The sequence below is a fragment of the Actinomadura flavalba DSM 45200 genome, from assembly GCF_000374305.1.
Taxonomy (GTDB): domain Bacteria; phylum Actinomycetota; class Actinomycetes; order Streptosporangiales; family Streptosporangiaceae; genus Spirillospora; species Spirillospora flavalba.
Genome location: NZ_KB894094.1, coordinates 113,507 through 225,302, shown reverse-complemented (window position 1 = coordinate 225,302; position 111,796 = coordinate 113,507). Strand labels below are relative to the sequence as shown.

At 73.2% G+C, this 111,796-nt stretch carries 109 protein-coding genes and 2 tRNA genes (2 of these 111 cut by a window edge); 63 read left to right on the top strand and 48 right to left on the bottom strand.

Going from position 1 to position 111,796, the window contains the following annotated elements; genetic code table 11:
• The 5 genes from urtA to urtE form a co-directional block, all read left to right on the top strand.
• Positions 1-474, top strand: the final stretch of a protein-coding gene (gene urtA, locus C229_RS0110555; protein ID WP_026313654.1) for an urea ABC transporter substrate-binding protein. Its footprint begins 747 nt before the window's first position; only the last 474 of its 1,221 coding nucleotides appear in the window; the start codon falls outside the window, past its left edge; it ends in the stop codon at positions 472-474.
• Between the two features lie 82 nt (positions 475-556).
• Complete coding sequence (gene urtB, locus C229_RS0110550) at positions 557-1,435, top strand: urea ABC transporter permease subunit UrtB (protein WP_018655037.1); 879 nt, start codon at positions 557-559, stop codon at positions 1,433-1,435.
• A complete protein-coding gene (gene urtC / locus C229_RS0110545) occupies positions 1,432-2,532 on the top strand; it encodes an urea ABC transporter permease subunit UrtC (RefSeq protein WP_018655036.1) in 1,101 nt (366 codons plus the stop codon). The genes urtB and urtC overlap by 4 nt, the downstream gene beginning before the upstream one ends.
• Complete coding sequence (urtD, locus tag C229_RS0110540) at positions 2,529-3,278, top strand: urea ABC transporter ATP-binding protein UrtD (RefSeq protein WP_018655035.1); 750 nt, start codon at positions 2,529-2,531, stop codon at positions 3,276-3,278. Before urtC ends, urtD begins: the two co-directional genes overlap by 4 nt.
• Positions 3,275-3,988, top strand: coding sequence for an urea ABC transporter ATP-binding subunit UrtE (gene urtE / locus C229_RS0110535; protein ID WP_018655034.1), 714 nt, complete (start codon positions 3,275-3,277; stop codon positions 3,986-3,988). The genes urtD and urtE overlap by 4 nt, the downstream gene beginning before the upstream one ends.
• Positions 3,989-4,014: 26 nt before the next feature.
• Here urtE and C229_RS0110530 read toward each other — a convergent pair whose 3' ends face one another.
• Complete coding sequence (locus tag C229_RS0110530) at positions 4,015-4,980, bottom strand: DUF5954 family protein (protein ID WP_018655033.1); 966 nt, start codon at positions 4,978-4,980, stop codon at positions 4,015-4,017.
• 328 nt (positions 4,981-5,308) lie between these two features.
• Between C229_RS0110530 and leuA the strand changes: the two genes are divergently transcribed.
• Positions 5,309-7,018, top strand: a complete 1,710-nt coding sequence (leuA, locus tag C229_RS0110525; protein WP_026313653.1) for a 2-isopropylmalate synthase — start codon at positions 5,309-5,311, stop codon at positions 7,016-7,018.
• Positions 7,019-7,130: 112 nt separating this feature from the next.
• On the opposite strand, the gene C229_RS0110520 is transcribed toward leuA, so the two are convergent.
• Positions 7,131-7,376, bottom strand: a complete 246-nt coding sequence (locus tag C229_RS0110520; protein WP_026313652.1) for a protealysin inhibitor emfourin — start codon at positions 7,374-7,376, stop codon at positions 7,131-7,133.
• 25 nt (positions 7,377-7,401) lie between these two features.
• Positions 7,402-8,427 (bottom strand): M4 family metallopeptidase, encoded by a 1,026-nt coding sequence (locus tag C229_RS0110515; RefSeq protein WP_026313651.1) that lies wholly within the window; start codon positions 8,425-8,427, stop codon positions 7,402-7,404.
• Between the two features lie 139 nt (positions 8,428-8,566).
• On the opposite strand from C229_RS0110515, the gene recO reads away from it, so the two are divergent.
• The 3 genes from recO to C229_RS0110500 are packed head-to-tail and all read left to right on the top strand — an operon-like array spanning position 8,567 to position 10,962.
• Positions 8,567-9,304 (top strand): DNA repair protein RecO, encoded by a 738-nt coding sequence (recO, locus tag C229_RS0110510; RefSeq protein ID WP_018655029.1) that lies wholly within the window; start codon positions 8,567-8,569, stop codon positions 9,302-9,304.
• Between the two features lie 44 nt (positions 9,305-9,348).
• Complete coding sequence (locus C229_RS0110505) at positions 9,349-10,137, top strand: isoprenyl transferase (RefSeq protein WP_018655028.1); 789 nt, start codon at positions 9,349-9,351, stop codon at positions 10,135-10,137.
• A 54-nt stretch (positions 10,138-10,191) separates the two neighbouring features.
• Positions 10,192-10,962, top strand: a complete 771-nt coding sequence (locus C229_RS0110500; RefSeq protein ID WP_033424223.1) for a TauD/TfdA dioxygenase family protein — start codon at positions 10,192-10,194, stop codon at positions 10,960-10,962.
• A 38-nt stretch (positions 10,963-11,000) separates the two neighbouring features.
• Here C229_RS0110500 and C229_RS0110495 read toward each other — a convergent pair whose 3' ends face one another.
• Genes C229_RS0110495 through C229_RS30170 form a run of 6 tightly spaced genes read right to left on the bottom strand, consistent with a single transcriptional unit; the run spans position 11,001 to position 14,698 of the window.
• On the bottom strand, positions 11,001-11,426 hold the full coding sequence (locus C229_RS0110495; protein ID WP_018655026.1) for an OsmC family peroxiredoxin: 426 nt from the start codon (positions 11,424-11,426) through the stop codon (positions 11,001-11,003).
• 24 nt (positions 11,427-11,450) lie between these two features.
• Positions 11,451-11,837 (bottom strand): Fur family transcriptional regulator, encoded by a 387-nt coding sequence (locus C229_RS0110490; RefSeq protein ID WP_018655025.1) that lies wholly within the window; start codon positions 11,835-11,837, stop codon positions 11,451-11,453.
• On the bottom strand, positions 11,834-12,694 hold the full coding sequence (locus C229_RS0110485) for a metal ABC transporter permease (protein WP_026313649.1): 861 nt from the start codon (positions 12,692-12,694) through the stop codon (positions 11,834-11,836). The genes C229_RS0110490 and C229_RS0110485 overlap by 4 nt, the downstream gene beginning before the upstream one ends.
• Positions 12,691-13,377, bottom strand: coding sequence for a metal ABC transporter ATP-binding protein (locus C229_RS30175; RefSeq protein WP_155884759.1), 687 nt, complete (start codon positions 13,375-13,377; stop codon positions 12,691-12,693). Before C229_RS30175 ends, C229_RS0110485 begins: the two co-directional genes overlap by 4 nt.
• A 14-nt stretch (positions 13,378-13,391) precedes the next feature.
• Entirely contained in the window at positions 13,392-14,351 is a 960-nt protein-coding gene (locus tag C229_RS0110475; RefSeq protein ID WP_155884758.1) for a metal ABC transporter substrate-binding protein, read from the bottom strand.
• Between the two features lie 32 nt (positions 14,352-14,383).
• Positions 14,384-14,698, bottom strand: a complete 315-nt coding sequence (locus tag C229_RS30170) for a DUF6703 family protein (RefSeq protein ID WP_018655021.1) — start codon at positions 14,696-14,698, stop codon at positions 14,384-14,386.
• Positions 14,699-14,737: 39 nt separating this feature from the next.
• Between C229_RS30170 and C229_RS0110465 the strand changes: the two genes are divergently transcribed.
• From C229_RS0110465 to secD, 7 genes are all read left to right on the top strand, one after another.
• Complete coding sequence (locus C229_RS0110465; protein WP_018655020.1) at positions 14,738-15,022, top strand: antibiotic biosynthesis monooxygenase family protein; 285 nt, start codon at positions 14,738-14,740, stop codon at positions 15,020-15,022.
• Between the two features lie 108 nt (positions 15,023-15,130).
• Positions 15,131-16,414 (top strand): glycoside hydrolase domain-containing protein, encoded by a 1,284-nt coding sequence (locus tag C229_RS30165; protein ID WP_155884757.1) that lies wholly within the window; start codon positions 15,131-15,133, stop codon positions 16,412-16,414.
• A gap of 165 nt (positions 16,415-16,579) precedes the next feature.
• Entirely contained in the window at positions 16,580-17,968 is a 1,389-nt protein-coding gene (locus tag C229_RS0110455; protein ID WP_033424277.1) for a glycine--tRNA ligase, read from the top strand.
• A 219-nt stretch (positions 17,969-18,187) separates the two neighbouring features.
• Positions 18,188-18,553 (top strand): hypothetical protein, encoded by a 366-nt coding sequence (locus C229_RS0110450; protein WP_155884756.1) that lies wholly within the window; start codon positions 18,188-18,190, stop codon positions 18,551-18,553.
• Positions 18,554-18,677: 124 nt separating this feature from the next.
• Positions 18,678-19,961, top strand: coding sequence for a cation:proton antiporter (locus C229_RS0110445; protein WP_018655016.1), 1,284 nt, complete (start codon positions 18,678-18,680; stop codon positions 19,959-19,961).
• 117 nt (positions 19,962-20,078) lie between these two features.
• On the top strand, positions 20,079-20,453 hold the full coding sequence (locus C229_RS0110440) for a hypothetical protein (RefSeq protein WP_026313647.1): 375 nt from the start codon (positions 20,079-20,081) through the stop codon (positions 20,451-20,453).
• A gap of 60 nt (positions 20,454-20,513) precedes the next feature.
• The gene (gene secD / locus C229_RS0110435; protein ID WP_018655015.1) at positions 20,514-22,784 is read left to right on the top strand and encodes a protein translocase subunit SecD; all 2,271 of its coding nucleotides are present in this window, start codon (positions 20,514-20,516) and stop codon (positions 22,782-22,784) included.
• Between the two features lie 58 nt (positions 22,785-22,842).
• Here secD and C229_RS0110430 read toward each other — a convergent pair whose 3' ends face one another.
• Entirely contained in the window at positions 22,843-24,726 is a 1,884-nt protein-coding gene (locus C229_RS0110430) for a glycoside hydrolase family 15 protein (RefSeq protein WP_018655014.1), read from the bottom strand.
• 341 nt (positions 24,727-25,067) lie between these two features.
• Between C229_RS0110430 and ppdK the strand changes: the two genes are divergently transcribed.
• The 6 genes from ppdK to C229_RS0110400 all read left to right on the top strand — a co-directional run bounded on the left by ppdK (position 25,068) and on the right by C229_RS0110400 (position 32,348).
• Entirely contained in the window at positions 25,068-27,758 is a 2,691-nt protein-coding gene (gene ppdK / locus C229_RS0110425; protein ID WP_018655013.1) for a pyruvate, phosphate dikinase, read from the top strand.
• A gap of 117 nt (positions 27,759-27,875) precedes the next feature.
• Positions 27,876-28,607, top strand: coding sequence for a YdcF family protein (locus C229_RS0110420; RefSeq protein ID WP_018655012.1), 732 nt, complete (start codon positions 27,876-27,878; stop codon positions 28,605-28,607).
• Positions 28,608-28,620: 13 nt separating this feature from the next.
• Positions 28,621-29,877 carry a deoxyguanosinetriphosphate triphosphohydrolase gene (locus C229_RS0110415; RefSeq protein WP_018655011.1) on the top strand — a complete coding sequence of 419 codons (1,257 nt, stop codon included), beginning with the start codon at positions 28,621-28,623 and terminating at the stop codon, positions 29,875-29,877.
• Between the two features lie 218 nt (positions 29,878-30,095).
• Entirely contained in the window at positions 30,096-31,265 is a 1,170-nt protein-coding gene (locus C229_RS0110410) for an MFS transporter (protein WP_033424222.1), read from the top strand.
• A 139-nt stretch (positions 31,266-31,404) separates the two neighbouring features.
• A complete protein-coding gene (locus tag C229_RS0110405) occupies positions 31,405-31,821 on the top strand; it encodes a GtrA family protein (RefSeq protein ID WP_018655009.1) in 417 nt (138 codons plus the stop codon).
• 83 nt (positions 31,822-31,904) lie between these two features.
• On the top strand, positions 31,905-32,348 hold the full coding sequence (locus C229_RS0110400) for a carboxymuconolactone decarboxylase family protein (protein ID WP_018655008.1): 444 nt from the start codon (positions 31,905-31,907) through the stop codon (positions 32,346-32,348).
• 11 nt (positions 32,349-32,359) lie between these two features.
• On the opposite strand, the gene C229_RS0110395 is transcribed toward C229_RS0110400, so the two are convergent.
• From C229_RS0110395 to C229_RS0110385, 3 genes are all read right to left on the bottom strand, one after another.
• The gene (locus tag C229_RS0110395; RefSeq protein ID WP_018655007.1) at positions 32,360-32,731 is read right to left on the bottom strand and encodes a carboxypeptidase-like regulatory domain-containing protein; all 372 of its coding nucleotides are present in this window, start codon (positions 32,729-32,731) and stop codon (positions 32,360-32,362) included.
• Positions 32,732-32,819: 88 nt separating this feature from the next.
• The gene (locus tag C229_RS30160) at positions 32,820-33,791 is read right to left on the bottom strand and encodes a trypsin-like serine peptidase (RefSeq protein ID WP_018655006.1); all 972 of its coding nucleotides are present in this window, start codon (positions 33,789-33,791) and stop codon (positions 32,820-32,822) included.
• A gap of 383 nt (positions 33,792-34,174) precedes the next feature.
• Entirely contained in the window at positions 34,175-35,560 is a 1,386-nt protein-coding gene (locus tag C229_RS0110385; protein ID WP_018655005.1) for an LVIVD repeat-containing protein, read from the bottom strand.
• Positions 35,561-35,790: 230 nt separating this feature from the next.
• Between C229_RS0110385 and C229_RS0110380 the strand changes: the two genes are divergently transcribed.
• The gene (locus C229_RS0110380; protein WP_018655004.1) at positions 35,791-36,456 is read left to right on the top strand and encodes a DUF305 domain-containing protein; all 666 of its coding nucleotides are present in this window, start codon (positions 35,791-35,793) and stop codon (positions 36,454-36,456) included.
• Between the two features lie 68 nt (positions 36,457-36,524).
• Here the strand turns inward: C229_RS0110380 and C229_RS0110375 are convergent, their stop codons facing one another.
• Positions 36,525-37,106 (bottom strand): TetR family transcriptional regulator, encoded by a 582-nt coding sequence (locus C229_RS0110375; RefSeq protein WP_018655003.1) that lies wholly within the window; start codon positions 37,104-37,106, stop codon positions 36,525-36,527.
• A gap of 84 nt (positions 37,107-37,190) precedes the next feature.
• Between C229_RS0110375 and C229_RS30155 the strand changes: the two genes are divergently transcribed.
• A complete protein-coding gene (locus C229_RS30155) occupies positions 37,191-38,606 on the top strand; it encodes an MFS transporter (RefSeq protein WP_018655002.1) in 1,416 nt (471 codons plus the stop codon).
• Here the strand turns inward: C229_RS30155 and C229_RS30150 are convergent.
• The 6 genes from C229_RS30150 to C229_RS0110340 are packed head-to-tail and all read right to left on the bottom strand — an operon-like array spanning position 38,557 to position 43,135.
• On the bottom strand, positions 38,557-39,294 hold the full coding sequence (locus C229_RS30150) for an urease accessory protein UreD (RefSeq protein ID WP_018655001.1): 738 nt from the start codon (positions 39,292-39,294) through the stop codon (positions 38,557-38,559). The two genes, C229_RS30155 and C229_RS30150, sit on opposite strands and share 50 nt — an antisense overlap.
• A complete protein-coding gene (ureG, locus tag C229_RS0110360) occupies positions 39,291-39,965 on the bottom strand; it encodes an urease accessory protein UreG (protein ID WP_018655000.1) in 675 nt (224 codons plus the stop codon). The genes C229_RS30150 and ureG overlap by 4 nt, the downstream gene beginning before the upstream one ends.
• 20 nt (positions 39,966-39,985) lie before the next feature.
• Positions 39,986-40,819 (bottom strand): urease accessory protein UreF, encoded by an 834-nt coding sequence (locus C229_RS32760; RefSeq protein ID WP_051108932.1) that lies wholly within the window; start codon positions 40,817-40,819, stop codon positions 39,986-39,988.
• On the bottom strand, positions 40,819-42,540 hold the full coding sequence (locus C229_RS0110350; RefSeq protein ID WP_018654998.1) for an urease subunit alpha: 1,722 nt from the start codon (positions 42,538-42,540) through the stop codon (positions 40,819-40,821). Before C229_RS0110350 ends, C229_RS32760 begins: the two co-directional genes overlap by 1 nt.
• The gene (locus C229_RS0110345; RefSeq protein WP_018654997.1) at positions 42,537-42,836 is read right to left on the bottom strand and encodes an urease subunit beta; all 300 of its coding nucleotides are present in this window, start codon (positions 42,834-42,836) and stop codon (positions 42,537-42,539) included. Before C229_RS0110345 ends, C229_RS0110350 begins: the two co-directional genes overlap by 4 nt.
• Entirely contained in the window at positions 42,833-43,135 is a 303-nt protein-coding gene (locus C229_RS0110340; RefSeq protein WP_026313643.1) for an urease subunit gamma, read from the bottom strand. The genes C229_RS0110345 and C229_RS0110340 overlap by 4 nt, the downstream gene beginning before the upstream one ends.
• A 495-nt stretch (positions 43,136-43,630) precedes the next feature.
• On the opposite strand from C229_RS0110340, the gene C229_RS0110335 reads away from it, so the two are divergent.
• Both C229_RS0110335 and C229_RS0110330 read left to right on the top strand, forming a co-directional pair.
• Entirely contained in the window at positions 43,631-45,184 is a 1,554-nt protein-coding gene (locus tag C229_RS0110335) for a flavin monoamine oxidase family protein (RefSeq protein WP_018654995.1), read from the top strand.
• Between the two features lie 5 nt (positions 45,185-45,189).
• Complete coding sequence (locus C229_RS0110330; RefSeq protein ID WP_018654994.1) at positions 45,190-45,828, top strand: Rid family hydrolase; 639 nt, start codon at positions 45,190-45,192, stop codon at positions 45,826-45,828.
• A gap of 42 nt (positions 45,829-45,870) precedes the next feature.
• Here the strand turns inward: C229_RS0110330 and C229_RS0110325 are convergent, their stop codons facing one another.
• Together C229_RS0110325 and C229_RS0110320 are read right to left on the bottom strand one after the other, a co-directional pair.
• On the bottom strand, positions 45,871-46,302 hold the full coding sequence (locus C229_RS0110325) for a hypothetical protein (RefSeq protein WP_018654993.1): 432 nt from the start codon (positions 46,300-46,302) through the stop codon (positions 45,871-45,873).
• 57 nt (positions 46,303-46,359) lie between these two features.
• Entirely contained in the window at positions 46,360-46,842 is a 483-nt protein-coding gene (locus C229_RS0110320) for a hypothetical protein (protein WP_018654992.1), read from the bottom strand.
• A 242-nt stretch (positions 46,843-47,084) separates the two neighbouring features.
• Between C229_RS0110320 and C229_RS32755 the strand changes: the two genes are divergently transcribed.
• Positions 47,085-47,738, top strand: a complete 654-nt coding sequence (locus C229_RS32755; RefSeq protein ID WP_081639823.1) for a hypothetical protein — start codon at positions 47,085-47,087, stop codon at positions 47,736-47,738.
• Positions 47,739-47,790: 52 nt separating this feature from the next.
• On the opposite strand, the gene C229_RS0110310 is transcribed toward C229_RS32755, so the two are convergent.
• Both C229_RS0110310 and C229_RS0110305 read right to left on the bottom strand, forming a co-directional pair.
• Positions 47,791-48,297, bottom strand: a complete 507-nt coding sequence (locus C229_RS0110310; protein WP_018654990.1) for a hypothetical protein — start codon at positions 48,295-48,297, stop codon at positions 47,791-47,793.
• 174 nt (positions 48,298-48,471) lie between these two features.
• Entirely contained in the window at positions 48,472-49,071 is a 600-nt protein-coding gene (locus C229_RS0110305; protein ID WP_018654989.1) for a putative glycolipid-binding domain-containing protein, read from the bottom strand.
• 77 nt (positions 49,072-49,148) lie between these two features.
• On the opposite strand from C229_RS0110305, the gene dnaG reads away from it, so the two are divergent.
• From dnaG to C229_RS0110290, 3 genes are all read left to right on the top strand, one after another.
• The gene (gene dnaG, locus C229_RS0110300; protein WP_018654988.1) at positions 49,149-51,032 is read left to right on the top strand and encodes a DNA primase; all 1,884 of its coding nucleotides are present in this window, start codon (positions 49,149-49,151) and stop codon (positions 51,030-51,032) included.
• A gap of 71 nt (positions 51,033-51,103) precedes the next feature.
• Positions 51,104-52,246 (top strand): RNA polymerase sigma factor RpoD, encoded by a 1,143-nt coding sequence (rpoD, locus tag C229_RS0110295; protein WP_026313641.1) that lies wholly within the window; start codon positions 51,104-51,106, stop codon positions 52,244-52,246.
• Positions 52,247-52,363: 117 nt separating this feature from the next.
• Entirely contained in the window at positions 52,364-52,813 is a 450-nt protein-coding gene (locus C229_RS0110290) for a YbjQ family protein (RefSeq protein WP_033424271.1), read from the top strand.
• Positions 52,814-52,819: 6 nt separating this feature from the next.
• On the opposite strand, the gene C229_RS0110285 is transcribed toward C229_RS0110290, so the two are convergent.
• Complete coding sequence (locus tag C229_RS0110285; RefSeq protein ID WP_018654985.1) at positions 52,820-54,070, bottom strand: hypothetical protein; 1,251 nt, start codon at positions 54,068-54,070, stop codon at positions 52,820-52,822.
• 205 nt (positions 54,071-54,275) lie between these two features.
• Between C229_RS0110285 and C229_RS0110280 the strand changes: the two genes are divergently transcribed.
• From C229_RS0110280 to C229_RS0110240, 9 genes are all read left to right on the top strand, one after another.
• Complete coding sequence (locus C229_RS0110280) at positions 54,276-54,851, top strand: TerD family protein (protein ID WP_018654984.1); 576 nt, start codon at positions 54,276-54,278, stop codon at positions 54,849-54,851.
• Positions 54,852-54,882: 31 nt separating this feature from the next.
• The gene (locus C229_RS0110275; protein WP_018654983.1) at positions 54,883-55,461 is read left to right on the top strand and encodes a TerD family protein; all 579 of its coding nucleotides are present in this window, start codon (positions 54,883-54,885) and stop codon (positions 55,459-55,461) included.
• Between the two features lie 49 nt (positions 55,462-55,510).
• Positions 55,511-56,620, top strand: a complete 1,110-nt coding sequence (locus C229_RS0110270) for a DUF475 domain-containing protein (RefSeq protein WP_018654982.1) — start codon at positions 55,511-55,513, stop codon at positions 56,618-56,620.
• An 86-nt stretch (positions 56,621-56,706) separates the two neighbouring features.
• Positions 56,707-57,864, top strand: coding sequence for an HpcH/HpaI aldolase/citrate lyase family protein (locus C229_RS0110265; RefSeq protein WP_018654981.1), 1,158 nt, complete (start codon positions 56,707-56,709; stop codon positions 57,862-57,864).
• Positions 57,861-59,240 (top strand): phosphoribosyltransferase family protein, encoded by a 1,380-nt coding sequence (locus tag C229_RS34900; RefSeq protein WP_018654980.1) that lies wholly within the window; start codon positions 57,861-57,863, stop codon positions 59,238-59,240. Before C229_RS0110265 ends, C229_RS34900 begins: the two co-directional genes overlap by 4 nt.
• The gene (locus tag C229_RS34895) at positions 59,237-60,358 is read left to right on the top strand and encodes a cysteine protease StiP family protein (RefSeq protein WP_018654979.1); all 1,122 of its coding nucleotides are present in this window, start codon (positions 59,237-59,239) and stop codon (positions 60,356-60,358) included. The genes C229_RS34900 and C229_RS34895 overlap by 4 nt, the downstream gene beginning before the upstream one ends.
• A complete protein-coding gene (locus C229_RS0110250) occupies positions 60,355-61,155 on the top strand; it encodes an HAD family hydrolase (RefSeq protein WP_018654978.1) in 801 nt (266 codons plus the stop codon). Before C229_RS34895 ends, C229_RS0110250 begins: the two co-directional genes overlap by 4 nt.
• A 112-nt stretch (positions 61,156-61,267) precedes the next feature.
• The gene (locus tag C229_RS0110245) at positions 61,268-62,584 is read left to right on the top strand and encodes an MGH1-like glycoside hydrolase domain-containing protein (protein ID WP_018654977.1); all 1,317 of its coding nucleotides are present in this window, start codon (positions 61,268-61,270) and stop codon (positions 62,582-62,584) included.
• Positions 62,585-62,602: 18 nt separating this feature from the next.
• Positions 62,603-63,091 (top strand): hypothetical protein, encoded by a 489-nt coding sequence (locus C229_RS0110240; RefSeq protein WP_018654976.1) that lies wholly within the window; start codon positions 62,603-62,605, stop codon positions 63,089-63,091.
• Positions 63,092-63,139: 48 nt separating this feature from the next.
• On the opposite strand, the gene C229_RS30135 is transcribed toward C229_RS0110240, so the two are convergent.
• Both C229_RS30135 and C229_RS0110230 read right to left on the bottom strand, forming a co-directional pair.
• Positions 63,140-63,460: a YtxH domain-containing protein gene (locus C229_RS30135; protein WP_018654975.1), complete on the bottom strand. Its 321-nt coding sequence runs from the start codon at positions 63,458-63,460 to the stop codon at positions 63,140-63,142.
• Between the two features lie 143 nt (positions 63,461-63,603).
• Entirely contained in the window at positions 63,604-64,386 is a 783-nt protein-coding gene (locus tag C229_RS0110230) for a hypothetical protein (RefSeq protein WP_018654974.1), read from the bottom strand.
• Positions 64,387-64,630: 244 nt separating this feature from the next.
• Between C229_RS0110230 and C229_RS32750 the strand changes: the two genes are divergently transcribed.
• Together C229_RS32750 and C229_RS0110220 are read left to right on the top strand one after the other, a co-directional pair.
• Positions 64,631-65,638, top strand: a complete 1,008-nt coding sequence (locus C229_RS32750) for a DUF5753 domain-containing protein (RefSeq protein WP_051108931.1) — start codon at positions 64,631-64,633, stop codon at positions 65,636-65,638.
• 91 nt (positions 65,639-65,729) lie between these two features.
• Positions 65,730-66,557 (top strand): SAM-dependent methyltransferase, encoded by an 828-nt coding sequence (locus C229_RS0110220; RefSeq protein WP_018654973.1) that lies wholly within the window; start codon positions 65,730-65,732, stop codon positions 66,555-66,557.
• 53 nt (positions 66,558-66,610) lie between these two features.
• Here C229_RS0110220 and C229_RS0110215 read toward each other — a convergent pair.
• A tRNA-Asn gene (locus C229_RS0110215) sits at positions 66,611-66,683 on the bottom strand.
• 174 nt (positions 66,684-66,857) lie between these two features.
• Entirely contained in the window at positions 66,858-67,877 is a 1,020-nt protein-coding gene (locus tag C229_RS32745) for a hypothetical protein (protein ID WP_155884752.1), read from the bottom strand.
• A 138-nt stretch (positions 67,878-68,015) separates the two neighbouring features.
• Here C229_RS32745 and C229_RS0110205 point away from each other — a divergent pair, with 138 nt between their 5' ends.
• The 3 genes from C229_RS0110205 to C229_RS30120 are packed head-to-tail and all read left to right on the top strand — an operon-like array spanning position 68,016 to position 70,103.
• A complete protein-coding gene (locus C229_RS0110205) occupies positions 68,016-68,981 on the top strand; it encodes a D-2-hydroxyacid dehydrogenase (protein WP_018654971.1) in 966 nt (321 codons plus the stop codon).
• Between the two features lie 45 nt (positions 68,982-69,026).
• Positions 69,027-69,536 (top strand): hypothetical protein, encoded by a 510-nt coding sequence (locus C229_RS0110200; RefSeq protein WP_018654970.1) that lies wholly within the window; start codon positions 69,027-69,029, stop codon positions 69,534-69,536.
• 39 nt (positions 69,537-69,575) lie between these two features.
• Positions 69,576-70,103: a hypothetical protein gene (locus tag C229_RS30120; protein ID WP_155884751.1), complete on the top strand. Its 528-nt coding sequence runs from the start codon at positions 69,576-69,578 to the stop codon at positions 70,101-70,103.
• Here C229_RS30120 and C229_RS0110190 read toward each other — a convergent pair whose 3' ends face one another.
• Positions 70,104-70,925: a siderophore-interacting protein gene (locus tag C229_RS0110190; protein ID WP_018654968.1), complete on the bottom strand. Its 822-nt coding sequence runs from the start codon at positions 70,923-70,925 to the stop codon at positions 70,104-70,106.
• A 10-nt stretch (positions 70,926-70,935) separates the two neighbouring features.
• Positions 70,936-71,952: an ABC transporter substrate-binding protein gene (locus C229_RS0110185; protein ID WP_018654967.1), complete on the bottom strand. Its 1,017-nt coding sequence runs from the start codon at positions 71,950-71,952 to the stop codon at positions 70,936-70,938.
• A 219-nt stretch (positions 71,953-72,171) separates the two neighbouring features.
• On the opposite strand from C229_RS0110185, the gene C229_RS0110180 reads away from it, so the two are divergent.
• Genes C229_RS0110180 through C229_RS0110170 form a run of 3 tightly spaced genes read left to right on the top strand, consistent with a single transcriptional unit; the run spans position 72,172 to position 75,036 of the window.
• Entirely contained in the window at positions 72,172-73,212 is a 1,041-nt protein-coding gene (locus C229_RS0110180) for a FecCD family ABC transporter permease (RefSeq protein ID WP_018654966.1), read from the top strand.
• Positions 73,209-74,237, top strand: coding sequence for a FecCD family ABC transporter permease (locus C229_RS0110175; RefSeq protein ID WP_018654965.1), 1,029 nt, complete (start codon positions 73,209-73,211; stop codon positions 74,235-74,237). Before C229_RS0110180 ends, C229_RS0110175 begins: the two co-directional genes overlap by 4 nt.
• Before the next feature lies 1 nt (position 74,238).
• A complete protein-coding gene (locus tag C229_RS0110170) occupies positions 74,239-75,036 on the top strand; it encodes an ABC transporter ATP-binding protein (RefSeq protein WP_018654964.1) in 798 nt (265 codons plus the stop codon).
• On the opposite strand, the gene C229_RS0110165 is transcribed toward C229_RS0110170, so the two are convergent.
• From C229_RS0110165 to C229_RS0110145, 5 genes are all read right to left on the bottom strand, one after another.
• Complete coding sequence (locus C229_RS0110165) at positions 75,033-75,620, bottom strand: Rv1733c family protein (RefSeq protein ID WP_018654963.1); 588 nt, start codon at positions 75,618-75,620, stop codon at positions 75,033-75,035. The genes C229_RS0110170 and C229_RS0110165 overlap by 4 nt on opposite strands.
• Positions 75,621-75,721: 101 nt before the next feature.
• Positions 75,722-77,095, bottom strand: a complete 1,374-nt coding sequence (locus C229_RS0110160) for a WS/DGAT/MGAT family O-acyltransferase (RefSeq protein WP_018654962.1) — start codon at positions 77,093-77,095, stop codon at positions 75,722-75,724.
• Positions 77,096-77,282: 187 nt separating this feature from the next.
• The gene (locus tag C229_RS0110155; RefSeq protein WP_018654961.1) at positions 77,283-78,254 is read right to left on the bottom strand and encodes an alpha/beta hydrolase; all 972 of its coding nucleotides are present in this window, start codon (positions 78,252-78,254) and stop codon (positions 77,283-77,285) included.
• A gap of 74 nt (positions 78,255-78,328) precedes the next feature.
• Positions 78,329-79,852: an MFS transporter gene (locus C229_RS0110150; RefSeq protein ID WP_018654960.1), complete on the bottom strand. Its 1,524-nt coding sequence runs from the start codon at positions 79,850-79,852 to the stop codon at positions 78,329-78,331.
• Positions 79,849-80,556: an LppX_LprAFG lipoprotein gene (locus C229_RS0110145; RefSeq protein WP_018654959.1), complete on the bottom strand. Its 708-nt coding sequence runs from the start codon at positions 80,554-80,556 to the stop codon at positions 79,849-79,851. The genes C229_RS0110150 and C229_RS0110145 overlap by 4 nt, the downstream gene beginning before the upstream one ends.
• Positions 80,557-80,794: 238 nt before the next feature.
• Here C229_RS0110145 and C229_RS0110140 point away from each other — a divergent pair.
• Positions 80,795-80,868, top strand: a tRNA-Ile gene (locus C229_RS0110140).
• 42 nt (positions 80,869-80,910) lie between these two features.
• Here C229_RS0110140 and C229_RS0110135 read toward each other — a convergent pair.
• A complete protein-coding gene (locus C229_RS0110135) occupies positions 80,911-82,425 on the bottom strand; it encodes a DUF6056 family protein (RefSeq protein WP_018654958.1) in 1,515 nt (504 codons plus the stop codon).
• A 163-nt stretch (positions 82,426-82,588) separates the two neighbouring features.
• On the opposite strand from C229_RS0110135, the gene C229_RS0110130 reads away from it, so the two are divergent.
• The 3 genes from C229_RS0110130 to C229_RS0110120 all read left to right on the top strand — a co-directional run bounded on the left by C229_RS0110130 (position 82,589) and on the right by C229_RS0110120 (position 84,921).
• Positions 82,589-83,284 (top strand): class I SAM-dependent methyltransferase, encoded by a 696-nt coding sequence (locus C229_RS0110130; RefSeq protein WP_018654957.1) that lies wholly within the window; start codon positions 82,589-82,591, stop codon positions 83,282-83,284.
• Between the two features lie 93 nt (positions 83,285-83,377).
• Positions 83,378-84,562, top strand: a complete 1,185-nt coding sequence (locus C229_RS0110125) for a glycosyltransferase (RefSeq protein ID WP_018654956.1) — start codon at positions 83,378-83,380, stop codon at positions 84,560-84,562.
• A 65-nt stretch (positions 84,563-84,627) separates the two neighbouring features.
• Positions 84,628-84,921, top strand: a complete 294-nt coding sequence (locus C229_RS0110120; RefSeq protein ID WP_018654955.1) for an MTH1187 family thiamine-binding protein — start codon at positions 84,628-84,630, stop codon at positions 84,919-84,921.
• Between the two features lie 68 nt (positions 84,922-84,989).
• On the opposite strand, the gene C229_RS0110115 is transcribed toward C229_RS0110120, so the two are convergent.
• Complete coding sequence (locus C229_RS0110115) at positions 84,990-86,912, bottom strand: acetylxylan esterase family protein (RefSeq protein WP_018654954.1); 1,923 nt, start codon at positions 86,910-86,912, stop codon at positions 84,990-84,992.
• An 80-nt stretch (positions 86,913-86,992) separates the two neighbouring features.
• Positions 86,993-89,122 (bottom strand): amino acid permease, encoded by a 2,130-nt coding sequence (locus C229_RS30115; protein WP_018654953.1) that lies wholly within the window; start codon positions 89,120-89,122, stop codon positions 86,993-86,995.
• Positions 89,123-89,283: 161 nt separating this feature from the next.
• Here C229_RS30115 and ggt point away from each other — a divergent pair, with 161 nt between their 5' ends.
• The 3 genes from ggt (at position 89,284) to C229_RS0110095 (ending at position 92,497) form a co-directional block, all read left to right on the top strand.
• Positions 89,284-91,098 (top strand): gamma-glutamyltransferase, encoded by a 1,815-nt coding sequence (gene ggt, locus C229_RS0110105; RefSeq protein ID WP_018654952.1) that lies wholly within the window; start codon positions 89,284-89,286, stop codon positions 91,096-91,098.
• Positions 91,099-91,147: 49 nt separating this feature from the next.
• A complete protein-coding gene (gene cutA / locus C229_RS0110100; RefSeq protein WP_033424220.1) occupies positions 91,148-91,564 on the top strand; it encodes a divalent-cation tolerance protein CutA in 417 nt (138 codons plus the stop codon).
• 69 nt (positions 91,565-91,633) lie between these two features.
• Positions 91,634-92,497 carry an oxygenase MpaB family protein gene (locus tag C229_RS0110095; RefSeq protein WP_018654950.1) on the top strand — a complete coding sequence of 288 codons (864 nt, stop codon included), beginning with the start codon at positions 91,634-91,636 and terminating at the stop codon, positions 92,495-92,497.
• Between the two features lie 7 nt (positions 92,498-92,504).
• Here C229_RS0110095 and C229_RS0110090 read toward each other — a convergent pair whose 3' ends face one another.
• Positions 92,505-94,058, bottom strand: a complete 1,554-nt coding sequence (locus tag C229_RS0110090) for an MDR family MFS transporter (protein ID WP_018654949.1) — start codon at positions 94,056-94,058, stop codon at positions 92,505-92,507.
• A 103-nt stretch (positions 94,059-94,161) separates the two neighbouring features.
• Between C229_RS0110090 and C229_RS0110085 the strand changes: the two genes are divergently transcribed.
• A complete protein-coding gene (locus C229_RS0110085) occupies positions 94,162-94,668 on the top strand; it encodes a MarR family winged helix-turn-helix transcriptional regulator (protein ID WP_018654948.1) in 507 nt (168 codons plus the stop codon).
• A 3-nt stretch (positions 94,669-94,671) separates the two neighbouring features.
• Here the strand turns inward: C229_RS0110085 and C229_RS0110080 are convergent, their stop codons facing one another.
• The 6 genes from C229_RS0110080 to uraH all read right to left on the bottom strand — a co-directional run bounded on the left by C229_RS0110080 (position 94,672) and on the right by uraH (position 100,007).
• Positions 94,672-94,974, bottom strand: a complete 303-nt coding sequence (locus C229_RS0110080) for a metal-sensitive transcriptional regulator (protein WP_018654947.1) — start codon at positions 94,972-94,974, stop codon at positions 94,672-94,674.
• Between the two features lie 95 nt (positions 94,975-95,069).
• Positions 95,070-95,660: a histidine phosphatase family protein gene (locus tag C229_RS0110075; protein WP_018654946.1), complete on the bottom strand. Its 591-nt coding sequence runs from the start codon at positions 95,658-95,660 to the stop codon at positions 95,070-95,072.
• Between the two features lie 19 nt (positions 95,661-95,679).
• Positions 95,680-96,798, bottom strand: coding sequence for an alanine dehydrogenase (gene ald, locus C229_RS0110070; protein ID WP_018654945.1), 1,119 nt, complete (start codon positions 96,796-96,798; stop codon positions 95,680-95,682).
• A gap of 86 nt (positions 96,799-96,884) precedes the next feature.
• Positions 96,885-98,027: a glycerate kinase gene (locus C229_RS0110065; protein ID WP_018654944.1), complete on the bottom strand. Its 1,143-nt coding sequence runs from the start codon at positions 98,025-98,027 to the stop codon at positions 96,885-96,887.
• Between the two features lie 87 nt (positions 98,028-98,114).
• The gene (locus C229_RS0110060) at positions 98,115-99,572 is read right to left on the bottom strand and encodes an NCS2 family permease (RefSeq protein ID WP_026313638.1); all 1,458 of its coding nucleotides are present in this window, start codon (positions 99,570-99,572) and stop codon (positions 98,115-98,117) included.
• A 99-nt stretch (positions 99,573-99,671) separates the two neighbouring features.
• Positions 99,672-100,007, bottom strand: a complete 336-nt coding sequence (gene uraH, locus C229_RS0110055) for a hydroxyisourate hydrolase (RefSeq protein WP_018654942.1) — start codon at positions 100,005-100,007, stop codon at positions 99,672-99,674.
• 152 nt (positions 100,008-100,159) lie between these two features.
• Between uraH and C229_RS0110050 the strand changes: the two genes are divergently transcribed.
• The 6 genes from C229_RS0110050 to C229_RS0110025 all read left to right on the top strand — a co-directional run bounded on the left by C229_RS0110050 (position 100,160) and on the right by C229_RS0110025 (position 107,962).
• Positions 100,160-101,458 (top strand): helix-turn-helix domain-containing protein, encoded by a 1,299-nt coding sequence (locus C229_RS0110050; protein ID WP_026313637.1) that lies wholly within the window; start codon positions 100,160-100,162, stop codon positions 101,456-101,458.
• Between the two features lie 188 nt (positions 101,459-101,646).
• Positions 101,647-102,303 carry a copper resistance CopC family protein gene (locus tag C229_RS30110; RefSeq protein ID WP_018654940.1) on the top strand — a complete coding sequence of 219 codons (657 nt, stop codon included), beginning with the start codon at positions 101,647-101,649 and terminating at the stop codon, positions 102,301-102,303.
• The gene (locus tag C229_RS0110040) at positions 102,296-104,335 is read left to right on the top strand and encodes a bifunctional copper resistance protein CopD/cytochrome c oxidase assembly protein (protein ID WP_018654939.1); all 2,040 of its coding nucleotides are present in this window, start codon (positions 102,296-102,298) and stop codon (positions 104,333-104,335) included. Before C229_RS30110 ends, C229_RS0110040 begins: the two co-directional genes overlap by 8 nt.
• A gap of 56 nt (positions 104,336-104,391) precedes the next feature.
• On the top strand, positions 104,392-105,615 hold the full coding sequence (locus C229_RS0110035; RefSeq protein WP_240487202.1) for a sensor histidine kinase: 1,224 nt from the start codon (positions 104,392-104,394) through the stop codon (positions 105,613-105,615).
• Between the two features lie 619 nt (positions 105,616-106,234).
• Positions 106,235-106,909, top strand: coding sequence for a response regulator (locus tag C229_RS0110030; protein ID WP_476692015.1), 675 nt, complete (start codon positions 106,235-106,237; stop codon positions 106,907-106,909).
• A gap of 123 nt (positions 106,910-107,032) precedes the next feature.
• A complete protein-coding gene (locus tag C229_RS0110025; RefSeq protein ID WP_018654936.1) occupies positions 107,033-107,962 on the top strand; it encodes a TIGR03621 family F420-dependent LLM class oxidoreductase in 930 nt (309 codons plus the stop codon).
• A gap of 136 nt (positions 107,963-108,098) precedes the next feature.
• Here C229_RS0110025 and C229_RS0110020 read toward each other — a convergent pair whose 3' ends face one another.
• Complete coding sequence (locus C229_RS0110020) at positions 108,099-108,998, bottom strand: TIGR03564 family F420-dependent LLM class oxidoreductase (RefSeq protein WP_033424263.1); 900 nt, start codon at positions 108,996-108,998, stop codon at positions 108,099-108,101.
• 81 nt (positions 108,999-109,079) lie between these two features.
• Between C229_RS0110020 and C229_RS0110015 the strand changes: the two genes are divergently transcribed.
• Positions 109,080-109,604, top strand: coding sequence for a TetR/AcrR family transcriptional regulator (locus C229_RS0110015; RefSeq protein WP_018654934.1), 525 nt, complete (start codon positions 109,080-109,082; stop codon positions 109,602-109,604).
• 349 nt (positions 109,605-109,953) lie between these two features.
• Here the strand turns inward: C229_RS0110015 and C229_RS0110010 are convergent, their stop codons facing one another.
• The gene (locus C229_RS0110010) at positions 109,954-111,036 is read right to left on the bottom strand and encodes a S1C family serine protease (protein WP_033424219.1); all 1,083 of its coding nucleotides are present in this window, start codon (positions 111,034-111,036) and stop codon (positions 109,954-109,956) included.
• A gap of 182 nt (positions 111,037-111,218) precedes the next feature.
• Here C229_RS0110010 and C229_RS0110005 point away from each other — a divergent pair, with 182 nt between their 5' ends.
• Positions 111,219-111,796, top strand: partial view of a baeRF3 domain-containing protein gene (locus C229_RS0110005; protein WP_018654931.1) — the 5' portion only. 517 nt of this gene lie beyond the right edge of the window; 578 of the gene's 1,095 nt are visible here — the first part of the coding sequence; it begins with the start codon at positions 111,219-111,221; its stop codon lies beyond the right edge, outside the window.

Genomic DNA, 111,796 nt, shown 5'->3' with positions numbered 1-111,796 from the left:
GCCGGATTCGACGCCGCCAAGCTGCCGGTGATGTCGGTGAGCATCGCCGAGGAAGAGGTGAAGGGCATCGGCGTCCCGAACATCGAGGGCCAGCTCGTCGCCTGGAACTACTACCAGACGACCTCCGGCGCGACGAACGACGCGTTCGTCAAGGCGTTCCAGGCCAAGCACAAGGGCGCGGTGACCTCCGACCCGATGGAGGCCGGGTACAACGCCGTCCACCTGTGGGCCGCCGCCGCCGAGAAGGCCGGCAGCGTCGAGGTGGAGGCCGTGAAGAAGGCCGCCGCCGGGATCTCGCTCGACCTGCCCGAGGGCAAGGTCACCATCGACGGACCCACCCAGCACGTCTACAAGACGGCCCGGATCGGCGTCATCGGCAAGGACGGCCTCATCAAGGAGGTCTGGTCGTCCAAGGAGCCGATCAAGCCCGACCCGTACCTGAAGTCCTACCCCTGGGCCTCCGGCCTGTCCTGACGAGGGAACGTTCCGCGGCGCGCGCAACGGCGGGCGCGCCGCTTCCTCCCCGGAACGCATTAGAGGAGGCGGCTCAAAGCCCATGGAATCACTGCTCAACCAGGTGCCGATCGGGCTCAGCATCGGCGCGGTGCTGCTGCTCATCGCGCTCGGCCTGACGTTCACGTTCGGCCAGATGGGCGTCATCAACATGGCGCACGGAGAGTTCATCATGGCCGGTGCCTACACGGCCTACATGCTCCAGGGATGGGCGGGCGGCCAGGCCGTCCTGGTCGCCCTGCCCGTCGCGTTCCTCATCGCGGGGGCGCTCGGCTGGATCCTGGAGCGGACGGCGATCCGGCACTTCTACGGCCGGCCGCTGGACACGCTGCTGCTCACCTGGGGCGTCAGCCTGGTGCTCCAGCAGGCGGCGCGCGACCTGTTCGGCGCCCCCAACGTCCAGGTCGACGCCCCGTCCTGGCTCACCGGACGGATCGAGGTCGCGGGCGCGAACCTGCCGTACTCGCGGCTGTTCATCCTCGGCCTCGCCATCGCGTGCGTCGTCGGGATCTCGGTCTACATGAACCGGTCCCGGCAGGGCCGCCGGATGCGCGCGGTGATGCAGAACCGCGAGCTGGCGGCGGTCAGCGGCGTCGCCACCGGCCGCGTCGACCAGTTCACGTTCTTCCTCGGCTCCGGCCTGGCCGGTGTCGCCGGGGTGGCGCTGACGCTGATCGGGCCGGTCGGCCCGTCGCTCGGCACCTACTACATCGTGGACGCGTTCCTCGTCGTCGTCGCGGGCGGCCTCGGGCAGCTCAAGGGCGCGGTGATCGCGGCGCTGGCCCTCGGCATGCTGAACTCGTTCACCGAGTTCTGGACCGACGCCAGCCTGGCCAAGGTCATCGTGTTCGCGGCGATCATCGCCTTCCTCCAGTTCCGTCCCCAGGGCATGTTCGTCCTGCGTTCCCGGGCCCTGACATGAGCGACCGGCTGCGTGGCTACACGCTCTTCGCCTCGATCTCCCTGCTCATCCTCGTCGTCGCGCCGCTGGCCCTGCCCGCGTTCCGGCTCGACGAGCTGGCCAAGTACCTCTGCTTCGCCATCGCCGCGCTCGGCATCGGCCTGGCCTGGGGCCAGGGCGGCATGCTCACGCTCGGCCAGGGCGTGTTCTTCGGCCTCGGCGGCTACGCCATGGGGATGTACCTGAAGCTGCACGACGCGGGCGGCGACCTGCCCGACTTCATGGTGTGGAGCGGCGTGGAGAAGCTGCCCGCGCTGTGGGGACCGTTCGGCAACCCGGTCGTGGCGATCGGCGCGGTGATCGTCGTGCCGGTCGCCATCGCGACGCTCCTCGGCGTCCTGGTGTTCCGGCAGCGGGTGCGCGGCGCGTACTTCGCGATCCTGACGCAGGCGCTCGCGGCGGCGTTCGTCATCCTGCTCGTCGGCCAGCAGGGCCTGACCGGCGGGACGAACGGGCTGACCAACTTCTACGACGTGTTCGGCCGCGACCCCGAGGCCGAGAGCACGCAGCGCGGGCTGTACTTCGTCACCGCGATCGTGCTCGGCGTCCTGTACCTGGGCGCGCGGCAGCTCGTGAAGTCGCGGTTCGGGCGGCTGCTCGTCGCCGTCCGCGACGGCGAGGACCGGGTCCGGTTCCTCGGATACAACCCCGCCACGGTCAAGACGATCACGTTCGCGGTCTCGGCGGGCATGGCGGGCATCGCGGGCGCGCTGTTCGTCCCGGTCGTCGGGATCATCTCGCCGTCGCTGCTCGGCGTGGTGCCGTCGCTGGAACTGGTCGTGGCCGTCGCGGTCGGCGGCCGGTACGCCCTGGCCGGGGCGATCCTCGGCGCGGTCGCGATGAACTACGCCAAGACGGCGTTCAGCGAGGAGTGGGCGGGCGGCTGGCTCTACCTCCAGGGCGCCCTGTTCATCCTCGTCATGACACTCGCCCCCAGGGGCGCGGTCGGCGTCTACCAGCAGGCCCGCGACGCCCTGGCCCGCCGCCGCGGCGACCGGCCCCCGCCCGAGCCCGAGCCCGCTCCGGCGGTCAAGACCCCGAAGGAGGTACCGGCATGAGTGAGGCGTTGCTGGAGATCCGGGGGCTGGAGGTCGTGTTCGACGGCTTCCGGGCCCTCGGGGGAGTGGACCTGACCGTCGGGGCGGGGGAGCTGCGGTTCCTCATCGGCCCCAACGGCGCGGGCAAGACCACGCTCATCGACGTGATCACCGGGCTGACCCGGCCCGCGTCGGGGACCGTCCGGTTCGCGGGGACCGAGCTGTCCGGGCAGAAGGAGCACAAGATCGTCCGGCTGGGCATCGGGCGGACGTTCCAGACCTCGGTGGTGTTCGAGGAACTGACCGTCGTGGAGAACCTCGACCTGGCCGCCGGATTCCGGCGCCCGCTGCCGACGCTGCTGCGGCAGCGCAGGGGCGTGTCCGACACCGTCGCCACGGCGCTGGACACCATCGGCCTCGGCCACCTGGCCGACCGGCCCGCGGGCGTCCTGTCGCACGGGCAGCGGCAGTGGCTGGAGATCGGCATGCTCATCGCGCAGCAGCCCCGGCTGCTCCTGCTGGACGAGCCCGTCGCCGGCATGAGCCGCGACGAGCGCGACCGCACCGGCGAACTGCTCACCTCGATCGCGAAGGACCACACGGTCATCGTCGTCGAGCACGACATGGAGTTCCTGCGCCGCTACGCCTCCCAGGTGACGGTGCTGCACGAGGGGAAGGTGCTGGTCGAGGGCGACGTCGCCGCCGTCCAGGCCGACCCCCGCGTCCAGGAGGTCTACCTGGGCCGCACCCGGGAGGAGGCCGCGTGACCGGCACCGAGCCGCTGCTCCGGGTGACGGGGCTGGAGGCCGCCTACGGACGGGCCCGCGTGCTCTTCGGCGTGGACGTGACGGTCGGGCCGGGCGAACTGCTGTGCGTGATGGGCCGCAACGGCGTCGGCAAGACCACGCTGCTCAACGCGGTCATGGGGGTGCTGCCGCCCACCGGCGGCACGGTCGTCTTCGACGGCGAGGACGTCACCGGCGTCCCCACGCACGAGCGCGTGCGGCGCGGCATGGGCTACGTGCCGCAGGGGCACGAGACGTTCCCGCAGCTCACCGTCGCCGAGAACCTCCAGGTCACGCTGGAGGCGTCCCGGCACCGCGACAAGGGCGCGATCGACGAGGCGCTGGAGATCTTCCCCCGGCTCAAGGAGTTCCTCGGCCGCCGCGCCGGGTTCCTGTCCGGCGGCCAGCAGCAGCAGCTCGCGATCGCCCGCGCGCTCGTCACCCGGCCCCGGATGCTGATCCTGGACGAGCCGACCGAGGGCATCCAGCCGTCGATCGTGCAGGAGATCGAGGCCGCGATCGAGCGGCTGCACAAGGAGAACGGCCTGGCGGTGCTGCTCGTCGAGCAGTACCTGGAACTGGCGCTGCGGCTGGCCGACGGCTTCGTCATCATCGAGGGCGGCGCCGTCCAGCGCGCGGGCACCGCCGAGGACCTGCACGACGAGGAGGTCAAGCGGCTGCTGGCCGTCTGATCGCCCGCCCGGCGCCGCGTCCCCGCTCAGGACCCGGCGCCGGGCTCCGCGTCGTCCTCGTCGGACGGGCGCGGCCCCTCCGGCCCCTCGCGGCCGAGCCGCAGGGCGCGGGTGATGCGCAGGGTGCGGAACGTCCGGCCGAGGACGGCGAAGTCGGGGCCGGGCTGCCCGCGCACCTCGTCGGCCGCGCGGTGGTAGGCGGCCCGCTCGTCCTCGGTCGGCGGGCTGCCGTGCTCGTGCCTGTGGTGGGCGGGCGCGGTGAACCGCAGGAACTCGTACAGCCGGACCGACGCCGAGTCGGGCCCCTCCGCGTCGATCACGGTCCGCCAGCCCCGGCGCGGGCGCACCTCGGTCACCTCGAAGGCGGGCGGCAGGATCAGCACGCCCGGGTGCGTCTGCGCCGCGTGCCGCGCCTCGGCCACGATCTGCGCGGAGTTGGCGTCGGCGTTGGCGGTGAAGGCCGAGATGTTCAGACGGAGCTGCATCTCGTACTCGCCGCACGGCCGCATCGGGTCGAGGACCATCTCGTAGACCGGGTCGGGGCCTCGCGGCGGCTCGACGTCGCTCGGCCGGGGCGGCTCCAGGATGCGGTCGCCCATGAGGGTGAACCGCAGGATGCGGATGATCCGGTACCGCTCACCGCAGAACTCCCACTCGTCCTTGCGGATCGGGTCGCCGTCCTCGGGGTTGAGCTTGGCCATGGCGGCGGACGCGGCGCGGACGTAGGCGTGGTCGTCCGGGCGGATCTCGATCTCGGTGTCCAGCCAGTACGCGAAGCACCGGCGCGCCTCGTCGGGGGTCGCGTGGCAGGTGTCGAGGATCCGCCACTCGCGGCCGGTCTGGCGGGCCACGGAGAAGACCGGCTCCAGCGGGAGCAGCTTCGGGTACTGCCGGAAGCGGTCGCCGAGATCCTGGTCGCGCGCGGCCATGACGGGGTCGAGGTCGCGGGTCAGGGTGATCGTGTCGAATCCCGGCATGGACGGGAAGGTCATGCCCCTCATCCTGACCCGTGACGCGGAATCCGTCCGGCGGTTCGCGCGGATACACCCGCGCCGGGGAATACCTTCGTGGCCTTTGTGGCGTTATGCCCAGGGGAGGAGGCGCCCGTGGTCTCACCATGCGGGACGCCGTTACCGAGGCGCGGATGCGATCTGTTACGTTGGCGAACGTGTCGCGCGAGCTGCTCCTCCTTAGCGGCCGCAGCGGGGGCCCATAACTCAGGCCGGCTCCCTCGCTGCGGGACAGCGTCATGCACGGCGAACCACGTGACGTGGCCGTCGGCCGCAGGATCAGATCCCAGCCACAGAGGATGAGGCGCACATGTTTCCCGAGCAGCAGCCTTCCGGTATGCCCGTCGAGCGCTACCGCCCGTTCGCACCCGTCACGCTCACCGACCGCACCTGGCCCGGCCGGGTCATCGACGCGGCCCCGCGCTGGTGCGCGGTCGACCTGCGCGACGGCAACCAGGCCCTGATCGACCCGATGGACCCGCAGCGCAAGCTGCGCATGTTCGAGCTGCTGGTCCGCATGGGCTACAAGGAGATCGAGGTCGGGTTCCCGGCGGCCAGCCAGACCGACTTCGACTTCGTCCGGCAGATCATCGAGGAAGACCGCATCCCCGGCGACGTCGTCATCCAGGTGCTGACGCAGGCCCGGCCCGAGCTGATCGAGCGGACCTTCGAGTCGGTGCGCGGCGCCAAGCAGGCCATCGTCCACCTGTACAACTCCACGAGCACGCTCCAGCGCCGCGTCGTGTTCGGGCAGGACCGCGACGGCATCACCGCCATCGCCGTCGAGGGCGCCAAGCTGTGCGCCAAGCTCGCCGAGGACATGGGCGACACGCGGATCTACTTCCAGTACTCGCCCGAGTCGTTCACCGGCACCGAGCTGGAGTACGCCGTCGAGGTCTGCAACGCCGTCAACGACGTGTGGAAGCCCACCCCCGACCGCAAGGTCATCGTGAACCTGCCCGCGACGGTCGAGATGGCGACGCCCAACGTCTACGCCGACCAGATCGAGTGGATGCACCGCAACCTGGCCTACCGCGACTCGGTCGTGCTGTCGCTGCACCCGCACAACGACCGGGGCACCGCCGTCGCCGCCGCCGAGCTGGGCTACATGGCGGGCGCCGACCGCATCGAGGGCTGCCTGTTCGGCAACGGCGAGCGCACCGGCAACGTCTGCCTGGTCACGCTCGGCCTGAACCTGTTCACCCAGGGCGTCGACCCGCAGATCGACTTCTCCGACATCGACGAGATCCGCCGCACCGTCGAGTACTGCAACCAGCTCCCGGTGCACGAGCGCCACCCCTATGGCGGCGACCTGGTCTACACCGCGTTCTCCGGCTCCCACCAGGACGCCATCAACAAGGGCTTCGACCACCTGCGCCGCGACGCCGAGGCCGCCGGGGTACCGGTGGAGCGGTTCACCTGGCAGGTCCCGTACCTGCCGATCGACCCGCACGACGTCGGCCGCAGCTACGAGGCGGTCATCCGCGTCAACAGCCAGTCCGGCAAGGGCGGCGTCGCCTACATCATGAAGACCGAGCACGCGCTGGAGCTGCCGCGCCGCCTCCAGATCGAGTTCTCCCGGGTCGTGCAGGCGCACACCGACGGCGAGGGCGGCGAGGTCACGCCCGAGCGGATGTGGCAGATCTTCGAGCGCGAGTTCCTCGTCGGCGGCCCGCGCGTCGGGCTGCTGGCGCACCGCACCGCGTCCCGCGTGGACGAGAAGGACCGGCTGAGCTGCGACGTCCGCGTCGACGGCGAGATCCGCGAGATCGAGGGCGTCGGCAACGGCCCGGTGTCGGCGTTCGAGGCCGCGCTGGCGACCGTCGGCGTCCGCGTCCGGGTGCTCGACTACACCGAGCACGCCCTCAGCGCCGGCGGCGACGCCCGCGCCGCCGCCTACGTCGAGTGCGACGTGGACGGCACCACGGTCTGGGGCGTCGGCATCGACGGCAACATCGTCACGGCCTCGCTCAAGGCGATGCTGTCGGCGGTGAACCGCGTCGCCCGCGGCACCGCCTGAGCCGAAGCCCCCGGAAAGCCCGGCCGCGCCCGCCGCACCCAGCGCGCGTCCGTTTCGGAAGGCCCGGACCCGATGACCTCGGTCCGGGCCTTTCGTGCGACTCTCCCCGGCGCTAGCCGAGGACGTGGTGGACGAGTTCGCGCAGCGGGCCGTTGAGCTGGGCTTCGCCGACCGTCGCGGTGGAACCGTCGATGTCGATGTCGTAGAGGTACTGGTCGGGGATGCGGCCCGGCGGGGGGACCGCGTCCAGGTCGACGCGGTCCACGAGCCGGGCCAGCACCGGATCGCGGGCGCTGTCGGACTCGCCGTGCCGTTCGACTCCCGCGAATCCGCCGGTGCGGACCACTCTGACTCTCACGACGCCTCCTCGCGCCCGCCCATCGCTACGCCTGCACGCCGACTCCCGCCCAGCCCTCGCGCACCGCGGCGACCTCCGGCGCGTCGTCCCCGTGGAGCGCGGCGGCGGTCACGACGGTGGTTGCAGCGAAAGTTGCGAAATCCGCCGTGGCCGACAGTTTGCCCCCGGTGAGCGTGTCGTACCAGATCTTCCCCGCCTTTTCCCAGGCATTCCCGCCGAGGGCGGTCGCGACCAGGTAGAAGGCGCGGTTCGGGATTCCGGAGTTGATGTGGACGCCGCCGTTGTCGCGGTAGGTGTCGACGTAGCCGTCCATGTGGCCGGGCTGCGGGTCCTTGCCGAGGCGCGGGTCGTCGTAGGCGGTGCCGGGCTCCTTCATGGACCGCAGCGCGACGCCCGCGATCTCGTCGGTGAGGAGTTCGGCGCCGACGAGCCAGTCGGCGTCGGCGGCCTGCTGGCCCAGGTGCCACTGCTTGACCAGCACGCCGAACACGTCCGACATCGACTCGTTCAGCGCGCCCGCCTGGCCGTAGTACTCCAGGTTGGCGGCGTACTGGGTGACGCCGTGGGTGAGCTCGTGGCCGGTGACGTCCAGCGAGGCGGTGAAGGCGTTGAACAGCACGCCGTCCCCGTCGCCGTAGACCATCTGCTCGCCGTTCCAGAACGCGTTGTCGTAGTCGCGGCCGTAGTGGACGGTGGAGATCAGCGGTAGCCCGGCGCCGTCGATGGAGTTGCGGCGGTAGGCGGCCTCGAAGAAGTCGAATGTGGTGCCGAGCCATTCGTAGGACTGGTCGGCGACGGGGTCGCCGGTCGCGGGACCGCCCTCGGCGCGGACGGTGTCGCCGGGCAGTTCAGTGCGGTACCCGGCGTCCTTGATCGTCCGGTCGGGGACGAAGTCCTCGGTCGGGGCGGCGGGACGGACCGGGGCGATCCGCCGTTCGGACCGGACGCCCGCGCTCAGCGCGAGGGTCCGGCGGGCGATGTCGCGCAGCGCCGGGTCACCGGCGGTGGCGACGCGTTCGAGGATGTGCGGCGGCACGATGGTGCATCTCATGGACTCCACGCTGGCACTTTTCTGTGATCGACACCACGTTTCCACGCTCACCGGCGCGACCTGATCCGGTCACCCTCGGTGATCATGGGGTGGTTCGTCCCTGGATGATCCATCTCCGCCGGTGCGGAAGAATGGCCGGGTGACCCTGTACCGAGACGAAGGCGTCGTGCTGCGCACCCAGAAGCTGGGCGAGGCCGACCGCATCGTCACGGTGCTCACCCGCCGGGGCGGGCGCATCCGCGCCGCCGCCAAGGGCGTCCGCAAGACCAAGTCGCGGTTCGGCGCGCGGCTGGAGCCGTTCACCCACGTCGACCTCCAGCTCTACGAGCGCCGCTCGCTCGACCTCATCACCCAGGCCGAGACGCTGCGCCCCTACGGGCAGCGCCTCGCGCTCGACTATCCGCGCTACACGGCCGGCACGGCGATGCTGGAGACGGCCGAGAAGCTGACCAGCGAGGAGGGCGAGCCCGCGCTGCGGCAGTTCCTGCTGCTCGTCGGCGGGCTGCGCACGCTGGTCGAGGCCGAGCACGACCCCCGTCTCGTCCTGGACGCCTACCTGCTGCGGTCGCTGTCGGTCGCGGGCTGGGCGCCCGCCCTGGACGAGTGCTGCCGCTGCGGCGAGCGCGGCGGCCTGCGCGGCTTCGCCATCGCGGCGGGCGGCGCGGTCTGCGGCCGGTGCCGCCAGCCGGGCGCCGCCACCCCCGCGCCGCCGACGTTCGGCCTCATGCTGGCGCTGCTGCGCGGCGACTGGGCCTACGCCGACGGCAGCGACACCCGCCACCGGGTAGAGTGCAGCGGCCTCGTCGCCGCCTACCTGCAATGGCACCTCGAACACGGCATCCGTTCGCTGCGGCACGTCGAGCGCGGCGGCGAGTGAGCCGGACCCACCCGATCCCCGGTCGAGCCGAGAGGCGAGTTCGTATGAGCAAGGCCGTCCTGCCGCCCTATCCCCACCCGGACGGGGCGCGCCCCCCGGCGATCCCGGCCGAGCTGGTGCCCCGGCACGTCGCGATCGTCATGGACGGCAACGGCCGCTGGGCCAAGGAGCGCGGGCTGCCCCGCACCGAGGGCCACCGGCGCGGCGAGGACTCGCTGTTCGACGTGATCATGGGCGCGATCGAGCTGGGCGTCCCGTACGTGTCGGCGTACGCGTTCTCGACCGAGAACTGGAAGCGCTCGCCGGACGAGGTCCGCTTCCTCATGGGCTTCAACCGCGACGTCATCCGCCGCCGCCGCGACCAGCTCCACTCGATGGGGGTGCGGGTGCGCTGGGCGGGCCGGCGCCCGAAGCTGTGGCGCAGCGTCATCAAGGAGCTGGAGTCGGCCGAGGAGATGACGCGCGGCAACGACACGCTGACGCTCCAGTTCTGCGTGAACTACGGGGGCCGCGCGGAGATCCTGGACGCGACCGCCTCCATCGCGCGCGACGTCCGCGACGGCAGGCTCAACCCGGACAAGATCACCGAGAAGGTGTTCGCGCGCTACCTCGACGAACCCGACATCCCGGACGTGGACCTGTTCCTGCGGTCGTCGGGGGAGCAGCGCACGTCCAACTTCCTGCTCTGGCAGTCGGCCTACGCCGAGATGGTCTTCCTCGACACGCTCTGGCCGGACTTCGACCGCCGCCACCTGTGGCACGCCTGCGAGGTCTACGCCTCGCGGGACCGCCGCTACGGGGGCGCGCAGCCGAATCCGCTCCCCGCGTCCTGACATTTCCTACAGGATTAGTTTGCTTTCTGCGGTCGGGCCGCCTACCGTCGTGGCATGACGTCTCAGGTCCCGGAGTCACTACACGCCGTGCTCGACAGACCTCTCACCGTGCGCCCCGTCGCGGGCCGCGTCGGCGCCGAGATCTGTCCGGTCCGGCTGTCCGGCGACCTGCCGGAGGACGTCGTCGCGCGGCTGCGCGGCGAACTGCACCGGCACAAGGTGCTGTTCTTCCGGGGCCAGCACCACCTGGACGAGGCCGGGCTGCTCGCCTTCGCCCGCCGCCTCGGCGACCCCGGGCGGGTGCCGTCCTCCGGCCAGGACGGCGGCGCCTGGCACACCGACGCCTCCTACACCGAGCGCCCGCCGCGCGCGACGCTGCTCCAGGCCGTCGAACTGCCGTCGCGCGGCGGCGACACGGTCTGGGCGAACACCGCCGCCGCCTACGACGCGCTGCCGGTGGAACTGCGCGACCTCGCCGACCGGCTCTGGGCGCACCACGCCGACCCGTCCGGCCGCGCCGACCATCCGGTGGTGCGGCTGCACCCCGAGACGGGGGAGCGGTCGCTGCTGCTCGGCGGGTTCGCCCGCTCGATCGTCGGGCTGAGCGCCGAGGCCGACTCCGAGGCGCTGATCCGCCTCTTCCAGGACCACGTGACGCGGCTGGAGAACACCGTCCGCTGGCGGTGGGAGGCCGGTGACGTCGCGCTCGCGGACAACCGGTCCACGCAGTACCGGGTCGTGCGCGACTTCGGCGACGAGCCCCGCCATCTGCGGCGCGTGACGCTCGCGGGCGAGGTGCCGGTGCCGGTCGTCCGGCGGGGCTGAGCGGAACGGGGGCGGCGTGCGCCGCCCCCGTGACCGGCTCAGACCAGGGAGGCGTCGAGGGTGATCGTCGTGCCGGTCAGCGCCTTGCTGACCGCGCAGTTCTCCTTGGCCGCCTGGGCCGCCTTCTCGAAGTCGGCGGCGCTGAGACCGGGCACGCTCGCCCGGACGGTCAGCTTGCTGCCGGTGATGCCCTCACCCGGCTGGAAGGTGACGTCGGCCTTGGCGTCGATGGTCTCCGCCGGGGTGCCCGCTCCGGCGAGCCCGGCCGTCAGGGCCATGGAGAAGCAGGCGGAGTGCGCCGCGGCGATGAGCTCCTCGGGGCTGGTGCGCCCGTTCGGCTCCTCGGAGCGGGACGGCCAGGTCACCTCGAACTCACCGATGCCGGACGAGTCGAGCGAGACCTTTCCCTGGCCGCCCAGCAGCGGCCCTTCCCAGTGCGTGTTCGCGGTACGTGTCGTAGCCATGTGCCGATTCTTGCGCATCCGCGATCAGCTCCGCCCGGCGACGCACCCCGCGCACGTCCCGAACACCTCGACGGTGTGGGTGATCTCACTGAAGCCGTGCTCGGCGCCGATCGCGTCGGCCCACTTCTCGACGGCGGGCCCGGCGACCTCGACCGTCCGGCCGCACGCGCGGCAGACGAGGTGGTGGTGGTGCTCCTCGGTGCGGCAGGCCCGGTAGACGGCCTCGCCGTCGTCGGTGCGCAGCACGTCGACCTCGCCGGTCTCGCTGAGGGCTTGGAGCGCCCGGTAGACGGTGGTGAGGCCGATCTTGGAGCCGTCGGCGCGCAGGTCGGCGTAGATGTCCTGCGCGGACCGGAAGCCCTGGTTGCCGGCGAGCGCCTGGCGCACGGCGTTGCGGCGGGTGGTCGTCAACTCTTCATCACCTCCGGCTCGGCGGCGCGCGCCCGGGCGGCGGCCGTCCGGCGTCGCCGCAGCGGCCCGCCCGCCGCGACCGCGACGGCGAAGACCGCGAGGGCCAGCAGCACGATGGACGGGCCCGGGGGCAGATCGTACTGGTACGACCCGGCCAGTCCCGCCACCGCCGACAGTACACCGGCGGCCATCGCCGCCAGCATCGTGCCGCGGAAGCTGCGCGCGAACTGCTGCGCGGCGGCGACCGGCACGACCATGAGCGCGCTGACGAGCAGCAGCCCGATCGCGCGCATCGCGATGACGACGGTGACGGCGGCGGTCACCGCGACGAGCGCGCTGAGGAACCGGACGGGCAGCCCGGCGGCGCGGGCCAGCTCCTCGTCCTGGCTGAGCAGGAACAGCTCCCGGCCGAACAGCGCGACGACGAGCAGCACGGCGGCGGCGAGCCCGGCGATGACGTACAGGTCGGCGGCGGTCACGCTGGTGATCGACCCGAACAGGTACGACTGGAGGCTCGCGGTGCCCGCCCCGGACCGTCCGGTGAGGACGACGCCGCCCGCGAGCCCGCCGTAGAACAGCAGCGCGAGCGCGACGTCGGCGCCGCTGCGGCTGCGGGCGCGCAGCAGCTCGATCGCCAGCGCGCCGAGCACCGAGACGGCCAGCGCGCCGAGGATCGGGGACGAGCCGGTGAGCAGACCGAGGCCGATGCCGGTGAGCGCGACGTGGCCGATGCCGTCACCGAGCAGCGCCAGCCGCCGCTGCACGACGAACGTGCCGATGGCCGGGGCGGTGAGCCCGATGAGCACGGCCATCACCAGGCCGATCCGCATGTACTCGAACTGGAGCATCTCCATCACGCGGCCTCCCCGTCGTCGGCGACGATCCGGCCCCCGGCGAGCCGGACGGTCCGGGTGATGAGGGGCGCCAGCGGGCCGAGTTCGTGCGCGACGAGCACGACCGTGCGGCCGCCGGCGACGAGCCCGCCCAGCGTCCCGGCCAGGTCGAGCTGGCTGGTGGCGTCGACCCCGGCGGTCGGCTCGTCGAGCACGAACGCGTCGGGCTCGCCCGCGAGCGCGCGGGCGATCAGGACGCGCTGCTGCTGCCCGCCCGACAGCAGGTGCGCGGTGTCGCGGTCACGTCCGGCGAGCCCCACGGCGGCGAGGGCGCGGTCGACGGCGGCGCGGTCGGCGCCCCGGTCGGTGAGCGCGGGCAGCCACCGGGACCGCCGCGCGACGCGGCCCGACGCGACGACCTCCCGGACGGTGGCGGGCACGCCGCCGCCCATCGGGAGGCGCTGCGGGACGTACCCGACCCGGCCCCAGTCGCGGAACCGGGCCGGGGGGACGCCGTAGACGGCCGTGCTGCCGCCGCTGAGCGGCAGCAGCCCGAGCAGCGCCTTGATGAGCGTGGACTTCCCGGCGCCGTTGGGGCCGAGCACGGCGACGACGTCACCGGCGGCGACGCGCAGGTCGACGCCGCGCAGCACGTCGCGTCCGTCGCGGCGGACGTGGCCGCCGCGCATCTCGAAGGGAGGGGTCATGAAGTCTTTCTGCGTCAGGAGCAGCCGAGGGCGGGCTTGATCGCGGCGAGGTTGGCGCGCATCAGCGAGAGGTAATCATCGCGCGATCCCTCCTTGACGCCCTCGACGGGGTCCAGCACGGCGGTCTTGACGCCCGCCTCGCGGGCGAGGGCCTCGGCGACCTTGGGGCTGACCAGCGTCTCGGTGAAGACCGTGGTGGCGCCCGCGTCCTTGATCTGGTGCGTCAGCTCGGCGAGGCGGCGCGGCGACGGCTCGCTGGAGGCGTCCACGCCCGCGATCGAGATCTGCTTGAGCTTGTAGCGGTCCGCGAGGTAGCCGAACGCGGCGTGCGCGGTGACGAGCGTGTCGCGGGTGCACGACTTCAGCCCGGCGGCGAACGCGCCGTCGAGTTTCTTCAGCTCGGCGGACAGGGCGGCGGCGCGGGCGCGGTATCCGGCGGCGTGCGCGGCGTCGTCCTCGGCCAGGCGCTCACCGAGGGCGGTGGCGACGGTCGCCATGCGGTCGGGGTCGAGCCACAGGTGCGGGTCCTGCTCGCCGTGGTCGTGGCCCTCGTCGCCGTGCTCGTCCTCGTGGCCGTGCTCGTGCTCGTGTTCGTCCTCGGCGGGCGCCGGGATCAGCTTGACGTGCGACGCGGCGTCGAACGCGGCGTCCTTCGCGTGCTTGGCGACGGCGTCGTCCACGGCGGGCTGGACGCCCTTGATGAACAGCGCCAGGTCGGCGCGGCCGACGCGGCCGACCTGCTTGGGCGTCAGCTCCAGGTCGTGCGGTTCGGCGCCGGGCCGGGTGAGCGTCGTGACGGACACGTCGGGGCCGCCGACCCGCTCGGCGAGGAAGGCCAGCGGGTAGAAGGACGCGACGACGTCGGTCCTGCCGTCGGCGGCGGCGTCACCGGACGAGCCGCAGCCGGTGAGCGCGGCGAGTCCGAGGGAGGAGGCGAGAACGAGGGGCAGCATCCGGGCACGGGAGGTGAACACGTCCCGAGTATGGACGAAAGTGAAAACGGTTGTCAAAACCGACCGAGGGCATGGGACACCGCGAAGGCTGCGAGCACCGCGAACGCGAGCACCCGGCCGATCCGGGCGCCCGTCGTCAACCGCGGCCAGTTCAGGTACGCCAGCCAGGTCGTGATCGCGATGAGCACCAGCAGCGCCGCCACGCCGAGCCAGTTCGCGACGAACAGCCCGACGCACAGCAGCACCAGCACCGCGATCAGGAACAGGGTCCGGCGCCGGTGCAGCAGCACCACGGCGGGCGCGCTGCGGCGCTCCACCGCGGCGCGGAATCCCTCGGTGCCCGGTCCGGGCGGTTCGCGCGTCTCCATGCCGACAACGTAGCCGCCCGCGCCTGCCAGGATGTGACGATGATCGCCGTGACCCGCTACCGGGTGCCGCAGCAGCGGGACGAGGACTTCGCCGCCGGGATGCGCGCCGTGCTCGACCTGCTCGCGGGCAGTCCCGGGCACCTCACCGGACGGCTCGCCCGCAACATGGACGAGCCCGACCTGTGGACGCTCGTCACCGAATGGGAGGGCGCGGGGTACTACCGCCGGGCGCTCGGCGCCACCGACGTCCGCGTCCGATTCCTGCCGCTCGCCGCGTTCGCCGTGGACGAGCCCGGTGCGTACGAGGTCGTCGCGTTTTCCTGAACGTCCGCTGCACCTGCGCGTCAATGCTCGGGAAAGACCTGCGGGCGCCCGTTTGCGGGCGAACCGGACCGGTGATCAACCGCGCGAGTTGATCATCGGGAGGATCGGATGCGGCATGCGCGAATCGTCGGCGGGGTACTCGGAGTGGTCGCGGTCTCGGCCGCCGTCAGCGGCTTCCGGCCGCCCGCCGAAGGGGCCGCGGCCGACCCGGCCGCCGCGCTAGCCGACACCGAGCGGGCCCGGACGGTCGCCTACCGGGGCGTGCGCGTCCCGGTCCCGGCGGGCTGGGCCGTGCACGACCTCGCCCGCGAACCCGGACGCTGCGTCCGGTTCGACCGCAACGCCGTCTACCTGGGCACCCCGGCCGCCGACGCCGACTGCCCGTCCCGCGTCGTCGGCGGCGCCACCGCCCTGCACGTCGAACCGCTCGGTCCCGCCGGGCAGCGCCGCGCCGGGGTCGTCCGCGCCGACCGGCTCGCCGGGCAGGACGTGCCCGCCACGCCCGACCACGCGCTGCGCCTGCCCGTCCCGGAGGCGGGCGTCACGCTGACCGGCGCCTACGGAGCCGACCCCGCCGAGCTGGAGCGGATCGTCCGCGCCACCCGGCTGTCGGCCGGCTGGCCCGCCGAGCCCGCGCCACCGGCCCCGGCTCCCGTCCCGGAGGAGACGCCGCCGCCCGCGGCGCCCGAGCCGCGCGACACCGAGCAGCGGGCCTGGGCCACCGGCAAGGGCTTCGACACCTGCGCCGCGCCGAGCCTCGCCGCGATGAGGGCGTGGCGCAAGGCGTACCAGATCTCCAACATCTACATCGGCGGCGCCGCGCGCGGCTGCGCCCAGAAGAACCTGAACGCCGCCTACGTCAAGCAGGTGCGGGCGATGGGCTACCGGCTCATCCCGACCTACGTCGGGCTCCAGGCGCCCTGCTCGAAGTACAAGGCGCGGTTCAGTGCCGCCAACGCCGCCGCGCAGGGACGCGCCGCCGCCGACGACGCCGTCGCCAAGGCCAAGGGCCTCGGCATCCCCGCCGGGCAGCCGGTCTACTTCGACCTGGAGGCGTACAACAGCAACAACGCCTCGTGCCGCAACGCCGCGCTGACGTTCGTCGGCGCCTACTCCGCGCGGATGAAGGCGCTCGACTACGTGCCCGGCCTCTACAGCAGCGGCTCGTCGGGCATCCGCGACGTCGGCCGCGCCACCGGCATCACCAAGCCGACCGCCGTCTGGTACGCCCACTGGGACCGCAAGACCGCGATCTACGACAGCCCGTACCTGGAGTCGTCGTGGTGGCCGCCGCACCGGCGGATCAAGCAGTACCGGGGCGGGCACAAGGAGACGCACGGCGGCGTCACGATCAACGTCGACAACAACGCCGTGGACGCGCACGTTTATTGACGTGCGGAGACCCCCGCGCGGTGCCCTAAGCTTGGCGGCACGCCCCGCGCAGGCACGGCCGCGCGGAGGCGCTCACACCGGGGATGGCACACGCCCGGCCGGAGTTTCGTCCGCGCCGGGACGCTTCGACAATCCCGCCGACCGCCAGCCGGATGGAGAATGCTCATGGCACGCCGTTCCGACGTGTTGGAGACGATCGTCAATCTCGCCAAGCGACGGGGTCTCGTCTACCCCTCCAGCGAGATCTACGGCGGTCTGCGCGCCTCGTGGGACTACGGCCCGCTCGGCGTCGAACTGAAGAACAACGTCAAGCGCCAGTGGTGGAAGTCGATGGTGCAGGGCCGCGACGACATCGTCGGCCTCGACTCGTCGGTCATCCTGGCCCGCGAGGTGTGGGAGGCCAGCGGCCACGTCAACGCGTTCGTCGACCCGCTGACCGAGTGCCAGTCGTGCCACAAGCGGTTCCGCGCCGACCACCTCGAAGAGGCGTACGAGGAGAAGCACGGCCGGGCGCCCGCGAACGGCCTGGCCGACATCACCTGCCCCAACTGCGGCACCAAGGGCGCGTTCACCGAGCCGCGCATGTTCAACGGCCTGCTCAAGACCTACCTCGGCCCCGTCGAGGACGCGTCGGGCCTGGCCTACCTGCGTCCCGAGACCGCGCAGGGCATCTTCATCAACTACCTGAACGTGCAGCAGTCGGCGCGCCGCAAGGTGCCGTTCGGCATCGGCCAGATCGGCAAGTCGTTCCGCAACGAGATCACGCCGGGCAACTTCATCTTCCGCACCCGCGAGTTCGAGCAGATGGAGATGGAGTTCTTCGTCCGTCCCGGCACCGACGAGGACTGGCACCAGTACTGGATCGACGAGCGCTTCCAGTGGTACGTCGACCTCGGCATCAACAAGGAGAACCTGCGCCTCTTCGAGCACCCGGCCGAGAAGCTGTCGCACTACTCCAAGCGCACGGTGGACGTGGAGTACCGGTTCGGCTTCGTCGGCAGCGAGTGGGGTGAGCTGGAGGGCGTCGCCAACCGCACCGACTACGACCTCACCACGCACGCCAAGGCGTCCGGCACCGACCTGTCGTTCTTCGACCAGGAGGCGGGCGAGCGGTTCACGCCGTACGTCATCGAGCCCGCCGCCGGTGTCGACCGCTGCACGCTGACGTTCATGATGGACGCCTACTCCGAGGACGAGGCGCCCAACGCCAAGGGCAAGATGGAGAAGCGCGTGGTCATGCGGCTGGACCGCCGTCTCGCGCCCGTCAAGGTCGCGGTGCTGCCGCTCTCGCGCAACGCCGACCTGTCGCCCAAGGCCCGCGACCTGGCGGCGCAGCTCCGCAGGAACTGGAACGTCGACTTCGACGACGCGGGCGCCATCGGCCGCCGCTACCGCCGCCAGGACGAGATCGGCACCCCGTTCTGCGTCACTGTGGACTTCGACACGCTCGAAGACGACGCCGTGACCATCCGCGAGCGCGACACGATGAGCCAGGAGCGCATCGCGCTCTCGCAGGTCGAGCCCTTCCTGGCCGCCCAGCTCGTGGGGGCCTGACCAGGGTAGACACGCGAACCGCCGGATCACGGCCGGGTTCGGGAGCGCAGGCCGCGGAGCGGCGTGCGGCCTCCGGGCCCGGCCGTGACGTTTGCGGGCTCCGGCCCCCGTCGCGCCGCAGGCGCGGCGGTGCGCGCGCCGCCCGGTTCGCGTTTTCGGACCCCGGGGATATAGTCTCATTGCAGACGATTTCCATTCGGATGAAGCCCAGGGGAGCGTATGCGCGGAGGACACAGAGCGGCGCAAGCGCTGCTGGTGTGCCTCGTCGCGTTCCTCGGCCTCGTCTACACGCCCGTCTCGGCCGCCGCCGTGTCCCCGGCCTCCGGCACCGCGCTGACCACGCTCGTCGGCGGTTCACGCGTCGTCCTGTCCACCGTCGGCGACGCCGCCTGCCTGGGTAACCATGCCCAGCCCTCCGGCCAGGTCCAGCACCACGGGCCGCCCGCGCTCGTCGCCGAACCCGCCGCACCGGCGGAACCCGGCGAGCCGCCCGCACCCGCGCGTCCCGGCGTGTCCCCGGCGCTCTCGGCCCACGAGCCCGATCCGTGCTCCGGCCGCGATCCACCCCGCTTAGCGCGGCTCTGACACCACCCCGGACACATCCCCCCTCGACCGCCCGACCCCGCGTCCAGCCGCGCGGGGCCGGCCGTGACGTACGTCCACGGCCCTACCCCCTGGAGGTACTCCCATTTCTCTCGCCGAAGCCCTCATGGCTCTGGGCGGGGCGTTCCTGGCGGCGGGCCTGCTGGCCCGCGCCGGCGTCCGCATCGGACTGCCGACCATCCCCCTGTTCATGCTCGCGGGCCTGCTGTTCGGCCCGCACACCCCCGGACTCGCGCTCTTCGACGACCCCGCCGACCTCAAACTGCTGTCGGCGCTCGGGCTCGTCTTCCTGCTCTTCTACCTCGGCCTGGAGTTCCACCTCGACGACCTGATCAAGGGCGGCGGGAAACTCGTCGGGTCGGGCCTGCTGTACCTCGGCCTGAACGTCGGCGGCGGCCTGGCCTTCGGGTTCGCGCTCGGCTGGGGCGGCCGGGAGGCGTTCGTCCTCGCGGGCGTCATCGGCATCAGCTCGTCCGCGATCGTCACGAAGATCCTCATGGACTCCGGGCGCATCGGGAACCCCGAGAGCAAGCTGATCCTCGGCATCATCGTGGTCGAGGACGTGTTCCTCGCGCTGTACCTGGCGCTGCTCCAGCCGATCCTGTCCGGCGCGACCGGCTTCGGCGCCGCCGCGGCCGACTTCGGCAAGGCGTTCGCGTTCCTGCTCGTCCTCACCCTGATCGCCCGCTACGGCGCCCGCTGGGTCGGCCGGTTCGTGCGGATTCGCGACGACGAACTGCTCGTCGTCACGTTCGTCGGCCTGGCCGTGCTCATCGCCGGGTTCGCCGAGCACCTGGGCGTCTCCGACGCCATCGGCGCGTTCATGGTCGGCCTGATCCTCGGCAACACCAAGGCCGGACCGCGCATCCAGCACCTCGTCCACCCGCTGCGGGACGCGTTCGCGGCGATCTTCTTCTTCGCGTTCGGCCTCCAGATCGATCCGGGGGACTTCGGCGCGGTGGCGGTCCCGGTGCTCCTCGCCGTGGCCCTGACGATCGTCATGAACATGAGCGCGGGCCTGGCCGCGGGCCGCATCCACGGCTTCGACCGGACCGAGTCGTCGAACGTGGCGCTGACCGTGCTGTCGCGCGGCGAGTTCGCGCTGGTGCTGGCCGCGATGGCCGCGACGGCGAACCTGGACTCGCGGCTCGCGCCGTTCATCGCCGGGTACGTCGTCATCCTCGCCGTCACCGGCCCGCTCGCGGCGATGCGCTCGGAACGGCTGGCGCGGCTGCTGCCCGAGCGGTTCTTCCCGCGCACGGCGGCCGTCCCGCCCGCCCGGCCGCACGGCCCGGACGAGCCGGACACCGGCCCGGACCCGGACGCGCCCGCCGCCGACGACGGCCACGGCGCCGCCGAGGCGGCCCCGGAACCGGCCGCCCGTCCCTGACCGCCCACCGGGCCCCGGCCGGACGCCGGGGCCCGGTGCCGTGTGCCGCGCGCCGCCGGTTCCCCGCGCTGGGGTACCGTCGGGGTGACGATCGGTCCACCGGACGAAGGGACGCGCATGCGCTCACCGGCGCGTCCCGCGCCGCCCGGCGGCCGGGTGCCCCGGATGCTGGTGCTGCTGCTCGGCTTCGCCGGGCTGCTCGGCGTCCCGGTGCCCGCCACCGCGCTCGCGGCGGGCGGGGCGTCGATGCGCGCCCACGTCGCCCATCCCGGTTCCCGGACGGCCGGCGGCGAGATCGCCGCCGTCGTCGCCGTCCGGCACGCGCCCGCCACGGCGCCCAGCGCGGCCCCCGCCGCCGTCCTCCCCGACGCCCCCGCCCTGCGGCCCCCGGCCCCCGGGTTCGTCCGCGCCGTCCGCGACGGGTCGCGGACGGCCGCCCCCGCCCCCGTCCCCGCGCGCGGGCGCGCTCCGCCCTCCCTCCACGGAATCTGACCCTCGTCCCCGGCCGGCGACGCCGCCGGTCCCTTCTTTCCCTGGTCCCGTGGAGGTTCCATGTCGCGCGCCAATCTGGTGCGGGCGGTACTGGCGTTCGGAGTGCTCGCCGTATCGCTGATGTTCACCCTCACCGAGTCCCCGAGACTCGGGCTCGACCTGCGCGGCGGCAGCCAGATCGTGCTGGAGACCCGCGCCGCGCCGGGCGCGCCCGCCAACGCCGAGAACACCGACCGCGCCCGTGACGTGCTGGAACGCCGCGTCAACGCGCTCGGCGTCGCCGAATCGTCGATCACGCGGTCCGGTGAGAACCGCATCATCGTCGAACTGCCCGACGTGCAGGACCCGTCCGAGGCCGCCGAGGTCATCGGCCGGACCGCGCAGCTCACCGCGCACCCCGTCCTCACCCAGGACGGCAAGCCGCCCGCGCAGGGCCAGCAGGTGCTGCGCGACGAGAGCGGCCAGGAACTCAAGATCGGCCCGGCGGCCCTCACCGGCGAGGGCATCGGCTCGGCCAGCGCCGGGATCGACCCGCAGTCCGGCGGCGGCTGGTTCGTCACGATCGACTTCCGGGGCAACGGCGGCCAGGCGTGGCAGAAGGTCACCGCCGACGCCGCCTGCCAGATGGACGACCGGCGCCGCGTCGCGATCGTCCTCGACAAGGAGATCATCTCCTCGCCGCAGGTCAACCAGGACGTCCGCTGCGGAGTCGGCATCGCGGGCGGCTCCACCCAGATCACCGGCAACTTCAGCGCCGAGGAGGCCAAGGACCTCGCCGCCCTCATCCAGGGCGGTTCGCTGCCGGTCCCGGTCGAGATCATCGAGCAGCGGGTCGTCGGCCCGACGCTCGGCGCCGAGGCGATCGACGCCAGCGCCCGCGCGGCGATCGTCGGAATCGCGGTCACCGGCCTGTTCATCATCTTCGTCTACCGGATCGCCGGTCTCCTCGCGACGCTCGCGCTGGCCTGCTACGCGCTGATCTCCTACGCGGCGCTCGTCGCGATCGGCGCGACGCTCACCCTGCCCGGCCTCGCCGGGTTCGTGCTGGCGATCGGCATGGCGATCGACGCGAACGTGCTCGCGTTCGAACGCGCCCGCGAGGAGTACGCGGAGAATCCGAAGAAGGGCCTCGGACGCTCGCTGTCCACCGGGTTCAGCAAGGCGTGGTCGGCCATCGCCGACTCCAACATCACCACGCTGCTCGCCGCCGGGCTGCTGTTCTTCCTGGCCTCCGGGCCGGTGCGCGGCTTCGGCGTGACGCTCGTCATCGGCGTGCTCGCGTCGATGGTCTCCGCGATGCTGATCAGCCGCGTGCTCACCGAGGCCGTGCTGTCCCGCCGCTACTTCGAGAAGCGGCCCCGGCTGTCGGGACTCGACGGCATCGGACGCATCCGCACCTGGCTGGAACGGCGCAAGCCCGACCTGATGGGCCGCCGCCGGTTCTGGCTCGGCCTGTCCGCGCTGCTGGTGGTGGTCTCCGCCCTCGGCATCGGCGTGCGCGGCCTGAACTACGGCGTGGAGTTCACCGGCGGACGGCTCATGGAGTACTCCACGACCCGCACCGTCGACGTCGACCGCGCCCGCGCGGCCGTCGCCGACGCCGGGTTCCCCCGCGCCGTCGTGCAGCGCAGCGGCGACAACGACGTGTCGGTCCGCACCGAGGACATCTCCAACGCCGACCAGCAGCGGATCGAGAAGGCCCTCGGCGAGCTGGGCGGCGGCGTCACCAAGGAACGCGACGAGCTGATCGGGCCGAGCCTGGGGGACGAGCTGCGCCGCAACGCGCTGATCGCGCTCGGCATCGCGCTGCTCGCCCAGCTCGCCTACCTGGCGGTCCGGTTCCGCTGGACGTTCGGCGCGGGCGCGGTCATCGGCCTGTTCCACGACGCGATGATCGTCGTGGGCGTGTTCGCCTGGCTCGGCAAGCCGATCGACGGCGTGTTCCTGGCCGCGATGCTGACCGTCATCGGCTACTCGGTGAACGACTCGGTCGTGATGTTCGACCGGGTGCGGGAGCTGTGGGGGGCCAAGCCGAAGGAGCGGTTCGACCGGATCGTCAACCTCGGCGCCCTCCAGACGATCCCGCGCACCGTCTACACCGGCATGGGCGCGACGATCATCCTGGCGGCGCTGGCGTTCTTCGGCGGCGACTCGCTGCGCGACTTCGCCATCGCGCTGCTCATCGGCATCAACGTCGGCATGTACTCCACGGTGTTCATCGCCGGGCCGGCGTCGATCGAGCTGGAGCGGTTCGCCAAGTCGCCGCCGCCCCGGCAGAAGACGCTCAAGCGCCCGCAGCGCGACACGCGCGACTCCGGCGCCGTCGTCTGACGCACGAGACCCCCGCCGGGACCGTCCGGCGGGGGTCTCGTCACGTTCCAACCCCGGGTCAGATCAGGCCGGGGCGGTTCTCGTGCTCGTCCTGCTCGGCGCGGATCACCTGCATCACCGCGTTGATCAGCGCGAGGTGCGTGAACGCCTGCGGGAAGTTGCCCAGGTGGCGGCCCGTGTGCGGGTCGATCTCCTCGGCGTAGAGCTGGAGCGGGCTCGCGTACGACAGCAGCTTCTCGCACAGCGTCCGCGCCCGCTCGACCTCACCGATCAGCACCAGGGCGCTGACCAGCCAGAACGAGCAGATCGTGAACGTGCCCTCCTCCGAGTCGAAGCCGTCGTCGGTCTCGCCCGCGCGGTAGCGCAGGACGAGGTCGTCCTCGGACAGCTCGTCGGCGATGGCCAGCACGGTCTCGCGGACGCGCTTGTCGTCCGGCGGCAGGAAGCCCAGCAGCGGGATGAGCAGCGCCGAGGCGTCCAGCGCGGTCGCGCCGTAGTGGGCGGTGAACACGCCCCGCGCGTCCAGCGCGTTGGCGAGGACGTCGGCGTGGATCTCGTCGGCGGCGGCCTGCCACCGCTCGGCCCGCGCGTCGTCGCCGCGGATGCGGGCCAGCCGGGCGCCCCGGTCGGCCGCGACCCAGCAGAACACCTTGGAGGAGGTGAAGTGCTGCGGGTCGCCGCGGACCTCCCACATGCCGCAGTCGGGGGTCTGCCAGTTCTCCAGCGCGTCCTCGACCTGCTTGACGACGATCTTCCACAGCCGGTCGTCGAGCCGGTCGCGCTTGCGCACGAACATGTAGATGGAGCCGATGATGGCGCCCCACACGTCGTGCTGGGCCTGCTCGTACGCCTCGTTGCCGATCCGGACCGGCCGGGCGTTGTCGTAGCCCGACAGGTGGTCGAGCGTCGATTCGGGCAGCTCGGCGCGGCCGTCGAGGCCGTACATGATCTGGAGCTTGCCCTCGGACGCCTCGGCGACGTCGGTGATGAAGTAGAAGAAGTCGTTGGCCTCCCAGTCGTAACCGAGCGTGTAGAAGGCCCACAGCGCCATCGTGGAGTCGCGGATCCAGGTGTAGCGGTAGTCCCAGTTGCGCTCGCCGCCGGGCGTCTCGGGCAGCGACGTGGTCGCGGCGGCGGCGACCGCGCCGGACGGCGCGAACGTCAGCCCCTTGAGCGTCAGCGCGCTGCGCTGGAGGTGGCTGCGCCACGGGTGGTCGGGGAAGCGGCCCCGGTCGAGCCAGTGCTGCCAGTGGTGGACGGTCCACACCAGCCGCTCGTGCGCCTCCTCGTAGTCGGCGGGCGGCCCGTGCTCGCTCCACGACAGCGCCACGAACCGCGCGTCGCCCTGCTTGAGCAGCGTGCGTGAGGTGGCCAGCGACCCCTCGAACCCGACGTTCATGTCGGTGGACAGCCGCAGGTTGATGCCGTTCCCGCTGGCCACGGCCTCGTGGTACCCGGCGCCGGTGTGCTCCCAGCGCGCGGGCGTCAGGCCGTAGTCGAACACCGGCATGCAGTCGAGCCGGACCTGCACCTGCCCGTTGACGCAGCGGACCATGCGCAGCAGCACGTGATCGGCGTCATAGTCGGTGGGCGTGCGCCGATGCGTGTGAGATCGCTCGTTCTCGTGGTGCCAGGGCCCCATCAGCAGCGCGTCGGTGACGACCAGCCACCCTCCGTGCGACCACCACGTGGTCTCCATCACCATCGTGCCCGGGATGTACCGCTGCGCGGCCGGGACGTCCACGCCCGCCGGGCCCACCCGGAAGTAGCCCGCGTCACGGTCCAGGATCGACCCGAACACGCTGGGCGAGTCCATCCTGGGCAGGCACATCCACTCGATGTTCCCGCTGGGCGCGACCAGGGCGGTCGTCTCGCAGTCGGACAGGAACCCGTAATCGGCGATCGGGGCGAACGGATCCCCCGCCCGGCCACCGGCGACCATCGGCCTCACAGCCTCACCTCCTTGATCCATCATTCCCTCTCGATCGCAATGCGTACGCCATGCCACCGGGGCAGGTTGCCCGGGGACGCGTCGTGTCCGGACGCGGGCCGGAACTGTGTCCGGCGTTACGTCCGGGCTTAGTGGAATAGACCAGTCCAACCGCTCCGACCTGCGGGAACGGGGGTTCGGGCGGGGGGCGAAGATCGCATCTCGCCCACCCGGGTACAGTCCCCGCATGCAGGACACGTTCCGTGACCATGCCGCCCGCGACGTCGCGGTACCGGCCGGTAGGCGGTCCGTGTCCCGCCGCTGAGGAGAACCGGAGCGAGAAGGAGCTCCCCGTGCCGAAGTTCGTGTACGACTTCACCGAGGGCAACAAAGACCTCAAGGATCTGCTGGGTGGCAAGGGCGCCAACCTCGCCGAGATGACCAACCTCGGCCTGCCAGTGCCTCCTGGGTTCACGATCACAACGGAGGCGTGCCGGCATTACCTGGAGCACGGGACCGTTCCCGAGGGGCTGACGGCCGAGGTGGACGCCCATCTGGCCGCCCTGGAGACGGCGATGGGCAAGCGGCTCGGCGACCCGACGGACCCGCTGCTGGTCAGCGTCCGCTCGGGCGCCAAGTTCAGCATGCCCGGAATGATGGAGACCGTCCTCAACATCGGGCTGAACGACGAGTCCGTCGCGGGCCTGGCCGCCCAGGCGGGCGACGAGCGCTTCGCCTGGGACTCCTACCGCCGCCTGATCCAGATGTTCGGCAAGACCGTGCTGGACATCGAGGGCGAGCTGTTCGAGGACGCCCTGGAGGCCGCCAAGCGCGACCGCGGCAGCGACGACGACGGCGATCTCACCGCCGACGACTTCCGCGCGCTCGTCGCGACGTTCAAGGGGATCGTCCGCGACCACGCGGGCCGCGAGTTCCCCGCCGAGCCGCGCGAGCAGATGGACCTGGCCGTCAAGGCCGTGTTCGACTCCTGGAACGCCGACCGGGCGATCCTGTACCGCCGCCAGGAGCGCATCCCCGTCGACCTCGGCACCGCCGTGAACATCTGCTCGATGGTGTTCGGCAACCTCGGCCAGGACTCGGGCACCGGCGTCGCCTTCACCCGCGACCCGGCCTCCGGCCAGCAGGGCATCTACGGCGACTACCTCCAGAACGCCCAGGGCGAGGACGTCGTCGCGGGCATCCGCAACGTCGTGCCGCTCACCGAGCTGGAGCGCATCGACAAGGCGAGCTACGACGAGCTGCTCCAGATCATGGAGACGCTGGAGAACCACTACCGCGACATGTGCGACATCGAGTTCACGATCGAGCGCGGCAAGCTGTGGATGCTCCAGACCCGCGTCGGCAAGCGGACCGCCGCCGCGGCGTTCCGCATCGCCTGCCAGCTCTGGGACCAGGGGCTCATCACCGCCGACGAGGCCACCGACCGCGTCACCGGCGACCAGCTCGCCCAGCTCATGTTTCCGCGCTTCGACGCCGACCGCCTGGACGGCGTCACCCGCCTCACCAAGGGCATGAACGCCTCGCCGGGCGCGGCCGTCGGCAAGGCCGTGTTCACCTCCGAGAAGGCCGTCGCGCTGGCCGCCGAGGGCGTGGACACGATCCTCGTCCGCCGCGAGACCAACCCCGACGACCTCGCCGGCATGGTCGCCGCGCAGGGCGTCCTCACCTCGCGCGGCGGCAAGACCTCGCACGCGGCCGTGGTGGCGCGCGGCATGGGCAAGACGTGCGTGTGCGGCGCCGAGGAGCTGGAGGTCGACGTCAAGGGCGGCACGTTCATCGCGCCCGGCGACGTCGTCGTCCGCGAGGGCGACGTCGTCTCCATCGACGGCAGCACCGGCGAGGTCTACCTCGGCGAGGTACCGGTGAAGCACTCGCCGGTCGTGCAGTACTTCGAGGGCGAGCTGCGGGCGTCCGACGGCGACGAGCTGGTGCAGTCGGTGCACCGCCTCATGAAGCACGCCGACGACGCCGCGCGGCTGGCCGTCCGGGCCAACGCCGACACCCCCGAGGACGCCGCCCGCGCCCGCCGCTTCGGCGCGCAGGGCATCGGGCTGTGCCGCACCGAGCACATGTTCCTGGGCGACCGGCGGCAGCTCGTGGAGCAGCTCATCCTGGCCGAGGAGCCGGGCGACCGCGAGGCCGCGCTGGCGGAGCTGGAACCCCTCCAGCGCGCCGACTTCACCGGCATCTTCGAGGCCATGGACGGGCTGCCCGTCACGATCCGCCTCATCGACCCGCCGCTGCACGAGTTCCTGCCGGACCTGACGGAACTGTCGGTCAAGGTCGCCCTCGCCGGGGACGCCGCCAGCCCGCAGGACCGGAGGCTGCTGGAGGCCGTCCACCGTCTGCACGAGCAGAACCCTATGCTCGGACTGCGCGGCGTGCGGCTGGGTTTGGTGATCTCGGGCCTGTTCGCCATGCAGGTGCGCGCGATCGCCGAGGCGGCGGCCGACCGCAAGAAGGCGGGCGGCGACCCGCGCCCGGAGATCATGATCCCGCTCGTGGGCGCCGTGCAGGAGCTGGAGGCCGTCCGCGAGGAGGCCGAGAGGGTCCTCGCGGAGGTCGCGGCGGAGACCGGCGTGAACGTCCCGGCGCTGATCGGGACGATGATCGAGCTGCCGCGCGCGGCGCTGACCGCCGGGCAGATCGCCGAGGCCGCCGAGTTCTTCTCGTTCGGGACGAACGACCTCACCCAGACGACGTGGGGCTTCTCCCGCGACGACGTCGAGGCCGCGTTCTTCTCCCGCTACCTGGACCTCGGCATCTTCGGCGTCTCACCGTTCGAGACGCTGGACCGCGACGGCGTCGGCCGCCTGGTCCGGATCGCCGCCGAGGAGGGCCGCAAGGCCCGTCCGGGCATCAAGCTCGGCATCTGCGGCGAGCACGGCGGCGACCCCGACTCGGTGCACTTCTGCCACGAGACGGGCCTGGACTACGTGTCCTGTTCGCCGTTCCGCGTCCCGGTGGCGCGGCTGGAGGCGGGCCGGGCCGCGATCGAGGCGGTCGCGAGCGACCACCGCTGACGCGGGCGTCCCCGGCGGCGCCGCCGCGCCGCCGGGGACGAACTTGGGCGAAAACGGCGACTCGGTACGTCGAACCGGGGACGGGTTCCCCCGCGTCCAACTAGCGTGTCCAGTGCGATGACGTTGGAGTTCGAGCGGCCGGACGGTGACCGGCCCGACGAGATGGACGACGGCCCCCGGAACGGGCGCCGTCGCCGCAAGCGGTCCCGGGCGACGGTGATCAGCATGATCGTGTTCGCGGCGATCCTGCTGCTGGTCGTCGGCGTCCCCCTCGGCGCCGGCTGGCGTGTCTGGTACCAGGCCCGCCAGGACGAACGCCCGAAATCGGACGCGATCGTGGTGCTCGGCGCCGCCCAGTACAACGGCGTCCCGTCCCCGACGCTCAAATGGCGGCTCCAGCACGCGCTGGACCTGTGGCGCGACGGCGTCGCGCCCCGCATCGTCACCGTCGGCGGCAAGGCGCCCGGCGACAACTTCACCGAGGCCGAGTCGGGCCGCCGCTGGCTGATCCAGCGCGGCGGCGTCCCGGCCGACAAGGTCGTCGCCGTCCCGGACGGACGCGACACGCTCCAGAGCTTCCAGGCGCTCGGGCCCGTCTTCGAGCGGCACCGGTGGTCGTCGGCGGTGCTCGTCACCGACCCCTGGCACGGCCTGCGCTCCAAGCGCATGGCCCGCGACTACGGCATCGAGGCGGCGGCGTCCCCGACGCGCAGCGGCCCCAGCGTGCAGACCCGCGAGACCCAGTTCCACTACATCGTCCGCGAGACCGGCGGCTACCTGTCGTACGTCTTCTTCGGCAAGAGCGTCAAGGCGCCGAGCGAGACCATCAAGGGCACTCCGGCGCCGTAAGCTGGGTCGGACCATGACAGACCCCTACACCCGCCCCGACCTCGCCCGGTACGCCCCCGAGGACGCCAAACGGCGCGGACGCAGCGCCTTCGAACGCGACCGCGCCCGCGTCCTGCACAGTGCCGCGCTGCGGCGGCTCGCCACCAAGACGCAGGTCGCCTCGCCCGGCACCGAGCCCGAGGACAACGTGCAGAGCCTGCGCACCCGGCTCACGCACTCGCTGGAGTGCGCCCAGATCGGCCGGGAGCTGGGCCGTTCCTTCGGCTGCGACCCCGACGTCGTCGAGACCGCGTGCCTGTCCCACGACATCGGGCACCCGCCGTTCGGCCACAACGGCGAGGCCGCCCTCGACGCCGTCGCCGCCGCGTGCGGCGGGTTTGAGGGCAACGCGCAGAGCCTCCGCGTGCTGACCCGGCTCGAACCCAAGTCGTTCGCGCCCGAGGGGCCGCCGCTGCACGGCCGCAGCGTCGGCCTGAACCTCACCCGCGCGTCGCTGGACGCGTCCATGAAGTACCCGTGGAACCGCGACGCGTCCGACACCGGCAAATGGGGCGTCTACCCCGACGACGCCGAGTACGCCGCCTGGGTGCGCGAGGGCGCCCCGGCCGGGCGGCTCTGCTTCGAGGCCCAGGTCATGGACTGGAGCGACGACGTCGCCTACTCCGTGCACGACCTGGAGGACGCCCTGGTCGCCGGGCACATCGACTTCGCCCGGCTCGCCGACCCGGAGGAGCGCCGCCAGATCGCCGTCACCGCCACCGGGCTGTACTGCCCGGACGCGGGCGCCGACGAACTGGAGGAGCGGTTCGCCGAACTGCTGGCCGAGCCGTTCTGGCCCGACCACTACGACGGCACGGCCCGCTCGCTGGCCGCGCTGAAGAACCTCACCAGCTCCCTCATCGGCCGCTTCTGCCTGGCCGCCGAGGACGCCACCCGCGACGCCTACGGCGACCGGCGGCTGACCCGCTACGCGGCCGAACTGATCGTCCCGCGCCCGCAGCGGCTCGAATGCGCGCTGCTCAAGGGCATCACCGCGCACTACGTGTGGATCAGCCACGAGGAGCTGCGCGCCCGGCAGCGCGAGCTGATCACCGAGCTGGCCGGCCTCATGCTCGCCGGGGCGCCCCTCGGCCTCGACCCCGCCTTCCGCGCCGACTTCGTGCACGCCGCCGACGACGCCGGGCGCCTGCGCGCCGTCATCGACCAGATCGCCTCCCTCACCGACGCCTCGGCCGTCGAACGCCACCGCATTCTCACCGGCGGGGTGTGACACTGGCCGCGCTGTGACACTGGCCGCGCTGTGACATTGGCCGCGCCTTCGGCGCGGCGGGGTCGGGGCCTCTTGAGTGCCGCCGCAGGGGGCAAGATCATCCTCCCTTCGGTCCGGAGGATCTTGCCCCCTGCGGCGGCACGGCCCCGACCCGGGCGGGTTCGCGTCGCGTCGACGGGTGGGGAGAAGCCGGAAAGGACCGTAGGGTCGGTTCGGTGATGACTCAGGTGGGGGCGCCGGTGCGGCGCGCGCGGTTCGCGGTGACGGTCGTGTTCCTGGTGCACGGGCTCGTCGCGGCGGGCTGGGTGGCGCGGATTCCGCAGATCAAGGACGAGCTGTCGCTCAGCGCCGGGTCGCTGGGCGTCGCGCTGCTCGGGGCGCCGGTCGGCGTCGTGCTGGCCGTGCGGTTCGCGAGCGTGTGCGTGGCCCGGTGGGGGAGCCGCGCGGTGACGCTGGCGGCGGGGACGGCGGCGGCCGCGTCGCTGCTCCCGGTGGCGTTCGCGTTCAACCTCGGGTCGCTGACGGTGGCGCTGCTGCTGATGGGCGCGTCGCTGGGCCTGATGGACGTCGCGATGAACGCGCAGGGCGTCGCGGTCGAGCGCCGCTACGGCCGCCCGATCATGTCGGCGCTGCACGGCGTCTACAGCGTCGGCACGCTGATCGCGGCGCTGATCGGGTCGCTGGCGGCGCACCGGGGCGTCCCGGTCGCGCTGCACCTGACGGTCGTCGCGGTCGTGTTCGGCGCGGTGCTGTGGACGTGGGGACGCGGCCTGCTGGGCCGCGAGGCCGACGAGCTGCCCGAGCCCGCGGGCGATCCGCTCGGCAAGCCCGCCCGGTCGAACCGCTGGACGATGCTCATGCTCGGCGTCATCGGCCTGTGCTCGTTCGTGGGGGAGGGCGCGATGGCCGACTGGAGCGCGGTCTACCTCAAGGAGGACCTGGACGTCGGGCCCGGCGCGGCCGGGCTCGGCTACGTCGGCTGCGCGCTGGCGATGACGCTGGGCCGGTTCGCGGGCGACCGCGTCGTCGCCCGGTTCGGCGCGGTCCCGGTCGTGCGGGCGGGCTCGATCGTCGCGGCGGCGGGCCTCGGCGCGGGCCTGGCGGCCGGCCATCCGGCGGCGGCCGTGGCGGGTTTCACGCTGTTCGGCCTGGGCGTGGCGGTGGTGGCCCCCGTCACGTTCAGCGCGGCGGGCAACCTGCCCGGCGTGCCCGCCGCCGTCGGCATCTCCCGCGTCACCGCCCTCGGCTACTGCGGCCTCCTCGGCGGCCCCCCGATCATCGGCTTCATCGCCGAGGGCGTCGGTCTCGGCTGGGCCCTCATGGTCCCCGTCGCCCTGGCCGCCCTCATGGCCGTCCTCTCCCCGGCGGCCTCGGCGGCCCGCGCGTGAGGGGCGGGCGCGCGGGTGCGCCCCGGGCACGAAGTGATCTTTTTACTCGTGTCGGCCTTCGGAGGCGCGTTTGCCTCGGGTAAGGTCTGGGCAGGTGAGCACCTTGCAGCGGTCAAGACCGGTCAAACCGGCTGGAACCGTGCGCAACTACCGTCTGTTCGCGCGCGAGCTGGCCAGCTTCGGCTTTGTCGGATTCGTCGGGACCGTCATCACCATCGGCGGGGCGAACCTGCTGCGGCACGCGCTCACCGTCGCGCCGCTCGTCAGCGTCATCGTCCCGACCGTGGCGTCCACGGTCACGTCCTACCTGCTCAACCGGCACTGGGCGTTCCGGCACCGCGACAGCGCCGGCACCAGCCGCGAGTTCGCGCTGTTCTTCGGCCTCAACGGCGTCGGGATGGCGATCCAGGTGCTCTGCACCGCCGTCACGTTCTACGTGCTGAACCTGCACGGCGGCGTCGCCTACAACGCCGCGCTGGTGATCGGCCTCGCCCTCGGCTCGGCCTTCCGGTACTGGTCATACCGCCGGTGGGTGTTCCGGCCCGTCGCGCTCTGAGAAGTTCTCCCGCGAAGGTGTCACATCCGGGCGGCCCCGCCCGTCCTGTGGGTGACGTGATCCACCGACGAGGGAGTCCACCCATGACCCAGCGCATCGATTTCGCGGCCGTCGCCCCCGACGGGTTCTTCGCGGGCGTGCTCCAGGCGGCCGAGGCCGTCGCCAAGAGCGGCCTGGACGCCGCCGTGCAGGAGCTGGTGAAGCTCCGCGTCTCCCAGCTCAACGGCTGCCTGTACTGCGTCGACATGCACCACCGCGACGCCCGCGCCGCCGGGGAGACCGAGACCCGGCTGGCGCACCTGGCCGCCTGGCGCGAATCGGCCCTCTTCACCGCCGCCGAGAAGGCCGCCCTCGGCTACGCCGAGTCCGCGACCCACCTCGGCCCCGAGGGCGTCCCCGACGACGTGTGGGCGGGCATCACCGGTCACTTCACCGACCGCGAGATCGGCGCGCTCGTCGCCGGTGTCGCCCTCATGAACACCTTCAACCGCATCGCCGTCCCGAGCCGCACGCCTCCGCAAAGCTGAGGGCGGACGGCTCAGCCCAGCGTGATGTCGGCCGCGACCCGCGCGCCCGGCCCGACGACGACGCCCCGCACCTCGCCCGTCCGCACCGCGCCGGCGGGGGAGGTGCAGGTGGCGGTCAGCGTGTAGGTGCCGGGTGGCAGCGGGCGCCGGTAGGCGCCGTCCGGGCCGGTCACGGACGCCAGCTCCGGGATCGGGGGCGCGGGCGAGGACGTCGCCGTGGGGACGACCGCGCAGTCCGCGACCGGTTCGCCGGTCCCGGACAGGACGCGCCCCGCGACCTCGCCGGCGGCGGGCGGCCCTGCCTCCGGCGGGGGCCCGGCGGAGGCCGACAGCGCGAGCGGGACGAGCAGCAGGGCGGCCGGCAGCCGCCGGTGAGCGAGCATGGACGTTCCTCCCGAGGAGCCTGCGCCGATCGTACGTCCGGGCCGCCCGGCGGTCGTCCCCGCCGGGCGGCCCGTCGTGGTCATGAGATCACTGGTTCCAGGTCGTGAAGTTGTTGAACGCGGGTTCGGTGATGCGCGTCCCCCGGTTGTAGGGCGACCCGCCGTACAGGCCGTAGGAGTGCACCGCGACGGCGCAGTAGGCCCCGCAGCCGGGAATGCGGACGGCCGATCCGCTCTGCCCGCCGAAGGTGTCGATGGAATAGAAGAGCTGCCGCGTGCTCGTGGAGGCGACGGTGCCGTTCATCTGCCAGAGCGTGTTCGCGGGCTTGTCCCCGGGATATCCGGAAATGTTCACGGTGGTTCCGTTGTAGGAGGCGGACTGCCAGCGCAGCCCGATCCAGCCGGTCGCGTTCCCGACCGTGCAGTTGAGCTTGATCGCGCCGTAGTCGTATTCCGGGTCCTGGCTGTTGATCCAGCCGTTCACGGAGTACGCGTTCGTCCAGCCGCACGATCCGTAGGGCGTGCTGCTGCCGTTCCGGCCGGGCCAGAACACGAAATTGCTGTTCCAGCCGTGGACATTGTTGGCGTTGTCGTGGGTGTAGACGCAGTGCCCGGACGTCGCGACGGTGTCGTTGTCGTAGAGGAACGCGGTGCAGATGTAGGTCTGCCCGTCGGGTGCGGTGAACGTGAGCCGCCCGTTGACGCTGTTGGGGTACGTCGTCGTGTTGGTGATCTGGGTGCGGCCGTCGGGGCCGATGACGGTGTTGATCCCGACGTCGGGTCCGATCGTCCGCGCGTTGCGGGGGAATTTCCTGGTCAGGCTGACGCCGCGGGTGTCGGCGAGCCGTCCGGTGCCGCGCGCGGCGGCCGACGTGGCGGGGGTGGCCGCGGCCCGCGGCGCCGCGCCCTTGGTCACGGTCCCGGCGCTGCTGCGCGCGACCGGCGTGTTCGGGCTCGGCGCGGCGGCGGCCGGGGCCGCCGCCAGCCCGAGGGCGAGCACCGCCGCGGCCAGCGCGGCGCAGAACCGTCCGGCGCGTGCGGCGGACGAAGAGGAGGTCATGCCGAATTCAACCTTTCCGTGGACGGATTTCACAGCCCGATCCGGCCGATGTGAGAAATCGGCCGGATGGTGGAACCGGCGTCCCCGACCCGGGATCTCCGGGCGGAAAGTGTCGCGGCATGCGTCCATGCCGCCCGCGCGGAGGGAAACGCGGGTCGTCCCCGTTTCCGTTCTCCTCCGCCGCCTGCTCCGTTATACGCAGCACCGGCGGAGAAGTCAGGATGCTGGCCTGCTCCGGACAGCGGGTGAACCGGACGCGCAATTTCCTTATGCCCGCGCTTGGAACGCGCTTTTCCAGCGCCCCGGCGGCCGGACGTGAAACGAGCCCCCGGTTCGGCTGAACCGGGGGCTCGCGTGCGGCCGTTTCACGGCCCTTCAGGTCTTCAGTTGAAGAGGCTGAAGTAGTTCGGCTGGCTCTGCGCGTTCAGCTCCTTGAGCTTGGGCAGCTTGCCGAGGACGGTCCGCGGGTCGCGGATGTCCAGGACGTCCAGGCCCTTCTGGATGTCGTTGGAGTAGATGTAGCCGTTGTAGTAGTACGCCGACCAAGAGCCGCCGGTGATCAGGCTCGTCTCCGAGAGCGGGCCGCGCTCGAACCAGCCCAGCTCCTTCGGCTTGGCCGAGTCGGTGAAGTCGAACACCGAGATGCCGCCCTGGTACCACGCCTGCACCATGATGTCCCGGCCCGGGACGGGGATCAGCGAGCCGTTGTGCGCGACGCAGTTCTCGGTGTCGGCGTTGGCGCGCGGGATCTTGTAGTAGCTCTTGAACACCAGCTTGCGCTTGTCGCCCTTGCCGGTGATGTCGTAGATCGCGTTGGCGCCCTTCTTGTCACCGATGGTGGCGTTGCAGGTGGCCGCGCCGCCGCCGCCGAGCTCGTCGGTGAACACGATCTTGTTGGCCGCGTTGTTGAACGTGGCCGAGTGCCAGAACGCGAAGTTCTCGTCGTCGCGGACCGAGGTGATGACCTTCGGCTGCTCGCGGTCGGAGATGTCGAACAGCACGCCGTCGCCCATGCAGGCACCGGCCATGAGGTTCTTGGTCGGGTACGAGGTCAGGTCGTGGCAGCCGCTCGTCGCGGAGGTGCCGTTGGGGTACGGCAGGCCGTCGCCGGGGTTGCCGCCGTCCGGGAACAGGACGGGCTCACCGACCACGGCGGCCGCCTGCGGGTTCTTCAGCGGCACCTTCACGATCGAGATGAGGTCGTGCGGCGGCTGGCAGTCGGGGAACGCGGCGTTCGGCGAGTAGGACGAGACGTAGATGTACGCCGTGTCCTTCTTGCCGGGCACCAGGGTGTTCGTGTGCGAGCCGCACTTGGTCTCGACGGCCTTGACGTACCGGGGGTTCCGGACGTCGCTGATGTCGAAGATCTTGATGCCCTCCCACGCCGTCTTGTCCGAGGCGGGCTTGGACACGGCCTGGCAGGAGTCGTCGCTCATCGAGGCGTCGGTGCTGAGGAACAGCAGGTTGCCCGAGACCGAGACGTCGTTCTGCGCGCCGGGGCACTGCACGACCGACACGATCTTGGGAGCCGACGGCTTGCTGATGTCGTAGATCGTGAATCCGAGGTAGTTGCCGCCGATGGCGTACTTGCCGGTGAACGCCCAGTCGCTGTTGAGGGCGTTCGTCGCGGCGAACGGCGCCGGCTTGGGGATGTTCGCCAGGTGCTGGATGTTCTTGCTCTTGGCGATCTCGTCGACCCCGGGGATCTCCGCGGCGGTCGCCGGGGGAGCGACGAGGACGGCCGAGATCGCCAGCGCGATCCCCGTCACGGCTCCGAGCAGCGTTCTGCGCTTGGTTCGGCGTCTTTCTGGCGCCACCCTGACTCCTTCGTGTATGTCTCCGGCGGAGACACGTCACTGATCATCCGGAGTATGGTGCCTGTACTCCTATTTGCCCAGACCTGTTGTCATTTGAGAGCTTCCTGAGACCTCGCGGTTCCATGCCGGTAACAGGGGAGCGGATACGTTCGGGGATCGGTAGACCGGACGAAAGGAACTCGATGCGACACCGGATCGCGCTGGCGGCCCTGGTCACGGGCCTGCTGACGGCGGCGGGCGGCCTGACCGCGTGCGGCGGGGGCGGCGACGGGGCTGCGCCGGAGCCGAAGGGCACGATCCTCGTCCCCGGCAGGCCCGGCGAGCCGAACAGGACGGAGGTCCGGGGGCCGATCAAGCCCAAGCCGGTGACCGAGGCCGAGGTCCGCTTCGCGCAGATGATGATCCCGCACCACGAGCAGGCGCTCGCGATGTCGTCACTGGCGCCCGGGCAGGCGGCGGACGGGCGCGTCAAGGCGATCGCGTCGCGCATCGAGGCCGAGCAGACCGTCGAGATCTCGGCGATGCAGGCGTGGCTGCGCGGGAAGACGCCGAAGCCCGCGCACGGCGGGCACGGCGGTCACGGGCGGGCGACCGCCGGGCCGCAGCAGCACGCGGGCATGGCCGGGATGGCGACGCCGCAGCAGATGGAGCAGTTGCGCGCCGCGCGGGGCGAGGCGTTCGACGCGCTGTTCCTCGACCTCATGATCAAGCATCATGAGGGCGCGCTGGTCATGGTCAAGGACGTCATCTCCAAGGGGGAGGACGTCACGATCCAGCAGCTCGCCCGCGACGTCCAGTCCGGCCAGAACGCCGAGATCGCCCGGATGCGCGCCCTCCAGCGGGGTTAGCCGCTCAGCGGCCCGCCCGATAGCACGTCGAGCGTCGTGACGGTGTCATGCGCCGGGACCGGCTCGGGTCATCTCGCGGTGAGCAGGGGCAGCAGGACGGCGTCCACGACGCGTTCGATCTCCTCGGGGGTGCTGCGGGGCCGCCCGCTCACGCAGTGCTGGACGAGCATGGCCGGGCCTACGGCCGCGATGGCCGCCAGGTCGGCGTCCGGGGGCGGGTCGTGGCGGCGGGCGAGGTCGGCGATGCGCTCGCGGCAGGGCAGCGCGACGGTGGTCTCGAACAGGGTGCGCAGGGCGGCGGTGCCGTCGTCGCCGGCGGCGGAGACGGCCTGGAAGGCGGTGCCCTTGGAGTCGAACATCGTCTGGTCGAAGTAGCGCAGGAGGACCAGCAGCCCGTCGCGCAGGGGGGTGCCGGGCGGCAGGTCGGGCGGCGGCGCGAGCAGGTCGCGCAGGGCCGCGACGACCAGCTCCTCCTTGTTGCGCCAGCGCCGGTACAGCGCGGCCTTGCCGGTGCCCGCCGCCGCCGCGACGCCGTTGGTGCTGAGCCGGGCGTAGCCGACGGTGTCGAGCTGGTCGAGCACCGCGGCGAAGATCGCCGCGCGGAGGGCGTCGCCGCGCCGCCGGGACGCCGTGCCGTCCGTCGTGGTCACGGTGCTGCCCCTTTCCCCGGCATTGCGGGTACCAGCGTACCGATCCTATAGTGAACCAACTGGTTCCCTAAAGGAGGTCGTCCCATGTCCCCGCCCGCTTCCGCGCGCCCGGCGTCCACGCTGGTCCTCGCGGTGATCGTGTCCTGCGAGCTGGCCCTGATGCTCGACGCGACGATCATGAACGTCGCGCTGCCCGCCGTCCGCGACGGCCTCGGCTTCACCCCGGCCGGTCTGAGCTGGGTCTCCACCGCGTTCCTGCTCGCGTTCGGCGGGCTGCTGCTGCTCGGCGGGCGCGCCGGGGACGTGTTCGGCCGCCGCCGCGTGTTCCTCGCCGGGATGGCGGTCTTCACGCTCGCCTCCCTGCTCGGCGGGCTGGCCCCCGGCCCCGGCTGGCTCGTCGCCGCCCGCGCCCTCCAGGGCGCCGGGGCCGCGCTCGCCGGGCCCGCCACGCTCGCGCTGCTCGTCACCCACTTCACCGGCGAGCGGCAGGCCCGCGCGCTCGGCGTCTACTCGGCGGTGACCGCGTCGGCGATGACGCTCGGGCTGGTCCTCGGCGGCCTGATCACCGCCGCGCTGTCGTGGCGGTGGGTGCTGTTCGTCAACGTGCCGCTCGGGCTGTTCGTCCTCGCGGTCGCGCCCCGGCGGCTCGGTGAGACGCCCCGGTCGCCCGGCCGGTTCGACGTGGCGGGCGGCCTGACGTCCGTCGCCGGGCTCGTCGCGCTGACGTTCGGTCTCGCGCGCGCCGAGCACGGGTGGTCCGACCCGCTCGCCGTCAGCGGTCTCGCGGTCGGCGCGGCGCTGCTCGCGGTGTTCGTCCTGGTCGAGCGGCGGGCGGCGCGGCCCGTCCTGCCGCCGTCGCTGTTCGCCGACCGGGCGCGGGCGGGCGCGCTCGCCGCGCTGCTCCTCGTGCCGATGGTGACGATGAGCGCGCAGTTCCTGCTCGTGCAGTATTTCCAGGAGGTCGCCGGGTTCGGCTCGCTGCGGTCCGGGCTGGCGTTCCTGCCGATGGCCGCCGGGATGTTCGCGACGGCGCGGCACGCCCCGGCCGCCGTCACCCGCCTGGGCGGACGCGTCGTCGCGCTCGGCGGCATCGCGTCGATGGCGGCGGCGCTCGGCTGGCTCGTCCCGCTGTCGGACGGCTACTGGCTCGGCGCGGCGGGGCCGCTGCTGCTGCTCGGCGCCGGGCTCGGGTACGTCGTCGTCCCGCTGAACATGGCGATCATGGCGACGGTGGACCCGGCGGAGGCGGGGGCGGCGTCCGGGGTGCTCCAGGCCGCGATGCTGACGGGCGCGTCGCTCGGCGTGGCGGTACTGTCGGCCGTGCGCGTCTCGGCGGGCGGCCCCGCGCTGCCCGGCGGGCTCGGCGCGGCGTTCGCGACCGGGCTCGGCGTGCTGGCGGTGGCGTTCCTGGTGGTGCTGGCGACGCTGCGCGGACGGGACGGGGGCGCGATCAGCACGCCGGAGCCGGAGTCCGCGACGCCCGCTCCGCACCCGTCGTGAGACGGCGGCGCAGCGTCGCGGCGTCGGCGGCCGTGGCGGTGACCAGGACCGCCGGGCCGGTCAGGGGCAGGACGGACAGGCCCTCCGCCGTGTGCGGCTCCGTCGTCAGGCCGGGCCCGGCCAGCAGGACGCTGCCCACCGCGCGGGCCGCGCCGAGCACCGGGGCCGTCGTGTAGACGGACGGGTCGGTGAGGTCGAGGGCGTGGCGGAGCAGCGGGCGGCCGTCCAGCGTGACGTCGAAGCGGGCGGTGTGGGCGCCGGGCGCCTCGCCGTGCCGTCCGAGGACCAGTTCCTCGCGCCAGCGCAGCGTGGCGTCCGCCGCCAGCTCGACGGACGTCACCGCGCGGTGGTCGCAGCCGCGCGCCGCGACCGTCGGCTCGGGCGCGTAGTCCAGGTGCGCGCCCGCGCCGACGCGGGCGCGGACCGTCATCCGGGACGGCCCGTCGCCCGGCAGCGCCAGCGCCGACGCCGCCGACCGCACCGTCAGCCGCGCCCCCGCGCCGACCTCGACGTCGAGCGCGAGGTCGTCGCCGCCGAGCGGGCTCGCCGCCGCGCCCACCAGGTAGACGGCGTCCGGGGTCTCCCGCACGGCGAGCGGGCCGTCCGAGCGCAGCCGCGTCAGGCGGGTGACGCCGGACGCGTCGCACGCGGCGGTGATCGCGGCGCGCGGCGCGTACGAGCGGGTCATGCGGGCGCGTGCTCGCGCGACCCGGCGACGACGCGCCGCACCCACGCCGCGACCTCGGGCGCGCCGGGCGCCTCGCGCAGCGACGTCAGCGCGACCGGCTTCCCGTCGCGGACGCGGGCGGCGTCGCTCGCCATCAGCTCCAGGTCGCTGCCGACGAGCGGCGCCAGGTCGGTCTTGTTGATGACGAGCAGGTCGGCGGCGGCGACGCCGAGGCCGCCCTTGCGCGGGACGTCGTCGCCGCCCGCGACGTCCAGCACGAAGATCTGCCGGTCGGCCAGGCCCCGGCTGAACAGCGCGGTGAGGTTGTCGCCGCCGCTCTCCACGATGACGAGGTCCAGCCCCGGGTGCCGCTGCTCCAGGGCCTCGACGGCGTCGAGGTTGGCGGAGATGTCGTCGCGGATGGCGGTGTGCGGGCACGCGCCCGTCCGCACGGCCGTGATCCGGTCGTCGGACAGGACGGCCTCGCGCCGCAGGAAGTCGGCGTCCTCGGTGGTGTAGATGTCGTTGGTGACGACGGCGAGCGCCAGTTCGTCCCGCAGGACCCGGCACAGCGCCGCCGTGAGCGCCGTCTTGCCGCTCCCGACCGGCCCGCCGATCCCGAGCCGCAGCGCCCGCCCGCCGGGCGGCGTCGCCGCGTGATGATCGGCCCCGTGCCCGAAGTGCGCACCCATGAAAGCAACCTCCCGATAGATCAAGACTCGAACAGGCGCAGGTCCGCGCCCGCGTGCGCCTCGGCGTACAGGTCCAGCACCGGCGCCGACGGCGCGGGCAGCTCCGCCCACGGCCGCCCGGCGTACCCGGCCGCCTCCGCCGCGACGGCGTCGATCGCCGCCGCCAGCCCGCCCAGCGCCTCGTTGACGCCGAGCGGGTCCAGCCCGAGCAGCCGCACCCCGGCCGACGCCCCGCCCGTCACCGATCCGTAGGCCGCGATGGACGCCGCGTCGCGCGGCCCGCCCCCGGCGGCGGCGGTGGCCGCCCCGAGCACGAGCGGATGGTGCGCCCCCTGCCGCGCCAGCACGTCCAGCGCCGCCGAAGGCCACGTCCGTAACGCCACCCGCGCCAGTGACCGCCCCTGCGCCCGGGCCGCCCGCCGCTGCGCGGGGGAAGGCGTCCGAGTGTCGGCCTCGGCGTCCAAAACCTCCCAAGCCACCGCAAGCCCACCGTCACCCGTCACCGTCGCACGGTTCACCGTGCCGGTGGTCGTCCCTGACGGGGGCGGGTCGGATGCGCGGTGGGTGGCCGCTTCTGCGGGCGTTCCCGTGCCGGTGGCACCTCCGGCCCTAGGTAGGCCGGGTAGGCGATCTTCCTCCACGGGCTCGGTCGCGGTGACGGCGAGGGCGCAGGCCGCCGCCGCGAGGGCGGCGGTCACCAGGCCCGTCGTGGCCAGGCGGCCTCGTAGGAAGGCCGTCAGGGACGGGATGTCGGTGACGGTGCCCGCCGTGACGGCCGGTTCCAGGCCGCCGGAGTGGGCGTGGCCGCCCGCCGGGAGGCGGGAGTCGGCGAGCAGGAGAAGCGACGGGTGCATCAGAACAGGAAGTACCGCTGGGCCATGGGGAGTTCCGTGGCCGGGGCGGGGTCGATGACGTCGCCGTCGACGGTCACGGTGAAGGTGTCGGGATCGACCCTGATGTCGGGCAGGGCGGTGTTCTCCGGCAGGTCGGCCTTGCCCAGGCGGCGGGTGTCCTTCACCGGCGCCAGCCTCCGGCGGACGTGCGGCAGCCGCTCCGCGAGCCCGTCGTCCAGCGCGGCGGGGGAGACGAAGTGCAGGGACGTCGCCGCCGCGACGACCGGCGCGGCGCCGAACATCGGGCGGGGCAGCATCGGCTGCGGCGTCGGGATCGAGGCGTTGGCGTCGCCCATCGCCGCCCAGGCGATCACGCCGCCCTTCAGCACGACCTGCGGCCGGACGCCGAAGAACGCCGGCTCCCACAGCACCAGGTCGGCGAGCTTGCCCGGCTCGACCGAGCCGACCTCGCCGTCCAGGCCGTGCGCGACCGCCGGGTTGATCGTGTACTTGGCGACGTAGCGGCGCGCGCGCAGGTTGTCGGCCGGGCCGTCGCCGGGCAGCGCGCCGCGCCGCCGCTTCATCGCGTGCGCCGTCTGCCACGTGCGCAGGACGGTCTCCCCGATGCGGCCCATCGCCTGCGAGTCCGACCCGATGATCGAGATCGCGCCGAGGTCGTGCAGGACGTCCTCGGCCGCCATCGTCGTCGGCCGGATGCGCGACTCGGCGAACGCCAGGTCCTCGGGCACCGACGGGTTCAGGTGGTGGCACACCATGAGCATGTCCAGGTGCTCGTCGAGCGTGTTCACGGTGTGCGGCCGGGTCGGGTTGGTCGACGACGGCAGCACGTTCGGGTGCGAGGCGACCGTGATGATGTCCGGCGCGTGCCCGCCTCCGGCACCCTCGGTGTGGTAGGCGTGGATCGACCGGCCCGCGACGGCGCCGAGCGTCGACTCGACGTACCCGGCCTCGTTGAGCGTGTCCGAGTGCAGCGCCACCTGCACCCCGGACGCGTCCGCGACGCGCAGGCACGCGTCGATCGCGGCGGGCGTCGAGCCCCAGTCCTCGTGCAGCTTGAACCCCGACGCCCCGGCGCGGAGCTGCTCCCACAGCGCGGGCTCGGACACCGTGTTGCCCTTGCCGAGCAACGCCACGTTGACGGGCGCGCCGTCCAGGGCCTCCAGCATCCGGTGCAGGTACCAGACGCCCGTCACGGTCGTGGCCTTGGTGCCCTCGGCCGGTCCGCTGCCGCCGCCGACGAGCGTCGTGACGCCCGCGCCGAGCGCCTCGTCGATGAGCTGCGGGCAGATGAGGTGGACGTGCGAGTCCACCGCGCCCGCCGTGAGGATCTTCCCGTTCCCGGCGAGCACCTCGGTCGTCGGGCCGATCACCAGATCGGGGTGCACGCCGTCCATGGTGTCGGGGTTGCCCGCCTTGCCGAGCGCGACGATCCGTCCGTCGCGAATCCCGACGTCGGCCTTGACGACCCCCCAGTGGTCGAGCACGACGACGCCGGTGACCACCAGGTCGAGGGCGCCCTCGGCGCGGGTGGCCATGCCCTGGCCCATCGACTCGCGGATCACCTTGCCGCCGCCGAACACGGCCTCGTCCCCGGCGCCCGCCGGGCCCCGGCTGCGGTCCTCGGTGACCTCGACGAACAGGTCGGTGTCGGCGAGCCGCACCCGGTCGCCGGTCGTCGGCCCGTACAGCGCGGCGTACCGCGCGCGGCTCAGCTCGGTCATCGGCCCTCCCTGATCCGCAGGCCCGGCACGGTGCGCGTCCCGGCGAGCGGGACGAGCGCGACGTCCCGGACGACGCCCGGCTCGAACCGCACGGCGGTCCCCGCCGCGACGTCCAGCCGCTGCCCGCGCGCGGCGTCGCGGTCGAACTCCAGCGCGGCGTTGGCGTCGGCGAAGTGGTAGTGCGACCCGACCTGGACGGGCCGGTCGCCAGTGTTGGTGACGGTCAGCGTCGTGCGTGGCCGTCCGGGGTTCAGCTCGACCGGTTCGGGGCCGGGCACGATCTCGCCGGGGATCACGGGATCGGCCGGTGGACGGTGACGAGCTTGGTGCCGTCGGGGAACGTGGCCTCCATCTGCACGGACGCGAGCATCTCCGGCACGCCCTCCATGACGTCGTCGCGGGTGAGGACGGTCCGCCCGGACTCCATCAGCTCGGCGACGGTGCGCCCGTCGCGGGCGCCTTCCATGAGGTGCACGGCGATGATCGCGGTGGCCTCGGGATGGTTGAGGCGCAGCCCGCGCGCCCGCCGGTCCCGCGCCACCTGCGCGGCGACGTGGATCAGCAGGCGCTCCTGCTCATGTGGGGAAAGAAGCACAGACGGGACGCTAGCCGCCGCTGACCTGCGACGGAACGGAACACCCGGGTATTTAACGCCCATTTCACACGCGAAACACACCCGACACAAACGGGCCTTCCCGGGCCGGGTGGCCCGCGTGGTCCGGCCGGTCCGCGCGCCGCCGGGCTGCGGAAGCCCCGGGCCGGGCCGTAACACGCGAGAGACGGCGTTCGCGCGTCACCGGGAGTGGCGGCGAGACCGCGTCAGCGGGTGTCAGGGGAAGTGTATGCCCTGGTCAGGGCGCCGAAAGAGGAGATCGCAATTTTGGCCTTCCGGAAAGCCCGAGCAGGTCAGACCGCTTCGGTGAGGTTTCGGCAATAGATCACTTACATACCGGTTGATGGCGAAACATCACGCTTACCGGGCGCGCGGCCCCGTGAAACCGCGACTTCCGAGACTGCCGCCGAACGATCTTGGAGGTGCCCATTGGCCGCGGAGACCAGCTCCGTCAGCAGACGAGGATTTCTCACCCGGGTGGGAGCGACCGGCGGCGCGGGGGCGATGTTCGCCACCATGGGCGCGCTCGGCCTCGCCCCCGCCGCCGAGGCGTCCCCCCGCGTCGCGTTCACCCCGCCCCGCCCGTCCGACTTCACCCTGCGCGGACGCTCGGCCGCCCGCGTCCTCGTCCTCGGCGGCGGGGTCGCCGGGCTCGCCGCCGCCTACGAACTCGGCAAGGCCGGGTACCGCGTCACCGTCCTGGAGGCCCAGGACCGCGTCGGCGGCCGCAACCTCACGCTGCGCGGCGGCGACCGGCTCACCGAGATCGACGGCGCCACCCAGCGCGCCGGATTCTCGCGCGGCCAGTACATGAACGCCGGACCCGCCCGCATCGCGCAGTGGATGACCACCATGGACTACTGCCGCGAACTCGGCGTGCCGCTGGAGGTGTTCACCAACTCCAACGCCGAGGCGTACATCTACAACGAGAACGCCGGGATGAAAGCGCCCGTCAAGTGGCGCACCGCCAAGGCCGACGTCTACGGCTACGTCTCCGAACTGCTCGCCAAGGCCACCGACCAGGGCGCCCTGGACAAGCAGCTCACCTCGACCGACAAGGAACGCCTGCTCGCGTTCCTCACCGACTTCGGCGCCATCGGCCGCAAGACCGACGACTTCGCCTACAAGGGCGGCGGGCGGCGCGGCTACACCGTCGACCCCGGCGCCGGGCACGTCGCGGGCACGCCGCTCGGCGACGTCCCCGCCCTCGCCGACGTCTTCGCCAGCGGCGTCGGCCGGGCGTTCTCCTTCGAGTTCGGCTACTCGCAGGCGATGCTCATGTTCCAGCCGGTCGGCGGCATGGACGCCATCCCGCGCGCCCTGGCCAAGGCCGTCGGCCACCACCGCATCGAGACCGGCGCCGCCGTCACCCAGATCACCAACCTGGCGCGGGGCGTCCGCGTCGAGTACCGCAGCGGCGGCCGGACGCGCGTCGCCGAGGCCGACTACTGCATCGCCACGCTGCCCCCGCACATCCTCGCCAAGATCCCGCACAACCTCGGCGCGAGCGTCCAGTCGGCGCTGGCCACGCCCGTCCCCGTCTCCACCGGGAAGATCGGCCTGGAGTACCGCAACCGCTGGTGGGAGACCGGCCACAACATCTACGGCGGCATCACCAACACCGACCTGGACGTGTCCACGATCTGGTACCCGTCGTCGGGCTACGGCGGCGACCGGGGCCTCGTCGTCGGCTACTACAACTTCGGCGGCAACGCCGACGCCTACGCCGCCCTCTCCCACTCCGCCCGGCTCGACCGCGCCCTCGCCGCCGGGGCGAAGATCCACGGTCCCGAGTACCGCAGGAACATCGCCGCGTCCGCGTCGATCGCGTGGCGGCGCCAGCGGCACATCGAGGGCGGCTGGGTGTCCTGGCCGTCGCGCGGCGCCGAGTACGCCCTGCTCAACCGGCCCGCCGGCAACGTCTACTACGCCGGGGACTGGCTCAGCTACGAGATCGCCTGGCAGCACGGCTCGTTCGAGTCCGCGCGCAAGGTCGTCACCGAACTCCACCAGCGCGCCCTGAAAGGCTGAACCCGATGCGCCGTCTTCCCCTGCTCGCCGCCGGTGCGGCGGGCGTCCTCCTGCTCGGCGTGGCCGGGACCGCGTCCGCCGCGCCCGAGGCCAAGCCCGCCAAGCCCCCGCACCCCCTCCAGGTCCGCCCCGCCCTCCCGGCGGGGGCGACGAACCCTTCCATCGCCGACGGCGTCGCGGTCGGCTCGCTCGTCGGCACCTACACCGCCAGCGGCCTCGGCCCCGCGACGGCCAACGCGGCCGCCCCGGCGGGCAGCCCCGAACGCTTCGTCAAGTGGACGGAGCTCCCTCCGGGCGTCACGCTCACCGAGGCCCAGTCGCTGAACGTCTTCGAGCAGATCACCGCCAACCTCCGCGCGCAGGGCCTGACGCTGCGGGACGTCATCTCGATGCGCGCCTACCTGTCCAACCCGCCCGGTACCGACATCGCGGACTTCGCGGGCTGGAACCGCGCGTACCGCCAGTACTTCGCGAACACCGACCTGGCCACCAAGAAGGTCGTCCCCGTCCCGCTCGGCACGGCCCCGCCCGCCGCGCCGATCTTCGTCAACCCCGCCCGTCCGTCCCGCGTGACACTGGAGGTCGCGAACCTGCCCGTCGCGGGCTGGCTCGTCGAGGTGGAGGTCGTCGCCGCGTACCGCTGACCCGCGCGCCGTGCCCGGCACCGGGTGCCGGGCACGGCCGGATCACTTGATCGGCTTGATCGTGACGGAGCCGACGGCCTGGCCCTTCATGACCGAGATCGTGAGCGTCACGTTCGCGTTCGCCTTGCCGATGTTGGTGACGTACGCGGTGCCGCCGCACTTGTGGACGTCGTCCGCGTCGGTGGTGTAGCCGCCGCCGGGGTGGGCGACCGCCATCCGGGCCCGCCAGGGCGAACAGCCGGACCACGTGACGTGGATGATGTGGCTCCGCGTGTTCTTCGACGACGTGCTCAGGTACTGCTTGTCGGTGTAGCGGAACTTGGGGCCGCCGGTGACGTCAATGGTGCCCTTCTTGGTGCCCTTGTAGATCCCGTCCGCGTGGGCGGGCGCGGGGGCCACCGCGGCGCACAGGACGCCGGCCGCTCCGGCGGCCAGCGCGCCGCGTCCGAGTCTCCTGGCCCAGGTGTTCGTCATGCGGTCCTCTCCTGTCGCTCTGCCGGATCACGCTGTGCCGGGGGTGTCCGGCGGAGGTCACGCGGGGTAGTTGCCCCAGGTGAAGGCCCAGTCGTCCTTGTACTCCTTGGCCGACGGGAGGTAGTGGATCGTTCCCGTCGCCAGGAACTTCGAGCACTGGCTCTTGGGCGGGAGCGCGGCGATCAGCGTCTCGACCTTCGGGTTGCCCCTGGCCGTCGCGTAGTAGACGCGCTTGTTCTTCTTCTTGCCCGCCTTGCAGTAGACGCTGCCGGTGAGCTGCCCCACCTTCTTGCTCTTGGGGCAGCCCTTCGCGGTCTGGAACCACACCTTGAGGTACTTGCCGTACTGGTCGGAGTCGTACCAGACCTTGAACTCCGGGTCGCCGCAGGTGGCCGCCGCCGCGACCGGGGCCGGCCCGGGCGCCGCCGCCGCCGGTGCGGGAACGGCCAGGGCGCCCGCCGCCAGCAGTGCGCCCGCGCCGATCAGTCTCCCGGTCCGCGCCCTGCCGGGGCGCCGTTCCCGCGTTGCCGCATCGGGCATGAAGACTCCTTGTCCGTGCTGTCGGAGTGCGTGAGGATGCTCGGGAACCTAGATCATCTTCAGTGGTCCCGCGACGTCACCCTGCACGGGAGCAAGGCGGGTTGTGGACGGTATTACGCTGCTCGTCCGCGCGCGCCGGGAATTCCCTCGCCGCGCCGCGCGGGGCGCTAATGTGAACAGCGAGGAGTGACGGAAGAAACCCCGTCGATCCGTGAAAACCGGCCATCTGAAGGAAGTCGCGCATGTCGCCATCGCCGCCTTTCCCGGTAGTGGTCCGGGACCTCGCTCCGGCCGCCTGGCTTCCGGCGGAGATCGGCGGTGCCGAGGGCACCGTCGCCGCGCTGCTGCCCCGCCGGTACGCGGCGTACGCCCGCGTCGCGCACCCCGCCGGCCCGGGGGAGGAACCGTGGCCCGGCAGTCTGGACGCCCGCGAACTGGGCACGCTGTGCGCGGTCCTCGCGCGCCGCACCCGCACGCCGGAGCGGGTCTGGTTCTGCCTGTGGGACGGCTGGGGCTGGCTCCGCCCGGCGTCCGGCGGCCGGGTCCTGCGCGCCGAGGGCGGCCCGGGGGAGACGCCGCCCGTCCCGGCCGCGCCGCCCGCGGGCTACCTCGCCGGGGCGCTGGACGCGCCGCGCGTCCGGCTGCCCGCCCGCGACCACGTCCTGCTCGGCGGCCCGCTCGACGCGGCGACCGCCATCGGCGACCGGGGCGACGGCTACTTCTTCCCCCAGTCACCGAACCTGTTCTGGCCGGACGACCGCGCCTGGTGCGTCGCCACCGAGATCGACCTCGCCGCCACCTACGTCGGCGGCCCGGCGGCCCTGGTCGACGACCTGCTCGGCACGCCCGGCCTCGACGTCACCCGCGTCGTCCCAGGCGACCCGCTCGACGGCTGAAACGGCTCCCGGACGCCGTCCGGGAGCCGTCCGCCTCAGCGGGCGGTGCGGCTCAGCCGCCCTTCTTGCAGGCGTTGATGCGCACCTTGGTGCTCCAGTCGTACCCGCTGCCCGACGGCGGCGTGTAGCGCGGCGGGAAGACGACCGTGGCGAGCGCCTTGGCCTGGTAGGTCTGCTTCTTCACGCAGCGCCGGGCGGCGTTGGTGCTGACGCGGTTCTTGCCGGTGGCGGTCTTCCAGCCGCTCTCCTTGTACTTCTTGCCGTTCTTGTACAGGATCACCTTGATCTTGAGCGAGCCGACCTTCTTCGTGCACTTCACGTCGGCGGTGACGTTGACGCGGTGCTTGTCGGCCGCGTGCGCGTGGTGCGAGTAGTGCGGGTTGTGCGCCGTGATCTTGCAGGTGATGACGTCGGCCTGCGCCGCGCCGGCCTTCGGCTTGGCGGTCGGACGGGCGGTGAGGTCGGACGCGTCGGCGTGCGCCGTTCCCGGCGTCAGGGCGAAGAGCAGCCCGGAAACGGCCGTGACCGAGGCGAGCGTGAGTTTCCTGGTCGAACGCATGAGCACGATCCCCCTGGATTCGTGGTCGGAACGCGTCCGATTATCGGGGTCGGAAAAGGTGCGGCGGAACCCCGGGGCCGGATGCGGACAGCGCGTCGAGAAGAACCCGATGAGGGGTTTCAGAGAGGCGATCTCGCTATTTCCTCAATAACCGTCATGGCGCCCATTTCTGCATCAGGCCCGGCGTCCGATTCCGGGATACTCCACGACGAGCCCGTCCGCGTCGACGACGATGTCCCGGTCCCAGCGCGGGCTGCGGTACTCCACGATCGACGTCCCGCCCTCGCGGCGTCCGGGCGCGTACGTCTGCTCGTCCGGCAGGACGCGCAGATCCGGCACCGACACCCACGCCATGAGGTGGTCCGCGCGCTCGCCGCCGTCCAGGTAGCCGCCGCGCAGCACCGGCATCGTGTTCGTCAGCGGCGACAGCCCGAGGTCGCAGTCCAGCGCCCCGGCGAGCGCCGCCGCGTCCCCGCCGGGCGGCGGCAGGTCGACGTGCCCCTCGGCGCGGGCGCTGACCGTCCACACGCCCTCCGGCCGGTTGACCAGTTCCAGGTGCCGCACCCACGGCCCGGACGCGGGATCGTCCCCGGACGCCCGCACCAGCAGCCGCGCCGTCACGTACCGGTCCCCGGTGGTCAGCTCGTACTCCAGCCGGTACGGGAACGGCCCCCCGCCGAGCGCGACGCCCTCGGCCTCCAGCCGTCCCTCCCCGAACCGCACCGTCGCCAGCTCCGCCCCACGCGGCTTCACCCACACCACCGAACGCTTCATGCCTCCCACCTCCCCGCGAAGGCCGCGTTCATCCCGACCGGCGGGTTCCGTCGGAGGGCGACATTAGACTCGCCGGTGTGGCAGGCCGGATTCGCAATGAGGACATCGCGCTCGTCCGTGAGCGCGCGTCGATCGCCGACGTGGTGGGCGAGCACCTTCAGCTACGGAACGCGGGCGGCGGCAACCTCAAGGGGCTGTGCCCGTTCCACGACGAGAAGTCGCCGTCGTTCAACGTCACGCCCGGCAGGGGGCTGTACTTCTGCTTCGGGTGCGGCGAGGGCGGCGACGTCATCAAGTTCGTCCAGGAGATCGAGCACCTGTCGTTCTCCGAGGCCGTCGAGCGGCTGGCGGGCAAGGCGGGCGTGCAGCTCCGCTACGAGGAGGGCGGCTACACCCAGCGGCAGGACGGCGGGCAGCGCGCCCGGCTGCTGGAGGCGCACCGCGTCGCCGCGCAGTACTACACCGAGCAGCTCTCCTCACCGGAGGGCGTCATCGGCCGCCGGTTCCTGGCCGAGCGCGGGTTCGAGGCGGCCGACGCCGAGCACTTCGGCGTCGGGTTCGCGCCCCGCGAGTGGGAGGCGCTGGTCCGGCACCTGCGCGGACGGGGCTTCACCGACGCCGAGATGATCACCGGCGGGCTCGTCAAGGAGGGCCGCCGCGGCCCCATGGACCGCTTCCGCGGCCGCCTCGTCTGGCCCATCCGCGACCTGTCCGGCGACGTCATCGGCTTCGGCGCCCGCAAGCTCTACGACGACGACGAGGGCCCCAAGTACCTCAACACCCCCGAATCGCCGCTCTTCCACAAGGGCTCGGTGCTCTACGGCGCCGACCTCGCCAAGAAGGAGATCGCCCGCCGCCGCCAGGCCGTCGTCGTCGAGGGCTACACCGACGTCATGGCCTGTCACCTGGCGGGCGTCCCCACGGCCATCGCCACCTGCGGCACGTCCTTCGGCGACGACCACATCAAGATCCTGCGCCGCCTCCTGATGGACCAGGACGAGTTCCGCGGCGAGGTCGTGTTCACCTTCGACGGCGACTCGGCCGGGCAGAAGGCGGCGCTGCGGGCCTTCGCCGACGAGCAGAAGTTCGTCACGCAGACGTTCGTGGCCGTCCAGCCCGACGGCCTGGACCCGTGCGACCTGCGGCTGCGGCACGGCGCCGCCGCCGTCCGCGACCTGGTCGCCTCCCGGCAGCCGCTGTTCGAGTTCGCCGTCCGCAACCGGATCGAGAGCCACGACCTCGACACCGCCGAGGGGCGGCTCGCCGCGCTCGACGCCGCCGCGCCCGTCGTCGCCGCCATCAAGGACCGCGCGCTGCGCCAGATGTACGCGGTCAGCCTCGACCGCTGGCTCGGCATCATGGACGAGCAGTTCGTGCTCGGCCGCGTCCGCGAGCTGGCCGCCCGCGAGCAGTCCCGCGCCCGGGGCCGCCGGGGCGGCGCCCCCGTGGCCGAGGCGGAGGCGCCCGAGCGTCCCGCGTTCGACCCGAACGACCCCGACGTCCGCCGCGAACGCGAGCTGCTGAAGCTGGCGCTCCAGTGGCCGGCGGTGCTCGGCCCGCTGTTCGACGAGCTGCCGCCCGAGGCGTTCCTGGTGCCGCCGCACCGGGCCGTGCACGCGGTGATCGTCGCGGCCGGGGGCACGGCGACGGCCGCCGGGGCCGCCGAATGGCCCGCGACGCTGCGCGAGCGGGCCCCGAACGACCAGGTCAGAGCCCTGGTCACGCAGCTCGCCGTGGAGGCCGTACCGACCTCCCGGGAATCGGACGACCGTTATGCGATCGAACTGCTGGCCCGAATTCAGGAACGCCAGCTCACCCGGGAGATCGCGGACGTCAAATCTAAACTCGGGCGGCTGAATCCGGCCGAGCAGGTCGAGGAGTACAACCGCCTCTTCGGTGATCTTGTCGCGCTTGAGCAGCGGAGACGGGTGTTGCGGGAGCGCGGCCTCGGCTCACAGTAAGGAAAGTGACGGTGAAATGGGTCCTGTGATCTAGGCCCTTCATCGCGCAGACTGTCAGGGTGGGCCCTTCGGTGCTGCCAAGCGAGGCGCCATCGGTTGACCAGGTGGCGGACCTTGTCGCACGTGGCAGAGAGCGCGGCGGTGTGACCGTCGATGACGTCGCTGCCGCACTCGATCGTTCCGACTTGCCGGACGACTCACTGGAACGCGTCGTCCGGATGCTCGCCGAACAGGGGGTGGAGGTCCTTGAGTCTCCCCAGGAGACCGAGGACCCGCGAGCAGCCGAGGGCGACCTCGGCAAGCGGGCGCCGACGAGCGACCTGGTCCGCATCTACCTGCGGGAGATCGGTCGCGTACCGCTGCTCACGGCAGAAGATGAAGTCGAACTAGCCAAGTCGATCGAGGCGGGTCTGTTCGCTGAGGAGAAGCTGGCGCACGCCGCCGTCCTCTCCCGCGCGCGGCGGCTCGACCTCGAACTGCTCGCCCGGGACGGTATCCGGGCGAAACAACGTCTGATCGAGGCCAACCTGCGCCTGGTGGTCTCGATCGCGAAACGCTACGTGGGCCGGGGAATGCTGTTCCTCGACCTGATTCAGGAGGGAAACCTAGGACTCATCCGCGCGGTCGAGAAATTCGACTACACGAAGGGGTTCAAGTTCTCGACCTACGCGACCTGGTGGATCAGGCAGGCGATCACGCGGGCGATCGCCGACCAGGCCCGGACCATCCGCATCCCCGTGCACATGGTCGAGACGATCAACAAGCTGGTGCGCGTGCAGCGCCAGCTCCACCAGGATCTCGGGCGCGAGCCGGTGCCCGAGGAGATCGGCGCGGAGATGGGCCTGACGCCCGTCCGCGTGGTGGAGATCCAGCGCATCGCGCAGGAGCCGGTGTCGTTGCAGTCGCCGATCGGCGAGGAGGACTCCGATCTCGGCGACTTCATCGAGGACTCCGACGCGGTCGTCCCGATCGAGGCGGCGGCGTTCATCCTGCTCCAGGACCAGCTCGGCGGCATCCTGCGGACGCTGTCCGAGCGCGAGCAGCGCATCATCCAGTTGCGCTTCGGCCTGGCCGACGGTCATCCGCGCACGCTGGAGGAGGTCGGCCGCGAGTTCGGGGTGACCCGGGAGCGCATCCGGCAGATCGAGTCGAAGACGCTGGCCAAACTCCGTCATCCGTCCCGCGCCCAGATCCTGCGGGAGTACCTGGACTGAGCGGGCCTCGCCTCCCGCCGGTCCGCCGGCGGGAGGCGAGACCGGAAGAGGACGGCGGGCGCCCGGAACGTCCGTATGGATGGCTAAGTGTCCGACCGGTCGATTACCGTGGCGGTCATGTTGATCGTCACGACCGACGGGCTCGCCGGTTACGCCATCCGCAACGTGCTCGGCGACGTGCTCGGCACCGCCGCGCACGGCGCGCAGCAGAACCCGCAGGGCGCCGCGAGCGGCACCTTCTCCGTGACGGGGGAGCGGCCGGGCGCGGGCCTGGCCGGCACCCGCCGCGCCGCCGTCGAACGGCTCGCCGAGGACGCCCACCGCAAGGGCGCCAACGCGGTCGTCGGCATGCGCTTCGAGACGGTCACCACCGGCGCCGGAGCGGAGGTCTGCGCCTACGGCACCGCCGTCTGGGCCGAGCCCGCGCACGCCACCGCCCAGCCCCCGGCCGCAGCGCAGTCCCAGCCGCTCTACCCCCAGCACCCGCCGACGCCCGAGTACCAGCCCGGCGGCCCCCCGATGGCCGCCCGCAACCTCACCATCGGCCTCCACGACGACCGCAGGTGAGCGGGTTCACTCCTGCGCGCGTTCCGCCCGGATGCGGGTGACGACGTCGCCCGCCTCGGTGCGGATCGCGGCGAGTTCGAGGAGATAGCGCCAGTAGTCGGGATTGGGGCCGACGAGGATGCGGGGCGCCCGTTCGATGCGCTCCACCAGGGCGTCCAGATCACGGGCATGGTGCGGGGCGGCGCCGCCCGGCTGCGCCGTCGCGAGGCGCTGCGCGTCGCGGACGGCGAACCGGACGGGCTCCACCGCCGCCTCCGGGTCCGCCTTCACCTCGGCCAGCTCGGCCACCCGGCCCGTCACCTGCCCGGCGCGGCGGTCGGCGGCGTTCAGCTCGGTGCGGGCGGCGGTGACCGAGAGCCGGGCCTGCCGCCACTCGGCCCGCCGCACCTGCGCGTTCGCCTCGTCCAGCCGTTCGCGCGCCCGCCCGACCCCGGCCTCGATCGACTCGGCGGCGCCGCGCAGGTCCTGCCAGCACGCCTGGGAGTAGCCGCGCACGAGCGTCCGCATGGCCTCGCGGACGGGGTCGAGGCGTCCGGCGACGACGTCGGCGCGGGTCCGCACCGAGGCCAGCGCCTGCCGCGTCCGCTCGGCCTCCTTCGGCAGTTCCTCGGCCGCCTCCCGCGCCGCCGACGCGACGCGGGCGACCTCGTCGGCCAGGTCCATCGCGCCGTTCAGGCCGAGGCCGCCCAGGCCCTCGGAGCTGAGCCGGGCCAGGTCGGCGCGGGCGCGGTCGAGCTCGGCGACGGGCTCGGCGGCGTCCAGCCCGGCCGCCTGCGCGGCCTGCACCGCCGACGCCGCCGCCGCGACGGCGTCGCGCGCGGCCGTCAGCTTGGGCGGCAGCCGGTCCAGCGCGGACTCCAGCCGCGCCATCTGCGGCGCCAGCCGCTCGGCGAACCCGTTGAGGTCGCCGGTGACCTTCGTGAGCCGGTCGGTGACGGCGGCGAACGCCCGCGCGACCGCGTCGTACTCGGCGGGGGAGCGGGGCCGGCCGTCGAACGGGTGCGCGTCCACGATCGCGATGTAGGCGACGGCCGCCGCCGTCGCCGTCTCGACGAGCCGGTTCAGGTCGCGCCGGGCGGGCGCGGCGGCCGCGGCGTCCAGATCCTCGAAGACCGTGAGACGGCCGGTCAGGTACTTCTCGGCCTGGTCCATGTCGTAGAAGGCGGTCGCCGCCGCCTCCCTGGCCGCCTCGCCCGCCGCCGCCGCGTCGGCGGGCCCGCTCCGGCCGCGTCGCCGCTGGTCGCCCGGTCCCCGCACGCCTTCTCCCTTCGTCCGCTCCCTCAGTCTCGCGCAGGGGGGACGGTACCGGCACCGTCCGGGGGGTGTTTTCCAGCGTCACGGCGACCTTTCGGTTCCGCGCACGCGAAAGGGCGCCGGATCGGGAACGGATAGCATCGCCCCTACGTCGGTACTGGCGGGCGCCGACCGGCGTCCGCGTTCGCATGCGATCATGGAGGCTCCAGTGGGCGTCAGTCTGACCAAGGGCGGTAACGTCTCTCTCACCAAGCAGGCTCCCGGGCTGACCGCGGTCACCGTCGGCCTCGGCTGGGACCTGCGCACCACCACCGGTACCGACTTCGACCTCGACGCCTCCGCGCTCGTCCTCGACGCCACCGGCAAGATCGTCACCGACCAGCACTTCGTGTTCTTCAACAACCTGCGCACCCCGGACGGCGGCGTCGAGCACACCGGCGACAACACCACCGGCGCGGGCGACGGCGACGACGAGCAGATCAAGGTGAACTTCAGCGCCCTGCCGGACACCGCCGAGCGGGTCGCCTTCGCCGTCTCGGTCTACGACGCCGACGCCCGCAGCCAGAACTTCGGCCAGGTCCGCAACGCGTTCATCCGCGTCGTGAACCAGGGCGACGGCTCCGAGCTGGCCCGCTACGACCTCTCCGAGGACGCCTCCACCGAGACCGCCATGGTCTTCGGCGAGCTGTACCGCAACGGCGACGAGTGGAAGTTCCGCGCGGTCGGCCAGGGGTACGCCTCGGGTCTGGCCGGAATCGCGAGCGACTTCGGCGTCAACCTCTAGAACCACCACGAGAAGCGACAGGAGAAGCCGAATGGGAGTATCGCTCGCCAAAGGCGGCAACGTCTCGCTCACCAAGGCCGCGCCGAACCTGACCGCGGTCTCGGTCGGGCTCGGCTGGGACGTCCGGGCGACGACCGGCGCCGACTTCGACCTGGACGCCTCGGCGCTGCTGCTGGACGGAACCGGCAAGGTCATCTCCGACCAGCACTTCGTCTTCTTCAACAACCTCAAGAGCCCCGACGGCTCGGTCGAGCACACCGGCGACAACCTGACCGGTGAGGGCGAGGGCGACGACGAGTCCATCAACGTCACGCTCACCGAGGTGCCCGCCCAGTGCGAGCGCGTCGTGTTCCCGGTGTCGATCTACGACGCCGACAACCGCGGCCAGAGCTTCGGCCAGGTCCGCAACGCGTTCATCCGGATCGTCAACCGCGCCGACGGCAACGAACTGGCCAGGTTCGACCTGTCGGAGGACGCCTCGACCGAGACGGCCATGGTGTTCGGCGAGCTGTACCGGCACGGCGGCGAGTGGAAGTTCCGCGCCGTCGGCCAGGGCTACGCCTCCGGCCTCGCCGGGATCGCCATGGACTTCGGCGTCAACGTCGGCTGACCGCTCTCACTCACCCCGCCCGCTCCCCCTCTGAAGCAGAAACAGGCGCATGATATTTCGCACCTTCGGGTGGTCCTTCGCCATCACGATCCTCGGACTGATCCTCGGATTCGTCTACGGATCGTGGGAGGCGCTCGCACTGGTCGCGGTGCTGTCCATCCTGGAGATCTCGCTGTCGTTCGACAACGCGGTCGTGAACGCCAGGGTCCTCGACCGCATGTCGGAGTTCTGGCAGAAGATCTTCCTCACGATCGGCATCGCGATCGCGGTGTTCGGCATGCGGCTGGTCTTCCCGCTGGTCATCGTGGCGATCACGGCGAGCGTCGGCCCGATCGAGGCGCTGGAACTGGCGCTGAACGACCAGGAGCGCTACCACGACCTGATGGACGGCGCGTATCCGACGATCGCGGCGTTCGGCGGCATGTTCCTGATGATGCTGTTCCTGAACTGGGTCTTCGCCGAGCGTGACGAGCACTGGCTGACGTGGCTGGAGAAGCCGCTGGCGCTGCTGGGCCGGCTCGACCAGCTCGCGGTGGTCGTCGCGGCGGGCGCGCTGGCGATCGTGGCCTCCCTGTGGGCGGACGAGCCGGGCACGGTGATGACGGCCGGCGTCCTCGGCCTGATCACCTACATCCTGGTGAACGGGCTCGGCGAGCTGTTCTCCGAGGTCGGCGGCCTCGGCGACGACGCGGAGGAGGCCGCGCCCCGCAAGCGCGGCGGCGGCCTGACCAGCGGCGGCCCGTCCGGTCTGGCCAAGGCGACGGGCAAGGCCGGGTTCTTCCTGTTCCTGTACCTGGAGGTGCTGGACGCGTCGTTCTCGTTCGACGGCGTCATCGGCGCGTTCGCCATCAGCAGCGACCCGATCATCATCGCGATCGGCCTGGGCGTCGGCGCGATGTACATCCGTTCGCTGACGGTGTTCCTGGTCCGCAAGGGCACGCTGCACGAGTACGTCTACCTGGAGCACGGCGCCCACTGGGCGATCGGCGCCCTGTCGGTCTGCATGCTCATCGGCATCGGCAGCCACGTGCCGGAGTGGATCACCGGCGGGCTGGGCGCGGGCCTGATCATCGCGGCGTTCGTCAGCTCGCTTGTCCGCAACCGGCGTTCGGGCGACGAGGAGACCGGCGAAGTGGAACTGCACCCGTCCGGGGTGTGAGGACGCGCTGAACCGATGGGCCCCGGTGCCGCCGGGGCCCATCGGTGTGTAGGCGTTAAGGTGGTTCTTGGGGGGATCGTACGTGCATGCGGCACTTTGACCAGATTGACACGGCGCTGCGTAAGCACCTGTTCTACCGGCATCCCCGCGGCTTCGACCGGCACGACGACCCGGCCGTCCTGGCCGTCGCGCTCGGCGCCACGCTCTACACCCCGGCGGTCCGGCCGCGGCTGGCCGAGGACGTCGCCAAGGCGGCGGCGCGGGGCGTGCGGAGCCTGGTGGTGTGCCTGGAGGACTCCATCGCCGACGCCGACGTGCCCGCCGCCGAGCGGAACGCCGTCACGCAGCTCACCCGCCTGCACGCCGAGGGCGGGCCCGCGCCGCTGCTGTTCGTCCGGGTCCGCGCGCCGCACCAGATCGGTGACCTGGTCGACCGGCTCGGCGCCGCCGCCGGGCTGCTGACCGGGTTCGTCCTGCCGAAGTTCACCGCCGAGACCGGTGGAGCGTTCCTGGACGCCCTCGCCGAGACGCGGGCGCGGACCGGCCGGCGGCTGCTGGCGATGCCGGTGATCGAGAGCCGCGACGCCGTGCACGCCGAGACGCGCGCGCCGCTGCTGCGCGACGTCGCGGCGCTGCTGGGCAAGCACCGCGAGCACGTGCTCGCCGTCCGGATCGGCGCCACGGACCTGTCGGCCGCCTACGGGCTGCGCCGCCCGCCGGACCTGACGATCTACGACATCGGCCCGGTCGCGGGCGCGATCTCCGACGTCGTCAACGTGCTGGGCCGCGCCGACGGCACCGGCTTCGTCGTGACCGGCCCGGTCTGGGAGTACTTCTCGGCGGGGGAGCGGATCTTCAAGCCGCAGCTCCGCGAGGCACCGTTCCAGGCGCAGCGGGCGGTGCCGCTGCGCCAGCGGCTCATCGGCTCGGACCTGGACGGCCTGCTCCGCGAGGTCCACCTGGACAAGGCCAACGGCCTGACGGGCAAGACGGTCATCCACCCGACGCACGTCGCGGCCGTCCACGCGCTCTCGGTCGTCACGCACGAGGAGTACTGCGACGCCGCCGACATCCTCGGGGTGGCGGGCGGCGGCGCGATGGCCAGCTCCTACGCCAACAAGATGAACGAGGCCAAGCCCCACCGCGCGTGGGCGGAGCGGCTGATGCTCCGCGCGCGGGTGTTCGGGGTCGCGGCGGAAGGGGTCACGTTCGTGGAACTGCTCGAAGCCGCGGGGGCGCGGTGAGCGCGCCCGCGGCCTGGGTCGGGGCGCGGCTCGGCGTCCGGGTCGTGGACGGCGACGCGCCGGGCGGCGTGCGGCTGGGCGCGCTCGTCGGGCTCGCGGTGCGGCGCAACCCGCGCCGCGCGCACCTGCTCGTCTCGACCGTGCTCGGCAAGCACGTCCCGACCGACCCGCGCCTGGTGCACGGCGCCGGGCTGCTGCTGGGGGAGCTGGTGCGGCTGCGGCTGCGGGGCCGCGCCCCGGCGCTGCCCGGCGCCGGGCACGGCCCGCTGCTGGGCAACGCGGTCCACGGCACGCACGGCGCGGTGCGCGCGCTGCGCGACCGGATGCGCGAGCCGCGCGGCGCGGTGGACGCCGTCGTCGTCGGCTACGCCGAGACGGCCACCGCGCTCGGCCACTCGGTGGCGGACGCGCTCGGCGGCGCCTGGTACCTGCACTCGACGCGGCGCCCGGTGCCCGGCCTGACCCCGTACGGGGCGTTCGAGGAGGAGCACAGCCACGCGACCGGGCACCTGCTGCTGCCGTCCGACCCGGCCGCCGTGTCACGGGACGTGCCGCTGGTGCTCGTCGACGACGAGCTGTCCACCGGCACCACGGCGTGCAACACGCTCCGCGCCCTGCACGCCACCCATCCGCGCGCCCGCTACGTGGTGGCGACGCTCGTGGACGTGCGGTCGGAGGCCGACCGCGTCCGGATGCGGAACCTGGCCGCCGAGCTGGGCGCCGACATCGACGTCGTGGCGCTGGCGACGGGCCGCGTCGAGCTGCCGCCGGGCGTGCTGACGTCGGGGCAGCGCGTCGTCGCCGAGCTGTCCGCGCTGCCGCAGCCGCCGGTGCCGTCCGCCGACCACGGCGCGGGCCGCGTCGACCTGGCCTGGCCGGACGGGCTGCCGTCCGGCGGCCGGCACGGCTTCACCCCGCAGGACCGGCGCCGCCTCGACCGGGAGCTGCCCCGGATGGCGGCGGTGCTCGCGGCGGCGCTGCCCCCGGCGGCGCGGCGCGTGCTCGTGCTGGGCTGCGAGGAGCTGATGTACGCGCCGCTGCGGCTGGCCGAGGCGCTGGCCGACGCGCTGCCCGACGCCCGGGTGCGCTACTCCACGACGACGCGCTCCCCGGTGCTCGCCGTCGACGACCCCGGCTACGCCATCCGCACCCGCCTGACCTTCCTTTCCCACGACGACCCGGCCGACGGCCCCGGCGACCGGTACGCCTACAACGTCGCCCCCGGCGCCGACGCGTCCCGCGCGTTCGACGCGATCGTCCTCGTCGTGGACGCCCCCGCCGACACCCCCGCCCTCACCGACGGCCTGCTGGAGCGGCTGCGCGCGCTGGCGCCGGTCGTCCTGGCCGCGATCCCCGACGGGAGGCCCCCCGCGTGACGATCCCCGAGGCGCTGCGCGGCCCGGCGTTCGGCAGCTACGCCGCCGACGAGGTGGCCTGGCTGCTCACCGACCTGTCCGGCGCGCGGCTGGAGGCGCCCGTCGCCGAGCGCGAGGCCGCGATCCAGACGGGCCGCGCCCACTACGCCGAGTCGCTGCCCATCGAGTACCAGCCCGGACCCGCCTACCGGCGGCTGTTCCACGAGGCGCTGGACGCGTCGGCGGCCCGGCTCGCGCACGCGGCCGGGCTGATGACCGAACTCGTCCTCGCCGAGCGCGGCGCGGACGCGGTGCTGGTGTCGCTGGCCCGCGCCGGGACGCCCGTCGGCGTGCTGGCCCGGCGCTGGGCGCGCTTCGCGCACGGCCTGGAACTGCCGCACTACGCGGTGAGCATCGTGCGGGCGCGCGGCATCGACACGGTCGCGCTGGCGTACCTGGCGGCCCGCCACGACCCCGCGTCGGTCGTGTTCGTCGACGGCTGGACCGGCAAGGGCGCCATCGCCCGCGAACTCACCGACGCGCTGCGCGGCACCCCGTTCCCGTCCGATCTGGCCGTCCTCGCCGACCCCGGCCACTGCACCGCGCTGCACGGCACCCGCGACGACTTCCTGATCCCGTCGGCGTGCCTGAACTCGACGGTGTCGGGGCTGGTGAGCCGGACCGTCCTCAACCGCGACCTGATCGGGCCGGGCGACTTCCACGGCGCGAAGTTCTACGCCGACCTCGCCCCCGGCGACGTCTCGAACGTGTTCCTGGACGCGGTGTCGTCCCGCTTCGCGGACGTCGCGGACGCGGTGCGCCGGGACCTCCCGGCGCTGCGCGCCGCCGACCGCGCCCCGACCTGGTCGGGCTGGGAGGCCGTCCGCCGCGTCGGCGCCGAGCACGGCGTGGACGACCTGAACCTCATCAAACCGGGCGTGGGGGAGACGACCCGGGTGCTGCTGCGCCGCGTCCCGTGGAAGGTGCTGGCCCGCGCGGACGCGGGCGACGACCTGGCCCACATCCGCCTGCTGGCCAAGGAACGCGACGTCCCGGTGGTCGAGGTGGCGCCGGACGCCCTGCCGTACTCGTGCGCGGGCCTGATCCACCCGCGTTTTAGCGGGGGTGCCGTCCAGTGACCGTCCTCGTCTGCTCCGACCTCGACCGGACGCTGATCTACTCGGCGAACGCGCTCGGGCTGACCGGCCCGGACGCCGCCGCGCCCCGCCTGCTCTGCGTCGAGACGTACCGGAACGCCCCGCTGTCGTACGTGCTGGAGGACGCCGCCGCCGAACTGGAGGCGCTGGCGGACGAGACCGTGTTCGTGCCCGTCACGACGCGGACGCCCGAGCAGTACGCCCGCGTCCACCTGCTGCGCCGCCCGCCGCGCTACGCCATCTGCGCCAACGGCGGGCACCTGCTCGTGGACGGCGCGGACGACCCCGGCTGGTCGGCGGCCGTCCGGAGCGCCGCCGCCGAGGGCGCCGCGCCGCTCGCCGAGATCGCCGAGCGGATGGCGGCCGCCGGCGACTTCGTGCTGTCCCGCCGCACCGCCGCCGACCTGTTCGCCTACGCCGTCGTCGACCGCGCCGCGCTGCCCGACGGCTGGCTGGCCGACCTCACCGGCTGGTGCGCGGAGCGCAACTGGCGCACGTCGTTGCAGGGCCGCAAGGTCTACTGCCTGCCCGCCGGGCTGACCAAGGCCGCCGCCGCCCGCGAGGTCGCCGCCCGCACCGGCGCGACGACCCTGCTGGCCGCCGGGGACTCGCTGCTCGACCGCGACCTGCTGGAGGCCGCCGACCACGCCGTCCGGCCCGCGCACGGCGAACTCCACGACACCGGGTTCGCCGGGGCGGACGTCACGGCGGCGTCCGGTGTGCACGCGGGCATCGAGATCACGCGCTGGTTCCGCAGGCGCGCGGGCGCCGTGGAGTAGTTACCGCCCGCGCCCGCGCCGTGGGAGGAAACAGACGAGCCGCCAGGGCTCGCCCAAGCCGCCCGATGCAGCGACAATCGCGTCAAGGACGGAGAACGCGATCGGGGATGCATTGAACGCCCGGCTGACCGGCGACGAGACGGCGCTCTGGCAGGCCGCGGCACGCGTGCTCGACGCGGGCTGGACGGGAACGGCGACCGCGCCGTCACCCGGCCTGTACCCGCACCAGTGGGGCTGGGACGCCGTCTTCACCAGCGTCGGCCTGGCCCGGCACCGGCCCGGCCGCGCCGAACGCGAGCTGACGTCGCTGTTCGCGGGCCAGTGGGCGGACGGGATGCTCCCGCACCTGGTCTTCGACGCCGTCCACCCGCGCCACGCCTACTTCCCCGGCCCCGCCCTGTGGCGCAGCGACCGGCAGCCGCGCGCGCCGCGCGTCGCCACGTCCGGGCTGACGCCGCCGCCGCTGCACGCCGTCGCCGCGCTGCGCCTGCACACCGCCGCCCGCGACACCGACCGCACCCGCGCGTTCCTCGCGCACCTGTACCCGGCGCTGGCCGCGCAGCACGACTACCTGGCCCGCGACCGCGACCTGGACGGCAGCGGGCTCGTCGCGATCTGCCACCCGTGGGAGTCCGGGCAGGACAACAGCCCGGTGTGGGACCGTCCGCTCGGCGCACTGGAACCGCCGCGCGCCGCCTACGCGGCGCGCCGCCCGCCCCGCACCCCGCCCACCGGCGAGGACTACGACCGGTACCACTGGCTCGCCCGCCTCCACCGGGACGCCGGATACGCGCCCGGCCACCTGCGCGACGACCACCCCTTCGCCGTCCAGGACCCGCTCGTCAACTCCGCCTACCTGGCGTCCGCGCACGCCCTCGCCGAGATCGCGCGGATCGTCGGCGCCGACCCCGTCCCGCACCGCGAACGCGCCGCCCGCGTCCACGACGCCCTGCTGGACCGGCTCTGGGACGCCGGCACCGGCTGCTTCCGCGCCCACGACCTGCGCGGCGGGCGGCACCTGCCCGTCGTGACGATCGGCGCGTTCGCGCCGCTGCTCGCCCCCGACCTGCCCGCCCCCGTCCTGCGCTGCCTGGGCGACCTGCTGCTGTCGTCGCGATTCGCGGGCGCCGCCGGATACCCCGTCCCGACCTGCGACATCCAGGCCCCCGCGTTCGACCGCACCGCCTACTGGCGCGGCCCCGCCTGGGTCAACCTGAACTGGCTGCTGTGGACGGGAGCCCGCGCGCACGGCCTCGCCGTCATCGCCGACCTGCTGTACGGCTCGACGCTCCGCCTCGTCCGCCAGTCGGGCTTCCGCGAGTTCTTCGACCCCTTCGACGGGACGGGCCGGGGCAGCCACGACTACGCCGCGTCGGCGGCCCTCGTCCTGGACCTGCTGGCCTCCCGGCGGGCGTTCCGCGCCGCCTGATCGCCTACGGTGGCCTGTATGCGCCTCACCCGGCTGCCGTCGGCCGCCCGCCGCGACCTCGTCCTGGAGAAGGGCGAGCGGCCGCTGGCCCACGCCCCGACGCGCGGCGGCTCGTACGTCGTCGCCACGTCCCTCGCCCTGCACATGCCGACGCCCGGCGGCGGCCTCACCCGCATCCCCTGGGAGCGCGTCGACCACGCCGCCTGGCGGGACGGGCGGCTGCACGTCCGCGAGTCGTCCGGCGGGCCCGAGCACCAGGTCGGGCTCACCGACCCCCGGTCGCTGCCCGAGACCGTCCAGGAGCGGGTGACGTCCACCATCGTGCTGTCCCAGACGGCCCCGCTGCGCGGCGGCGGCGCCGTGCGGATCGCCGCGCGCCGCGCCCCGGCGGGCGGGACCGTCCGCTGGACGCTCGTCTTCGAGGCGGGCACCGACCCGTCCGACCCGGCGCTGCGCGCCGAGGCCGAGCAGATCCTGGCCGGGCTGCGCGAGCAGACGGGCCTGTAGAACGCACGAACGGCCCGCCGTGGCGGGCCGTTCGGAAAAGCGGTCGCGTCAGCGCGCGGCGGGCGGCACCGGCGGCGTGGAGGCGACGGAGTTCGGGTCGGCCGCCAGGCCGTCCTTCTTGGCGCTGCCCGGCACCTTCTCGGGCAGCTTCTCCTTCGCCGTGTCGGCCAGCCCCTCGGCCTTCACCTTGGCGGTCCCGGCGAGGTCCGTGCCGCGTGCCTTGAGCACCTCGGCCTTCTCCTTCACCGCGGGGTTCTCCGAGAACCGCTGGCCCGCCTGCTTGATCTGCTCGTACCGCTCACGCCCGGCCTTCGTCCCGAGGACGTAGCCGACTGCGGCACCAACGAAGAATCCGGCCCGAAGCTTCATCTCTACTCCCGGGGTCGATACGGATGGGATCGGCAACCTCCCTACCCCCGCCACCGATCTCAACCCTCGCGACACCGACGCGTTCGGCCCGTGTCCGGGCACCGGGCGGCCCACCGCGCCCGGTGCCGTCGTCCGCGCCGCCGTCAGGCGGCCTTCCCGTGCCCGTGCGCCGGGGGCAGCCAGACGCGGGCCTTGATCCGCGTCCCCTTGGAGATGACGCGGATCTCCTGGTACGCCTCCGGGGTGATCAGGCCGCCCCGGCCGGTCGTCTCGACGAACAGCCGGTCCGGGACGATCAGTCCCACCTCGGCGTCGGGCCGTCCCTCGAACACGGCCTTGAACGAACGCGCGTCCAGCAGCCGGAACAGTTCCAGCGACGTGTCGCCGGTGACGCCGTGCTCGTCGTGCACGACGTGGCCGTGGTGCACGGCCAGCCGCAGGCGCAGCCGGGAGTGCTGGCCCGCGTACCGGTTCTCACGCCGCACGACGGCGGCCAGGTGGTGGGCGAGCGGGTCCAGCAGGAACACCGGGTCGGTGCCCGCCGGGAACACGATGAGCGCGCCGTCGCCGCGGTCCTCGCGGTAGCAGCGGTCGAGCGGCAGGCCCGTGATGTTCAGGGCGTCGCGGAGCAGCCCGTACATCGTGGCGCGCAGCCGGCGGCGCAGGTCGGCGTCGCGGGGCTGGGCGCCGAAGCCGATGATGTCGACGGCGGCCAGGGAGGTGTGCATTCTCTCGTTCCTCACTTCGTGGTGTTCTTCGAGCCTGTCGTCGCACCAGAACCGCTCGAGCTGCCCGCGCTCAAGGTGCGACACCGGTACGTGCGGCAGCGTCCGCCCGGTGCGGGCGGCCCAGGCGCCGAACAGCAGCCGGGCCACCTCACGCCAGTACGCCTCGTCGGCGTCGAACTCCGGCAGTGTGGGCAGCACGGGATTTCCTCCCTGGGCGGACGATGACGACAGAACGAATCGTGGGGCCCGGCGGAGGACCGTGGAGTCACTTCCTGGACATTCGGACGAATCCGGAAAGTTGATCTTCGACGCGCGCGATGTCGCCCTCTTTAGGCCGCTTGCCCGCCCCCAGGAATGTGTCAAATGTTACAGTTCGCCAGGGCTCTCCTGTTCCGCTACTATTGCGCCTCCCCGTTCCCACCGGTCCGAGCAGAGGTGCCGCATGGACGAAGAGCGCGCCGCGATCCTCGCTGAATTCCGTGAGTATCTGGAGAACGCGATCGCCCGCGCGAAGGTCAACTTCGCGACGGCCGAACGGCTTTCCGTCGAACTCCAGGGAAAGGCCGGGGCGCACGGCGTGCCGCTCCAGGCCATCCGGAAGTCGACGCTGCACGACCACGTGCGCGGGAGCCGGCACCGGCTGCCGAGCTGGACCTGGGTGACGAACCTCTGGGCTTTCCTGAACGCGGCGGCCGCGCAGAACAGGGTCGATCCCGCCCGGATCGGCACCCTCGCCGAATGGGAGGCGGCGTACGAGGCCACCGAGGCGAAGCTCCGCCGGCTGGGGGAGCGGCCGGACGGCGCCGGGACGCGGCGGGAGCCCTCCCCGCACGACCCGGCGGTGGCCGATCCGTCCTCGACCTGGTGGGCCGGATACGCCGACCTGGTCGCGCCCCGTTTCTCGCGGTATCTCAACATGGAGCCGCTGTGCGGCGACGTCCGCTGCTACGCCGACCTGTACTTCCCGGACCTGCTCCAGACCCCCGACTACGCCGCCGCTGTGGCGCGTCTCCGCAATCCCGGGGCCACCCGGGCGGAGATCGCGCGGCGCGTGGAACTCTGCGTGCTGCGGCAGCAGCTCCTGCCGCACGAGGACCGCCGCGTCTGGGCGCTCATCAACGAACTGGCGCTGTGGAACCCGGTGGCGGATTCGGCCGTCATGAAACGGCAGCTACGGCATCTCTTCGACGTCGCGGCGCGGATGCCGATCCAGATCGTCCCCGCGCAGTGCCGCGCGGCGCGCCTGGCGAGCGGGCCGATCACCGTGCTCCGGTTCCGCCACCAGAGCCTTCCGGACACCGTCTACCTGGAGGAGGCGGGCGGCGCGCTGTATCCCGACGACCCCAAGCTGCGCGCGACCTACCTCAAGCAGTTCGGCGATCTGGCGATCGCCGCGTACCGGCCCCGGGAATCGCGCGCCATCATCCGGCGGTTGATCGGCGGCATGTGAGCGACATCTGCCGCCGCCGGGGGTTGCCCGTCCCCGAATGGCGGCCGAAGATGGAGAGCGTGCATTCCCCCCGGCACGCGAAGGAGATCATGTGTCCGACGACGGATACGCCTGGCAGCGAGCCGAAAGGGAACTGACCGAGATCGACACGTCGGTTCCGCATTCGGCCCGGATCTGGAACTACTGGCTCGGCGGCAAGGACAACTTTCCCGTCGACCAGGCCGCCGGTGACCAGTACGTCCGCACATTCCCCGGCATCCTCGACATCGCCCGGCTGACGCGCGAGTTCCTGAAACGGTCCGTCCGCTACATGGCGGCGGACGCGGGACTCCGCCAGTTCCTCGACCTCGGCACGGGCCTGCCCACGGTCGACAACACGCACGAGGTCGCGCAGCGCATCGCGCCCGACGCCAAGATCGTCTACGTCGACAACGACCCGCTGGTGCTGACACACGCGCACGCGCTGCTCACCAGCACTCCGCAGGGCACGACCGACTTCGTCGACGCGGACCTGCGGCGGCCGGACGTCATCCTGGAGGCCGCGGCGCGCACCCTCGACCTCGACCGGCCGGTCGGCCTCACCTTCATGGGCGTCCTCGGCCACATCACCGACGACGACGAGGTCCGCACCCTGGTGCGCGCGCTCGTGGACGGCCTGGCGCCGGGCAGCCACCTGGTCATCTGCGACGGCTACGACGTCGTCTCGCCCGAGTTCGTCCAGGCGCAGGACGACTACGACGAGGGCGGTTCCGTCCCGTACAGGCTCCGCGACCGCGCGCAGATCCTCGGCTTCTTCGGCGACCTGGACCTCCTCGACCCGGGCCTGGTCCCGTCGCCCGAGTGGCGCCCGGAGACCGAGCAGGTCGGCCCGGCACCCCAGATCCGCCCCCTCGCGGGCATCGCCGTCAAACCGGCGTGACCCCCGGCACGACGAAGGCCCGCCCCTGCACGAGGGACGGGCCTTCCTTGCGGCTCCCGCGAGTGGACTCGAACCACTAACCTGCCGGTTAACAGCCGGCTGCTCTGCCGATTGAGCTACGCGGGACCGTGCTCCGCACCGAGGTCTTCCGTCCCCGGCAGCACGTTTAGATTAGCGCATCCACGAACCCTTTCGCGCACCGTTGAGCGCGCCCGGCCAGCTGACGAGTTCCCGGCCCGAGGGAGCGCGACAGGTCCGACCGAGTTCAGCCGATGCCGACACCTCCTTGATTCGACCCTGTCAGCGCGTCCAGACCGCACGCATGCGGTCCCGCGACGCCGCGGGTGCGGGCAGGCGGGAGAAGCCACCGGTGGGGGTCCGGAAGATGCAGTCGATGCCGTAGCGGTGCAGGAGCGCGACATCGGCCGATGCGGGACGGGCCGGGAGGAGGGCTGAGAGACGGTCGGCAGGGGCCGGGCTGTGCGGGGCATAGTCCAGCAGCTGGCCCAGCGCTTCCCGGACGAAGCGGTGGTCGGCGCCGCGCTTGGCCTCGATGATCTCCGTGCCGTCGGGACCTCGGAGGTGGATGTCGGTGAGCCCGGCGGGGGTCCGCAGGCGCCGCGTCTCCACGCCGTCGAGGCTGTCGACGTAGGCGCGGACCAGCAGCGCCTCGGTCCGGCTGACGACGATCTCCTCGACGGGAGAACGATAACTCGTCGCGGTGGTGTGGATTCTCTCCATGGGTACCACCGCGGTTCCTTGGGTCAGGGCCGTGGCGGTCCGCGTCTCCTCGGCACGATCGCGCAGCCTGTCCGCGGTGGTCGTGATGGCGAGTCCTTCGAGGATCGTCGTCGCCTTCTCCCCGGTCAGGATGCGCAGGCCCATGAAGTTGTCCCCGGCGTTGAAGCCCGGCAGATCCCATATCTCGGTGTAGGGGATGTCGGTCGGCGTGAAGGCGGCGAGGCTGTAGACGTTGTCCCAGCCTCCCTTCGCCGGATCCGGTTCCCACAGTGTGTCGGCGAAGGCGACATTGGTGAACAGGTAACCCATCTCGCCGACGGCGTGGACGCGTTTCTGGCCGGTGAACAGGACGACGTCGCCGGGCCTGGTTCGCGCCAGGTTGGAGGTCTGGGTCGGCCGTCCGCCCCAGAAGCGGGCATGACCACTCGGGTGGAGCGCACGCAGCGCGCGTACTTGCGCTTCGGTCAGGTGACGTTCGCGGGATTCGCCGAGGAAGCGCACCCCCTGCTCGATGGTGTCGCTCCATCGCCGCCGCGAGGCGGCATTTCCGGTGGACGGCTGAATCACCACGGTCGTCACGGTCGGCCCCTTTCCGGCGAATGGAACATGTTTCCATGTCGGCGGACTCGGTGCGTTCCGCTTCTGCGTTGCCGCCGTGAGACGGGGCCAGGTCTACCGCTTGGTGGGGCGGGAAACATGGTCATGGGGGGAGGGATCATGGTGACGTTGGTGATGGTGCCGCCGCAGGATGAGGAGACGGCAGGGTGGCCGGAGCGGCTGGAAGCCGAGGTGGCGGGGCTGCGGGTGGTGCGGCCCGGGTCGCGGCAGGAAGCCCGGGAACAGCTGGCGGGGGCCGAGGCGGCGTTCGGGGAGGTGGGGCCCGAGTTGTTCGCGGTCGCGGAGCGGTTGCGGTGGGTGCAGGCGCCGGTGGCGGGGCCCGCGCCGGGGTTCTTTCATCGGGGGCTGGTGGAGTCCGATGTCGTCGTGACGAACATGCGGGACACCTATACCGATCATGTGAGCGCGCACGCGATGGCGCTTGTTCTTGCGCTGGCGCGGGGGCTGCCGAAGTACGTGCGGGACCAGGACGCGGGGCGGTGGGCGCCTGAGCGGGGGGACGCAGCCGTGCTCGCCCTGTCGGAGGCGCGGGCGCTGGTCGTCGGGGTGGGGGCGCTCGGGGCCGAGATCGGGCGGCAGCTCGCCGTGTTCGGGGCCGAGGTCGTCGGGACGGACGCGCGGCGCGACGGCCCGCCCGAGGGGTTCGCGGAGCTGTGGCACGCCGAGGCCATGGACGCGCTGCTGCCCGGGGCCGATCTCGTCGTCGTCACCGTGCCGCACACGCCGCGGACCGAGGGGATGTTCGACGCCGCGCGGTTCGCGCGGTGCAAGCCGGGGGCGTTCTTCGTCAACGTCGGGCGCGGTCCCGTCGTCGACCTCGGCGCGCTGACCGCCGCGCTCGACGACGGGCCGCTGCGCGGCGCCGCGCTCGACGTGTTCGCCGAGGAGCCCCTGCCCGCCGGAGACCCGCTGTGGGCGCGGCACGACGTGCTGATCACCCCGCACGTCGCGGGCGTCGGGCCGCACGCGGCGGAACGCCGGTACGCCGTCCTGCGGGAGAACGCGGCTCGGTTCGTCGCGGGCCGCGACCTGGTCAACGTCGTGGACAAGACGCAGGGGGCCTGACACCCGATCGATACATAGAGTTATGTAGCAACTACAATAGGTGACGTGATCACACGTCGGCGTGTCGGCATCGCGGGGGCCGTCGCCGCCACGGTCGCGCTGGGCGGGGCCGTCCCCGTGTGGCGGGAGCGGCCCGCGGAGGTCGAGCCCGCCGTACGCGCGCGGATCGTGCCGCTGGTCGAACGGCACCTGGAGGCGAACGCGACGCCGGGGGAGCGGACGTTCTGCGCCGTGCACCTCCTCGACGCGCGCCGCCGCGCGAAGACGCTGATCGCGGCCGTCCACGCGCACTGCGAACGGTTGCGCGCGGCGGACGGCACGCTCCAGGTCGTCGCCGTGCACGACGGCGCCCTGCGCGTCTCCCTCCGCTCCACGGGCGGCGCCTGGCGCGTCGCGGGCGTCGCGAAGCCCCTGCCGCCCGCCGTCGACACGCTGCTGACCGGCCCGGCGTCCGCCGATCCGCACGCCGCCCCGCCCGCCCCGAGCCCCACGCTCCACGACCGCGCCCGTACCGTCTTCGGTCTCCCTCCCGGCGCTCCCGTCGCCCCGTCCTGACGGCCCACGAAACGATCTTGAACGGGTTAAAGTACGCGGGTGCGTAGGAATGTGCTGGTCGCGGGGGGAATCGCCGTTGCGGCGGGCGTCGCCGGTGGGGCGGCGTGGCTGTGGCCGCAGGGCGGGCCGGAGGTCGCGGCGGACGTGCGGGAGCGGGTGACGCCCGTGGTGCGGGCGCATCTGGAGGAACGCGGGATCGTCGGCGGGGTGCTGGAGGAGACGCCCGGGGCCCGCGTGCTGTGCTCGGTGCGGCTCATCGAGGCGCGGGAGCGGGCCGGGTTCACCCGCGCCGGGGTGCACGCGCACTGCGAGGAGTTCGCGCCGCGCGGTGCCGGGCTGGCGCGCGGCACGGGCGTCGCGACGCCGCTGGTCGCCCACGTCCGGGACGGCGAGGTCGTGCGCGTCGAGGAGGCCGAGGACGGCGCGGGCCACGCCGCGTCCGTCCGCGCGATGTTCACCGGGGCCGGGGCGGACGCGGCGCTGCGCGACCCCGGCCACCCGGCCCTGGACGCCCGCGCCCGCACGGCGTTCGGGCTGCCCTCATCGGCGCCGATCGACGCCGGATGACTACTCCTCCAGGTGCGGCGTGCCGCCCGCGACGACCTCGGCCAGCAGGTCCTCCTCGGACGCCCCGCGCCGCCAGTAGCCGGTGAACTTCACCGCGCGGCGGTCCACGCCGAGCGTCTGGACGAGGTGGCGGCGCAGCGCCTTCACCGCGCCGGACTCGCCCGCGATCCACGCGTAGCCGGGGACGGTCACGTCCGCCGCGCGCACCGACTCGGCCAGCGTGGCGCCCTCGCCGCGCACCGCCCACGTGAGCGTCACGTCGGCGGCGGACGCGAGGTCCTGCCGGTCGTCCGCGCGGGGGACCTCGATCCACACGTCGGCGGCGGTCCCGGCGGGCAGGGCCGCCAGGATGCCGCCGATCGCCGGAAGCGCCGTCTCGTCGCCCGCGAGCAGCACGCGCTTCGTCTCCGGCGGCGGACGGAAGTCGATCGCCGAGTTGTCGCGGGACGTCGGCGCGAGCACGGTCACCGGGTCACCGGCCTGCGCGGCCAGCGCCCACCGCGACGCCGGACCCGACTCGCCGTGCAGCGCGAAGTCGACGTCCAGCTCGCCGGGGCGCTGGTCGCGGGCCGTGTACGTCCGCATGACGGCCCGGTTCGCGGGGGAAAGCGCCCGCCACGCACCGAACCAGTCCTCACCCGCGTCGACCGGGACGACCGGGGCGTCCTGCCCCGGATGCGGCAAGAACAGCTTGAACCGCTGATCCCGCCCGCCCGAGGCGAAGTCGTCCACCCGGTCGCCGCCGAGCGTGACGCGCAGCATCGTCGGCGACAGCCGCGCCACCCGCGTCACGCGCAGGTCGAGGAACACGTACTCCGTCATGCGGGGGCTCCTAGGAGACCTTCTTGGCGGACCGGATGGCCTTGGCGAGGTCCTCCAGCAGCGGGGCGCTGCCCGCGTAGGAGAAGCGCGGCTCGGCGTGCCACGGGACGACCTGGCCGGCCTTCACGGCGGGCAGGTCCTTCCAGGACGGCTTGCCGCCGAGGTCCTTGGGCTGGAGCGACTGCGTCCGGGCGTCCAGGAAGACGATGTCGGCCTTGTACTTGCCGGCGTTCTCCCAGGACAGGTTCTCGAAGTAGCCCTGCTCGTCGACCTTGTCCGGCGTGATCAGGTCGACGCCGAGGGACTTGAAGAAGATGAGGTCGGTGTTCTTGGCCGGGTTGGAGGCGTAGAACAGGTCGGCGGTCGCCGCCGACGCCAGCACCTTGATGCCCGGGTTCTCCTTGGCGGCGGCCTTCAGGTCCTCGGTGGCCTTGTCGAACCGCGCCTTGGCGGCCTTCACCTCGGCCGACTCGGTGTCCGCCCCGAGCGCCTTGGCCAGCTCCGCGTACCGCTCGATCGGCTTGTTCAGCGGGACGGCCCCGGCGGCGATGCCGATGCTCGGCGCCAGCTTGAAGATCTTGTCCTTGCTGTCCGCGGGGACATAAAAGAGGTCCGGCGGAGTGTAGCTGTTGTCGATCAGCAGTTCGGGGCGCAGCGACGCGTACTTCTCGATGTTGAACTCGCCGTAGGCGTTGCCGATGATCGTGACCTTGTTCGGGTCGACGTTCCCGATCTGCGGGTCGGGCGAGCCGTCCTTGAGCTTCGCGGGCCCGTACACGCCGACGATCTGCTCCCGCACGCCGAAGTCGTGCAGCGCGGCGGCGGCGCCGACATAGGCGACGATCCGCTGCGGCCGCTGCTTCAGCTCGACCTTCGTGCCGCGGTCGTCGGTGAACGTCCAGGCGCCGGAGTCGTTCCCGGTCCCGGCGCCGTCCTCGCCACCGCACGCGGTGAGCAGCGACGCACCGAGCAGCAGCGCGCCGCTCGCGGACAGCAGACGTCGTCGGGACAGATGATTCAAGCGCATGGCACGTTCCGTTTCGGGGGTTTCGTACGATGGCCCCGAAGCGGGACGCCATCACAATTTAGGTTAGCCTAGCCTTATCCACAGCGCAGCCCCCGCCCCCACGACCCCGCCCGGACGCCCGGCGTCGCGGCGTCGAAGGTGGCGAGTTAGGTTAACCTAACCTCTGTTTGTCGTCTGGTCGGGAGGGACGTTCCGGCCGGTGTCCGGTCCGGAGATCGTGTGAGCACGCTGGTCGAAACGCCTTCGCCCCCCACGGCGCGCGCCGTCGGGGCGCGGCGGTCCGCGCGGGTGGCGGGGCTCGTCGCGGCGCTGCTCGCGCTGGGCGTCGTTTCGGTGGCGAGTCTCGCCGTCGGGGCGCGGCCGCTGCCGATCGGGGACGTCTGGGGCGGGCTGACCGATCCGGCGTCGCCCGCGTACACGCTCGTGCACGACATGCGGCTGCCGCGCACGGCGCTCGGCGTCCTCGCCGGGATCTGCCTGGGGCTCGGCGGCGCCGTCATGCAGGCGCTCACCCGCAACCCCATCGCCGACCCCGGCCTGCTCGGCATCAACGCGGGCGCGTCGGCGGCCGTCGTCACCGCGATCTCCGTGCTCGGCGTCACCTCGTTCCTCGGGTTCGTGTGGTTCTCGTTCGCGGGCGCCGGGATCGTCGCCGTCCTGCTCTACGCGATCGGCGGCGGACGCGGCGCCACCCCGGCGCGGCTGGCGCTGGCCGGGTCGGCGCTGAGCGCGGCGCTGTTCTCCTACGTCAACGCCGTCATGCTGCTCGACACCGCCGCGCTGGACCGGATGCGGTTCTGGACGGTCGGCTCCCTCGCCGCCGGAGACCCCGCGATCGTGGCCCGCGTCGCGCCGTTCGTCGGTCTCGGCCTGCTGCTGGCGCTGGGCGTCGCCCGGCCGCTCAACGCGATGGCGATGGGCGACGACGCCGCCCGCGGCCTCGGCGCGAACCCCAGGCGGACGCGGGTCGTCGCGATCGCCGCGATCACCCTGCTGTGCGGGGCGGCGACGGCGGCGTGCGGCCCGATCGTGTTCGTCGGCCTGATGGTGCCGCACCTCGTCCGCGTCCTCACCGGCCCCGACCTGCGCTGGCTGCTGCCGTACTGCGCGGTGCTCGCGCCGGTGATCCTGCTGGTCGCCGACATCACCGGACGCGTCGTCGCGCGCCCGTCCGAACTCCAGGTCGGCATCGTGACGGTCGTGCTTGGCGGCCCGTTCTTCCTCTACTTCGTGCGGCGGCGACGGATGGAGCGGTCATGAGCGTGCTGCGGGCCGGGGACCTCTCGGTCAGGTTCCGGCCGCGCGCGCTGACGGTCGGCGCCGCGTGCCTGGCCGTCGCGGCGGCGCTGGCCGTGGTGGCGATCGGCAGCGGCGACTTCCCGCTCACCCCGGCGCAGGTCGTGGAGATCCTGCTCGGCGGCGGCGCCCCGTCCGACGCGTTCATCGTCAAGGAGCTGCGGCTGCCGCGCGTCGTCACCGGCCTGGCCGTCGGCGCCGCGCTCGGGCTCGGCGGCGCGGTGTTCCAGTCGCTGGTCCGCAACCCGCTCGGCAGCCCCGACATCCTCGGGTTCACGCAGGGCGCGTCGTCGGGCGTGCTGGTGACGATCGTGGTGTTCGGCGGCGGGGGAGCGGCGGTCGCGTTCGGCGCGATCGGCGGCGGCATCGTCACCGGGCTGGTCATCATGGCCCTGACGGGACGGCACGGCCTGCACGGCCAGCGGCTCATCCTCATCGGCATCGGCATCGCCGCCATCCTCACCGGCGTCAACGGCTACCTGCTCACCCAGGCGCAGATCATCGACGCGGCGCGGGCGTTCCTGTGGCTGGCGGGCAGCCTGAACGGGCGCGGCTGGTCCGACGTCGTCCCGCTGCTCATCGCGCTCGCGCTCATCGTCCCGTTCCTGGTGCTGGCCGCCGCGCGGCCGATGCGGATGCTGGAGATGGGCGACGACGCCGCGCAGGGCCTCGGCATCGGGGTGGAGCGCGTCCGGATGGGCGTGCTGGTGGCGGCCGTGCTGGCGATCGCGCTGGCCGCCGCGGCGGCGGGGCCGGTGAACTTCGTCGCGCTCGTCGCCCCGCAGCTCGCCCGCCGCCTCACCCGCGCGCCCGGCCCGAACCTGGTGCCGTCGATGCTCATGGGCGCGGCGCTGCTGATGGCCGCCGACCTGATCGGCCAGCGCGCCTTCGCCGGAACCCAGCTCCCGGTCGGCGTCGTGACCGGGCTCATCGGCGGCGGCTATCTGGTGTGGCTGCTCGTCACCGAACGCAAGTCTGGACGGATCTGACATGACCGACGCACGGCTCTCCGGCGAGAAGCTGACCCTCGCCTACGACAAGCGGACCATCGCGCAGAACCTGACGGTCGCGATCCCGGACGGCTCCTTCACCGTGATCGTCGGCCCGAACGCGTGCGGCAAGTCGACGCTGCTGCGCGCTCTGTCCCGCGTCCTCACCCCGAAGGACGGCGCCGTCCTGCTCGACGGCGAGCGCATCTCCGCCTGGCCCGCCAAGAGGCTCGCCCGCACCCTCGGCCTGCTGCCGCAGTCGTCGATCGCGCCGGACGGCATCACGGTCACCGACCTGGTCGCCCGGGGCCGCTACCCGCACCAGGGCCTGCTGCGGCAGTGGTCGCGCGAGGACGAGCGCGTCGTCGCCGAGTCGATGGACGCCACCGGCGTCGGCGCCCTCGCCGACCGCTACGTGGACGAGCTGTCCGGCGGCCAGCGCCAGCGGGTGTGGATCGCGATGGCGCTGGCCCAGCAGACCCCGATCCTGCTCCTGGACGAGCCCACGACGTTCCTCGACATCGCCCACCAGATCGAGGTCCTCGACCTGTGCGCCGACCTGCACGAGCAGGGCCGCACGGTCGTCGCCGTCCTGCACGACCTCAACCACGCCGCCCGCTACGCGACCCACCTGGTCGCCCTGCACGACGGCCGCCTCGTCGCCGAGGGAGCCCCGGGGGACGTCGTGACGGCCGAACTGGTCGAGAGCGTGTTCGGCATGCCGTGCCGCGTCATCGACGACCCCGAGACGGGAACGCCCTTGGTCGTCCCGGCGGCCCGCCGCAAGGCCGTCGCCTAGGGCGTGCTGGTGCCCGCGTCGGAGTCCAGGCGGGACCAGGCGGCGTCCCAGAGGGCGGCGCGGCGGCGGTCGCAGCGGCGGCGCAGCAGCCAGTAGGCCAGCCCGGCGGGGAACGCCACGGCGAGCAGGGCGGCCGAGGCGGCGTAGCCGGCGTCGGAGACCGAGCGGCTGTGCGGGCGGGGCTTGACGGCCGGGGCGCCGTGCTCGTCCACCCAGATCGGGTGCGTGTCGCCGATGCCGGCGTCCTTCCACGCGGGCAGCGTGCCCTCGCGGACCGCGCCGCCGGGCACCGGCCAGATCGCCTTCACCGACGCGTGGTAGTACCGCTCGCTGACGGCGTGCGTGGCGCCCGCGTCCACGGCCGTCGCGAGCACCAGCGTGCGGGCCGCCCGCTCGGCGGCCTCGGCCCGCTTGCCCGTCGCGTACGCGCGCGCGGCCAGCAGGGACGCCAGCGGCAGCGCGACGACGAGCGCGAGCGCCAGCAGCGCGGCCGCGCAGCGCCGCTGGACGCGGTCGACCGGACGGCGCAGCGGCGACCGGTACAGCCCCAGCCGCGCCCGCCACGGGCGCCGGTATCCGCGCATCGCGTCCACCTCCCGACGCGGAGGAGTGTTGCCCGTTCTGCCGGGAGTATGCACCGGCGCGGGGACCGGACGGAAGCCCGTCCGGTCCCCGGGGCGCGCCGTCAGCCCCGCGCCAGCGCGAGCAGCTCGCCGAACCCGGACTGGACGCCCTTGCCGAGCGTCTCCAGATCGGGCATCGCGTCGAAGTCGCCCGACAGGCCGAAGTACAGCGTGCCGCAGTACGACACGATCGCCGTGCCCACGCGGACGCCCGCCGCCAGCGGCACGTACGGGTGCATCTCCAGCGCCCGCCGCCCCATGACGTACAGGGGGAAGTCGGGACCGGGGACGTTCGTCGTCACCGTCTGCACCAGGTCCTGGCGGAACCGCAGCGGGAACGACGCGCCCAGCGACAGCAGCGCGGGCGCCACCGAGGAGTCGGTGAGCTGGGTGACGCCGTAGGCCCCGGCGACCTGATTGCCGCGTTTGGCCTCGTCCACCCGTTCGCGGACGACCCGCAGTCGCTCCAGCGGGTCGGCCTCCCCGGCGGGCAGGTTCACCAGCATCGCCGCGACGCGGTTGTTGAGCTGCCCGCGCTCGTTGGCCTCGCGCATCGACACCGGCACGAGCGACCGCACGATCGTCTCGGGCCGCAGCTCGCCGCGCGCGTTCAGCAGGTCGCCGAACCCGGCGGCGACCGACGTCAGGACGACGTCGTTGACCGTCCCGCCGAACGCCTTGCGGACCTCGCGGACCTCGTCCAGCGACATGCTCTGCCACGTCCACCGCCGGTGCGGGCCGATGGGTCCGTTGAGCGAGGCCGCGGCGCGGGTGCCGAGGTTGCCGCTCGCGCCCGCGACGCCGCGCGCGAACGCGCCGATCTCGCGGGCCCGCCGGACGGCGCCGGTGCCGCGCGCGATGTCGCGGAGCTGCCCGAGCGGACGGGCGACGCCGCGCTGCGCGCTGTCGGCGAGCAGCGCCAGCGACGACGGCGGCTTCTCCGGCTCCCACGCGCGGGGCTCGCCGGGCGGCTCGTACTCGGGGGTCAGGTCGAACATGGCGGTCGCCAGGTCCATGCCGGCGACGCCGTCGACCATGCAGTGGTGGGTCTTGGCGATCAGCGCCCAGCGGCCGTCGGTCAGCCCCTCGACGAGCCACATCTCCCACAGCGGTTTGGCCGGGTCGAGGCGGTGGCCGAGGATGCGCCCGGCGAGGTTGCGGAGCTGGTCGTCGCTGCCCGGCGCGGGCAGGGCCGTGTGCCGGACGTGGTAGAGGATCTGGAAGTGCGGGTCGTCGGTCCACACGGGGCGGCCGAGGTGCAGCGGCACCGACCGGACCCGCTGCCGGTAGCGGGGGAATCCGGGGAGTTTGTCGACGGTATGCCGGATCAGGTCGCCGTACGACGGGGCGGGGCCCTCGAACACGACGACGAGCGCGACGTGCAGGGGCGTGTTCTCGTCTTCGAGGAGATAGAAGCTGGCGTCCAGTCCGCTCATCCGATGCAACGGCCTCACCGTCTCTCTGCCGCGGGTCATCGGGGGAGTGCGCGGCCACGACGGCGGACTCCACGGCGCTCGGCGCCGCCACGGCCGGTACCCGGGGTGACCTCGGCGTCCCCCCAGGATAAGTGAGCCCTTCCCCCAGGCCGGAGGTCCAATCGGACTTTATGTCAAAAAGGGCAATTCACGCGGCGAGGCGGTGGGAACGGCGCGCGTTGTGCGCGGTGTGCTCGCGGATGAAGGCGCCCACCTCGTGCAACGCGGCCAGGCCCTCGGGGACGAGGTCGGCGAAGACCTGGAACACGTGCACCTGGCCGTCCCAGAGCTGGAGGCGGCACGGGACGCCGGCGGCCGACAGGCGCTCGGCCATCAGCTCCGAGTCCGGCAGCAGCATCTCGGTCGAGCCGACCTGGATCAGCGTCGGCGGCAGGCCCGACAGGTCGGCGTTCACCGGCGAGATCGACGGGTCGAGCGGCACCGCGCCCTCGGTGAGCAGGTTCGCCAGCCGCTCCACCCGGCGGGCGGGCAGGTAGGCGTCCAGCCGGGCGTTGGCGTGCGCGAGCTTGGCGGTGTGGTCGAGGTCGGTGAGCGGGGCCATCGCGACGAGCGCCGCCGGGGACGGCAGTTCCTCGCGCAGCGCCTGGAGCGTCGCGGCGAACGTCAGGAAGCCGCCCGCCGAGTCGCCCGCGACGACGATCTTCGCCGGGTCGGTGCCGTTGTCCAGCAGCCAGCGGTAGGCGGTCACGCAGTCGGAGACCGAGGCCGCCAGCGGCGCGGCCGGGAGCTGCCGGTAGCCGACCGACAGCACCGGCGCTCCCGACGACGCCGAGATGCGCGCGACCATGCGGCGGTGCGTCCGCAGCCCGCAGCAGAAGAACCCGCCGCCGTGGAAGTACAGGACGGTGCGGTCGTCGTCGGTGCGCGGGCCGCGCACCCATTCGGCGCGGAACCCGTCGAACCGGACCGGCTCGACCCGCGCCCAGCGCGGCGTCGGCAGTGCGACCGGGGCGGCCAGGTCGATCGCGGCGGCGGGCCGCAGGCCGCGCGGGCCGAACGGCCAGAACGCCAGCACGGGCGCGACGGTGAGCTTCAGCCCGCGCGCGGTCAGGCGCGCGCGGACGGTCGTCCCGGGCCTTTCCTCGATGAGCGGCTCCATCGGTGCCTCCTCGTGCTGACACGGCCCTTGACTGACCCGGGGGTCAGTTCGGCTGTGACAGCCTGCGGCTCGTGTTACCTGTCTGTCAAGAGTCGTTCCGGTGACGGCTCGGCGACGGGGGTGCGCACGGGACGTGCGGCGGTGCCGAGGGCCAGCAGGGCGCCCAGTGCGCACAGCGCGGCCGTGATCCAGAAGATCTCCTGGTACTCGGTGCGCAGCGCGTCCTGGACGGCGTCGGTATACCGCGCCATGGCGATCTTGAACTCGGCGTCCGGCATGAGGAACGGCAGCGGGGGCTGGAGGTCGGCGGTGAGCGCGTGGAAGCGGTGGAACCCCCACGCCGACAGCGCCGCGATGCCCAGCAGCATCCCCATCATCCGCGCGACGACGACCATCGCCGACGCGATCCCGAACTGCGCCGCCGGGACGACCCGCAGCACCGCCGACGACACCGGCGCGATCACCAGGCCGAGGCCCAGGCCGGTGACGACCAGGTCGGCGTCCATGCGGGGGAGCGGCCCGTAGGTCGCGGCGGCCATGTCGGCGGGCCACGTCGCGATCAGCGCGTAGCCGCCGGCCGCGATCGCCATCCCCGCCACCAGCGGCCACCGCTCGCCGAACCGCGCCGCGAGCAGGCCGCCGAGGACGGCCGCGACGAGCAGCGCCCCGAGGAACCACGCCAGCAGCAGCGCGCCGCCCAGGGCGTCCTTGCCCAGCAGCGTCTGGGCGACGAGCTGGACGTCCACGAGCGTCACGATCAGCGCCGCCCCGGACAGGAAGCTCACGCCGAGCGTCGCGAACAGCGGGCCGCGCCGCGCACCGGCGAGATCGAACAGCTTGGTGCGGGCCTTCACCTCCCAGACGACGAACAGCGCCAGCACCGCGACGCCCGCGCCGATCACCGGCAGGCCCCACGACGGCAGCGCGGACTCCTGCGGCTCGGGGTTGTAGACGGCGACGACGAGCAGCCCGAGCCCGAGGGCCAGCAGCAGCCCGCCGACGACGTCGATCCGGGGCCGGTCGCCCTCGGGACGCCCGGCCGGGACGGCGACGTGGACGGCGGCCATCGCCGCCGCCGTCAGCGGGAGGTTCACCCAGAAGATCGCCCGCCAGTCGAACGCCGTCGCCAGCGCCGCCCCGTACAGCGGGCCGAGGGCGCTGCCCAGCTCTTGCGCGGACCCGATCGCGCCGAGGACGACGGGGCGGCGGCGCTCGTCGAAGAGGTCGGCGGCCAGCGCCATCGTCACCGGGAGCAGCGCGCCGCCCGCCATGCCCTGGAGCACGCGCCCGGCCGTCAGCGGCACGAGTGAGTCGGCGAGCGCGGTGACCAGCGACCCGGCCGCGAACACGACCAGGCAGAGCTGGATCACCGAGCGGCGGCCGAACCGGTCCGACAGCCGGCCGAGCAGCGGCATCGCCGCGACGTAGCCGAGCAGGAACCCGGTGATGACCGGCGTGATGCGCTCCAGCCGGTTCACCGGGATGCCGAGGTCGCCGACGATCGTCACGAGGATCGTCGTGACGACGTAGGCGTCCAGCGCCGCCAGCAGAACGACGGCACCGCCGACGCCGACCGCGACGCGGCGCCGCCCCGTCACGCGGGCGCCGCGATCTGGTAGGGCTTGTCGAACTCGGTGAAGTCGATCGTCACCGACGCCTTGCCGCCGCCCTCGGCGGGCAGGTCGCCGCGCACGCGCAGCAGGCGGTGGTCGGCGGCGCTCACCCAGACCTTGCCGGGGACGTCCTGGTTGATGCCGGGGACGAGGTCGCCGAGCGCCTCGCGCGGCAGCGTGACCGCGATGCGGTGGGCGTCCTTTCCGGCGACCTCCTCGGTCGCCTCGGTCTTCGCCCCGCTGACGGACGTCAGCAGCTTGGAGATCCCGCGCTGCGGGTCGAGGACGGCGGACGGGTCGTACATCGTCGCGGCCATCGCCTTGGGCAGCTTGCGCCACCCGCCCGTCACGGCCTTGATGTAGAAGGCGTCGCCGAGCGCGACGAGGTTCATCTCCACGGTCTGCCCGGCCTGCGCGAGCTGGATCGTGCCCTCGGCGTCGCCGCTCTTGAGCAGCTTGATGTCGCCGCCGCGCACCGGGATCTGCGGCTTGTCCTCGGTGCTGAGCGCGAGCGCGACGCTCTGGACCGCTCCCATCGCCTGGGCGGACTGCCGGAGCGTGGCCGTCGCGTCCGGCCCGCCGGCGCGCTTGCCGCCGTCCCCGTCGTCTCCGCCCTTGCACGCCCCGGCGAACACGAGAGCGAACAGTGCGGGAACAACAGCAACAAAACGGACTACTCGTCTGGACATACGCCGGACCTTACCGACCCCGCGTGGCCTGCGTCACTCACGCTCAGGGATGACACAACTTCGCTCTCGCGACTGATAACCCGGGTGACAACTTTCCCCGGGAGGCGTTCGCGGGAAAGGGCGGGGGGCGATTTGATCGGGGTGCCGCCGAACGTGTCGCGGGACGGCGTCGCCGGGGCGTTACCGGATGGCGTTTCCGCTCGTCGATCTCTTAGACTCGGCGCGACACGGGGATCACGGGGCGGTAGCTCAGCCGGTCAGAGCAGCGGACTCATAATCCGCCCGTCGTGGGTTCAAGTCCCACCCGCCCTACGGGTGGCCGGGCCGTCCGCTGGACGGCCCGGCCGTTTCGTCTCAGGGGCTCGCCGGAACCGGGACGACCCGGTCGACGCGGTAGTACTCGGCCATCGTGTGGGCCACCCAGTCCTCGGCCGGGACGCGGACCGGCGAGAACGGCTCGGCCAGGCCCGCGATGCGCAGGCGCCGGGCCGTGACGGTGGTGGCGCCCGCCGCCCGCTGCCGGAGGACGTCGGCGTTCTGGGCGTCCCACGCGACCGACCGGGTGACCATGGCGCGGCCCAGGACGCGCAGGTGCTCGGCGAGGAAGCCGCAGGTGACCAGGGCCGTCGCCGCGCACACCACGGCCAGGGCCGAGGCGGCGACGCGGCGGCGGCGCGTCAGGTGCGCCAGGGCCGCGCCGAGCGCGAACCCGTAGGCGGTCGCGGCGAGGACCGCCAGGAACGTGACGGTGAACCAGCCCCGGGCGATGTGCTGGCCCAGCTCACCCCACCCGACGCGCAGCGCCCACATGACCGGCAGCGCCGTCAGGACGACGGTCAGCGCGGGCAGCGCCAGCGCCCACGCCAGCCGCGCCGGGCGGCGGGCCGGCCCGGCCAGCGCGGCGAGCCGGGCGGGGCCGAGGAGCAGGGCGCCGAGCGCCCCGGCCGCCAGGGCGCCCAGCAGCGCCGCGTTGGTCACCGTCCCCTCCAGGACGTGGCCCCAGGCGTTCAGGGTGTCGCGGGCGATCCCGGCGGAGATCAGCGCCTCGCCGTCCGTGCGGTGCGCGATCGTCTGCGCGTGTCCCGGTGACGTCAGGACGATCAGCGCCCCGGCTGTCAGCCCCGCCAGCAGCGCCGCCGCGCCCGCCGCCGCGTAGGTGAAGCGCCGCGCGAACAGCAGGTGCGTCAGCAGGCACAGGCCGCCGAGGACCCCGCCCGCGAACACGATCGGCTCGTTGCACGTGCCGAGGAACGTCCCGGCGGGGAGGGCGAGCACGGCGGCGGCGACGCGGGCGCGGCGCGTCCGGGCGCGGACGGCGAACGCCGCCAGCGCGCACAGCAGGAGCAGCGGCAGCACGTGCGTGAGCGCGCCCGTGGCCCAGAACAGCGTCTGGTAGGTGCGGGGCTGGGCCAGCAGCGCGACCGTCGCGGCGGACAGGCCCGCCAGCGCGGCGAACGGGAGCGGCGGCCGGGCCGTGAGCCGCCCCGCCAGGCCGTGCGCGAGGCAGGCCACCGCCAGCGCGGTCGCCGCGAACGTGACCGCCCCGGCGAGCTTGAGCGACACCCCGGGCACGAGGTACGCGAACCCGTGCACGATCCCGTTGCCGACGCGGCCGGTGACGTCCTCGTAGAAGACGCGCGCCGCCCCGAGCGGGCCGTGGTCGCGCGCCCAGTTCGAGAGCCGGTAGTCGTCGGACGTCGGCCGCGTGAAGAGGCCGAGGAACGCGACGGCCCCGCCGAGCGCGGCGCAGCCGAGCAGGACGGCCCACGTCGCGGCGGCCGGGCCGCGCGCCGGGCGCGGCGGATCGTCCGGAACGGGCGGATGGACGGTGACCGGCGGCGCGAGCGCCGGATCGATGATCGTCGCCATGACGGAACCCCCACGGGTTGGAAAGGCGTATCGGTGGAATGGCCGGAAGGCCGGAAAATGACATCCGTCAACGCGCCACGATTTCCTCAAGAACTGGTCAGGTCCGGTTTTTCGGCGGGCGGATCGTCGCGCGGAATAGCACGATAGCGTGCGGAGGTGGCCGATGGAGGCAACGGAGATCCGGAAACTCGCCCGGCTGGAAGACCGCCATTGGTGGTACCGCGAGCGGCGGCGCCTGCTGGCCCGGCAATTGCGCGACTGCGGTGAACCCGGCCGCGCGCTCGACCTCGGCGCCGCCGGGGGCGGCAACACGCGCGTGCTGTGCGCGCACGGCTGGGACGCCACCGCCGTCGACTTCTCCGCCGAGGCGGTCGGGCTGGCCCGCGAACGCGGGCTCGACGCCGTCCGCGCCGACGTCTGCGAGCTGCCGTTCGCGAGCGGCACCGTCGATCTCGTCGTCGCGTTCGACGTCCTCGAACACGTCGAGCAGGACCACCTCGCCGCCGAGGAGATCGCGCGGGTGCTGCGGCCGGGCGCGCCCGCGCTGGTCGCCGTCCCGTGCGACATGGCGCTGTGGTCCGCGCACGACGAGGCGGTCGGGCACGTCCGCCGCTACGACCGCGAGGGCCTGCACGCCGTGCTGGAGAAGGGCGGCCTCGCCGTCGAGGAGATGTGGAGCTGGAACGTGCTGCTGCGGCCGGTCGCGGCGCGGCGGCGCAGGTCGTCGGAGGGCAGCGACCTGACCGCGCTGCCGCGTCCGGTGAACGCGGCGCTGTCGCTGGTCGTCGCCGCCGAACGGTATTTGCCGGTGCGTCATCTCCCGGGCGTTTCGCTGGTGGCGCGCGCCCATCGCGCGTGACGTTCTCCCGCTTTTTCGTGCATTCCCGAAAGGTCGATCAGGGTGCTTGAATCGCCAGTTTCCGCCGGTTTCGCCGCTGTCTCGGAGCGGCCGGTGGCGACGGTCGAGATCGTCATTCCCGTGCTCAACGAGGAACGCGCGCTGCCCGGCTGCGTCCGCACCCTGCACGACTTCCTCGGCTCGGCGTTCCCGCTGGCGTGGCAGATCACCGTCGTCGACAACGGCAGCACCGACGCCACCTGGGAGGTCGCCACCGGGCTCGCCGCCGCGTTCCCCGAGGTCCGCGCCCGGCGGATCGACGTCCGGGGGCGCGGCGCCGCGCTGCGCGCCGCCTGGTCCGGCAGCACCGCCGACATCGTCGCCTACATGGACGTCGACCTGTCCACCGGCCTCGACGCGCTGCTCCCGCTCGTCGCGCCGCTGGTCAGCGGGCACGCCGACGTCGTCGTCGGCAGCCGCCTCGCGCACGGGGCCCGCGTCACGCGCGGCGTCCGCCGCGAGATGGTGTCGCGCTGCTACAACCGGCTGCTGCGGGCCGGGTTCCGCACCGGTTTCCGCGACGCGCAGTGCGGGTTCAAGGCCGCGCGCACCGACCTCGTCCGGCCCCTGCTGGAGAAGGTCGCCGACGACCGCTGGTTCTTCGACACCGAGCTGCTGCTGCTCGCCGAGTACAACGGGCTGCGCGTGCGGGAGGTCCCGGTCGACTGGATCGAGGACGTCGACACCCGGGTGGACGTCGTCCGCACCGCGCTCGACGACCTGCGCGGCGTCGCCCGCGTCGCCCGCTCGATGGCGGCGGGCCGCGCGACCGTCGAGCTGCCCGCCCGGCCGGAGCCGAGCCCCGCCCATCCGGACGCCGTGCTGGCCAAGCCCCGCGCCGAACTGCTCGTCAAGCTGGTGTCGTTCGGCATGATCGGCGTGGTGTCGAGCGTCCTGCACGCGCTGATCTACCTGCTGCTGCGCGACGGCCTCGAACCGGTCGGCGCGAACTTCGTGGCGCTGCTCGTCACGGCCGTCGCCAACACCGAGGCCAACCGCCGCTGGACGTTCAACCGCGCGGGCGGCCCGCGCGCCGGCGTCCACACCCGCGCGGGCCTGCTGTTCGCGATCAACTACGCCTTCACGACGGGCGTGGTGACGCTGCTGCACGTCGTCGCCCCGGACGTCCACCGCGTGACCGAGACGGCCACGCTCGTCGCCGCCTTCCTCATGATCACCCTGCTCCGCTTCCTGGCGCTCGACCGCTGGGTCTTCCCCGCCCGCCGCCCGGCCGCCTGACTCCGCGTCCGGGCCGAGCGGATGAGAGCGTGGGACGTACGGAAGCCGATCATGGGAGGTACGTCATGCTGGTCGCGTTCTCGGTGACGCCGCTCGGTACGGGGGAGGACGTCGGCGAACTCGTCGCGGAGGCGGTACGGGTCGTCCGCGCGAGCGGCCTGCCCCACCGCACCGACGCGATGTTCACCACGATCGAGGGCGAGTGGGACGAGGTCATGGCCGTCGTCAAGGCCGCCACCGACGCCGTCGCCGCCCGCGCCCCGCGCGTCAGCCTCGTCCTCAAGGCCGACTTGCGCCCCGGCGTGACCGACGCACTGAACGCCAAGGTGGCGACCATCGAACGCCACCTCGCCACCTGACCTCCGGACCGGCACGGGCAGGACGGCGGTGCGAGTCACGACGGTTTCGGATCGTGTCGGGCCGTGGGCTAGGGAGCGATGACGCAGGGGCCGCCGGAGCAGACGTCGATGACCTCGCCGGTCTTGAGGAAGGCGGCCTTCTGGCGGCGGGCGTCGGCGTTGTTGCGGGGATCGGAGTGGGGGTCGCGACCCTCGGTGGGTGGGGTGTTGGTGAGGGGCGGGGCGGGGGAGCCGCTGTCCCAGACGACCATCGCTGAGCCGCGATGCGGGTGGGTGAGGGGCTGGATGCCCCAGTACGGGGCCTTGTCGGGGAGGCGGCCCGGGCGGATCGCCGGGGTGTGCAGGCGGGCGCCGATCGTCCGGGCCTGGACGTCGGCGGCGACCGGCGCGACCTGGTGGTCACCGAACGCGACGTGCATCAGGACGGGGACGCGCAGCGCCGCCGCATAGCCGTTGGCCTCGCCGCGGTCCCACAGGATCTGGATCAGCGCCAGCGCGACCTGCTGGTCCAGCTTGTCCGGATAGAACAGGTCGAGGACCCGCGCGTACTGCGGGAAGTCCGAGCTGCGGTTCAGCAGCGTGCTGTAGTTCATCGCCGGGACGCCGAGCACCGCGCGCTTCACGTCGGGGGAGACGGCCGCGAGCGCGCCGCCCATGATGCCGCCCTGGCTGTTGCCGTCGAAGACCAGCTCGGCCGAGGCGTCCACGACCGGCCTCCCGGCCGCGTTCTGGAACGCCTTGTGCCGCGTGAAGCCCTTCGTCAGCGCGCGGCCCAGGTAGGTGAAGTTGAGCATCCCCTGCTGGAGCCGGTCCGCGACGGTGGAGAAGCGGGTGACGTCCATGAGCGCGGTGAGGACGTTCGGGACGTCCTCGTTCGCCATCCCGATCCACTTCGTCGCGCAGAACACGAACCCGTGCTCGGACGCCATCGCCTTGACGTTCCCGGCCCCGACCTCGCTCTCGGAGCCGAGCAGCCCGTGCCCGTAGAGTGCGGGACGCGCGGGCGTCTCCAGCGCCGAACGGGGGATCTCGCACTGGAACGGCACGACCTGCGTGTTGCCCGGCAACTGCGCCGGCCTGCCGTCGGCGCCCCGGTGGAAGCCGCCGCCGGGCGGGCCGCCGCGCAGCGCCAGGTAGCTCGGCGCGAACACGAACCCCTTGACGTCGCGGGCGATGCGCTCGTCGACGTCGTCGGTGACCTGGGTGACGACGAAGTCGGGGGAGCGGGCGCCGAGCCGGGCGAGCGCCTCGGTGTGGATCGTCGTCGCGGGCCCGGTCAGGCCCTCGCGGCTCGCGACGGTGAAGTCCCACGCCAGGTACAGGTCGCCGGTGCCGACGCCGTGCCGGTCCAGGTCGCCGAGGACGCCCCGGATCGCCCGCTGCCGCGCCGCCAGCGGGTCGCCGGACGGCAGCGTCCCGCCGAGGATCTTCGCGAACGCGGGATTCGGCGCGATGACCGCGCCCGACGCGTCGCGCAACCCCCGCAGCGCGACCGCGTACCGGTGCCCCTCGGTCAGGTTGCGCGCCGGGCGGACGATGAGCGCCTTCCGGTCCTCGGGGGCGTTGGCGTCCAGTTCCGCCCAGTACGGCCACCGCTCCCCGGTCTCGGTGTCCAGCAGGACGATCGGCGCGTCCGCCGCCAGCGACGCCCCGATGTCGGTGATCGGCGCCGCCCCGCTGCGCGCGAGGTCCACCCCCGGCACCCGGCTGAGCAGCATCGACCCGGGCGAGAACCCGTCCGAGCGGTTCCACTCGGCGGGGTTCACGCGCACGCCGAGCGTGTTGCTCAACGTCGTGTGCAGATCGAGCCGCCGCCCGGTCGGCGACGTCGCGTCCGCGCGCGTGTAGTGGTCGCTCGGGAACGGCAGCAGGCACGCCGCCGGGTCGATCGGATCGCACCCGTCGGCGGGCGCGGCCACGGCCGCCGGCACACCGGTGAGCAATCCGGCCGCGACGAACAGCGCGACGGCGACAGCGAGGGGGGAACGCAACGCCGACCTCCCAGGGGGTGGAGTGTCCACGCGATGAGACCCCACCGGGCCCCACCCGGTCAAGCGTCGCGATCGATCGCTCACTGCGGGGCGTCGCGCCGGTAGCGCCCCCGACGCGGAACGTCCATGGGCGGAACGGCGAACGGATCAGACGACCGCCCACCCCGCGGAGAAGGCCCGCCGTCCCGCGAGGGAGAGGCCGAACCGTGGGAAGGCGACCCGCCCTGCGGGGGCGGCGCGAGCGGCCCGGCGTCCCGCGCGGGAGGGGGCGAATCGTGCGTCGGCGGTCCGCCCTGCTGGGGCGGCGCAAGCGGCCCGGCGTCCCGCGAGGGCGAGGCGGGATCGTGCGTCGGCGCTCCGCCTTGCGGAGATGGTGCCAACGGCCCGGCGTTCTGCGCGGGAGAGGCTGAACCGTGGGACGGCGGCCCGCCCGGCGGGGGCGGCGCGAACCGCCCGGCGTCCCGCCCGGGAGAGGCCGAACCGTGGGAGGGCGACCCGCCCTCCGGGGGCGACGCGAACGGTCCGGCGTCCCGCGAGGGAGAGGCCGGACCGTGGGACGGCGGTCCGCCTTGCGGGGGTGGCGCCAGCGGTCCGGCGTTTCGTGCGGGAGAGAGCGGGTCGTGGGTGGGCGGTCCGCCTCGTGGGGGTGGCGTGAACGGTCGGGCGTCTCGTGCGGGCGGGGGTGGTGTGAACGGTCCGGGGTTCTGCGTGGGTGTGCGGGAGGCGGGTGGCGGGGGTGGGTCGGTTTGGCGGAGGTGGCTGTGGCGGCGGCCGTACAGGAGGTAGACGGCGAGGCCCGCCGCCATCCAGCACGCGAACCATCCCAGTGTGCTGAACGGCAGGTTGCTCAGCAGCCACACCACCAGGACGATCGTCGCCGTCGCGACGGTGCGCGGGGCGCGGACGCGGAAGGGGCGGGGCAGGTCGGGGCGGGAGCGGCGCAGGGCGGGCACGGCCGCCGCGACGAACAGGAACGTGAACAGCGCCCCCATGACGACCAGCGGCTCCAGGGCGAGGACGTCCACCGTCTGCGTCATGACGATGGCCGCGCCGCCCGCCACCAGCGTCGCCCGCGTCGGCACCCGGTACCGGCCGGTGCGGCCGAGCGACGCGGGCAGCAGCCCGTCGCGGCCGAGGGAGAACACGACGCGGGTGAGCGCCACCAGGACGACGAGGATCACGGTCGTGAGGCCGAGGACGGCGCCGATGTCGATGACGCGGCCCATGCCGCCCGCGCCGACGGCGTCGAACGCGCCGCTCAGCGTCGCCGCCTCCGGGTCGATCCGGTCGTAGCGCACCATCGCGGTCAGGACGAGCGCGACCGCCGTGTACCCGACGATCGCGGCGACGAGCGCGCCGAGGATGCCGCGCGGCACGCGGCGCGGCGCGTCGCCGGTCTCCTCGGCGGCCGTGGCGACGAGGTCGAACCCGATGTAGGCGAACACGATGGCGGGCGCGGCGGCGAGCACGCCCCAGACGCCGAACACCTGGGGCCCGCCGCCGGTGAGCGCGCTGACGGCCGACTCCAGCATGGTCCCGCCGGACGGCGCGGGCCGCGCGGGCGGCACGAACGGCCGCAGGTTGCCCGCGTCGAAGTACGTGGCGCCGACGCCGACGACGAGCCCGAGCACGGCGAGCTTGGCCACGACGATGAGCCACAGCGTCCGCAGCCCGACCCGCCCGCCGATGGCCACGAGCAGCACGAGCAGCGCCAGGATCGCGAGCGCGAACACGTCGAAGCCGGTGCGCTGCCCGATGAGCCCGCCGAGCCAGCCGGGGACGGGCACGTCGAACCCGGCGAGCGTCTGCGCCGCGTACAGCGACCAGGCCCGGGACACGGCCGACGCCGCCAGCAGCAGTTCCAGCACGAGCGACCAGCCGACCAGCCATCCCCAGATCTCCCCGAACGCGACATAGGTGAACGCGTAGGCGGAGCCCGCGACGGGCACGAGCGCGCCCATCTCGGCGTAGGCGAGGGCGGCGAGCAGGCAGACGCCGCCCGCGATGAGGAACGACACGACGACGGCGGGCCCGGCCGTCCCGGCGGCCTGCCGCGCGGCGATCGAGAAGATCCCGGCGCCGATCATCACGCCGAGGCCGAGCACGACGAGGTCGGGGGTGCGGTAGACGGCGCGGAGCCGGTGGCGCCCGCCGTAATGGTCGCCTACGGCCTGTTCGACCGGCAGTCTGCGGAACACCGAACGGCTCATGCGCACCTCCCGTGGCAGGACAGAATTACCTACGACCCGGTAAGTGCGCATTGATTTAAGGCTAAATGTCAGAAAGTCCCGGGCTGTCCGTCCCGTCCGGGACTGGCGCCACGGCAAGATCAATGGCACCGTGGTCGGGTTCGCGTCCCGCAGGAGGATCTGTGTCCCGTCGCACGACGCCCGTCCTGGCCCTCGCCACGGCCGCCGCGCTCGCCGCGTCCCTCGCGGGCCCGGCCACCGCCGCGCCCGCCCCGGCCAAGACGCCGGTCGCCACCGGCTCGGGCGGCGCCGTCGCCACCGTCGACCTCGACGCCAGCCGCACGGCGCTCGACGTGCTCAAGCGCGGCGGGAACGCGATGGACGCGGCCGTGGCGGCGGGCGCGACGCTCGGCGTCACCGAGCCGTACGTCGCGGCCATCGGCGGAGGCGGCTACCTCACGTACTACGACGCCCGCACCCGCCGCGTCCACACCTTCGACGGCCGCGAGACGGCGCCCCGGGCGATGCGCGCGGACTCGTTCGTCGACCCCGCGACGGGCACCGCGATCCCGTTCGACCAGGCGGTGACGAGCGGGCTCGGCGTCGGCGTCCCGGGCACGGTCGCGCAGTGGGACCGCGCGCTGCGCGCGTTCGGCACCCGCGATCTCGGCACGCTCCTGAAGCCCGCGATCGGCGTGGCCGAAAAGGGATTTAAGGTCGATCAAGAATTCCACGATCAGACCGCGCAGAATCAGGCCCGTTTCGCCGATATCGTCCCCACGCGGAAACTGTTCCTGCCGGGCGGACGCCCGCCCGCCGTCGGCTCGACGTTCCGCAACCCCGACCTCGCCCGGACCTACCGGGAGCTGGCCCAGCGCGGACCGGCGTCGTTCTACCGGGGGCGGATCGGGCAGGACATCGTCCGGACGGTCCAGCGCCCGCCGGTCGACCCCGCCGCCACCCGCAACGTCCGCCCCGGCCTGATGACCGCCCGCGACGTCGCCGCCTACCGCGCGCTCAGCCCGCAGCCGACGCGCGTCTCCTACCGGGGCCTGGACGTGTACGGGATGCCGCCGTCGTCGTCCGGCGGCTCCACGGTCGGTGAGGCGCTGAACATCCTCAACCGGTTCGAGCTCGACAAGAAGGACCCTGCCGCCGCGCTGCACCTGTACCTGGAGGCGTCCAAGCTCGCCTACGCCGACCGGGGCCGCTACGTCGGTGACCCCGCCCAGGTGAAGGTCCCGCTGCGCGAGCTGCTGTCGCGCGGCTACGCCCGCGAGCGCGCCTGCCGCATCGACCCGGCGCGCGCCGCGCAGGCGCCGGTCGCGCCCGGCAGCCCGGACGGCCGCTACGAGCGGTGCCCGAAGCCCGGCAAGACGGGCGCCGCGCTCACCTACGAGGGCCCACAGACGACCCACCTGGTCGTCGCGGACAAGTGGGGCAACGTCGTCGCCTACAACGTCACGATCGAGCAGTTCGGCGGCAGCGGCATCACCGTCCCGGGCCGGGGATTCCTGCTCAACAACGAGCTGACCGACTTCACCCTCCAGCCGCCCGCGCCCGGCGCCGCCCCCGACCCGAACCTGCCCGGACCGGGCAAGCGGCCGCGCAGCAGCATGGCGCCGACGATCGTGCTGGAGAAGGGCCGCCCCAAGCTCGCGGTCGGCACCCCCGGCGGCTCGACGATCATCACGACCGTCCTGCAGATCCTGTTGAACCGCATCGACCTCGGCATGGACCTGCCCACCGCGCTCGCCGCGCCCCGCGCCACCCAGCGCAACACGCCGCAGGTCTTCGCCGAGCAGGGCTTCCTCGACCGCTACGGCGCGGCGCTGACCGCGAAGGGCCACCAGGTCGCGCTGTTCCCCGGCCCGCCCGCCGGGACGATCGGCGCGGCGACGGGCCTGGAGTTCCTTCGCGACGGCCGCGTGCAGGCCGTCGCCGAGCCGACGCGACGGGGCGGCGGCAGCGCCCTCGTCGTCCGCCCGTCCCGCTGACCGCCGTGGCCAGGGGTGTCGTTCCGCCACAGGGGGAAGGAGTCCCGGCATGGCACGCTCGTATGTACAGGTGACCACGACCGTCGACGCGCGGGATGAGGCGGCCGAGCTGGCGCGCGCGGCGGTGGCCGACCGGCTGGCCGCCTGCGCGCAGCTCGTCGGCCCGATCCAGAGCACGTACTGGTGGGAGGATGAGATCGAGACCGCCGAGGAGTGGATGGTGCTGTTCAAGACCACCACCGACCGGTTCGACGAGCTGGCCTCGCTCATCACCGACCTGCACTCCTACGACACCCCGGAGATCATCGGCACGCCGGTGACGGCGGGCAGCCTCGACTATCTGACGTGGATCGCCGAGCAGACCGAGATCGACGACGAGGACGACGACCCGGACGTCGACGGCCCGGACGTCGAGGTGGACGACGAGGACGACGACCCCGACCTGGAGGACGACCGCACGGTGTGAGGCGCGGGCCCCTGGCCCCGCGTGTAAGTCATCAATTACACTGGAGGCCGGAGCCGAGAGGAGCGGTCCATGACCACCGCGCTCGCGAACGACACCGACCACGGCCTGTTCGGCCCCGGATCGGTGACCTGGCGTGTGATGGGGGAGCCCGTCCTGATCGTCGGGGGCATCCGCGCCCTGCTCTTGCAGGCGCTGCACCCCCGCACCATGTGGGGCACCGCGCAGAACTCCGAACTGATGGACCCGCGCTCGGCGTGGGCGCGGCTGGAGCGGACCGTCGAGTTCGTCCGCGTCCGCACCTACGGCACGCACGCCGAGGTCGACCGCGTCGGCCGCCGCGTCCGCAACCTGCACGCGCGGCTGCGCGGCGTCGACCTCACCACCGGCGAGACGTTCGCCGTGGACGAGCCGGAGAACCTGCTCTGGGTCCACCTCGGCGAGGTCGACTCCTACCTGGACGTCGCGCGCCGCGCGGGCGTCCCGCTCACCGCCGCCGAGGCCGACGCGTTCGTGGACGAGCAGCGCCGCGCCGCCGAGGTCGTCGGGCTCGACCCGGCGTCGGTGCCGGGCAGCGTCGGTGAGATGCGCGACTACTACGCGGCGATGCGCGGCGAGATCTGGGCGTGCGAGGAGGCCAAGCTCGGCCTGCGCCGCATGTTCAACCCGGCGGTACCGCGCAAGCTGATGCCGCTGAAGCTCGCCGCGCCGGCCGTGGGCACGCTCGTCGTCTCGACGCTGCCGCGCTGGGCGCGCCGCATGTACGGGCTGCCGGGGCTGCCCACGTCCGACCTGGCCGCGACGCTCACGCTGAAGAGCCTGTACCGCACCACCCGCGTCATCCCCGAGCGGTACCGGTACTCGCCCGACGCCCGCCGCGCCCTCGACCTCACGCGTGCCGCTCCGGAGGCCGAGGAGCTGACGGCGGCGTCCTGACGTCCCGCTACAGGTGCGGCGCCGCCTCGGGCACCGGGGCGTCGTCGTGGGCTCCGGCGCCCTTGCGCGGCAGGAACAGCACCGGCACGATCAGCACGGCCGTGAGCGCGAGGGCCGTCCAGAACGTCGTGCCGAACGCCTCGGCGATCTGCGGGGCGATGCGCTCGCGGACGGCGTCGGGGATCTCACCGAAGCCGGCCTCGCCGCCCCCGCCGCCCGGGACGCGGTCGCTGATGCCGCGCGCCAGCAGCACGGCCAGCAGCGCGCTGCCGAACGATCCGCCGAGCTGCATGATGATGTTGAGCGAGCTGGACCCCCGGGGCACGGCCGATCGGGGCAGCCGGACGATCGCGGACGTCATCGTCGGCATCATCGTCGCGCCGAGCCCGAGGCCCCGCACGAGCAGCGACGCGCTGAGCAGCCAGTACGACGTGGTGTCGGTGACCTGCGTGTAGGCGATCGTGCCGAGCGTCAGCAGCGCGATCCCGACCGGGACGACGCGTCCGGCGCCGAACCGGTCGGTGAGCAGGCCCGCCAGCGGCATCGCCAGCGCGGCGCCGATGCCCTGCGGGGCCAGCAGCAGCCCGGCGGTGAACGCGCCCTCGCCGCGCACCTCCTGGTAGTAGAGCGGCAGCAGGAGCAGCGAGCCGATGAGGCCGACGCCGACGAGGAACACCGCGATCGACGCGGCGCCGAACGTCCGGTTCGCGAACAGGCGGACGTCGATGAGCGCGCGTTCGCGGCGGTTCAGGCTGTGCAGCACGAACAGCGCGACGAGCGCGAGGCCGCCCGCGAGCCAGCCGAGCGTGGCCGGGTCACCGAAGCCGCCGTGGCCGCTCGCGGTGGACAGGCCGTAGATGAGCAGGACGAACCCCGGCGGCAGCAGGAGCAGGCCGCGCAGGTCGAGCGGGGCGCGCCCGCCGTGGGCGCCGTCGGCCGGGATCTTCCAGAGCGCCAGCGCGAGGGCCAGCGCGCCGATCGGCAGGTTGACGAAGAAGATCCAGCGCCAGTCGGCGTTCTGCACGAGCCAGCCGCCGATGATCGGGCCGAGGACGGGCCCGAGCAGCATCGGCACGCCGACGATGCTCATCACGCGGCCCATCCGGCGCGGCCCGGCGGCCATCGTCAGGATGCTCATCCCGGTGGGCATGAGCATGCCGCCGCCGAGTCCCTGCACGACGCGGAACGCGATCAGCGACTCGATGTTCCACGCTGCCCCCGCGAGCGCGGAACCCGCGACGAACAGGACGATCGACGTCATCCAGACGCGCCGTGCGCCGAACCGGTCGATGGCCCAGCCGGTCAGCGGGATGACGGTGCCGAGCGCGATGAGGTAGCCGGTGACGACCCACTGGATCGTGGACAGGCCGGTGCCGAAGTCGCGTCCGAGCGTCTGGAGGGCGACGTTGACGATCGTCGTGTCCAGCACCGCCATGATCGTGCCGGAGATGACGACGAGGCCGAGGACGATGATGCTCCGGTCGAGCCGATCGCCGCCGGAGTCGTCGCGCGGCGGTGGTGCGGCGCCCTCAGGGGGCGCCTTGGTCGTGCTTTCGGGCATGGGGAGAGTTCCCTTCGGGTGTCGGGCCGCCACCCTCGACTCCAACAAGTCTTGAAGTTCAAGGTATTGGCAGTGCACCATGAAATATGTTGAACTTCAAGCCATGAGCTCCCGCGAACCGGTGGACCCGGACCTCCTCGCCCTGGTCATGCTGCTGGGACGCGTCGCGAAAAGCCTCAAACGCCCCGGTGACGGGCCCGGCCCGCCCGAGTTCATCGTCCGCGCGAAGGAACAGGGCCTCGGACCCCGGCACGTCCCGGTCATGGTGTCGCTCACGCTGACCGGCCCGAGCGCCGTCGGGGAGATCGCCGGACGGCTCGGGCTCGGCGCCGCCACCGCGAGCCAGCTCGTCGGGGAACTGCTGCGCGCGGGCCTGGTCGTCCGCGAGGTCGACCCGGACGACCGCCGCCGCGCGATCATCGACGTGGCGCCCGCCTGGCAGGAGACCGCCCGCGCGTTCGCGAGCACCAAGCTCGCCGCCGCCCGGACCGCCCTGGACGGCCTGGACGCCGCGGAACGCCGGGCGTTCCTCAAGGGGCTCCGCCTCTTCGTCGAGGCGTCCGAGCACACCGGCCCGCCCTGCCCCGACCCGTCCGCCGGGCCGAGCTGAGGGTCAGCCGCGGCGCATCAGGCGGCCGACGGCGGCCATCAGCTCGGTGGACATGGCGTCGGCCTTGCCCTCCTCGGCGCCCTCGGCGACGCAGTGCCGGACGTGACCGTCCAGCAGGCCGAGCGCGACCTTGTCCAGCGCGGCCTGGATCGCGCTGATCTGGGTGAGGATGTCGATGCAGTAGCGGTCGTCCTCGACCATGCGCTCGATGCCGCGCACCTGGCCCTCGATGCGGCGCAGGCGCGTCTGGAGCTGGTCCTTCGTGGCGGTGTAGCCGCGCGTCGGAGTCTGCCCGCCGGTCGTCATCGTCGTCCTCGCATCTCGCTGCCGTGGGCGCTGGCCAGGGGAGCCCGCACGCAGCAGTCTATGCGGTTCCGTCCCGTTCCTTCCGGGCGCGCGGGTCAGGACGGCGGGACGTTCCACGAGGTGATCACCGGGCGGTCGTGCTCGGTGCCGAGGGTGGAGACGGTGCCGGTGGCCAGCGCGAACAGGCGGCCCTGGGACGGTTCCAGCCCGAGCCAGCGCGCGGTGAGGATGCGCAGCAGATGGCCGTGCGCGACGAGCACGACGTCGCCGTCGTCCAGCCGGGGCCGGACGCGGTCCAGGACGGTGTCCACGCGCTTGCCGACCTGCTCGACGCTCTCGCCCGGGTGGTCGGCGTCGCCGGGGACGACGCCGTCGTCCCACAGGTAGAAGCCGGGGCGCGTCTCGCGGATCTCGGCGCTGGTGATGCCCTCGTAGCCGCCGTAGTCCCACTCCCACAGGTCGGGGTCGGTGGCGTCCACCGTGAGCCCGGCCAGCTCGGCGGTGCGCCGCGCGCGCCCGGCCGGGCTGGACAGCACCAGGACCGGCGCCCGGCCCTCCATCGCCGGCCGCAGCGCGCGGGCCTGCTCCTCGCCGTGCGGCGTCAGCGGCAGGTCGGTGCGGCCGGTGTGGCGGCGGACGCGGCTCCACTCGGTCTCACCGTGCCGGAGCACGATCAGTTCGCCCATGGGGCCACTCTACGGTGCGTCAGGTCCCGAGCACGGAGGCGAGGGGCACGTGGTCCATCCCGTGGGCCTCGGCGACGGGCTCGTAGACGAGCCGCCCGTCGTGCGTGTTGAGCCCGAGGGCCAGCGCCGGGTCGGCGCGCAGGGCGTCGCGCCAGCCCAGGTCGGCGATCTGGAGGGCGTACGGGACGGTCACGTTCGTCAGCGCGTACGTCGAGGTGTTCGGCACCGAGCCGGGCATGTTCGCCACGCAGTAGAACACCGACCCGTGCACCCGGTACGTCGGGTGCGCGTGCGTGGTGGGCCGCGAGTCCTCGAAGCAGCCGCCCTGGTCGATCGCGATGTCGACCAGCACCGAGCCGCGCTTCATGTGCGCGACGAGGTCGTTGGAGACGAGCTTGGGCGCCTTGTGGCCCGGGATGAGGACGGCGCCGATCACCAGGTCGGCCTCACGGACCCGCTGCCCGACCGTGTACACCGTGGACATCAGCGTCCGCAGGCGCCCCTGGTAGATCGCGTCGATCTCGCGGAGCTTGTCGACGTTGACGTCCAGCACGGTCACCGACGCGCCCATCCCGACCGCGACCTGTGCCGCGTTCAGCCCCGCCACGCCGCCGCCGATGACGACGACGTTCGCCGGGGCCACGCCCGGCACGCCGCCGGGCAGCACGCCCCGGCCGCCGTTGGAGCGCATCATGCTGTACGCGCCGACCTGCGGCGCGAGCCGTCCGGCGACCTCCGACATCGGCGCCAGCAGCGGCAGCCCGCCGTTCGGGAGCTGCACGGTCTCGTAGGCGATCGCGGTGACGCCCGCGTCGAGCAGCGCGTCCGTGCACTCGCGCGACGCGGCCAGGTGCAGGTAGGTGAACAGCGTCTGCCCGCGCCGCATCCGGTGGTACTCGCCCTCGACCGGCTCCTTCACCTTGAGGATCAGGTCGCCCTCGGCCCAGACGGCGTCGGCCGTGTCGAGGATCTTGGCGCCGGCGGCGGCGAACTCCTCGTCCGGGACGGCCGATCCCTCACCGGCGCCGCGCTCGACGAACACCTCGTGGCCGTGCCGGGTCAGCTCGTGGACCCCGGCCGGGGTGATCGCCACGCGGTACTCGTGGTTCTTGATCTCGCGCGGTACGCCGATCTTCATGGTGCGCCTCCAGCCCGCCGTTCTCCGGGGTACCTCCCCGGAATACCGTCGTCCATGTGGGGAAACGTCCGCTTCGGCGGAATCTGTCAGCTTCGGGGGGTCAACGGCGGCAGCCATTCGTCCGCTATCGCCACCGTGAGCTGTTCGAGTAGCGGTCCGGCCTGGCGGAGGCCGCGCGCGGCGTCGGGCTCGATGTCGGTCAGCGCGTACACCGCGTGGAGGCGGGCCCGGCGCGACTGCTCGCCGGTGAGGCCGCGCGTCCCGGCGACGGCGACGACCGGCGCCCCCGCCCGCGCCGACGCCCGCGCGACGCTCGCCGGGGTGCGGCCGCGCAGCGTCCGGACGTCGAGCACGCCCTCGCCGGTGACGACGAGCCGCGCCTCCCGCGCCAGCCCGGGGAAGCCCAGCAGGTCGAGCAGGAACCCGGTGCCGGGCGCGGACGCGCCGAGCAGCGCCAGCGCGGCGAACCCGGCGCCGCCCGCCGCGCCCGCCCCGGCGCGGTCGCGGGCGATGCGCCGCACGGCGGCCTCGGCCAGGTCGGCCCAGCGGCGCAGCCCGGCGTCCAGCGCCCGCACCTCGGCGCCCGCCGCCTCGCCGCGCGCGCCGTAGGGGGCGGCGGCGCCCGCGCGGCCCAGCAGCGGCGACGCGGCGTCCCCGGCGATGACGACGTCCACCCGGGACAGGTCGGTCAGCGCGCGCAGGTCGAGGCGGTGCAGCGAGCGCAGCGCGGCGCCGCCGGGCGGCAGGTCGCGGCCCTGCGCGTCGAGCAGGCGTCCGCCGAGGCCCTGGATGAGCCCGGCGCCGCCGTCGGCGGCGGCGCTGCCGCCCAGCCCGAGCACCACCCGGCGCGCACCGACGCGCCGCACGGCGTGGGCGAGGAGCTGGCCCGCGCCCAGGCTCGTCGCGGTGAGCGGACGCGGGCGCGCGTCGGGCAGCAGGGCCGGTCCGGCGGCGGTGCCGAGGTCGACGACGGCCGTGTCGCGCTCGACCGCCAGCGCGGCGGTGACGGGGCGTCCCGTCGGACCCGTGACCTCGACCGGCACCCGCCTCCATCCGGCGGCGATGGCGGCCTCGGCCAGCCCGTCGCCCGCCGCCGGGACGGGCAGCTCGACCACCGGCACGCCGGGCCGCACCCGCCGCAGCCCCACCGCCAGATGGTGCGCCACCTCGGCCGCCGACAGCGACCCCGCGAACCGGTCGGGCGCCAGCAGGACGTGACGACGCTGCACTGCGTGGGGTGTCGTCACGGCACGCCTTTCAGACCCGGGGTGGAGGCCGGGGATTCGCCCTCGCCTGAGTACTGCCTCCCCAGGAAATCATCTGACGCCGAGAAGTTCCTCCACGATGTTCAAACCGAAGTAGAGAACGAAGACGACCGAGACGATCCACAGCAGCCATCCGGCCTGACGGGCCCGGCCGCGCGCGGCCATGATGAGCGTGTAGGCGATGATGCCCGCGCCGACGCCGTTGGTGATCGAGAATGTGTACGGCATGAAGACGATCGTGAGGAACGCCGGGATCGTGTAGGCCAGGTCCGTCCAGTCGATCTTGGCGACCTGCGCCATCATCAGCGCTCCGACGAGCACCAGCGCGGGGGAGGCCGCCTGCGCCGGGACGATCGCCGCCAGCGGCGTCAGGAACAGCGCGACGGCGAACATCAGGCCGGTGGCGATGTTGGCCAGGCCCGTCCGGGCGCCCTCGCCGACGCCCGCCGCCGACTCCACGAACACCGTGTTCGCCGACGAGCTGGTGACGCCGCCGAACGCGGCGGAGACGCCGTCGACGGCGAGGATGCGGCCGAGGCCGGGGACGCGGCCGAGCTTGTCGACCAGGCCCGCCTCGTCGCTGATGCCGAGGATCGTGCCCATCGCGTCGAAGAAGCCCGACAGCACCAGCGTGAACAGCACGACCGACGCGGTGAGGACGCCCGCGCGCCCGAACCCGCCGAACACGTCCACCTGGCCGAACAGCCCGAAGTCGGGCACGGCGACGAAGCTGTCCGGCATGTCGGGGACGACCACGCCCCAGGACCCGGGGCCTTCGGCCGGGATGGCGGCGTTCGCCTGGATGATCACCGCGAGCACGGTCGCGACGACGATGCCGATCAGCAGCGCGCCCGGCACCCTGCGCACGTACAGCACGATCATGAGGAGCAGTGCGACGACGAACACCACCGACGGCCACGTCGCCAGGTGCCCGCCGATGCCGAGCGAGAGCGGCGGGCTCTCGGCGCTGGAGGTGACGAACCCGGCGTTCACCATGCCGATGAACGCGATGAACGCGCCGATGCCGACCGCGATGGCGTGCTTGAGCGCCAGCGGGATCGCGTTCATGATCATCGTGCGGACGCCGGTGACGGCCAGCAGCACGATGATGACGCCCTCCAGTACCACCAGCCCCATCGCCTGCGGCCACGTCATCAACGGCGCCGCCTGGTACGCGACGACGGCGTTGATCCCGAGCCCGGCGGCCAGCGCCATCGGAACGTTCCCGACGAGCCCCATGAGCAACGTCGCGACGGCCGCCGACAGCGCCGTCATGGTGGTGAGCTGCGGAATGGACAGCACGTCCCCGTTGACGTCCTCCGCCCCACCCAGAATCAGCGGATTCAGCAGAATGATGTAGGCCATCGCAAAGAACGTCGTGACCCCACCCCGCACCTCCCGCCCAACAGTGCTCTCACGCCCAGAAAGATCAAAGAACCGATCCAGGGGGCCGCGCCGCTCGGGCGGACCTGACTCGGACTCCTGCGTCTCGGGCTCGGAGGAGGACATCGAACGCACTCCACATCACTGATCGAACGGGAACGGCGCACAGCGTAACCGCACGTCACTGACCGAAACCCCACCGGGGTCCGCGTGCGGACGGCGTGGTCAGAAGGCCATGGACGTTGCGTAGGCGTAGGCGCCTAGGGTGAGGGGGACGTGGTGGTCGCGGCCGTCGTCGGGGATCGTGAAGATGATGGCGACCTCCGGGTAGCAGGTGGGTTCGTTGCGCTCGGCGAAGTAGGCGCCCGAGCCGTAGCGGAGGCGGTACGTGCCGGGCGGGGTGCCGTCGCCGTCGCCGCCGTCGGTCCACCGGCCGCTCGCGTCGGTGCCGCCCTCGGCGACGGGTTCCCAGGTGTCGGCGGCGTAGCGGTCGAGCCGGACGGGCAGCCCCGCGGCGGCGCGGCCGCTGCGGGTGTCCAGCACGCGTGTGGAGACGGTCATGGACACCAGTACAGCAGGAGTCGCGGGCTAGATCGCGCACCGAACGGCGCTGCGCCGGGCACCCGGTCCGCTATAACCTGCCGTGGTGCGTATGCGGCACCCCGGCGCGCACGGCGCGGCGCCGGGCGCTTACCTCCTAGGCGGTGGTCACGATGGATCGCGAGACGTTGGGACAGCGCATCCGCGCGCTGCGAATCCGGCAGGGGATCAGTCAGGCGCAGCTCGCGTTCCCCGAGCTGTCCGACAGTTACATCTCGCTCATCGAGAGCGACAAGCGCATCCCGGCGCCCAGCGTCATCGACCTGCTCGCGGGCAAGCTGAACTGCTCGGCGACCTACCTGGTCTCCGGCGTCAGCGAGGACGTCGTCGACGACCTGCGCGTCACCCTCGACTACGCCGAGATCGCGCTGCGCAACGGCGCCGCCGCCGAGGCCCGCGCCCGATTCGCCGACGTGCTGGCCAGCGACGACGCGGTCGCGCTGCCCGAGATGCTGCACCAGGCCCGCTGGGGGCACGCGCTGGCGCTGGAGGCGTCCGGCGACCTGTCCGGCGCCGTGGACGAGCTGCGCCGGCTCACCGCCGAGGCGTCCCCCGACGCCGACCTCGACCACTGGGCGCGGCTGCACGTCGCGCTGAGCCGCTGCCTGCGCGAGCGCGGCGACGTCGGCGCGGGCGTCGGCGTCGCCGAGGAGGCGCTGCGGCAGCTCGTCGCGTCCGGCGCCGACTCCACCGACGCCGCCGTGCACCTCGGCGCGGCGCTGCTGGTGGCGTTCGTCGAGCGCGGCGACCTGGTGCGGGCCGGGCAGCTCGCGGCGCAGCTCGTGGAACGTGCCGACCGTGTCGGCGGGCCCGGCGCCCGCGTGGCCGCCTACCGGGAGGCCGCGCGCGTCGCCGAGATCCGCGGCGACCTCGACGGCGGCGTGGAACTGGCCGAGCGGGCGCTGCTGGCCGCCGGCGACGACGAGGACCCGCGCGTCGTGGCCGCACTGCGCGTCGCCTACGCCGGGCTGCTGCTGCGCGCCCGTCCCGAGCGGGCGTCCGAGGCCCGCGACCTGCTCGCCCGCGTGCGCGGCGAGATCACGGTGAGCGCGGCGGGGGAGAAGGCGGTGGCCGCGTGCCTGACGGAGCTGGCCCGCGCCGAGACGGCGCTGGGCCGTCCCGGCGACGCGGTCACGCTGGCCGAGGAGGCGCTGGGCCTGCTGGGCGAGACGCCGCGCCGCGCGACGGCCGCGGCGCTGACGGTGCTCGGTGAGGCGTGCGCCCGGCTCGGCCGCCGCAACCGCGCGGTGGAGGTGCTGACGCTGGCCGCGACGCACCTGGAGGGGCTGGAGTCGTCCCGCGAGGCGGCCCGCACCTGGTACGACCTGGCCGACCTGCTCGCCGAGACCGGCGGCGCCGACGCCGCCGAGCTGGACGCCTACCGGCGGGCGCTGGCGGGAGTCGGCGTCTAGCCGGTCGGCTGAGGCGGCGGTCTCGCCGGGCGGGAAGCGCCGCCTCCGCGAGGCCGCGTCGCGGCCGGGCGCGCTTGCTCTTCCGGTGTGCTCCGATCTCCGACCGTGACCGGTACGGGGCGTTCGCACGCGCCGGTCTCAGTAGGCTGGACGCGGCTTCCGTCCGTCCCCTAGAAACCGGCCTCTTCATGATCATTCGCACCTCCCGGGCGCTGTTCGCCCTCCTCGCCCTGGGCCTCGTCGCGGTCCTCGGCACCGCCCTGGCCGCCCCCGCGTCGGCGCACTCGCGGCTGGTCTCCAGCACGCCGAAGGCCGACGCGACGGCCACCCAGGTCACGGAGGTCGAGCTGACCTTCAGCGACGCCCCCAGCGCCGCGAAGGTCGTCGTCACCGACGACGAGGGCACCCAGTTCCAGGCCGGTGAGGCGGCCCGCGCCGGCACCGTCGTCACGCAGCGGCTCAAGGGCGCGCTGCCCGGCGGCGCCTACACGGTCGCGTACCGGATCGTCGGCGCCGACGGCCACCCGGTCGAGTCCGACGACCTGACGTTCGTCGTCGCGCAGGGCGGCGAGGAGGAGCCCGCCGGGCTCGCGCCCGCCGAGTCCACCGCCGAGCCCGAGCAGAACACCACCGCGGGCGCGGGCCTGCCCGCGAAGAACAGCACGCCGTCCGACGACGACGGCGGCGTCTCACCGTGGATCATGGTCCTCGGGGGGCTCGGCGTCGGCGTCCTGATCGGCCTGGCGTTCGTCCTGCTGCGCGGCCGCCGCAAGCGCGCCACCGCGTCGCAGGAGCCCGCGCGCACCGCCACCGGTGAGACGGACAAGGGCGCCTCCGGTGAGTAAGGGGACGCCGGCCGTCGTCCGCGCCGCGGCGCTGTCCGTCGCGGCGGCGGCCGGCGTCCTCGTCGTCGGGCTCGTCGTCGGCGGCGTGGTGGCCGAACGGGTCATCCCGGGCCTCGGCGACGCCGGCGCGCTCACCCGGTGGGGCCTGCCGGTCTCCCGGCTCGTCATGAACCTGACGGCGGCGCTGACGGTCGGCGCGCTGCTGGCCGCCGTCGCCTTCCTCCCGATGCGCGCCGGGGGCAAGGACAAGAAGGCCGCCTCCCCGCTGTCGGCCGACGCGATCGGCTACCTGCGCGCCTCGTCCTGGCTCGCCGCCGCCTGGGCCGCCGCCGCCGCCGCGACGCTCGTCTTCACCGTCGCGGACGTGCTCGGCCAGCCCGTCTCGGAGATCCTCACCGGCAACGAGCTGAGCAGCTACGTCGGCTCGCTGCCGCAGGGCACGGCGCTCATGCTCGTCGTGCTGCTCACCGTCGTCGTCGCGCTGCTCGCCTGGACGACGACCACGCCCGGCGCCGCGTTCGGGCTGCTCGTCCTGGCCGCCGTCGCGCTGCTGCCGCCGCCGCTGACGGGGCACTCGGCGTCCGCCGGGAACCACTCGGTCGCCGTCACCGGCGTCGCGCTGCACGTCCTGGCCGTCGCGCCCTGGGTCGGCGGGCTGGCGATCCTCGGGTTCCACGTGCTCACCGGACGCGACAGGGCCGGCGTCATGGCCGAGCGGTTCAGCCGCATGGCGCTGTGGTGCTATCTGCTCGTCGGCGTCAGCGGCATCGTCAACGTCATCGTCCGGCTGCCCGACCCCGTCGAGCTGCTGACGACCAACTACGGGCGGCTCGCGACCGGCAAGATCGTCGCGTTCGCGCTGCTCGGCGCGTTCGGCTGGTGGCACCGCGAGCGGACCGTGCCGCAGATCGCGGACGGCAAGCCGCGCGCGTTCGCGCGGCTGGCCACCGTCGAGGTCGCGGTCATGGCGGCCACGATGGGCCTGGCCGTCGCGCTGGCGCGCACCGCGCCGCCGCCGCCCGCCGAGGAGGAGACGCCCGTCCGGGCGCTGCTCGGCTTCGACCCGCCGCCCGAGCTGACCTTCGGACGGCTCGCGACGCTCTGGCAGTTCGACTTCTTCTTCGCCACGCTCGCCGCCGTCCTCGGCGGCCTCTACATCGTCGGGCTCGTCCGGCTGCGGCGGCGCGGCGACCGTTGGCCGCTGCACCGCACGCTCGCGTGGTTCACCGGGCTGGTGCTGCTGCTGGCCGTCACGCAGACCGGCGTCGCCCGGTACTCGCCGATCATGTTCAGCACGCACATGGGCCAGCACATGGTGCTCAACATGCTCGCGCCCATCTTCCTGGTCGCGGGCGGCCCGGTGACGCTGGCGCTGCGCGCGCTCAAACCCGCCCGAATCCGCGGCGACCGGGGCCCGCGCGAATGGCTGACGGCCGCGCTGCACAGCCGGATCACCGCGATCTGGACGCATCCGGCGGTCGCCACGATCCTGTTCGTCGCGAGCACGTTCGCGCTGTACTTCACGCCGCTGTTCGAGAAGGCCATGCGCAACCATCTCGGGCACATCGCCATGGAGGTGCACTTCCTGGCGGTCGGCGCGCTGTTCTTCTGGGTGCTCGTCGGCGTCGACCCGGCGCCGCGCAGGCTGCCCTACCCGGCCCGCATCATGCTGCTGTTCGTCACCATGCCCTTCCACGCGTTCTTCGGGCTGGCGCTGATGAACCTCGGCGCGCCGCTCGCGCCCACCTGGTACGGCGCCGTCCAGCCCGACTGGGTCGCCTCGACGCTGGACGACCAGCACACCGGCGGCGCGATCGCGTGGGCGTTCGGGGAGATCCCGACGCTCGTCGTGCTCGTCATCCTCGGGTTGCAGTGGTTCTTCGACGACCAGCGGCAGGCGCGCCGCCAGGACCGCCGGGCCGACCGGGCCGAGGCGTCCGGCAACACCGACGACGACGATCTCGCCGCGTACAACGCGCACCTGGCCGATCTCGCCAAGAAGTCGCAGGCCAGACCTCCGACCAGCGACTGAGTCGTTCAGCCTTCCGGGGGAGGTGGCGGCCCGTTCCCGTCTGCCACGATCGAGGGGTGAGACGGGGACTGGCGGTCGTGACCGCTCGGCGGACGTGGCGCCGGTGGGCCTATCTGGTGGCCGGCGGGGCGCTGCTGCTGCCGTACTGGCTGCTCTCGATGACCGTCATCGGGCCGCTGCCGGTCGCCCTGGCCGCGCAGCTCGTGCTGATGCTCGTCGTGCTGCCCGTCGCCGGGACGTTCCTCACCGGGCTCGTCCCGGCGGTGCGGTCGCTGGAGGGCGCCGCCGCGCGGGAGCTGCTGGGCGGGCCGCTCGCGGCGCTGCCCGCCTCGTCCGGGCGGGCCTTCGGTGACCGGGTCCGCACGGCCGTCTGGTACACCGCGCACCTGCACGTCGGCGTCGTCGTCAGCGCGATCAGCCTCGCGGTGCCGCCGTTCGCGGTCGTCACGATGTTCGCGCCGTGGAACGCGTGGACCGAGCCGTTCGTCGGGCCGGGGCCGGGGAAGTGGGGCGGCTGGGCCTGGGTGGCGATTCCGGCCGGGCTCGCGACGCTGGCGGGCGTCCTCGCGCTGATCGTCGGCGCCGGGGCGGGGCTGGCGCGGCTAGCGCCCCGGCTGCTCGGGCCGTCTCCCGCCGAACGCGTCGCCGAGCTGGAGGCCGCCGCGACGCGGCTCGCTGAACGCAACCGGCTCGCCCGCGACCTGCACGACTCGGTCGGGCATGCGCTGAGCGTCGTCACGCTCCAGGCCGCCGCGGCCGGGCGGGTCCTGGCCACCGACCCCGCGTTCGCGCGCGAGGCGCTCGGCGCGATCGAGGAGACGTCCCGCGCCGCCCTCGAAGACCTCGACCACGTCCTCGGCCTGCTCCGCGAGGACGCCCCCGCCCGCGCCCCGCAGCTCACCCTCGGCGACCTGCCCCGGCTGCTCGACCAGACCCGCATCGCGGGCGTCTCCGTCGCCGCCGACGTCGATCCCGGGCTCGCCCGCGTCCCGGCGGCCGTGTCGCGCGAGGCGTACCGGATCGTCCAGGAGGGGCTGACCAACGCGCTCAAACACGCCGGGAAGGTCCCGGTCCGCGTGCGGGTGGCGGTGCGCGGCGACCGGCTGGAGATGGAGATCGACAATCCGCTCGGCGAACGCGAGATCACCACGAAGGGCGGCGGACGCGGCCTGTCGGGCGTGCGCGAACGCGTCAGCGTCCTGCGCGGCACGGTCGACGCCGGCCCGTCCGCCGAAGGCTGGCACCTCCACGTCGTCCTGCCCCTGGGCCCGTCCCCGTAGGAGCAGCGAACCCGCCCGCCCGGAACAACGAGGGCCCCCGGCGCCCGCCCCGCCGAGCGGGCCGCCTCGCGCGCATGTGGAGGGCTTGCGCGCATGCGGAACGCTCGCGCGTATGCGGAAGGCCCGCGCGTATGCGGGACGCTCGCGCACTCGGGAGGCTCCGTTCGGAACGCGGTTGTCAGCCGGGCACAGCCGGAGGGCTCGTGCGTGTGCGTAAGGCTGGTTCAGGAGCGCGGCGTCGATCTGTGTGGTCTGGGCCGCCGTGCCCGCATCCGGAGGGCTGGCGAGCAGCTCGCCGTAGAGCCGGGCGACGGGCGGGCTGCCTTGCGCGCATGCGGAGGACGCACACCGCTGCGTGCGTGCGGGCGGCTGCTGTCCGGGCTGCCTTGCGCGCACGTATGCGGCAGGCTCGCGCGCATGCGGGAGGCTTCGCCCGGAACGCGGTTGTCAGCCGGGCACAGCCGGAGGGCTCGCGCGTGTGCGGAGGGCTGGTTCACGAGCACAGTGTCGGTCTGGGCGTTCTGGGCGGTCTGGGCGGACTGGGCCGCCTATGTGGAGGGCTGCGCAGTCATGGGGAGGCGGGCGGTTGTGGCGGGTTCGTATTGGAATCCGAGTGCTGATGGTTTTTGTGTGGGAGGGCGGGGTTGTGGCGATTCGTGTGTTGCTCGTCGATGATGAGCGGTTGATTCGGGCCGGGCTGGCCGCGTTGATCGGGGCCGAGCCGGGGCTGGAGGTGGCCGGGGAGGCGGCGGACGGCGCCGAGGTGCCCGCCGCCGTGCGGGAGACACGGCCCGACGTCGTGCTCATGGACGTGCGCATGCCCCGGCTGGACGGCATCCAGGCCACGCGGCGGCTGCTCGCCGAACCGTTCCCGCCGAAGATCATCGTGGTGACGACGTTCGAGAACGACGAGTACGTGTACGACGCGCTCAAAGCGGGCGCGTCCGGGTTCCTGCTCAAACGGGCGCGGCCCGAGGAGATCCTCACCGCCATCCGCATCGTCGCCGAGGGCGACACGCTGCTGTTCCCCGCCGCGATCCGGTCACTGGCCGAGCGGCACGGCGTCCCCGCGCCGCCCGCCGCGCGGTGGCACGGGCGGCTGACCGAGCGGGAGGCCGACGTGCTCCGGCTCGTCGCGAAGGGACGCGCCAACGCCGAGATCGCCGCGGAGCTGTTCGTCAGCCCGCAGACGGTGAAGACGCACGTCGGCAACGTCCTGGCCAAGCTCGGCGCCCGCGACCGCACCCAGGCGGTGATCCTCGCCTACGAGACCGGCTTCATCGTCCCCGGCTGAACGCTCGCGTGGGATGGGCCGGTGAGGGATGTCCGGTTCGGTGCTCGGCGTCCTGGAACGCTGGTTCCCGCTTGTGAGACCGGTTTTGTGGTTCTCGGCTGAACGCTCGCGCAGGAGGAGTTCATGAGAGATTTCCGGTTCGGTTACAACGTGCGCGGGCTCGGCACCGCCGCCGACCTCGCCGTCGACGCCCGCCGCGCGGAGGCGTTCGGGTACGACGTCGCGCTCGTCCCCGACCACCTCGGCGGGCCGTCGCCGTTCGTCACCGCGCAGGCCCTCGCCGACGCCACCGACGGGTTGCGCGTGGGCACGCTCGTCCTGAACAACGGGTTCTGGAACCCGCACCTGCTCGCCCGCGAGGTCGCCAGCGTCGACCGGCTCAGCGGCGGCCGGTTCGAGCTGGGCCTCGGCTCGGGGCACATGAAGTGGGAGTTCGACGCCGCCGGAATCGCGTGGGAGCCGTTCCGCGAGCGGTCCGCGCGGCTCGCCGCGACGATCGCGACCCTGGGCCGGATCTTCGCCGACCCGATGTACGCCGAGCGGGCCGACCTGCACGAACAGCACGGTATCCCGGTGCTCGAACCCGTGCAGCGCACCGGGTTCGGCGGGTCGGGGCCGCCCCTGCTCGTCGGCGGCACCGGCGACACCGTGCTGGAGATCGCCGCCGCGCACGCCGACACCGTCGCCGTCGCGGGCGTCTTCCAGGCGCCGGGCGAGCCGCCGGGCACGTTCCGGCTCGGCACCGCCGCCCAGGCCGCCGAGCGGGTCGCGTTCGTCCGCGACCGCCTCGGCGGGCGCGACGCCGAGCTGAGCATGCTGCTCCAGCGGGTCACGCTCACCGGCGACCGCCGCGCCGCCGCCGAGGAGACCGCCCGCCTCCTGCCATACCTGAGCGTGGACGAGATCCTGGAGACGCCGTTCCTCGCGTTCGGCACCCCGGAGCAGATCGCCGCCCAGCTCCGCGCGCACCGAGAGGAGTACGGCTTCTCCTACGTCACCGTGCACGGCCCCTTCATGGAACACCTCGGCCCCGCCATCGAACTCCTGCGCTGAGCGCGCCCGCGGCCGCTGGCGTTTGCCGTCGTTGCTTTCGTGTGGGCGGCGTGGTCCGGCGTCCGTGCACTGTGCGGAGTGCGGGTTCTGCTGCGTCGTCGTCGTGCACGTGCCGTTCGTGGGGCAGCCGGGGGCGTCATGGAGGTGCTGTGCTGAGCGCGCCTGCGAACTCCAGGGTGCGGCGTCGTTGGTCGGGGGTGCCGTGGGGGCTGATCAGTAGGTCGGTGACGCCTGCGTTGGCGAATCGGGCTATTTCGGCGGTCAGGGCGCGTTCGTCGCCCGCGATGGCGGTCTCGTGCACGCCGGTCAGGCCCTGCCGGGCGAGGATCGCGCGGTAGGCGGGGAGTCCGCTCGCGAAGCCGAGCTGTGTTGCCAGCTCGGCCCGCACGCTCTCGGGGTCGTCGGTGAGGGCCGCGTAGACGCCGGCCAGCACGCGGGGCGCGGGGCGTCCGGCGGCCTGCGCTGCCGCCGTGACGGACGGGACGATGTGATCGGCGAGCGCGGCGGGGCCCGTCCAGGTGGTGACGACGCCGTCGGCCAGCTCGCCCGCGATCCGCAGCATCACCGGCCCGAGCGCGGACAGGATGACCGGCGGGGGAGTGGCGCCGGGTGCGTCGATGCGGGTGGTGGCGCCGGAGTACGTGCCGTCCTCGCCGCGCAGCAGGGGGCGCAGCGCCTCCAGATACGCGCGGACGTGCCGGGCGGGACGCTCGTAGGACAGGCCCAGCTCGCCCTCCACGAGCGCGGCGTGGCTCGGCCCCACGCCGAGCGTGAAGCGGCCGCCGGTGAGGGCGGCGGCGGTGAGCGCCTGCCGCGCGAGCGCGGCGGGATGCTGCGCGTAGGTCGGGACGATCGCGGTGCCAGCCTCCAGCGACGGGTTGTCCCGCGCGGCGAGGACGGCGGTGTCGACGGCGTCCCAGCCGGTGAACTGGCCGTAGAAGACGCTGCCCAGGCCCGCCCGCGCGATATGCCGGGCTTCTTCGGCGTGGTCGTCGAGGGGCGCGCCGCCCGCGAGGAGGAAAGCGCCGATGCGCATGGGGATCGCCTCCATAAGGTGAACCGGATGTTCCGGTTCCGGAGGTTAACATGAACTCCACGTTCCGGTTAAGGGGGAAGCTTGCGCGCCGACGCCCAGCGCAACCGCGCCCGCATCACGTCCACGGCCCTCGCCCTGTTCGCCGAGCACGGACCCGGCGTCCCGATGGACGAGATCGCCCGTGCGGCGGGCCTCGGCGTCGGCACCCTCTACCGTCACTTCCCCGACCGCGCCGCGCTGGTCGAGGAGATCGCCCTGACGGCCCTGCGGGAGACGCACGAGGTCGTGCGCGGGCTCCTGGCGAACCCGCCCGCCGACCCCTTCGACGCCGTCACCGCCTTCGCCCGCTACGGCGCCGACGCGCCCTTCGCCCTGGTGAAGTCCCTCAGCGAGTCCAGCCCCGCACCGGCGGAACGCGCCACCCTCCAGACCGAGGTCAACGCCCTCCTGACGACCCTGATGGAACGCGCCCGCGCGACCGGCGCCCTCCGCCCCGACATCACCCCCCACGACGCGGTCGCCGTCCTCAGCCACGCCGTCTGCCGCCCCGGCGCCCACCCCGACGACCCCTACATCCGCGTAACCCTCGCGGGCCTCCGCCCCTGACCACCCCGACGAGCCCTTCACCGAGGATCGCCCGGCGCGCGTTTCGGGCCTGCGGGCCGCGTCGCCGGGGCTACCCGGACGGTAGGGCTTGCCGCCTCGCGGCTCGGGCTGTCGGGCGACACCGGCCCGGGGCGGCCCGGCGAGACCTCGCCGGGGCGTCCGGCGATCACCGCGCGGTTCGGGCCTGCGGGCCGCGTCGCCGGGGCCACCCGGACGGTAGGGCTCGTCGCCTCGGGGCTCGGGCCGTCGACGCCCGGCGCGTTCGGGTGGTCCGGCTGCGTCCGGCGAGGGCTTCGGCGGGCGGTCCGGTGCTCGGCGCGTGCGGTTCGGGTCTGCCGGGGCCGGGTTGTCAGGCGCCGCCGGCGGGGAGTTCGCCCAGGGTGACGTTCGTGGTGCGGCGTTGGCCGGTGGGGTTCTCGATGTCGATGCGGGCGCGGTCGCCTGGGTTGAGGCCCGCGAGGATCTCGGCCAGGGCCGTCTGGCCCGGGGTCGGGGTGCCGTTGACGGCGATGATGCGGTCGCCGGGGCGGATGCCCGCGCGGGCGGCGGGGCCGCCGTCCTCGACCTCGACGACGCCGACGGCGGCCTGCTGGGAGCTGTCCGGGTCGATGATGGTGCGGACCGTCACGCCGAGCGCCGCCCGGCCGCTGTCGGTGACGCGTCCGTCCTCGATGAGCTGCGGCACGATGCTGCGCACCGTGTTGGACGGCGTCGCGAACCCGATGCCGCCCGCCGTCCCGCCCGCCTGCGGGTCCGACGCCGCCGCCGTCGGGATGCCGAGCACCTCGCCGGACAGCGACACCAGCGCGCCGCCGCTGTTGCCCGGGTTGATCGCCGCGTTCGTCTGGATCGCGTTCCCGATCGTCGCGCCCGGGAAGGCACCCTCGCCGCGCGTGGAGACTGTCCGGTTGAGCGCCGAGACGATCCCGTTCGACACGCTTCCCGACAGCCCGAGCGGATTGCCCATGGCGAGCACGATCTGCCCCACCTTGGCGGCGCCCGAGTCGCCGAACCGCGCCGGACGCACCTGCACGCCGTCCACCTTGACGACCGCGAGGTCGTCCGCCGCGAACGAGCCCGTGAGCGTCGCGCGCGTCGGCGTCCCGCCGCTGGCCGCCGTGACCCGGATGCGCTCGGCGCCCGCGACGACGTGCGCGTTCGTCACGATGTGCCCCTGGTCGTCCCAGACGACGCCCGAGCCCTCGGCGTCCTCCGTCGTGATCTGCACGACCGACGGCAGCACCCGGCTCACGACCTGCTCGTACTGCTGCTGCAACGCGACCGCCGCGCCACCGCCGTCGCCACTGTCGGCCGGACTGGCGGCCGGTGAGCCGCTACTCCGCGTGATCGGCGTACCGCCCGCGCATCCCGCCGCCAGTACCGCCGCGAGCACCGCTCCCGTCGCGGCGCGCGCCTGCGTCCTCGTCCCCATCGGCCACCCCCGCACAGGTCATGCCCGTGCGGGGCCCGTCCGCAAGCCGGGTCAAGTGATCTTGAACGGTGCCGGGCGGCGCCTTGAACACCGGCGCGATCATCGAATGCCCCTTACGCCCCGTTTACCGGCAAGTCGTTAGAAAGGGGCTGTACCGACGAACGTCATCCGATCGGGGGATCATGGACGCCGTCACGCTCTCCGAACTGCGCAAGCCGCGCACCTTCCCGGCCGTCTCGGTCGTCATGCCGACGTACCGCCACGCCCCGGAGAACCGCGGCGACGCGATCCGGCTGCGCAACCTGCTGGGCGAGGTGCGGCGCCGCCTCACCGCCGACGACCGCGTCGACCCGGCCGCCGCCGACGGCATCCTGCGCGGCCTGGAGGAGGCCGCCGGTGAACTCGACCCGCGCGACGCCGAGGACGGGATCGTCCTGTTCGCGGCCCCGAACGGCGAGCACCACGCGTTCACCGTCGAGACCGAGGTGGACGAACGCGTCATCGTCGACACCACGTTCGCGACCCGCGACCTCATCGCGGCGCACCACCGCACCCCGCGCTACTGGCTCGTCTGCCTGTCCGACCGGCGCGCCCGGCTGTGGGACGGCCAGGGCGGCGAACTCACCGAGCACCGTGGCGACGGCTTCCCGCTCGCGCCCGAACCGCTCGACGAGCAGGGCGACGGGCAGCGCGACCGCCGCTCGGCCGGCACCGGCGACGAGCCGCACCGGCGCCTCGTCCGCGCCGTCGTCACGGGCCT

What these genes read in the sequence shown, in the direction of transcription:
- C229_RS0110440 (WP_026313647.1), top strand. Translation starts at nt 20,079, where the DNA reads ATGCGCTCACCGGCGCGTCCCGCGCCGCCCGGCGGCCGGGTGCCCCGG.
- ald (WP_018654945.1), bottom strand. Translation starts at nt 96,798, where the DNA reads ATGAAGATCGGCGTACCGCGCGAGATCAAGAACCACGAGTACCGCGTG.
- C229_RS0110305 (WP_018654989.1), bottom strand. Translation starts at nt 49,071, where the DNA reads ATGAAGCGTTCGGTGGTGTGGGTGAAGCCGCGTGGGGCGGAGCTGGCG.
- C229_RS0110145 (WP_018654959.1), bottom strand. Translation starts at nt 80,556, where the DNA reads ATGTCCAGACGAGTAGTCCGTTTTGTTGCTGTTGTTCCCGCACTGTTC.
- C229_RS0110495 (WP_018655026.1), bottom strand. Translation starts at nt 11,426, where the DNA reads ATGGCTACGACACGTACCGCGAACACGCACTGGGAAGGGCCGCTGCTG.
- C229_RS0110155 (WP_018654961.1), bottom strand. Translation starts at nt 78,254, where the DNA reads ATGGAGCCGCTCATCGAGGAAAGGCCCGGGACGACCGTCCGCGCGCGC.
- C229_RS0110010 (WP_033424219.1), bottom strand. Translation starts at nt 111,036, where the DNA reads ATGGGGACGAGGACGCAGGCGCGCGCCGCGACGGGAGCGGTGCTCGCG.
- C229_RS0110205 (WP_018654971.1), top strand. Translation starts at nt 68,016, where the DNA reads ATGGTGACGTTGGTGATGGTGCCGCCGCAGGATGAGGAGACGGCAGGG.
- C229_RS0110130 (WP_018654957.1), top strand. Translation starts at nt 82,589, where the DNA reads ATGGAGGCAACGGAGATCCGGAAACTCGCCCGGCTGGAAGACCGCCAT.
- C229_RS0110500 (WP_033424223.1), top strand. Translation starts at nt 10,192, where the DNA reads ATGACGTCTCAGGTCCCGGAGTCACTACACGCCGTGCTCGACAGACCT.
- uraH (WP_018654942.1), bottom strand. Translation starts at nt 100,007, where the DNA reads ATGACCGTCTCCACACGCGTGCTGGACACCCGCAGCGGCCGCGCCGCC.
- C229_RS0110515 (WP_026313651.1), bottom strand. Translation starts at nt 8,427, where the DNA reads ATGAGATGCACCATCGTGCCGCCGCACATCCTCGAACGCGTCGCCACC.
- C229_RS30175 (WP_155884759.1), bottom strand. Translation starts at nt 13,377, where the DNA reads ATGACCCCTCCCTTCGAGATGCGCGGCGGCCACGTCCGCCGCGACGGA.
- C229_RS0110170 (WP_018654964.1), top strand. Translation starts at nt 74,239, where the DNA reads ATGACCGACGCACGGCTCTCCGGCGAGAAGCTGACCCTCGCCTACGAC.
- C229_RS0110310 (WP_018654990.1), bottom strand. Translation starts at nt 48,297, where the DNA reads ATGCGTTCGACCAGGAAACTCACGCTCGCCTCGGTCACGGCCGTTTCC.
- C229_RS0110080 (WP_018654947.1), bottom strand. Translation starts at nt 94,974, where the DNA reads ATGACGACCGGCGGGCAGACTCCGACGCGCGGCTACACCGCCACGAAG.
- C229_RS0110445 (WP_018655016.1), top strand. Translation starts at nt 18,678, where the DNA reads ATGGCTCTGGGCGGGGCGTTCCTGGCGGCGGGCCTGCTGGCCCGCGCC.
- C229_RS0110420 (WP_018655012.1), top strand. Translation starts at nt 27,876, where the DNA reads ATGACGTTGGAGTTCGAGCGGCCGGACGGTGACCGGCCCGACGAGATG.
- cutA (WP_033424220.1), top strand. Translation starts at nt 91,148, where the DNA reads ATGGCACGCTCGTATGTACAGGTGACCACGACCGTCGACGCGCGGGAT.
- C229_RS0110455 (WP_033424277.1), top strand. Translation starts at nt 16,580, where the DNA reads ATGGCACGCCGTTCCGACGTGTTGGAGACGATCGTCAATCTCGCCAAG.
- C229_RS30165 (WP_155884757.1), top strand. Translation starts at nt 15,131, where the DNA reads ATGCGGCATGCGCGAATCGTCGGCGGGGTACTCGGAGTGGTCGCGGTC.
- C229_RS0110530 (WP_018655033.1), bottom strand. Translation starts at nt 4,980, where the DNA reads ATGACCTTCCCGTCCATGCCGGGATTCGACACGATCACCCTGACCCGC.
- C229_RS0110050 (WP_026313637.1), top strand. Translation starts at nt 100,160, where the DNA reads ATGGATCGCGAGACGTTGGGACAGCGCATCCGCGCGCTGCGAATCCGG.
- C229_RS0110325 (WP_018654993.1), bottom strand. Translation starts at nt 46,302, where the DNA reads ATGACGAACACCTGGGCCAGGAGACTCGGACGCGGCGCGCTGGCCGCC.
- C229_RS0110090 (WP_018654949.1), bottom strand. Translation starts at nt 94,058, where the DNA reads ATGCCCGAAAGCACGACCAAGGCGCCCCCTGAGGGCGCCGCACCACCG.
- C229_RS0110060 (WP_026313638.1), bottom strand. Translation starts at nt 99,572, where the DNA reads ATGTCCTCCTCCGAGCCCGAGACGCAGGAGTCCGAGTCAGGTCCGCCC.
- C229_RS0110095 (WP_018654950.1), top strand. Translation starts at nt 91,634, where the DNA reads ATGACCACCGCGCTCGCGAACGACACCGACCACGGCCTGTTCGGCCCC.
- C229_RS0110135 (WP_018654958.1), bottom strand. Translation starts at nt 82,425, where the DNA reads ATGGCGACGATCATCGATCCGGCGCTCGCGCCGCCGGTCACCGTCCAT.
- urtD (WP_018655035.1), top strand. Translation starts at nt 2,529, where the DNA reads ATGAGTGAGGCGTTGCTGGAGATCCGGGGGCTGGAGGTCGTGTTCGAC.
- C229_RS32755 (WP_081639823.1), top strand. Translation starts at nt 47,085, where the DNA reads ATGTCGCCATCGCCGCCTTTCCCGGTAGTGGTCCGGGACCTCGCTCCG.
- C229_RS0110240 (WP_018654976.1), top strand. Translation starts at nt 62,603, where the DNA reads ATGCGCCTCACCCGGCTGCCGTCGGCCGCCCGCCGCGACCTCGTCCTG.
- C229_RS30155 (WP_018655002.1), top strand. Translation starts at nt 37,191, where the DNA reads ATGTCCCCGCCCGCTTCCGCGCGCCCGGCGTCCACGCTGGTCCTCGCG.
- C229_RS0110160 (WP_018654962.1), bottom strand. Translation starts at nt 77,095, where the DNA reads ATGAGCGGACTGGACGCCAGCTTCTATCTCCTCGAAGACGAGAACACG.
- C229_RS0110380 (WP_018655004.1), top strand. Translation starts at nt 35,791, where the DNA reads ATGCGACACCGGATCGCGCTGGCGGCCCTGGTCACGGGCCTGCTGACG.
- C229_RS0110030 (WP_476692015.1), top strand. Translation starts at nt 106,235, where the DNA reads ATGGTTTTTGTGTGGGAGGGCGGGGTTGTGGCGATTCGTGTGTTGCTC.
- urtB (WP_018655037.1), top strand. Translation starts at nt 557, where the DNA reads ATGGAATCACTGCTCAACCAGGTGCCGATCGGGCTCAGCATCGGCGCG.
- C229_RS30115 (WP_018654953.1), bottom strand. Translation starts at nt 89,122, where the DNA reads ATGAGCCGTTCGGTGTTCCGCAGACTGCCGGTCGAACAGGCCGTAGGC.
- C229_RS0110290 (WP_033424271.1), top strand. Translation starts at nt 52,364, where the DNA reads ATGTTGATCGTCACGACCGACGGGCTCGCCGGTTACGCCATCCGCAAC.
- C229_RS0110165 (WP_018654963.1), bottom strand. Translation starts at nt 75,620, where the DNA reads ATGCGCGGATACCGGCGCCCGTGGCGGGCGCGGCTGGGGCTGTACCGG.
- C229_RS0110075 (WP_018654946.1), bottom strand. Translation starts at nt 95,660, where the DNA reads ATGGGCGAACTGATCGTGCTCCGGCACGGTGAGACCGAGTGGAGCCGC.
- C229_RS30135 (WP_018654975.1), bottom strand. Translation starts at nt 63,460, where the DNA reads ATGAAGCTTCGGGCCGGATTCTTCGTTGGTGCCGCAGTCGGCTACGTC.
- C229_RS0110120 (WP_018654955.1), top strand. Translation starts at nt 84,628, where the DNA reads ATGCTGGTCGCGTTCTCGGTGACGCCGCTCGGTACGGGGGAGGACGTC.
- C229_RS32760 (WP_051108932.1), bottom strand. Translation starts at nt 40,819, where the DNA reads ATGCACCCGTCGCTTCTCCTGCTCGCCGACTCCCGCCTCCCGGCGGGC.
- C229_RS0110505 (WP_018655028.1), top strand. Translation starts at nt 9,349, where the DNA reads ATGAGCAAGGCCGTCCTGCCGCCCTATCCCCACCCGGACGGGGCGCGC.
- urtC (WP_018655036.1), top strand. Translation starts at nt 1,432, where the DNA reads ATGAGCGACCGGCTGCGTGGCTACACGCTCTTCGCCTCGATCTCCCTG.
- C229_RS30150 (WP_018655001.1), bottom strand. Translation starts at nt 39,294, where the DNA reads ATGACCCGCTCGTACGCGCCGCGCGCCGCGATCACCGCCGCGTGCGAC.
- C229_RS0110450 (WP_155884756.1), top strand. Translation starts at nt 18,188, where the DNA reads ATGCGCGGAGGACACAGAGCGGCGCAAGCGCTGCTGGTGTGCCTCGTC.
- C229_RS0110415 (WP_018655011.1), top strand. Translation starts at nt 28,621, where the DNA reads ATGACAGACCCCTACACCCGCCCCGACCTCGCCCGGTACGCCCCCGAG.
- C229_RS30110 (WP_018654940.1), top strand. Translation starts at nt 101,647, where the DNA reads ATGATCATTCGCACCTCCCGGGCGCTGTTCGCCCTCCTCGCCCTGGGC.
- C229_RS0110400 (WP_018655008.1), top strand. Translation starts at nt 31,905, where the DNA reads ATGACCCAGCGCATCGATTTCGCGGCCGTCGCCCCCGACGGGTTCTTC.
- C229_RS0110020 (WP_033424263.1), bottom strand. Translation starts at nt 108,998, where the DNA reads ATGCGCATCGGCGCTTTCCTCCTCGCGGGCGGCGCGCCCCTCGACGAC.
- C229_RS0110330 (WP_018654994.1), top strand. Translation starts at nt 45,190, where the DNA reads ATGCGCCGTCTTCCCCTGCTCGCCGCCGGTGCGGCGGGCGTCCTCCTG.
- ureG (WP_018655000.1), bottom strand. Translation starts at nt 39,965, where the DNA reads ATGGGTGCGCACTTCGGGCACGGGGCCGATCATCACGCGGCGACGCCG.
- C229_RS0110320 (WP_018654992.1), bottom strand. Translation starts at nt 46,842, where the DNA reads ATGCCCGATGCGGCAACGCGGGAACGGCGCCCCGGCAGGGCGCGGACC.
- leuA (WP_026313653.1), top strand. Translation starts at nt 5,309, where the DNA reads ATGTTTCCCGAGCAGCAGCCTTCCGGTATGCCCGTCGAGCGCTACCGC.
- C229_RS0110275 (WP_018654983.1), top strand. Translation starts at nt 54,883, where the DNA reads ATGGGAGTATCGCTCGCCAAAGGCGGCAACGTCTCGCTCACCAAGGCC.
- C229_RS0110085 (WP_018654948.1), top strand. Translation starts at nt 94,162, where the DNA reads ATGAGCTCCCGCGAACCGGTGGACCCGGACCTCCTCGCCCTGGTCATG.
- C229_RS0110270 (WP_018654982.1), top strand. Translation starts at nt 55,511, where the DNA reads ATGATATTTCGCACCTTCGGGTGGTCCTTCGCCATCACGATCCTCGGA.
- secD (WP_018655015.1), top strand. Translation starts at nt 20,514, where the DNA reads ATGTCGCGCGCCAATCTGGTGCGGGCGGTACTGGCGTTCGGAGTGCTC.
- C229_RS0110430 (WP_018655014.1), bottom strand. Translation starts at nt 24,726, where the DNA reads ATGGTCGCCGGTGGCCGGGCGGGGGATCCGTTCGCCCCGATCGCCGAT.
- C229_RS0110175 (WP_018654965.1), top strand. Translation starts at nt 73,209, where the DNA reads ATGAGCGTGCTGCGGGCCGGGGACCTCTCGGTCAGGTTCCGGCCGCGC.
- C229_RS0110350 (WP_018654998.1), bottom strand. Translation starts at nt 42,540, where the DNA reads ATGACCGAGCTGAGCCGCGCGCGGTACGCCGCGCTGTACGGGCCGACG.
- C229_RS32750 (WP_051108931.1), top strand. Translation starts at nt 64,631, where the DNA reads ATGGACGAAGAGCGCGCCGCGATCCTCGCTGAATTCCGTGAGTATCTG.
- C229_RS0110395 (WP_018655007.1), bottom strand. Translation starts at nt 32,731, where the DNA reads ATGCTCGCTCACCGGCGGCTGCCGGCCGCCCTGCTGCTCGTCCCGCTC.
- C229_RS30160 (WP_018655006.1), bottom strand. Translation starts at nt 33,791, where the DNA reads ATGACCTCCTCTTCGTCCGCCGCACGCGCCGGACGGTTCTGCGCCGCG.
- C229_RS0110025 (WP_018654936.1), top strand. Translation starts at nt 107,033, where the DNA reads ATGAGAGATTTCCGGTTCGGTTACAACGTGCGCGGGCTCGGCACCGCC.
- C229_RS0110465 (WP_018655020.1), top strand. Translation starts at nt 14,738, where the DNA reads ATGATCGCCGTGACCCGCTACCGGGTGCCGCAGCAGCGGGACGAGGAC.
- C229_RS0110185 (WP_018654967.1), bottom strand. Translation starts at nt 71,952, where the DNA reads ATGCGCTTGAATCATCTGTCCCGACGACGTCTGCTGTCCGCGAGCGGC.
- C229_RS30170 (WP_018655021.1), bottom strand. Translation starts at nt 14,698, where the DNA reads ATGGAGACGCGCGAACCGCCCGGACCGGGCACCGAGGGATTCCGCGCC.
- C229_RS0110410 (WP_033424222.1), top strand. Translation starts at nt 30,096, where the DNA reads ATGACTCAGGTGGGGGCGCCGGTGCGGCGCGCGCGGTTCGCGGTGACG.
- C229_RS0110190 (WP_018654968.1), bottom strand. Translation starts at nt 70,925, where the DNA reads ATGACGGAGTACGTGTTCCTCGACCTGCGCGTGACGCGGGTGGCGCGG.
- C229_RS0110265 (WP_018654981.1), top strand. Translation starts at nt 56,707, where the DNA reads ATGCGGCACTTTGACCAGATTGACACGGCGCTGCGTAAGCACCTGTTC.